Here is a 113946-nt window from a genome sequence, read left to right as displayed (position 1 = left end):
CGGCGGCTGGCTGGGCGAGCCTCCCTACGGCCCGGGTCAGGGCCCGTACGAGAGCCACGACTTTGCCGACAACGGTCTGAGCCACAGCGAAGCCCGCTATCAGGCCTTCCGCGAGCTCTATGAGCAGCGCCCGCAGATCAAGCTGGGAGGTGCCACCGCCCACTGGATCTATCAGGGACTGACGGGAGCGGACGCCGCCGTGGCCGAGGCCGGTGCCATCAAGACGCCGCTGCTGCTGCTGCAGGCTGGCGACGACGGCGTGGTGGACAACGCGGCGCAGGATGCCTTCTGCGCACTCGCTCGCTGCGAAGGGGGCAAGCCGCTGCGCATCGAAGGGGCCTGGCACGAGCTGTTCATGGAGGCCGATCCCCAGCGCCAGGCCGCGCTCAACGCCACCCTGGCCTTCTTCGCGCGCTACTGACGGCTGGTTATTTTTTGTATCCCTAAATAAATGGGGTCGCGGGAGCGGTTGCTGTACACTGCTCCCGCTTTCATTCGTAACCCCGAGGTGATGATGTATAAGGTCGTTGTATCTGATCTCGATGGCACCCTGCTCAACGGGCAGCACCAGATCTCCCCCCGCACCCGCGATACCCTGCACCGTCTGGTGGATCAGGGAGTCAAGTTCGTGGTGGCCACCGGCCGTCACCATGTGGATGTGCGCAGCATCCGCGACACGCTCGGGCTCGACATCTATCTCATCACCTCCAATGGCGCCGTGGTGCACGACAAACAGGATCAACTGATCTTCAACCAGGCCCTGCCGGACAGCGTGGCGGCCGAGCTGATCGCGCTGGAGCGCGACCCCTCCATCCACATCAACCTCTACTACGGCGACGAGTGGCTGGTAGAAGAGGAGAAGCCCTGGCTGCTGCAGTTCCATCATGAATCCGGCTTCAGCTACCGCCTGACCGATCTCGCCAGCCATCCGCTGGACAAGGTCAACAAGGTGTTTTACATCGGCGAGCACGAGAAGCTGCTGCAGATCGAGGCAGAACTGAACCAGCGTTATGGTGATCGGCTCAACGTCACCTTCTCCCTGCCGGACTGTCTCGAGGTGATGCACGCCGGGGTACACAAGGGCAATGCGGTGCGCGCCGTGCTGGAGCAGCACGGGCTGGAGATGTCCCAGGCAGTGGCCTTTGGCGACGGCATGAACGACTTCGAGATGCTGAGCATGGTCGGCCGTGGCGTGGTGATGGGCAATGCCCACGACCGGCTCAAGCTGGCGCTGGCCAGCCACGAGCAGACCCTGAGCTCCGACGAGGACGGCGTCGCCGTCTATCTGGAGCAGCTGTTCGCCCTGCAGGGCGTCGACGTCGCCTGAGACAAGGCGCCATGAGCCACGCTGCGGCTCATGGCGTGCTCCCGCCCGGATAATCCTCCGAACGAGCAGGCCGGCAACCCCTCAGGTGGCCGGCTTGAACTGCTCCTTGTCGAGCTGGTGCTTCTTCATGCGCAGGTAAAGCTTCTTGCGCGGAATGCCGAGGTACTGGGCGGCGTCGGTCACCCGGCCGGAGAAGAGGAACAGCGTATCTTCGATCACCCGCCGCTCGAACTCCTCCACCAGATCGTCCAGCGGCTCCTTGCCGCTGGCCAGCGGCATCGCCCGCTCCGCACCGGCCAGCTTGACGATCCCCACCGCATAGAGCTCGGCCACGTTGCGCAATTCACGCAGATTGCCGGGCCACTGATGCCGCTTGAGCGTCTCCAGATAGGCGCGATCCACCGCCGGCACCGGCCGGCCGATGCGCTTGCAGCCCTGTCGCAGAAAGGCCCGGAACAGGGGAATGATGTCGCAGCTGCGCTCCACCAGCCGCGGCAGCCTGAGCCGCACCTGGGAGAGGAAGTAGTAGAGCTCCGGCATCAGCTGCTGGCGCTCCACCAGCGCCTCCGGCGACTCCTCGAACAGCGCTATGGTGCGCAGCGACTTGCCTCCCTTGCGCTCCTGATCCAGCAGGTGGTTGCCGAGCCAGCGCTGGCAGTCGGCGCTCAGGCGGGCCGGGGATTGCAGCACCAGCGTGCCCTGATCGGCCTGCGCCAGGCTGGCCTGCACCTCGGCCAGACTGGGTGCCGACCCGCAGTCGTGCAGCTGGAAGGCCTGCTCCCGCCGGGCGCTGATCCTGTGCAGCAGCCGGGCCAGGGTGTGGCGGCCAGAGCCGGCCGGCCCCTCCAGCAGCAGATCCTTGTCGGTCTGCGCCAGCTGGTTGAGCTGGCCGCGGATCGCCACTATCTGCGGGCTGGTGCCGATCAGTTCGTCATCCACCGTCGCCTGGATCTCGCTGCGGCGCGCCAGCACGGCGCTGCGCTGCTGGCAGGCCCGCTCCAGCAGGCCCAGCAGATCCTGGGGATGGAGCGGTTTCTCCAGAAAGTCGAACGCCCCCTGTTTCACCGCCTTCACCGCCAGCGGAATGTCGCCATGACCGGTGATCATGATGACAGGGATCTCCGCATCTATCTCGTGCACCCGGGCCAGCAGCTCCATGCCGTTCATCGCGGGCATGTAGATGTCAGAGACCAGCACCCCGGGCCACTGGCCGGCCAGCAGTTCCAGCGCCTCGTGGGGAGAGGTGGTCGCCCTCGGCTGGTAGCCGGAGAGCCGCAACAGGTGGCAATAGGACTCCAGCACGTCCTCGTCATCGTCCACCAGCAGCACGTTGGCGGGACGGTTAGCGGGCAACAGCATAGATGGCACTCTCCTCGTTCTGATGGGCGTTCGACCCGGCAGGGTCGACCGCCGCCAATTCCACTATCACCATGGCGCCGCCAGTCAACGCCGAGCCCAGCATGATCTCGCCGCCGCAGCGGGTCAGCAGGGAGCGGCAGATGGTCAGCCCCAACCCCAGTCCAACCTCCTTGGAGGTGGTGAAGGGGGTGAACAGCCTGGGCAGGATCGCCTCGCCGAAGCCGGCACCGCTGTCGACCACCGCCAGTCGCAGCCGGGCTTCGTTTTGTTCCAGCAACTGCAGCCGGACCTCCCGCCGCGCCAACCCGGCCACCGCGTCCAGTCCGTTTACCAGCAGGTTGACCAGCACCTGCTCCAGCAGCACGGGGTCGGTCTCGAGCCAGAGCCCCTCCGGCAACTCGTTGCAGAGGGTGCAGCCATCGCGTTTCGCCCGCGTCTCCAGCAGCAACATGGCCTGTTCGGCCAGCGCCCCCAGCTCGAGCCGGACCCGCACCTCCTCCGCCGGAGACTTGCGGGCGAAATGGCGCAGCGCATTGATGATGCGGCTCATGCGCCGCCCCAGCTTGTCGAGCTTGCCCAGATCCTGGTCCAGCGCCTGCATCTGGCCGGCGGCGAGGGCCGCCCGGCTGGTGTAGAGGTAGGTCATCATCGCCGACAGCGGCTGGTTCAGCTCGTGGGCCAGGCTGGTCATCGCCTGCCCCACCACCGCCATCTTGGCCGCCTGGATCAGCTCATCCTGGGTCTGCAGCAGGGTACGCTCCGCCTGCTGGCGCTGCACCACCTCCTCGGCCAGCAGCCGGTTGTTCTCGGTCAGCTCGCGGGTACGCTCCGCCACCCGCAGGCCGAGCTCCCTGGCCGTCAGCTCCTGGCGGGTGACATCCGTGATGGTGATGATGAATCTGTACCCGCGCCCCTGTTCGAAGCGGCGCAGGTTGAGATGCAGGAAACGGGGCGTCTCGTCCTGATCGCAGGCCAGGGTGCACTCGCTGTGGCCGAGCCGGTGCAGCGGCTGGCCCGCCCCGAACTGATCCGCCAGCACCGCCCTCGCCGCTGGTGGAAAGGCCTGCCACAACGGCTGGCCCGGCTCGACGCCGGTCTGCCGGAACAGGGTGAGCGCGCTCGGGTTGACCGACTCTATGGTGCCATCCGGATGGCAGGTGATGAGGCAGGCCTGGGTGTTGTTGATGAGGTTGAGGGCATTGGCCCGCTCCATCTGCTGCAACTGCAGGCTGAAGTGGCGCAAACTGTCGCCCAGTCGGCCGATCTCGTCCCGGCCGCTGGTGCTGACCGGCACGTCCAGCCGGCCTGCAGCGACCCTGTCCAACTCCTGCCCTAGCAGGTCGAGCCGCTTGATCAGCCGGCGGCCGATCAGCACCACCAGCACGAAGATGCTGAGCAGCAGGGTGAGCGCCAGCACCACCAGGATCACCAGCTTGCCGGTCGCCACCTGCTGGCTGCTGTCCTCCCCCAGCGCGCTGAGAGAGCGGTTGGCGTCGCTCACCATCAGGCTGACTTTCTGGTGGTAGCGCGACACGGCGTCGTCCAGCCGGGGGCGCAGGGCCGTCAGCTGCTGATGGGTCTGCACATCCGCCAGCAGCAGCCGGTGCAGCGGGCCGTCCGGCTTCACCAGGGTGATGATGTCCTGCAGGATCTGGCGGTAGCTCACGGTCGAGGGGTACTCCGCCAGCCGCGAGGTCAGCTCGTCTATCTCGTCGATCTTGTAGCCGATGAACAGGAAGGCGCTCTCCAGATCCTGCTGATAACGCTGGGCGATCACCTCGCCGACCAGGGACTGCAGCTCGTTCTCCTTGAAGGTGAGATCCTGCAGGGCGGAGAACTCCTTGATGACGTTGCCAAACTCGCTCATGTCGTCGGGGCTGGCCACCATACCGGTCAGGTGCCACTCCACCTCCTGCAGCAGAGGGGCGGCATCGTCCACCAGATCCTGATGCAGCCAGTTGCTGCGCTTTTGCAGTTGCTGCAGGGTTTCGGCGTGCTCGATCTGCTGCTTGAGGTAGCGCCCGTGATCCGCCACCAGCGCGCTCAGCTCCCCGAACGCCTGGCGTTGCGAGGGTGTCTCCTGATCCCCCGGGGTGCCCAGCCGGTAGGCACGCTGGATGTCCCGCAGGGTGGTCGACACCGCGTGGGAGAGGCGCTGGTACTGCACCGGATCCCGGGTATCGCGCAGCTGGGCCAGCAACAGCAGCAGGCGGGAACTGGCCCGCTCCAGCTGATAGGCGTTGTCGATGGCGGGCAGGCTCTCCTCCACGATGAGGTGGATCTGCCGGCCCAGCCGATCCCACATCACATAGGCGGCCATGCCCATGGCGCCGGTCAGGGCGGTGATGGCCACGAAGGCGAGGATGAGCCGCCGCCCCAGGCTGCGCGGCATGGCCAGCAGGTGCCCCAGCCGGCTCATGGCCTGGCCGCCTGTTCGACCAGCCGCTGCGCCTCGTTCAGGCGCGCCTCGGTCGCCTGGCGCCACTGGTGCATCACCCGCTCCGCCTGCGGATTGCCCTGCTCCCGGTCATAGAGGCCGTCAAACAGCGCCAGCAGGGCCGGATCCTGCGCCTCCTGCTCGCTCAGCGGCGGCATGCTCGCCTTGGCGATGGCCTGTTCCAGCAGTGCAACCCGCCAGGGCTCGCCATGGGTATTCAACCCGTTGATCCCCTGCCAGGTCATCTTCAGCCTGGGCAGCTGCTGGGTGATGGCCTGCTCGAACAGGGCCTTGAGCAGGCCTGCCCGTCGATAGAGCAGCGCCTTGTCGGTGACGTAGCGGGTCTGCCTGGCCAGCCCGGGCTGGCTCAGGGTGGCCTTGGCCATGCCGGGAGTGGCGAGGATCCCCTGCCCCTTGTCGGAGAGCAGGTACTGGATGAAGAGGGCGCCACTGTGCGGATGGTCCGAGCGACGGGGTACCCCCAGGTAGGTCGGCAGGATCACCGAGTCGGGCATGATGTTGAAGCCGACGTGATCGAAGCGGGCCTGGCTGGTGAGGGCGTAGCTGTCGATCACCGGGCCGGCCCCCGCCAGACCGCGGCTGATGCCGTCGCTCACCCCGAAGCTGCGCGCCGTGATGGCCGACAGGTTGCCGCCCAGGCGCATCAGCAGGGCCCAGCCCTGCTGCCAGCCATATTGCTGCAGCACGCTCTCCACCATCATGTGGGTGGTGCCGGACTGGGAGGGGGAACTCATCATCACGTGCCCCATGAAAATCGGGGACGCCAGTTGCTGCCAGCTGGTGGGCTGCGGCAGCTGATATTTGGCCAGATAATGGCGGTTATACATGATGCCGCTGCTGGAATAACCGACCACGGCCACTTTATTGCCCAACCCCAGGGTATGGGGAGCGAGCCATTTGGGCGGCATAGTTTCATTTGGCAAAGCCGCCAACAAACCGGCTTTGTCCAGCGTGTTAAAAAAAGTCGGCGAAGAGGACATGATAATATCGACTTGCGGTGCATCGGCTTCCGTTAATAAGCGCAGGGAGGGAATGGTGCGCCGATAAATAACTTCGACCCGGATCCCGGGATATTGTTCGGCAAAGCCCTCGATCACCGCCTTGACCGGCGCCTCCGAAAACGAGGTAAGCACCGTCAGTGAAGCGGCCTGCAGGGTGCTGAATGGCAACAAAACGCTGCCCATGAACAGGGCCAGCCGGCGGCAAAAGAGGTGCATGACTATCGGTCGACTCGCGCGTTAATTCAGGAATATGTGCAGTACATCTAATATTCGGAACATGCCGTAATTTTTATTTTTACGAGGATGAGCCAGTTCTGACTCATTATGCCTCTGCACGCGGCTATTGTTATTCATTGAATATCAATAGGACAGTTCAAATATGTCATTTTTGACTCATGGTTTTCCCATTATTGAGTCAGAGTTGACCCATATCCGGCTTTTTGCCGGCTGAATTTCTCCCTTCATATGATGGCAGCCGCTATCAGAGCTCCCTCTGAAACCATGCTGCCAAAATAGAAACGGAGAACCCCATGTTCAACTTCTTCAAGACGCGAGCCGACCTGCCGGTCATGGATGCCTCGCCCGATAAAATCCGCTCGATTTACCGCAAGTACCAGTGGCAGGTCTTCCTGGGGCTGGTACTGGGCTATGCCATGTTCTATGTCGTGCGCATGAGCCTCAACGTGGTCAAGAAACCCATGCTGGACTCCGGCGTGGTGACCCTGGAGGAGCTGGGGGTCATTGGCTCCGCCTTCCTGTTCACCTACGCCGTCGGCAAGTTCTCCAACGGCTTCCTTTCCGACTACGCCAACATAGGCCGCTTCATGTCGGTCTCGCTGGGGCTCTCGTCCATCTGCACCATCCTGATGGGCATGAACACCGCCACCTTCTTCCTGGTGCTGATGTGGGGCCTGAACGGCTGGTTCCAGTCCGTCGGTTCCGCCCCCTCCTGCGTCTCCATCTTCCAGTGGTTCTCCCCCAAGCAGCGGGGCTCGGTCTACTCGGTCTGGGGTGGCTCGCGCAACATAGGGGAAGGCATCTCCTGGATCCTGACCGCCACCATCGTCAGCTACTTCGGCTGGAAGGCCGGCTTCATCGGCGCCGGCATCGCCTCCCTGATCGCCGCCCTGTGCATGTATCTGGTGCTGAAAGATCGCCCGCAGACCTATGCCCTGCCGGAGCCGGCCGTCGCCTTTGGTGAAGCCCCCGAGATCGCCAAGAAGGTGGATCCGGCCGAAATCCGCCGCGCCCAGCTGTTCGTGCTCAAGCAGCCCGTAGTCTGGCTCATCGCCGCCGCCTGCGCCTGCATGTACATGTCCCGCTACGCCATGAGCTCCTGGGCCGTGCTCTACCTGCAGGAGCAGAAGGGCTACAGCCTGATCGACGCCGGTTTCGCCATGTCGGCCTACCCCATCGCCGGCTTCCTCGGCGCCATCCTGGCCGGGATCATCTCCGACAAGGTATTCAACGCCAACCGCCACATCCCCACCCTGCTGTACGGATTGGCCAACGTGGCCGGCATGTGCCTGATGTTTTGGGGCCCGCAGAGCCGCATGATGGATGCCGTCGCGCTGGCCCTGATCGGCTACGCCATCGGTGGTCTGGTGGTGTTCCTGGCCGGCCTGACCGCCTGCGACCTGATGCCCAAGACGGCGGTCGGTGCCGTGAAAGGCTTCATCGGCCTCTGCTCCTACATCGCCGCCTCCATCCAGGAGCTGGTCTCCGCGGCCCTCATCAAGACCAGCGAGATCGACGGCGTGACCCACTATGACTTCAGCAGTGCCCAGTACTTCTGGCTCGGAGCCTCCGTGGTCTCCATGCTGCTCGCCATGACGGTGTGGAACGCCAAAAAAGTCGTCAACTACTGATCCCCGTTCACCGGGACACGCCCAAAAACAATGCCAGTCAGTTGATGCTGACTGGCATTGGCAATCCGGGGTTACTTTCTTCGAAAGCGCTGGTTGTCGCCCCCATGGCACTGCCAGAGGATCAGGGGAGTGCCATTGGCACTGCCATCCTTGGATACATCCAGACAGAGGTGGCTGCTGCGGCTGACCAGCCGATCCCGCTCCCAGCGCCACTGCTGATTGCTGCCGCCATGACAATCCCAGGCGATCACCCTGGCCCCGGTGTCGCGATCGCCGCCGGCCACATCCAGGCACTTGCCGCCGACCTTCACCGCCTTGCCATCCAGACGAAAGCGCTGGTTCTCTCCGCCGTTGCAGTCCCAAAGCTGCAACTGGTTGCCATTGCGCACGCCACCGGCAATGTCGAGGCATTTGCCATTGGCTGCCAGCAACTGGCCCCCCGACTCTTCTCGCTTGCGGGCTTCCTTCTTCTCCTGCTTGTGGTCGTAGTAGGCGGCAGCACCTATGGCACCGATCACCACGGCCCCCAGCAGAAAATCCGAAGAGTCCAGACTCTGGCACCCTCCCAGCGAAAGCGAGAGACAGGCGGCAATCAAAGGAGATGGACGCATCACTCAATCCCCCCCGACCAGGAAGCTCTGATTGGCACCGCCATAGCATTCGGCCAAACGCAAGGGCGTATTCGGGGTATGACGCCGCCCCGCGACATCCAGACAACGGGAGGCCTTGTTGTTGAACAGCTTGTCCTCCCGCCACACCCACTGGGCATGACCATCGCAGGGAGCCAGGATCAGCTCATTGCCGCTTCTGGCCTGCAGGCATGTCTCCTGCATCTTCAGCTCTCCCAGCGCCCACTCAAACGACCTGGTGTCTTTGCCACCGCACACCTGGGTGACAGCCTGCTGCCCGGCGACCCCGACACAGAAGCCGTTGTAGGTCAGCAAGAGGGAGGAGGCAGACTCGCTCTGCGATTGAGAGACCATGGAGTTCATCACCTCATCCATCGGCGGCTTGAGGGTACAACCGCCCAGCAGCAGGGCGGCCATGACTGCGGGTCTGCAGGAGAAAATCGAGATTTTGTTATTCATAAAAAAGCCTGAAAGAGGTCTGTGACATCCGGTCACCAAGGACTCCAGCTGGCAGGATAACTGAAGGGGGGACAAGACTGCCCGGATAGAGTGTAAACAAACGTTACAGCGGCGCGGCAAGCCGGGATGATAGGCAAGGCAGAAAGCAAAAAACCCCGCCGAAGCGAGGTTTTTCAGAATGTGGTCGGTGATAAAGGATTCGAACCTTTGACCCTCTGGTCCCAAACCAGATGCGCTACCGGGCTGCGCTAATCACCGAGAATATTTTGATTCTACAAAAAACAAAGACGACCATGCGGTCATCCTCGTTATACAGCAAGTATGGTGCGAAGAGAGGGACTCGAACCCTCACACCCGGGGGGCACTAACACCTGAAGCTAGCGCGTCTACCAATTCCGCCACCTTCGCGTACCTGACAAGCTGTAAAATGGGGTGGCTGATGGGGCTCGAACCCACGACAACCGGAATCACAATCCGGGACTCTACCAACTGAGCTACAGCCACCACAGCTGTTTTCGTTCTTCAACTCGCCCGTTTAACCGGCGCACTTTTGATGGTGCGCCCGACAGGATTCGAACCTGTGACCTCTGCCTCCGGAGGGCAGCGCTCTATCCAGCTGAGCTACGGGCGCTACGCTGTCGAACGGGGCGCAATATTAATGATGAGGACCCACCTTGTCTACCCTTTTTTTATCAAGCCGAATCAACCGCTTGTTTTTCCATCGTTTCTGGCTTTTTTTAAGCGATTTTGTGTTATTCAGACCGGTTCCGGCCCCTCCCCGCTACTTTTGACCCCCACCATCTTGCTGACAGCGATGGGCAAAACTTGACTTGCCTCAAAGCCTCCCTAGAATGAATGAACGTTCATTCAGTCGTTGTGATCATCCAATCATGAACAAGAAAGAACGCATTTTCGATGCGGCTCATGAAGTACTCGGCGAACAGGGTTTCCACGGCCTCTCCATTGCCGTGGTGGCCAAAAAAGCCAGAGTGGCGGCAGGCACCATCTATCGCTATTTCAGCGACAAGGATGACCTGATCCGTCAACTCTATCGGCACACCATCCTCCAGTGTCATCCCCTGGTCATGGAAGGCGTGCAGACAGAGGAGGTATCGTTCGAACAATTTCGGCGGCTGTGGCTCAACATCCACGCCATCTTTGTCGACGAACCGAACGCGCTCAAATGCAAATTGCAGTATGAAACATCCCCGCTGGGAGCTGAGCTGGAGCAGGACCCGGTCATCCAGGCCGCCTGGGCCCCGCTGGATCGCTTCTACGAACGGGGGATAGAACAGGGCCTGTTTATCGACCTGCCCGTTCGGGTACTGCAGGTGCTGAGCCTGGACTGTGTGGCAAACCTGGCGTTGCAAAGCCAGGTGCACCAATTCGAACTGACGCAAGAGCAGCTGGAAGCCGTGATCCGGGCCAGCTGGCGAGCCATTTTGACCCCTTAAACATTGCACTCATATCTCAGGAGCGAGAGTTCATGAAAAAGTGGATGAGCATCATGTTGCTCATCGCGCTGGCCCTGTTCGGCAGCGTGATTGGCTTCAACCTGTTCAAGCAAAAGATGATAGCCAACTACATGGCCAACATGCCGGAGCCCGAGTTCCCGGTCACCACCCACAAGGTGGAGACCCGTGACTGGGTACCGACCATAGAGGCGATCGGCTTCATCGAACCCAATCAGGGGGTGACCCTGTCGACCGAGCAGTCCGGTACCATCGACAGCATCTCCTTCGAATCCGGCGCCACCGTCAAGCTGGACCAGCTGCTGCTGAGCCTGGACGCCAGCGTCGAGAAGGCCAACCTGCGCGCCTCCATGGCCAAGCTGCCGGCGGCCAAGGCCAAGTACGAACGCTACCAGAACCTGTTTACCAAGGGTTCCATCTCCCGCGACCAGCTGGATGATGCCGAGGCGACCTATCGTTCCCTCGAGGCCGACATCGAGAGCCTGAAATCGACCATCGCCCGCCGCGAAGTGCGCGCACCGTTTGCCGGCGTGGTCGGCCTGCGCAACGTCTTCCTCGGCCAGTACCTGCAGCCGGGCACCGACATAGTGCGGCTGGAAGACACCAGCGTGATGCGCCTGCGCTTCACAGTGCCGCAGACCGACATCTCCCGCATCAGCCTGAATCAGGAGATCCGGATCAACGTGGATGCCTACCCGAACCGCCAGTTCAAGGGTCACATCAGCGCCATCGAGCCGGCCGTCAACTACCAGAGCGGCCTGATCCAGGTGCAGGCGAACATCCCCAACAACGACGGCCTGCTGCGCTCCGGCATGTTTGCCCGCGCCAGCATCCTGCTGCCGGCCCAGAAGGACCAGATAGTGCTGCCGCAAACCGCCATCACCTTCACTCTGTACGGCGAGAACGTCTACCTGGTGAAGGAGCAGGACGGCGTGAAACGCGTCGAGCAGGTGGTGGTCAAGGTGAGCGAGCGCAAGGGCAACGATGCCCACGTGGTCTCCGGCATCAAGGCGGGTGACGAAGTGGTCATGTCCGGCCAGGTACGCCTGAGCAACGGCGCCAAGGTAAAAATCGTGCAGGACCAGGGTCTGAAGGTTCCTGACCAGGCTCCCATGCTGTAAAACGCGGAGAGACAGATGCGCTTTACCGACATATTCATCAAACGGCCCATCCTGGCCATCTCGATCAGCTTCCTGATCGCGTTGCTGGGTTTGCAGGCCGTGTTCAAGATGCAGGTGCGGGAATACCCCGAGATGACCAACACGGTCGTCACGGTCAGCACCAGCTATTACGGCGCGAGTGCCGACCTGATCCAGGGCTTCATCACCCAGCCACTGGAACAGGCCATCGCCCAGGCGGACAACATCGACTTCATGACGTCGTCCACCCAGCTCGGCAGCTCCACCATCACCGCTTACATGAAGCTCAACACCGATCCCAACGCTGCCCTGTCCGACATTCTGGCCAAGGTCAACTCGGTGCGATCCCAGCTGCCCAAGGAGTCGGAAGACCCCTCGGTCACCATGTCCACCGGCTCTACCACGGCGGTGCTCTACATCGGCTTCACCAGCCCAGAGCTCAACGCCAGCCAGATCACCGACTACCTGGAGCGGGTCATCAAACCCCAGCTCTTCACCGTCGGTGGCGTCTCCAAGGTCGACATGTACGGCGGTACCAAGTACGCCCTGCGGGTATGGCTGGATCCGGCCAAGATGGCGGCGTTCAACCTGACTGCCGCGGACGTGATGAACGTGCTCAACAGCAACAACTATCAGTCCGCCACCGGCCAGGCTACCGGCTACTTCACCCTCTACAACGGCAACGCCGAAACCCAGGTCAACACCACTGAGGAGCTCGAGCGCCTGGTGGTCTCCACCCGTGACGGCAAGGTGATCCGCCTGGCCGACATCGCCAAGGTGACCCTGGAGAAGAGCCACGACACTTATCGCGCCACCGCCAACGGCCGCGAGGCCGTGGTACTGGCCATCAACGCGGCGCCGACCGCCAACCCGATCAACATCGCCCACGACGTGCTGGCGATGCTGCCGAGCCTGAAGAGCAACATGCCGAGCACCATGGAGGCCAACGTCCTCTATGACTCCACCGTGGCCATCAACGAATCGATCCATGAGGTGATCAAGACCATCGCCGAGGCAGCCGCCATCGTGCTGGTGGTGATCACCCTGTTCCTCGGCTCGTTCCGCGCGGTCATCATCCCGATTATCACCATCCCGCTCAGTCTGATCGGCGTGGTGATGGTGATGCAGATGTTCGGCTTCTCCATCAACCTGATGACCCTGCTGGCCATGGTGCTGGCCATCGGCCTGGTGGTGGATGACGCCATCGTGGTGCTGGAGAACGTGGATCGTCACGTCAAGGAGGGGGAAGATCCGTTCCGTGCCGCCATCATAGGCACCCGCGAGATCGCCGTGCCGGTCATCGCCATGACGGTCACCCTGGCCGCCGTGTACGCACCGATCGCCCTGATGGGGGGCATCACCGGCTCCCTGTTCAAGGAGTTCGCGCTGACCCTGGCGGGCGCCGTGTTCGTCTCCGGCATCATAGCCCTGACTCTGTCGCCCATGATGTGCGCCAAGATGCTCAAGGCCAACGAGGAGCCGGGCAAGTTCGAAAGCACGGTACACCACCTGCTCGAGCGCATGACGGTCCGCTACGACGCCATGCTGCACGCCGTGATGCAAAAGCGCATCGTGGTGGTGCTGTTCGCCGTTATCGTGTTCGCCAGCCTGCCGATGCTGTTCAAGTTCATCCCGAGCGAGCTCGCACCGAACGAGGACAAGGGCGTCATGGCCGTGCTGGGGACCGCCCCCTCCAACGTCAACCTGGACTACATCCAGGGGACCATGGAGCAGGTGAACAAGGTGCTGGACTCCCAGCCGGAAGTGGCCTTCTCCCAGGTCTTCTCCGGGGTGTTCAACGCCAACCAGGCGTTCGGTATCGCCTCCATGGTGCCGTGGAGCCAGCGTGAAGCGAGCCAGAAAGAGGTGCTGGACCGGGTGGCCGGGCTGGTGAAAGACGTGCCCGGCATGTCCATCACCACCTTCCAGTTCCCGGAACTGCCAGGCGCCTCGAGCGGCCTGCCGGTACAGTTCGTCATCACCACGCCGAACAACTTCGAGAGCCTCTATCAGGTGGCCAGCGAGATCCTGACCGCAGCCCAGGGGAGCGGACGCTTCGTCTACTCCGAGCTGGACCTGCAGTACGACTCCGCCACCATGAAGATCAAGATCGACAAGGACAAGGCGGGTGCCTACGGCATCACCATGCAGGACATCGGCATCACCCTGGGCACCATGATGTCGGACGGTTACGTCAACCGCATCGACCTGGATGGCCGCTCCTACGAGGTGATCCCGCAAGTCGAGCGCAAATACCGCCTCAACCCCGAGTCGATCAAGGGCTACTACGTGCGGGCGGCCGATGGCAAATCCATCCCGCTCGGCAGCCTGATCAGCATCGAGGTGATCGGTGAGCCGCGCTCCCTGCCCCACTTCAACCAGCTCAACTCCGCCACCATAGGTGCCGTGCTGATGCCTGGCACCACCATGGGTGACGCCATCAACTGGCTCAACACCACGGCGGACGAGAAGCTGCCGCAGGGCTACCGTTACGACTTCATGGGCGAGGCCCGCCAGTTCGTGACCGAGGGCAGCGCCCTGTACGCCACCTTCGGTCTGGCGCTGGCCATCATCTTCCTGGTGCTGGCGATCCAGTTCGAATCGGCTCGTGACCCGCTGGTGATCATGGTCTCCGTGCCGCTGGCCATCAGCGGGGCACTGATCGCCCTGGCCTGGGGTGCCGCCACCATGAACATCTACTCCCAGGTGGGTCTGATCACCCTGGTCGGCCTGATTACCAAGCACGGCATCCTGATCTGTGAAGTGGCGAAGGAGGAGCAGCTGCTGCACGGCCGCAACCGGATAGAAGCCGTCATGACTGCCGCCAAGGTGCGGTTGCGCCCCATCCTGATGACCACGGCCGCCATGATCGCCGGTCTCATCCCGCTGCTTTATGCCACAGGGGCCGGGGCTGCCCAGCGCTTCAGCATCGGCATCGTGATCGTGGCCGGTCTGGCCATAGGTACCGTGTTCACCCTGTTCGTACTGCCGGTGATCTACACCTACCTGGCCTCCGAACACAAACCGCTGCCGGTATTTGATGAATCCATTCCGCCCAAGGCGAAAGGGAGTCATTAAAAACCTTTTTGAATCAACAAGGCCCCGTTTCGGGGCCTTGTTTTTATCACGCGAACGAAACACGACATAAGTGCATGAAGCAGTTAAACTAAATGGCAATATATCCAGACCGCAAGGACGCCATGTCAGGACTCTTCTCCAAGACCGCTAGGGCCGTCGGCCGTAACGGACTCTCATACCGCCTGCTCTCCTACATTCTGGTGTGCAGTACCGTATTGGCGATGATCATTACGGTGTTGCAGCTTGCCTGGGATTACCGCAAGGACGTGGCCGTCATCGAGGACAGCATCGGCCAGATCGAGGCCTCCTTCCTGCAGCCCATCGCCGCCAGCCTGTGGAACCTGGATGAAGAGCAGGTGAAGGTGCAGATCGAGGGCATAATGAACCTGCCCAACATGCAGTTCGTGATGGTGAAAGAGATGCTCGGCAACTCGGAAGTGCCGCTGCTGACCCAGGGGGTGGAACGGGAAAGCTACGACATCTCCCGCGAGTTCAACCTCACCTATCAGGGCGAGGTGGTGGGCAAGCTGTTCGTCGCCGCTTCGCTGGAGCAGATCTACCAGCGCCTCATCGAAAAATCCGTGCTGATCATGGTCAGCCAGACCATCAAGACCCTGGTGGTCTCGTTTTGCATCCTGATCATCATTTATTACCTGGTGGTGCGTCACCTCAATCGCATCGCCCACTACGCCCAGAAGTTGAATCTGGACCGGCTCACCACCGAGCTGACCCTGGAGGGGCGCCCCCTGCCCCGCAAGAAACCCGACGAGCTCGACACCCTGGTCGCCACCCTCAACCAGATGCGCACCCGGCTGCTCGACGAATTTGCGGCGCGCCATCAGGCCGCCGAACAGCTGCAGCAGGAGCGGGACTTCTCCGCCACCCTGATCAACTCCGCCAACATGGTCATCTGCTGCATGGAGCCGGACCTCAACATCGCCAGCATCAACCCGGCGGCCATCCTGCTGACCGGCTACCACCAGCAGGAGATACTGCAGCACAACTGGCTGGATCTGTTCGTCAGCAAGGAGCAGCGCGACCAGCTGGCGGCCACCCTGGCCGATCACGGCTCCATCGAGGACAAAGAGGTCATGATGCATGACCAGCAGGGCCACGAGCTGGTGCTGCAATGGACCTTCGCCCCCTTCTACGAAGGGCCCAACCTCAAATACCTGATCGGCTTCGGCTACGACATCACCCGCCTCAAGAAGGTGGAGCGGGAGATCATCCAGCTCAACGAACAGCTTGAGGGCAAGGTGGTGGAGCGTACCCGCAGCCTGAGCGATGCCAACGACCAGCTGGGCAAGGCCTACGACGATCTGAAACAGGCCCAGCAGACCCTGGTGGAGTCGGAGAAGATGGCCTCCCTCGGTTCCCTGGTGGCCGGCGTGGCCCACGAGATCAACACCCCCATCGGCATCAGCGTGACCGCCTCCTCCTACCTGCAGGAGCGGGTGGCCGACTTCAAGCAGCACATCGACTCCAAGCAGCTGTCGCGCTCCTATCTCACCGAATTCACCGTCAATCTGGATGAATCCATGCAGCTGCTGCAGGGCAACCTGCGCCGCGCCTCCGAGCTCATCGCCAGCTTCAAGCAGGTGGCGGTGGACCAGTCGTCCGAGGCGCGCTACAACTTCAGCCTCGCCGACAACCTGCATCAGGTGGTGGTCTCCCTCGGTCACAAGCTGAAGAAGGCCCAGTGCGAGGTGGATATCCAGTGCGATCCCAAGCTGTCGATCTTCTCCTTCCCAGGCAGCTTCACCCAGATCTACTCAAACCTGATCCTCAACTCCATCAACCACGGCTTCGACAACTGGGACAAGCCCAAGAAGATCACCATCAAGGTAGAGCAACAGGGTGAAGAGCTGCTGATCGACTACAGCGACAACGGCCGCGGCATCCCGCCCGAGATACTGCCGCGCATCTTCGATCCCTTCGTCACCTCCAAGCGGGGCCAGGGCGGCAGCGGGCTCGGCACCCACATCATCTACAACCTGGTGGTGCAGCTGCTGCGTGGTCGCATCAACTGCATCAGCGAACCGGAGCAAGGCGCCCAGTTCCATATTCGCCTGCCGATCCAACATAACTGAGTGCTGGCTCTTGTGAGCCAGCCGCTTTATCCCCATCATGCTGTGATTGCATTCTTAATGAGCGGAGAACCTCGCAATGGCACAGCATTTTGACTATATCGCCATCGGCGGCGGCAGCGGCGGCATCGCCTCGGCCAACCGGGCTGCCATGTACGGCAAGAAAGTCGCCCTGATTGAAGCCAAAGAACTGGGTGGTACCTGCGTCAACGTCGGTTGTGTACCGAAAAAAGCCATGTGGTATGCCGGCCAGATCGCCGATGCCCTGAAATATGGCGCCGACTACGGCTTCGACACCACTCTCAACCACTTCAACTGGGCCAAGCTGGTCGAGTCCCGCCAGGCCTATATCGGCCGCATTCATCAGTCCTACCAGAACGTGCTGGGCAAGAACCAGATCACCGTCATCAAGGGCTTCGCCCGCTTCGTCAGCAGCAACACCATCGAGGTGAATGGCGAGCAGTACAGCGCCGATCACATACTGATCGCCACCGGCGGCCGCCCCGAAGTGCCGGCCATTCCGGGTGCCGAACTGGGCATCGACTCCGACGGCTTCTTCGAGTTGCAAGAACAACCCAAACGGGTTGCCGTGGTGGGTGCCGGTTATATCGCGGTGGAGATCGCCGGCGTGATGCAGGCGCTCGGCTCCGAGACCCACCTGGTGGTGCGCAAGCACGCGCCGCTGCGCAACTTCGACCCCATGATCCACGAGACTCTGGTGGAGATCATGGCGCAGGAAGGACCCAAGCTGCACACCCACGCCATTCCGAAGGCGGTGGTCAAGAACGCCGACGAGAGCCTGACCCTGCAGCTGGAAGATGGTCGCCACCTCACCGTCGACTGCCTGATCTGGGCCATCGGCCGTGTCCCGGCCACCGACAACCTCAACCTGGCCGCCACCGGTATCACGCTCGACGAGAAGGGCTTTATCCCGACCGACAAGTTCCAGAATACTGCCATCGCCAACCTCTATGCCGTCGGTGACAACACCGGCCGCATCCAGCTCACCCCGGTGGCCGTTGCGGCGGGCCGTCGTCTCTCCGAGCGGCTGTTCAACAACAAGCCGAACGAGCACCTCAACTACGATCTGGTGCCGACCGTGGTGTTCAGCCACCCGCCCATCGGCACCATAGGGCTGACCGAGCCGGAAGCCGTCGCCGAATACGGTGAAGATCAGGTCAAGGTCTACCGCAGCCAGTTCACCGCCATGTACTCGGCGCTGACCCAGCATCGCCAGCCCACCCGGATGAAGCTGGTCTGCGTCGGGCCGGAAGAGAAGGTGGTCGGCCTGCACGGCATCGGCTTCGCCATGGACGAGATCCTGCAGGGCTTCGGCGTCGCCATGAAGATGGGTGCCACCAAGGCGGACTTCGACAACTGCGTTGCCATCCATCCGACCAGTGCGGAAGAGTTTGTCACCATGCGCTGAGGGAGCTAGGGCATAGAGGTCAAACCGGCCACTGCGTTCCCACTCCCCATCCCACCAGCGCGGAAGAGTTTGTGACCATGCGATAAGCATGTTTGAAGCAGGCCTGTCACTATCAGGTCAGCCTCAGCGACTTGCAACCAAACCCGGCTCAGGCCGGGTTTTTCGATCTTTCTCCTCCCTCAAATAGCACCCACACCTGCTTTTTTACGCCGATTTTACGCCTGCCAAATCCGGCTTTATGGCGCCTTTACGCCGGTTATTCCTACCATTTGGTCGTCAATTACACCAATGGAGTCGATATGAATTGGCTATATCTGCTGCTGGTCCTCGCCCTCGCGGGCTATCTGCTGCGCGCCCTTGCGCGCACCCATGAGTGAGGAACCGGATATGTGGCAAGAGATCATCTATCCCGTCGCGTTCGTACTGCTGGTGCTGCTGCCGGCGCCTCTGCTTGGCAACTACCTGTATCGGGTATTTGAGGGCAAGAGTCGCTGGCTGGCTCCCGTCGAGCGCGCCACCCTGGCCTGCTGCGGCACGGACGGGCGCGAGCAGGACTGGAAGTCCTACGCCCTCAGCCTGCTGGCCTTCAACGGCGCCGGCTTCGGCCTACTGTTCCTGATCCTGCTGGCGCAGGGGCTACTGCCCCTCAACCCGCAACAGCTGCCCGGGCTGAACTGGCAACTCGCCTTCAACACCGCGGTCAGCTTCATGACCAACACCAACTGGCAGGCCTACTCCGGCGAGGCCAGCCTCTCCTACTTCAGCCAGATGGTGGGGCTCACCACCCAGAACTTCGTCTCGGCCGCCACCGGTGCCGCCGTCGCCATCGCCCTATTCCGCGGCATCGCCCGCCAGCAGACGACCCACCTCGGCAACTTCTGGCAGGATCTGGTGCGCTTCTGCCTCTACGTGCTGCTGCCGATGGCGCTGATCCTGGCGCTGCTGCTGGTCTGGCAGGGGGTACCCCAGAGCCTGTCTGCCTACCTGCCGTTCCACGCGCTGGAAGGCCAGGAGCAGCTGTTGCCGCTCGGCCCGGCCGCCTCCCAGATCGCCATCAAGCAGCTCGGTTCCAACGGCGGCGGCTTCTTTGGCGTCAACTCGGCCCATCCGTTCGAGAACCCGACCGCCCTCTCCAACTGGCTGGAGATGGTCGCCCTGCTGACACTGGCCGCCGCCATGGTCTGCACCCTGGGTCGCTACGTGAAGGACCTGGCCCACAGCCGCGCCATCCTTGTCGCCATGACCCTGATGATGGTGATCGGGCTCTTCGTCTCCATCACCCAGGAGCTGAAACCGGACCCCGCCCTCGCCCAGCTCACCACTGACGCCAGCAGCATGGCCGGCAACTGGGAAGGCAAGGAGAGCCGCTTCGGCCCCGTGCTGTCCAGCATCTGGGAAGTGGCCACCACCGCCGCCTCCAACGGCTCGGTCAACGCCATGCACGACAGCTTCACACCTCTCGGCGGCATGGTCGGCATGATCAACATGCTGCTCGGCGAGGTCATCTTCGGCGGGGTCGGCTCCGGCATCTACGGCATGATGCTGTTCGTGTTGCTGACCGTGTTCCTGTGCGGCCTGATGGTGGGGCGTACCCCGACCTATCTGGGCAAGCGGCTCGGCATCACCGAGATGAAATGGGTGGTCGCCAGCATGCTGGTGATGCCGGTCGGGGTATTGGTGATCGGCGGCATTACCCTGCTGATGCCGGACTCCGCCACCGTCATCGGTCACGACGGCCCCCACGGCCTGTCCCGGCTGATCTATGCCTACGCCTCGGCCGCCGGCAACAACGGCTCCGCCTTCGCCGGCCTGGCCGCCGCCGACAGCTGGCAGTGCATCGCCATCGGGCTGGCCATGCTGCTCGGCCGCTTCGGCTACATCATTCCGGTGCTGGCCATCGCCGGCCAGCTGGCCCGCGCCCCGCGCCAGGAGCGAAGCGAGGGGGACTTCCCCGTCAGCGGCCCGCTCTTCATCACCCTGCTGATCGTCACCGTGCTGCTGATGGGGGGCCTCTCCTTCCTGCCGGTGCTGGCGCTGGGTCCGGTGGCGGAACACCTGAGCCTGCTGGGAGGTGCCTTCTGATGCTGCACACCTCACTGATCGCCGTGGTCAACTATTCGATGCTGGGAGCTTTCCAATGAGCAAGTCCGCTTCAATGAGCACCGACACCCTCAAGGTGAAGGGCAAGAAACAGAAATCACAGATCATGCAGGCCATGGTGGAAGCCCTCTATCGCTTCAACCCCAGGGCGCTGCTCGGCAGCCCCATCCTGTTCACCCTCTGGCTGGCGGCCGTGATGGCCAGCGTGGAATCCCTGCTGGGGCAGCCTGTCTCCGGCGTTGCCCCTTCACTGGCCTGGCAGCTGACCGCCTGGCTCTGGCTCACCCTCTGGTTTGCCAACTTCGCCGAGACCCTGGCCGAGGGGCGCGGCAAGGCGCGGGCCGACAGCCTGAAGGCGGGCATGAGCCAGCTCAGGGCGCGCCGGGTCACCCATCCGCAGGATGACAAGGGGGAGTGGGTGCCAGCCACCAACCTGCGCAAGGGCGATCTGGTGCTGGTGCGCAGCGGCGAGATGATCCCCGCCGACGGCGAAGTGGTCGCCGGCATCGCCTCGGTCAACGAGGCCGCCATCACGGGGGAGTCCGCCCCCGTCATCCGCGAGTCGGGCACCGATCGCAGCGGCGTGACCGGCAACACCACCGTCGTCTCCGACGAGATCTGGGTGCGCATCAGCAACAATCCGGGCGAAAGCACCCTGGATCGGATGATTGCGCTGGTGGAAGGGGCCAAGCGCCAGAAGACCCCCAACGAGATGGCGCTGGACGCCCTGCTGGTGGGACTGACCCTGATCTTCCTGCTGGTGGTGGCCACCCTGCCCTGGTTCCTCGACTACAACGGCACCCAGGTGCCCCGGCTCTACCTGCTGGCGCTGTTCATCACCCTGATCCCGACCACCATCGGCGGTCTGCTCTCCGCCATCGGCATCGCCGGCATGGACCGGCTGGTGAAGCTCAACGTGATCGCCAAGTCGGGCCGGGCGGTGGAGGCCGCCGGCGACGTGCGCACCCTGCTGCTGGACAAGACCGGCACCATCACCTTCGGCAACCGGATGGCGGATGAACTGATCCCGGCCCCCGGTATCGATCCGGCCCTGCTGGCCCAGGCCGCCATGCTGGCCTCGCTGGGTGACAACACGCCGGAGGGCAAGTCCATCCTGACCCTGGCTGGCAAGAGCCACACCAGACCGAGCCAGCTGGAGAGCGACATCATCATCCCCTTCAGCGCCGAGACCCGGCTGAGCGGGCTGGATCGCAACGGTCATCAATATCGCAAGGGGGCAGTGGACGCCGTGCTGCGCTACCTCTCCCTCGATCGCAAGGCGGTGCCCGAGCCCATCCTCAAGTCGGTCGACAGCATAGCTCGCCAGGGCGGCACCCCGCTGCTGGTCTGCACCCACGAGAAGCTGCTGGGGGTGGTGTTCCTCAAGGACATCATCAAGCCGGGCATCAAGGCCCGCTTCCAGATCCTGCGCCACATGGGGATCCGCACCGTGATGATCACCGGCGACAACCCGCTGACCGCCGCCGCCATCGCCGCCGAGGCCGGGGTGGACGACTTCATCGCCGAGGCGACACCGGAGAAGAAGCTGGCCTACATCCGCCAAGAGCAGGCCGACGGCCGGCTGGTGGCCATGTGCGGGGACGGCGCCAACGACGCCCCTGCACTGGCTCAGGCCGACGTGGGGCTGGCCATGAACGAGGGCACCCAGGCCGCCAAGGAGGCGGGCAACCTGGTGGATCTCGACTCCAACCCCACCAAGCTGCTGGACGTGGTGCTGGTGGGCAAGCAGCTGCTGGTGACCCGTGGCGCCCTGACCACCTTCTCCATCGCCAACGACGTGGCCAAGTACTTCGCCATCCTGCCGGCCCTGTTCATCGCCGCCTATCCACAGTTGGGGGCGCTGAACCTGATGCAGCTGGGCAGCCCCGAGAGCGCCATCCTGTCGGCCATCATCTTCAACGCCCTGATCATCGTCGCGCTGGTGCCGCTGGCCCTGCGCGGGGTCAGCCTGCAGGGCACGGCGGCCAGCCTGCTGCGTCGCAACCTGCTGCTCTACGGTGTCGGTGGCCTGATCGTGCCCTTTATCGGAATCAAGTTGATCGACCTGGTTATCACCGGCCTGGGGCTGGTGTGATGAAAACGCAGCGCAATGGTATCCACGGCCAGATCGTGCACCCATGCATGGGCATCAAGCTGATCGACCTGGTCATCACCGGCCTGGGGCTGGTGTAACGGCATCACCGGATGCGGGGCAGACCCGCATCCACCCAACGCATTTGGAGCAAGAAAATCATGATAGCAATCAGAACCCTGCTGACCCTGACCCTGCTGCTGGGGGTGGCTTATCCGCTGGCCGTCACCGGGCTGGCCCAACTTATTTTCCCCTGGCAGGCCAACGGCAGCCTGCTCACCAACGACAAGCAGCAGGTAGTCGGCAGCGCCCTGCTGGCCCAGAAATTCGAGCGGGCCGACTACTTCCACTCCCGCCCCTCCGCCAGCGACTTCGCCCCCATAGGTGGCGGCGCCAGCAACCAGGGGATGAGCTCGCCGCTGCGGGCCGAATTTGCCGCTACGACGGCCAAAGAGCAGCCGGAAGCCAGGGTCCCCGCCCTGCTGACCCGCTCCGCCTCCGGCCTCGATCCCCATCTGCCGCTCGATGCGGTGCTGGCTCAGGTGGAGCGGGTCGCCGAGCAACGGGGGCTGGATCCCGTTCGGCTGACGGAGCAGGTCAAGTCGGCGGCACAAGCTGGTATCCTTGGCCCGCAGGTGGTCAACATTCTCCAGTTGAACCTGCAACTCGATCATCAAAAGGGCGCCTGAGGGCGCTCCTTGCCGTTCGGGGAGGCTCTCGTTCGACAACGGGGACAAGCATGAGCAATGAGGTCACGGCCGCGGTTCGGCCGATGGAACGGGAGCGCGGGGATGCGTGATGAAGTGAGGGCGGACGCCCTGCTGGCGAGCCTGGAACAGGAGCACAGGGGCAAGCTGAAGGTGTTTCTCGGCGCCGCCCCCGGCGTGGGCAAGACCTACGCCATGCTGCAGGCGGTGCGGGAACAGGCCAAAGAGGGGGTCGACATCCTGATCGGGGTGGTGGAGACCCATGGTCGCCAGGAGACCCTGGCCCTGCTCGACAAGCTCGCCATCCAGCCGCGCAAGCTGCACCTGCACCGCCAGCAGCGGTTGGAGGAGATGGATCTGGACGGCCTGCTGACCCGCAAACCCGCCATCGCCGTGGTGGACGAGCTGGCCCACAGCAACGCCCCCGGCAGCCGCCACGAGAAGCGCTGGCAGGATGTGGAGGAGCTGCTCGGCGCCGGCATCGACGTCTACACCACCCTCAACGTGCAGCACCTGGAGAGCCTCAACGATCTGGTGTGGCAGCTGACCGGGGTCAGGGTCAAGGAGACCCTGCCCGACCAGGTGCTGCTGGAAGCCGACAGCCTGGTGCTGATCGACCTCCCCCCCAAGGAGCTGCTCGGCCGTCTCAAGGAGGGCAAGGTCTATGTGCCCCACCAGGCCAAGGCCGCCCTGCAGTCCTTCTTCTCCCTCAACAACCTGACCGCCCTGCGGGAGCTGGCGATGCAGACCGCCGCCAGCCACGTGGAGGGGGATCTGCAACTGCAGTGGCAGGCCGCCGGCAAGACCACGCTGCCGCTAAGAGGCAAGCTGATGGTCTGCCTCGGCGACGAGCACGGCGCCGCCCTAGTGCGCTACGGCCACCGCTTCGCCCAGCGCCGCCAGCTGCCCTGGCTGGTGGTGCACGTCGACAGCAAGGGGCAGCGTTCCGCCGAACAGGAGCAGGCGCTGGCGCTCGCCTCCCAGCTGGGGGCCAAGGTGCTGACCCTCTCCAGCCCGGCGGTGGCCGACGCCCTGCTGGAGACGGCCGAACAGCAGCAGGTGTCGCAACTGCTGCTGGGCAAACCCCACAAGGCGCCGTGGCGCCGCTCGCTGGTGCAGCATCTGCTCAGGCAGGCACAGGGGCTCGAGATCACCCTGGTGGATACCGAGAAACGCAAACCCGGCCTGAACTGGCAGCCGCTTCACCCCAAGGACATTCGCCAGAGCCTGCTGGCGGTGGTCATCATGGGGACCACCTCGGCCGCCGTCTGGGGGCTCTCCCACTGGCTGCCGCCCGCCTCCCTGCCCATGCTGTTCGTGCTGGGGGTACTGGCCACCGCGCTCACCACCAGCCTGGTGCCCGCCATCCTGGCCGCCGTGCTGGGCTTCGTCGGCCACAACCTGCTGTTCACCGTCCCCTACTTCTCCCTCAGCGTCGCCAGCCACAGCGACCTGCTCACCCTGTTCGTGCTGCTCATCGTCGGCATCACGGCCGGGCGGCTCGCCTCCCGTCAGCGCCAGCAGCTGGTCGGCCTGCGCGAGACCCAGCAGCTGGGCAATGCCCTGCTCTCCCTGAGCCAGGGGCTGGCCACCGCCAGCAGTCCGGTCGAGGTGCTCAGGCAAGGGAGCCAGGCCATCTCGCTGGCACTGGGCCAGCCGGTGTTTGCCCTCGATCGGCACTACCAGTACTGGGCCGGCTCGACCGAGCACAAGCCGGGGCAGACCGACAAGGCGGCCATCGACTGGTGTCTGGCCCAGAAGCAGAGCGCCGGCGCCCACACCGCCACCCTCAACGCGGCCGAGGCCCAGTACCATCACCTCAGCGATGAGCTGGTGCTGGGCATACTGCTGGCCAATCCGCTCGCCTCCTCGGCCGAGCATCAGCTGCAGGCGCTGCTCACCGATATCCGCGCCGCCCTGGCCCGAATCGACCTCAACGAGCGGCTGGCCGACAGCCAGCTGCAGGCAGAGACCGACCGGATGCGCGCCGCCCTGCTCTCCTCAGTCTCCCATGATCTGAAGACGCCGCTCGCCACCATCATGGGCGCCGGTAGCACCCTGCTGGAATATGGTGACCGGATCAGCAGCGAAGACCGCAGCGAGCTGTTGCACTCGGTGCAGGAGGAGGCGCGCCGCCTGCACAGCTATGTGCAGAACCTGCTGGACATGACCCGCATCGGCTCACCCGACTTCCAGCTGAAACGGGACTGGGTCGATCTTGCGGATCTGGTGGAGAATGCCCGCCGCCGGCTCGACTCTTCCTGGCGCCAGCACAAGCTGCTGGTGCACTTCGATCAGCAGATCCCCCGCCTCTATGTGCACGGCGCCCTGATCGAGCAGGTGCTGGTCAACATCCTCGACAACGCCTCCCGCTACTCGCCGGCCGGCACCCCCATCGAGTTCAAGGTGATGCTGGCGGACCCCGACCTCATCATCGACATCATCGATATCGGGGTCGGCATCGCCGAGTCGGACCGCGACAAGATCTTCAACCTCTTCTACACCCAGCCGGTCGGTGATTGCGGCAGCCGTGGCACCGGGCTTGGCCTCGCCATTTCCCGCGCTATGATAGAGGTCCATGGGGGCCGCATCTGGGCCTTTTCCGGCCCCAACGGCAACGGCACCTGCATGCGCATCTCCCTGCCGCTGGCCCTCAATGCTCCGGCGGCCTGATGGTCGCCGCCCTTTTTCATCAGCGAGCTGGAGGTTGAATGGCTCACATACTGGTCATCGACGACGAGGCGGCCATCCGCCGTTTTTTGCGGATCAGCCTGATCGCCGAAGGCCATCAGGTCAGCGAGGCCGTTGGCGTCAACGAGGGTGTGGCGCAGTATCGCCACCTCAACCCCGACCTGGTGATCCTGGATCTGGGCCTGCCGGATGGGGATGGTCTCCAGGTGTTGCAGGCCATTCGCGAGCACCATCAGCATCCGGTACTGGTGCTGTCGGCGCGGGACTCGGAGCAGGAGAAGGTGCGGCTGCTGGATGCTGGAGCCAATGACTACATGAGCAAGCCGTTCGGCGTCGGCGAGATGATGGCCCGTATCCGGGTGCTGCTGCGCCAGCGGGCCGGGGTCAGCAGCGGTGAGTGCCGCCACTTCCCCCAATGCGGGCTGACCCTGGACAGCAGCAGCCACAGGGTCACCCTGGGGGAGGAAGAGGTGGCCCTCTCCCGCAAGGAGTTCGCCCTGCTGCAGGCGCTGGTGTGCCACCCCGGCAAGCTGGTGCTGCAGACCCAGCTGCTCAACGACATCTGGGGGCCGAGCCACAAGGAGGACACCCACTACCTGCGCATCGTCATCGCCAGCCTGCGCAAGAAGCTGGGGGATAACCCTCAAGACCCCGCCCTTATCGAGACCGAATCCGGCATCGGCTACCGCTTTATCGGCAGCTGATGTTTCACGTGGAACGACGCCAGCAACAACACAGGGCCAACAGACCGCATCCACCGAGCAGCAGACCGAGATCCTGCAAGCTGGCTGCAACCGCCAACCCCAGGCTGAGCAGCAGGTAGTAACCGAGCCCGAACAGGGCGCCGGCACTGCCCGCCACCTCCCTATAGGCCAGCAGCGCCTGGCTCAGCACATTGGGGATCGCCAGCCCGAATGCCACTACCACTCCCGTCATGGGCAGCAGAAACCAGAGCGACGCCTGACTCGCCCACACCAGCCAACCCGAGCCCAGAGCCAACACGGCGGCGAGCCGGATCAGGGAGGCAGGCGACCAGCCAAGCCCCAGCAGACGCTTGTTGAGCAGACTGCCCCCCAGGGTCGCCAGTGCCAGCACGATACCGGAGTAACCAAACTCACCCGCGCTCAGCCCCAGCCCGGCAAACAGAAATGGCGCCAGACTGTAGTAGCCGAACAGCATGGTATTGAACAGCGCCACCAGAGCGGCGCTGCGCCACAAGCCGGTATCACGCACCATCCGGCATGCCAGCGGCCAGAGTGCCACTCGCTGGGTGGTGATCGGCCGGGTTTCCGGCAACTGCCGGCTGGCCATCAGCAACAAGCCGACTGCCAGCGCCAGCAGGGCGCCAAATACCCCGAGATAACCAAAACCATCGGCCAGCAGGCCGCCGCTCACCAGCCCCAGCACCGGGCTCAGGGAGAGCGCTATGCCCATCACCGAGAAGACCCGCGCCAGATCGCTGCCCTGATAGCTGTCGCGCAGCATGGTCTGGGTCACCACTGAGCCCACGGCGGCGCCGAAAGCCGCAATGACCCGGGCCAGCAGCAGGGTTTCAAACTGGGTGGCCAGCAACGCCAGCAGGGTGCCGGCACCATAGGTCAGCAAGCCCGCCAGCATGGCTGGGCGCCGACCGATGAGATCGCACAACCGACCCCAGCAAACCACGCCCGCCGCAAACGCCAGAAAATAGACCGACAGGGTCTGGGATGCCTGCCCCTCGCTCACCCGAAACTCAGTGGCGATATGGGTCAGTACCGGGCTGTAGATGGTCTCCACTATCTGCGGAAACATCATCAGTCCGACCACCAGCCAGAGCGGTGGCAACTTGTTGTTCATGACAAACCTCCTTCACTAGAGGCCGTCATTCTAGAGTGACGCCAGATGTCTGATTACAATAAGCAGGACTATAAACATCAAGAATCGGACACATGGCCTTTATTCTTCCCGATCACCCTTTTGATCCGGACCAGCACGACGGCAGTGCCATCGGGATCGCCGCCGCCCTCGGCTGGCACGACTCTGGCCGCCACCAGCACAGGCGCCATCAGCTGCTGTTCGCCCAAGCTGGCTGCATGACCATAGAGCTGGACGATCAGGTCTGCCTGCTGCCGCCGACGCGGGCCGCCTGGTTGCCGGCGGGTCTGCCCCATCGGGTGCTGATGCGCGGGGTGGTGGCCTATCGCTCCCTCTACTTCCAGCCGGAGCCCGGCTTGCCGGCCGAGATGGCGGTGCTGGCGGTCAACCCGCTGCTGCGGGAGATCATCGAACGGATGGCGCTCTGGCCGTGGGACAAGCCGGAGGCAGAGCAGACCTGCACACTGGCATTATTGAAAGAGGAGCTGGCGCAAGCGCCGCGGGAATCCTGGCAGTTGCCGCTGCCGTCAGACGTGCGTCTGGCCGGCTGGCTGCAGGAGGTGAAACAGGGCGACGCCCTGCCCGATCGGCTCAACCGGCTGGCCGAACGGGTGGGTGCCAGTGACAAGACCATAGGCCGCATCTTCATGCGGGAGACCGGCATGAGCTACCAGGCCTGGCGTCAACAGTGGCGACTGTTGCGGGCGCTGGAGCTGCTGGCAGAAGCCGAGCCCATCAGCCGGGTGGCGGCTGCGCTGGAGTTCGCCAGCGACAGCGCCTTCATCGCCTTCTTCAGGCAACACACGGGGCAGACCCCCTTGCGCTATCTCAACTCTCGGGGTGAGTCGCATCGGCCGAGCTCGCCTCCACCACCAGGGTATCCAGCGCCAGCGGCTTGAGGTTGTGAATGGCTTCCGCCACCACGGCATGGGAAGCCTGCTGCTGCTGGGCCAATATTTCCTGCTCCAGCTTGACGCTGTCCAGTTCGGGTCTGGGGTATTCGTCGGCCATGACGTTCAGGCTCAGGCTGCTGGCAATCAAGGTTGCGATCAGGATTTTCATCTGGTGTGCTCCGGTGTGGTTGAGATGACCAGATGACTATTCCAATTGTCGTGCCACATCTATAACAACATGATTTTGTTTAAATTAATTGTTTTTAGATAATAAATGGCGCCAGTTGGAAAACATCCTGTAGTCAGGATTGAACCAACAAGTGGTCATTTTCACCACACTAGATTTTGCCTGCTGTTCCACGTGGAACGTCCCATTTTTTTGATCGACACCCGCTTTTAAACTGAGCTATGGTGCTAGCTCCCCCGTAACTGACTCTGGATCTGTCACTGAATGGAATTTTCCTTGTTCGGCGAGAAGTTCACTCGCCATGCCGGTATTACCCAACTCATGGATGACCTTAATCAGGGGCTGACCAATCCGGACGCCATCATGTTGGGTGGCGGCAACCCAGCCCCCATCCCTGCCATGCTGGAACGCTTTCAGGCCGAGGCCAAGAGCCTGCTCGACAACGGCGAGCTGGTGAAGGCGATGGCCAACTACGATGGCCCCCAGGGCAAGGACAGATTCACCAAGGCGCTGTCGGCCCTGCTCAGCAAGGAGCTGGGTTGGGAGATCTCCGCCCGCAACATCGCCCTGACCAACGGCAGCCAGAACGCCTTCTTCTATCTGTTCAACCTGCTGGCGGGCGAATTTGCCGATGGCCGCAAGAAGAAGGTGCTGTTCCCGCTCGCCCCCGAGTACATCGGTTATGCCGACTCGGCTCTGGCGGACGACTACTTCGTGGCCTACAAGCCCACCATCGAGAAGCTGGCCGATGGCCAGTTCAAGTACCACGTGGACTTCGAGAGCCTGCAGGTGGGTGACGACATCGGGGTGATCTGCGTCTCCCGGCCGACCAACCCGACCGGCAACGTGCTGACCGATGAAGAGATCGAGCACCTCGATCAGATCGCCCGCGACAAGGGCATTCCGCTGCTCATCGACAATGCCTATGGCGTCCCCTTCCCTGGCATCATCTTCAGCGAGGCCAAGCCGTTCTGGAACGCCAACACCATCCTCTGCATGAGCCTCTCCAAGCTGGGGTTGCCGGGCACCCGCTGCGGCATCGTCATCGCCGACGAGAAGATCATTCAGGCCATCACCAACCTGAGCGGCATCATCAATCTGGCACCGGGCAGTCTGGGCCCCGCCATCACCATTCCGATGATCGAGAGCGGCGAGATCATCGCCCTCAGCGAGCAGGTGGTGAAACCCTTCTATCGGCAGAAGGCGGAGCTGGCGGTGCAACTGCTGCGCGAAGCGATCCCCGACCCGCGCTTCCACATCCATAAGCCGGAAGGCGCCCTCTTCCTCTGGCTCTGGTTCGAAGACCTGCCGATCCACTGCCAGGAACTGTACGAGCGATTGAAAGCTAAGAACCTGCTGATCGTGCCGGGCCACTACTTCTTCCCCGGCATTGACGACCCGGAGTGGCGTCACAGCCGGGAGTGCATCCGCCTCAACTACTCCCAGAGCGAGGAGCTGGTGCGCCGCGGCATCGCCATCCTGGCCGACGAGATCAACGCCCTCTACGCCGACTAATCCGCTCGGCGATACAAAAACAGAGAGGCCTGCGAATGCAGGCCTCTCTTCTATCAGCTGGTCAGCGGTACTGTTTAGCCGGGCAGCGCCAGCTGCTCTGGCTTGCCGATGGGGATGGCGCGGGGCTTGAGCGCCTCCGGCAGCTCGCGGGCCAGCTCTATGGTCAGCAGGCCATGCTCCAGCTTGGCACCTTGCACCTCTACATGCTGGCTCAGCTTGAAGGCGAGCTCGAAGTCCCGCTCGGCGATCCCCTGATGGAGGAACTGGCGCTCGCCCATGGAGGCGACCTTGCGCCCCTTCACCTTGAGGGTGCCGTTTTCGGTCTCCAGCTCCAGCTCATTGCGCTCGAAACCGGCCACGGCAACCGTGATGAGGTAGCTGTCGTGATCGCGTTTTTCGATGTTGTACGGGGGGTAGGCCGAGGTCTTCTGATCGAACAGGCCTTCCAGCTCACGGGCCATCCGCTCGAAGCCGACGGCATTGGAATAGAGATGAGAAAAATCGAGGTTACGCATGATCCTATCCTTCTATAAAGCAACAGGGTTTACTCTCCACGGGCCCGTCAATCGGCACCCGGGAAACATCAACAATGCAACGAGGTCAGACTGTCAGCCGTTGATCTCGATCTTGCGGGGCTTCATCGCCTCGGGCACTTCGCGCACCAGGTCGATGTGCAGCAGACCGTTCTTCAGATCGGCGCCCTTCACCCGCACATAGTCGGCCAGCTGGAAGCGACGCTCGAAGCCGCGTTCGGCTATGCCTTGATAGAGGTAGTTACGCTCGGTATCGGCCTGCTTGTTGCCCTTCACCGTCAGCAGATTTTCCTGGAAGCTCAGCTCCAGCTCTTCCTGGGTAAAGCCCGCCACCGCCATGCTGATGCGGTAGTCGCTGTCACCCAGCTGTTCGATGTTGTAGGGGGGATAACCGGCATTGCCATTGCTGGCGGCAGATTCGATGAGATTGGCCAGACGATCGAAACCGATGGCAGAACGATAGAGCGGAGAAAAGTCGATAGAACGCATAGTATTACCCTCTTTTGAGCGATAACGGATTGTTTGCCCTCCTGATGGACGGGCACCTGGTCGAAACCTCTGTCGAGCGTTCCGGCCTTGTTATCTATATAGGGGCCCGCTTTCGGCTTTCAAGGGCCCTGATCGAAAAATCTTCTCTCCACCCATTTGCAGGCTTTTCCCTCATTGGGCTTCCTACCCTGGTCACAAACATGGCACCCTGAGCGGAGATCTTGAGGAGTCACATCATGTCCCGTTCCGAACGCCTGCTGGCCCTGCTGCAACTGCTGCGCGGCCACCGCTACGCCATCACCGGCAGCGAGCTGGCCAGCCAGCTTGACATCAGTCTGCGCACTCTCTATCGGGATATCGCCACCCTGCAGGCACAGGGCGCCCACATCGAGGGGGAAGCGGGTATCGGCTATGTCCTGCGCCCCGGCTTCATGCTGCCGCCGCTGATGTTCAGCGAAGAGGAACTGGATGCACTGGTACTGGGCTCACGCTGGGTGGCGGCCCATGCCGATCATGCCCTCAGCACCGCCGCCAGCAGCACGCTGGCCAAGATAGAGGCCGTGCTGCCCGCCGATTATCGCCAACAGCTGCATGCCAATGCCCTGCTGATCGGCACCGCTCGCGGTGACAGCCCCGTCGATGAGGCTCCGCTGCGCAGCGCCATCCGCCAGCAGCGCAAGGTGACCCTGAGCTATCGGGATCTCAAGGAAGCGAGTTCGGAGCGCACCGTCTGGCCCTGTGCCCTCGGCTACTTCGACCAGGTGCGGATACTGGTGGCCTGGTGCGAGCTGCGCCAGGGCTTTCGCCACTTTCGGGTGGACAGGATCAGCGCGATGCGGCTGGAGGCGGAACCTTATCCTGGCAATCGGGAACGGTTGCTCAAGGAGTGGCGCACCAGCCAGCAGATCCCGCAACCCAGATTCATTGCTGACAGAAACTGACAGCAGGCGGCGCCATGCTGATGGGGTCGGCGCCGATGCGCCATCTCACCAGCAAGGAGCATCACCATGTTAGTCCCCCAATTCACCATCCTCTATGTTGCCAACCCGGCCCGCAGTGCGCTCTTCTACCGCGAGCTGTTCGGCCGCCCACCGGTGGAAGAGTCCTCCACCTTTGCCATGTTCGTGTTCGAATCGGGCGCCAAGCTGGCACTCTGGTCCAGCGCCACGGTCGAACCCGCCGTGACCCAAACGGCCGGGGCCATGGAGCTGGCCTTCGCCCTCCCCGATGATGCCGCCGTCGATCGCCAGTCTGCGGAGTGGCAGGCGCGCGGGCTCACCCTGATCCAGGCACCGACCCGGATGGAGTTTGGCTACACCTGTATGGCCCTCGATCCGGACGGCCATCGCCTGCGCCTCTACTGCCCTGCACCTGAGCTGGGGTAATCGGGTTCAATGTTTCACGTGGAACGTGCCACCTCCTCCGCCAGAAAAACAAAAAGCCGCTCACAGGGAGCGGCTTTTTTATATCGTACTGACAGCGTCGAATTAGACGTCGAGGTTGGCCACGCGCAGGGCGTTGGTCTCGATAAAGTCGCGACGCGGCTCTACTGCGTCACCCATCAGGGTGGAGAAGAGCTGGTCAGCACCGACGGCATCATCGATGGTGACACGCAGCATGCGACGGGCTTCCGGATCCATGGTGGTTTCCCACAGCTGATCCGGGTTCATCTCACCCAACCCTTTATAGCGCTGGATGTAGATGCCGCGCTTGCCTTCGCCCATCAGCCACTCGACCGCTTCGACGAAGCTGGCGACCGGCTTCACCTTCTCGCCACGCTTGATGTAACCACCTTCCTCGATCAGGTTGGCAATCTCCTTGCCCAGCGAGACCAGCTGACGGTACTCGGAGGATTGCAGGAAGTCGTAGCTGATCGGGTATTCGCGGTCGACACCGTGCTGACGTACCACGGCGTGCGGCACGAACAGACGGCGCTCTTCATCGCGGCGCACCTGCATCTGATACTGGATGCCGTGGTTGCTCTCGTTGAGCACGGCTTCCATGCTCTGGCACCAGGCCTGCAGATCGCTCTCGCTGGTCAGCAGGGCTTCGTTCAGTTCCGGCTGATAGATCAGCTGGGTCAGCACGGCTTCCGGCGCACGGCGGGACATCCGGGTGATGAGGTGGGTCACGGCGCGATGCTGGTTGACCAGACGCTCCAGTGCCTCGCCACCGATGGCCGGGGCAGACTCGTTGACGTGCAGGGTTGCACCATCCAGCGCCATGGCGGTCTGGTATTGCAGCAGCGCATCCTCGTCTTTCAGATACTGCTCCTGCTTGCCCTTCTTCACCTTGTAGAGCGGCGGCTGGGCGATGTAGACATAACCACGCTCGATGATTTCCGGCATCTGACGATAGAAGAAGGTCAGCAGCAGGGTACGGATGTGCGCACCATCGACGTCCGCATCGGTCATGATGATGATGTTGTGATAACGCAGCTTGTCCGGGTTGTACTCGTCGCGACCGATACCACAGCCCAGTGCGGTGATCAGAGTGCCCACCTCCTGGGAGGAGATCATCTTGTCAAAACGGGCCTTCTCCACGTTCAGGATCTTGCCCTTGAGCGGCAGGATGGCCTGGTTCTTCCGGTTGCGACCCTGCTTGGCGGAACCGCCAGCAGAGTCCCCTTCCACTATGTAGAGTTCGGAGAGCGCCGGGTCTTTTTCCTGACAGTCGGCCAGCTTGCCGGGCAGACCGGCGATATCCAGCGCGCCCTTGCGGCGGGTCAGTTCGCGGGCCTTGCGGGCCGCTTCACGGGCACGGGCCGCATCGATGATCTTGTTGACCACGATCTTGGCATCGCCCGGGTTTTCCAGCAGGAAGTCGGCCAGCTTCTCACCCATCGCCTGTTCGACTGCGGTCTTCACTTCGGAAGAGACCAATTTGTCCTTGGTCTGGGAGGAGAACTTGGGATCCGGCACCTTGACGGAGATAACGGCAATCAGACCTTCACGCACGTCGTCGCCACTGGCGGCAGACTTGGCCTTCTTGCTGTAGTCCTCTTTGTCCATGTAGGAGTTGAGGGTACGGGTCAGCGCGGTACGGAAGCCCACCAGGTGGGTGCCGCCATCACGCTGCGGAATGTTGTTGGTGAAGCAGTAGACCCCTTCCTGATAGGCGTCGTTCCACTGCATCGCCACTTCAACGCCGATGCCGTCCTGCTCGGTGGTGAAGTGGAACACCTTCGGGTGGATCGGGGTCTTGTTCTGGTTCAGGTACTCGACAAACGCCTTGATGCCGCCTTCGTAGCAGAAGTGCGCCTCGCGGCCGTCACGCTCGTCCATCAGACGGATGGAGACGCCGGAGTTGAGGAAGGAGAGCTCGCGCAGACGCTTGGCCAGGATCTCGTAGTGGAACAAGGTGTCGCTGAAGATGGTCGGGCTCGGCCAGAAACGCACTTCGGTCCCGGTGGTGGTGGCATCGCCGATCTGCTTGAGCGGGGCCTGTGGCTCGCCCAGGTGATAGGTCTGCTCGTAGACGTGACCGTTGCGACGGATGGTCAGCAACAGCTTGTCAGAGAGCGCGTTCACCACGGAGACGCCCACGCCGTGCAGACCGCCGGACACCTTGTAGGAGTTGTCATCGAATTTACCGCCGGCGTGCAGCACGGTCATGATGACCTCTGCGGCGGAGCGACCCTCTTCCGGGTGAATGTCGACAGGAATGCCGCGGCCGTTGTCACGGACGGAGACGGAACCATCGGAGTGGATCTTGACCTGAATATCGGAGCAGTAGCCAGCGAGCGCCTCGTCAATGGAGTTATCGACCACTTCGAACACCATGTGGTGCAGGCCCGAGCCATCATCCGTATCGCCGATATACATCCCCGGGCGCTTGCGGACCGCATCCAGGCCCTTCAGTACCTTGATATTCGAGGAGTCGTAAGTATTTTCACTCATAGCTTACTCTCTGCCTTCTCTAACGTTTCGGAGATCTTGCCTTGTTCCACGTGGAACAACTTGCAGTCATTCGCATCCATCATGTCTGCGAGCTGACCGGTGTCGATGGCGGTGATGAACACCTGGGACGCACACTGCTTCAGCCTTGCGGCCAGCAAGCGGCGCTTGTCGACATCCAGTTCAGAGGCAAAATCGTCAATTAAAAAAATACAGCCACGGCTGCTATGTTGATTCAAATAGAGCCCTTGGGCCAGTCGCATGGCACAGACCAACAACTTCAACTGACCCCTGGACAAAATATCCTGAGCGGGCACACCGTTCGCCTTGAGGCGCACATCGGCCTTCTGCGGACCAACGCCCGTGTAACCCAGCGTCCGATCCCGCTCAAACCCCGCCTCCAGCAACTCATTGAGCGGGGTATCTTTTTCCCAGCCTCGATAGAATCCAAGGCTGATGTCGAACTCCGGCAAAAAGTCCGCCGTCATCTCCTTGATCAAGGGGGTAATGGCCTGACAATAACTGGCGCGAAACTCGGCCAGCTCTCCCCCCAACCGCACCAACTCCTGATCCCAGAACGCCAGTTGGCGATACTGGGTGCTCTGGCGCAGCAGTGCATTACGCTGTTTCAGCAGCCGCCGTACCCGTCCCCACAAGGAGAAGAAGGTCGGTTCCTGATGAAAAACACCCCAGTCGAGCCAGGCGCGCCTAGCCTGGGGCCCGCCGGTCAGCAGGTTGAAGCCATCCGGGTGGATCAGCTGCACCGGCAGCAGCTCGGCCAGGTCGGCCAGGCGCTGGGCCTGGGCACCGGCAATCTTTAGCTGGGTCTCGCCACTCTTGTCCTTGGCGAGGCCGATGGGAACCTGTCGCCCTTCCAGTTCACACTGGGCGAACAGGGTAAACGCCCTCTCCCCCTGGCGGATGACCCGCCCGGTCAGGTGAGTGCGAAAGGAGCGACCGAGACCGAGGTAGTGAATGGCTTCCAGCACGCTGGTCTTGCCACTGCCGTTGCACCCGACCAGGATATTGAGGCCGGGTGACAGCGCGAGACTGGCCTGCTGGATATTGCGAAAGTCGCTGAGCTGGAGTTTGACCAGGGACACGACTAGATCCGCATCGGCATTACCACGTACTGAGCATCCTGACTGTCAAAATCCTCAATAATGGCGCTGCTGATGGAATCGCTCAGGCTGATCCGGATTTGGTCACATTTTAACGTATTCAGCACGTCCAGCACATAAGAGACGTTGAAACCGATCTCCATCTCGCCGGCTTCGTATTGTACGTCAAGCAGCTCTTCGGCTTCTTCCTGTTCCGGGTTGTTGGCGGTGATGCGCAGCAGGTTTTCCTGCAGATTGAGACGCACCCCACGGAATTTCTCGTTGGAGAGGATGGCGGCACGGGCAAAGGCCTGGCGCAGATCCTCACGGCCGGCGATCAGGGCCTTGTCGCTGTTGCGCGGAATGACGCGGCGCCAGTCCGGGAAACGGCCATCCACCAGCTTGGAGGTGAAAATGAAGCCGTCGAGGGCAGCGCGCAGGTTGCTGCGGCCGATCTGCAGCCGTACCGGCTTGTCTTCCGCTTCCAGCAGGCGCACCAGTTCCAGCACGCCTTTACGCGGCAGGATGACCTGATGATCGGGCAGCGATTCGCTCACCACCTCGCGACGGCAGGTTGCCAGCCGGTGACCATCGGTGGCCACGGTACGCAGGCCGTGGCCCTCGCTCTCGAACAGCATGCCGTTCAGGTAGTAGCGCACGTCCTGGCTCGCCATGGAGAACTGGGTCGCGTCGATGAGTTTTTTCAGCTCCAGCTGGCCGATGTCGAACTCGAGCACGGACTCCCAATCCTCGATGTTCGGGTATTCGGTGGCAGGCAGGGTCGACAGGTTGAAGCGGGAGCGGCCGGAGCGGATGATCAGGCGCTCGCCTTCGGTATTGAGACGAATGTCCGCCCCCTCCGGCAGACCGCGACAGATATCCAGCAGCTTGCGCGCCGGTACTGTGGTGCGGCCATCCTGACTGTCGCTGTTGAGATAGACCTGACCGATCATCTCCACTTCGAGGTCGGTACCGGTCAGTGACAACAGACCGTTGCTGACATCAAGCAGCACGTTGCCGAGGATCGGCAGGGTCGGCCGGCCACCCAGGGCACCGGACACCAGTTGCAGAGGACGTAACAGGGCCTCACGGCTAATTTCGAGCTGCATCTGTGCTCTCCGTTGTGATTAGGAGTAAAGGTTTCGGATCAGGTTGGCATGTTCAAGCTGCATCTGTGCACTCAGTTCCGTCATCAGGAAGAAAGGGTACGGATCAGGTTGGAATAGTCTTCCTTGATGTCGTGACTCTCTTCCTTCAGCTGCTCGATCTTGCGGCAGGCATGAAGCACGGTAGTGTGGTCACGACCACCAAAGGCATCACCTATCTCCGGCAAGCTATGGTTGGTCAGCTCCTTCGCCAGTGCCATCGCCAGCTGGCGTGGACGGGCAACGGAGCGGGAACGGCGCTTGGAGAGCAGATCCGCCAGCTTGATCTTGTAGTACTCCGCCACCGTCTTCTGAATATTGTCGATGGTGACCAGCTTCTCCTGCAACGCCAGCAGATCGCGCAGCGCTTCGCGCACGAAGTCGATGTTGATGGCGCGACCGGTGAAGTTGGCATTGGCGATCACCCGGTTCAGCGCCCCTTCCAGCTCGCGTACGTTGGAGCGCAGCCGCTTGGCGATGAAGAAGGCCACTTCGTCCGGCAGGTGGATCTGGTTCTCGTCCGCCTTGCGCATCAGGATGGCGACACGCGTCTCCAGCTCCGGCGGCTCGATCGCCACCGTCAGGCCCCAGCCGAAGCGGGACTTGAGACGATCTTCCACCCCGTTGATCTCCTTCGGATAGCGATCCGAGGTCAGGATGATCTGCTGGTTGCCTTCGAGCAGGGCGTTGAAGGTGTGGAAGAACTCCTCCTGGGAGCGCTCCTTGTTGGCGAAGAACTGGATGTCATCAATGAGCAGGGCATCGACGCTACGGTAATAACGCTTGAACTCTTCAATGGCGTTATTCTGCAGCGCCTTCACCATGTCCTGCACAAACCGCTCGGAGTGCATGTAGATGACTTTGGCGTCCTGCTTGCGCTCCTTGATGGCGTTGCCGACGGCATGCAGCAGGTGGGTCTTGCCCAGACCGGTGCCGCCATAGAGGAACAGCGGGTTGTAGGCCCCGCCCGGATTGTCAGCCACCTGACGGGCAGCCGCACGGGCCAACTGGTTGGACTTACCCTCGACGAAATTCTCGAAGGTATAGTTCACGTTGGTGTTGCTCTTGTGGTTCGGTTCGGGCTTGGCCTCGGCCTTGCTTTCCCAGCTCTTCTGCGAGTTATTCACAGGATCCGCACCCCGCGCCGGCGCCCTGGCCACCGCGACGGGATGGGGACGATTGCCGATGTCAAAACGCAGGGTGGGGCCATCGACCCCGCAGAGCTCATTGATGATGCCGTTCACCCGGATGAGATACTTGTCTCGAACCCAGTCCAGAACGAAACGATTCGGTGCATACAGGGTCAGAGTATTGTCACTCAACTCCGCTTGAAGCGGCCGGATCCACATGCTGAATTCTGCCGAGGGCAACTCATCTTGCAGCCGGTTAAGGCACTGCTGCCATAGCGAAGCAGTCACTCTAAACTCCCGTCGATTGATTAACTAAAGACCGGCTATTCTACGTTTTTAGCGGCTGGATCTCTAGCCGCGACCTCGCGGATCCAGCAAATAAGATCCTTGACTTTCAAGGATCCAGCAGCCGTGGATCTGATTTCATCCCCAAAGTTACCCACAGCCCGATCCCGTTACCGATGCACCAAAGATCCAGACCTGAAGCGGTTATTTTATATAACCAAATATCATTTATTCTTTAGGTTTTATTCCAATAACATCAGCGCAACCCCAGCGTTTACAACTAAAAATACAGAACTACAGAGAGAGGAATCACCATGACGTCATCCATCAAGCTGGTCTCCGGCGCCGCCATTCTGCTGGCAGCCCTGTCCGGTCAAGCCATCGCCCAGGAAACCATCAAGGTCGGCATGTCCGGCAAGTACTTCCCGTTCACCTTCGTCAAGCAGGACAAGCTGCAGGGCTTTGAAGTGGACATGTGGAACCAGATCGGCGAGCGCACCGGCTACAAGGTCGAGTTCGTGACCGCCAGCTTCTCCGGCCTGTTCGGCATGCTGGAAACCGGCCGCGTCGATACCATCTCCAACCAGATCACCATCACCGACGAGCGCAAGGCCAAGTACGCCTTCTCCCAGCCCTACGTCTATGACGGCGCCCAGATCGTGGTGCGCAAGGGCAACAGCACCATTCACGGCATCAAGGATCTGGAAGGCAAGAAGGTCGCGGTGAACCTGGGCTCCAACTTCGAAGAGCTGCTGCGCAAGAACGACCCGAACAAGAAGATCGACATCCGCACCTATGACTCCGCCTTCGAGCAGGATGTTGCCCTGGGCCGCATCGACGCCTTCGTGATGGACCGCGTCTCCACCGCCCAGCTGATCAAGGAATCCAAGCTGCCGCTGCAACAGGCTGGCGCACCGTTCGAGACCATCGAGAACGCCCTGCCCTTCCTGAAGACCCCGGAGAAACAGGCACTGCTGAAGAAGGTCGATGACGCCCTCACCGCCATGCGCAAAGACGGTTCCCTGCGTCAGATCTCTGAAAAATGGTTCGCTTCCGACATCACCGACAAATAAATGATGGAATTTGACCTCGAATACACGCTGGGGCTGTTTCCCATCCTGCTCAAGTATCTGGGCACCACGATGGAAATGGCCCTGTGGGGATTCGCATTGGCACTCGTACTGTCGCTAGCCCTGGCGATAGTACGGGTCTTTCGCGTTCCCGCGATCCACTGGCTGGCGATGCTCTATATCTCGTTCTTTCGGGGTACACCGCTGCTCGTCCAGCTGTTCCTGCTCTACTACGGGCTGCCGCAGCTGTTCCCTATTTTCGTGGGAATGGATGCCTTCACCGCCGCCATCGTCGGTTTGACCCTGCACTTTGCCGCCTACATGGCCGAGTCGATCCGTGCCTCCATCATTGGCATCCACAAGAGCCAGATGGAAGCTGCCCTCAGCATCGGCATGAGCCGTTACCAGGCAATGCAGCGGATCATACTGCCGCAGGCGGCCCGCATCGCCACGCCGTCCCTGATGAACTACTTCATCGACATGATCAAGAGCACCTCGCTGGCCTTCACCCTGGGGGTGGCCGAGATCATGGGCAAGGCGCAGATGGAAGCCTCCTCCTCCTTCAAGTTCTTCGAGAGCTTCATGGCGGTGGCCCTGGTCTACTGGGTGGTAGTCATCTTCTTTACCCGCCTGCAGCATCTGCTGGAAGTGCGGCTCAACCGTGCCTATTAGGGGTTTGCCATGACAACGCAACCGACCCGCTTGCAATGCACGCCGGAAGTCCGTTTTAACTCTGCGCCTGTTTAAAGGAGGGCCATCATGATCAAGCTAACCGGCCTCTCCAAGGCATATGACGGCAATCAGGTGCTAAACAGCATCGATCTGGAGGTGAAAAAGGGGGAAATCGTCGTCATCATCGGCCCCTCCGGCACCGGCAAGTCCACCTTGCTGCGCTGCCTCAACCTGCTGGAGACTCCCGATACGGGCACCCTAGCCATCGACGATCTGCAGCTCAACCTGGCCAAGGCCAGCGAGCAGCAGGCCATCGAGCTGCGCAAGCGCGCCTCCTTCGTGTTCCAGAACTACGCCCTGTTTGCCAACAAGACGGCGCTGGACAACATTGCCGAGGGGCTGATCACCGTCTGGAAACAGCCGAAGGCGGAGGCCCGTGCCACCGCCCTCGGCATCCTCAAGGACATAGGTCTCGCCGACAAGCAGGACGCCTATCCGGCCTCATTGTCGGGCGGTCAGCAGCAACGGGTCGGCATCGGCCGGGCCATGGCGGCTCACTCCAAGGTGATCCTGTTTGACGAACCTACCTCGGCCCTCGATCCCGAATGGGTTGACGAAGTACTGGGTCTGATGAAGGAGCTGGCTCGCCAGCACCAGACCATGGTAGTGGTGACCCATGAGATTGAATTTGCTCGAGATGTTGCCGATCGGGTGATCTTCATGGAGGGGGGCCGGATCGTGGAACAGGGCCCGCCGGATCAGATATTGGTCGATCCGCAGGATCCCCGCACCCGGGAGTTCCTGCGCAAAGTGCTTAAATAGCTCTCTCTTTGGCGGCTCTGCCGCCTTTTTTATTGGAGGATCCTTGTTAAACCCCGGGTTGCCAGTATAATCCGGAGCCCTTGATCCTTCGGATCCTCACGCTCGCCCAAGACCTTTTCCAGGTCGGGGCAGGATGGGAGGGAACGGCGGATTGACTAAAAGCCGAACTCTGTTTAGAATTCGGCCTCTTTTGCTAGTCGTCACACGCTATAGCTGGCGCGTCGGCTAAGTGTGACAATCAAAACTGTACAGAAATACGGAATCGAATCATGAAACGTACTTTTCAACCGTCCAACCTGAAGCGCAAGCGCTCTCACGGTTTCCGCGCCCGCATGGCAACTGCCAACGGTCGTAAAGTTCTGGCCGCTCGTCGTGCCAAGGGTCGTGCCCGCCTGGTAGTCTAATGCCTACCCAGCACGCCTTTTCTCGGGAGTTACGTCTGTTAACTCCCGAACACTTCAAACGCGTTTTCGCCGAGCCTGTCCGGGCCGCTTCTCCGCAGATTACACTTCTCGCCTCTCCCAATTCGCTCGAACACCCTCGCCTTGGTCTCGCCGTGCCCAAAAAAGCACTCAAGCGTGCCGTCTGGCGCAACCGTGTAAAACGGGTGGTTCGGGAAAGTTTCCGCCTCAATCAAGCCAATCTGCCCGCTATCGACATCGTCGTGATCGCCAAGGCCGGTGTGAAGGAGATGGATAACGAGGAACTGTTCAAGTTACTGGAAAAGCTATGGCGCACTCTGTCACGCCGTTGCAATGGGTAGCTGTCAAACTGATACGCCTGTATCAGCTAATCATTAGCCCGCTGCTCGGGCCGCGCTGCCGTTTCACCCCGACTTGTTCCCAATTTGCGATAGAAGCAATCCGACTTCACGGTTTCATAAAAGGCGTTTGGTTAGCCAGCAAACGTCTATTAAAATGCCATCCCTTATCCGAGGGTGGTTATGACCCGGTTCCGCAACCAAAGCGAAGAAACTGAAGACTATGGAATCACAACGCAATCTCATCCTGATCGGTTTGCTGTTCGTGAGCTTTTTGCTCTGGCAACAGTGGGAGTCCGACAAGGCTCCGAAGCCGGCCCCGACTACCGTGGCCCAAACCGAACATTTCGTACCTGAAGCCGGTCAGACCGGTGATATTCCTCAGGTTTCCGAGCAAGCCAACGCGAACACCGCACGCAAGCTGATCACCGTCACCTCCGACGTGCTCAAGCTGACCCTGGATACCCAGGGTGGTGACATCGTCTCTGCCGAACTGCTGGCCCACAAGCTGGAAGAAGGCAAGGATCAACCGTTCGTACTGCTGACCAGTCAGCCTGAGCACCTCTATGTTGCCCAGAGCGGTCTGGTTGGTCGCAATGGCCCGGACAGCCAGCCCCAGGGTCGTCCCACCTATGAAGCCGCCCAGACCAGCTACCAGCTGGCCGACGGTCAGGATCAAGTCGTCGTTCCGATGACCTGGACCGACAGCAAGGGCGTGGTCTTCACCAAGGAGTTCGTCCTCAAGCGTGGTGACTACGCAGTCGGCGTCGACTACAAGATCGACAACAAGTCTGCCGAGCCGGTCCAGGTGCAATTCTACGGTCAGCTGAAGCAGACCGTGGCCACGCCGAAAGACCAGCAGGGTCACGCCATGGTGGCCAGCGCCTACCGCGGTGGTGCCTTCTCCAGCGAAGATACCCGCTACAAGAAGTACACCTTCGACGAGATGAAGGATGCCGACCTGAACAAGACCACCAAGGGTGGTTGGGTCGCCATGCTGCAACACTACTTCGTCTCCGCCTGGGCACCGAATGCCGACGACACCAACAGCTTCTACAGCCGAGTGATCCCTGGCAAAGACCAGGCCATCATCGGCTACAAGGCACCGCTGGTTGACATCGCAGCCGGCCAGCAGGCCGAAGTGACCAGCAAGCTGTGGGTCGGTCCCAAGCTGCAGGATCAGATGGCCAAGGTAGCCAACCACCTCGACCTGACCGTCGACTACGGCTGGCTCTGGTTCATCGCCCAACCGCTGCACTGGCTGCTGACCGTGTTCCACGGTTTCGTCCAGAACTGGGGTCTGGCCATCATCATGCTGACCCTGCTGGTGCGCGGCGTCATGTTCCCGCTGACCAAGGCCCAGTACACCTCCATGGCCAAGATGCGCATGCTGCAGCCCAAGCTGGCCGCCCTGCGCGAGCGCTTCGGCGACGATCGCCAGAAGATGTCTCAGGGCATGATGGAGCTGTACAAGAAGGAGAAGGTCAACCCGCTGGGTGGCTGTCTGCCGATCCTGGTACAGATGCCGATCTTCATCGCCCTCTACTGGGCACTGATGGAGTCCGTCGAGCTGCGCCACGCGCCGTTCGCCCTGTGGATCACCGACCTGTCGGTGAAGGACCCCTTCTTCGTGCTGCCGATCCTCATGGGTGCCTCCATGTGGTATCTGCAGAAGATGAGCCCGACCACCATTACCGACCCGATGCAGCAGAAAGTGATGCAGTTCATGCCGATCATCTTCACTTTCATGTTCCTCTGGTTCCCGGCAGGTCTGACCCTGTACTGGCTGGTGAGCAACGTCATCTCCATTACCCAGCAGACCATCATCTACCGTCAGCTGGAGAAGAAAGGCCTGCATACCCGCAGCTAATCGCTCCCGATGGCAAGATGGATGACAAAAGAGGCGGCCTTCGGGTCGCCTTTTTTATTACAATGACCCCACTGCTGTGAACATCAGCGAACAAATGAGCCAAGCAAGATGACTACAGATACCATCGTGGCCCAGGCCACCGCCCCCGGCCGTGGCGGCGTCGGCATAGTCCGCGTCTCCGGCCCCGCCGCCGAACAGGTCGCCGAGATAGTGCTCGGCAAACTCCCCCGGGTGCGTTACGCCGAATATCTGCCGTTCAGGGATGAGCAAGGCCAGCCGCTGGATCAGGGCATCGCCCTGCTGTTCAAGGCCCCCAACAGCTTCACCGGCGAAGACGTGCTGGAGCTGCAGGGCCACGGCGGCCCGGTGATCATGGACATGCTGGTGCGCCGCATCCTGCAGATAAAAGGGCTGCGCCCAGCCCGCCCCGGCGAGTTCAGCGAGCGCGCCTTCATGAACGACAAACTGGATCTGGCCCAGGCCGAGGCCATCGCCGACCTCATCGAGGCTTCCAGCGAGCAGGCGGCCCGCAGTGCCATGCACTCCCTGCAGGGGCAGTTCTCCGGCAAGATCCAGCAGCTGGTGGAGAGTCTCACCCGGCTGCGTATCTATGTGGAGGCCGCCATCGACTTCCCGGACGAGGAGATCGACTTTCTCTCCGACGGTAAGGTGGCGGGTGATCTCTACGCCATCATGGATGAACTGGATGCGGTGCGCGGCGAAGCCAAGCAGGGCGCCCTGCTGCGGGAAGGAATGAAGGTGGTGATCGCCGGTCGCCCCAACGCCGGCAAATCGAGCCTGCTCAACGCCCTGGCCGGCCGCGAGTCCGCCATCGTCACCGAGATCGCCGGCACCACCCGCGACGTGCTGCGCGAGCACATCCATCTGGATGGCATGCCGCTGCACATCATCGACACCGCAGGCCTGCGCGATACCCAGGACAAGGTGGAGCAGATCGGCATCGAGCGTGCCTGGGCCGAGATTGAACAGGCCGATCGGGTGCTGTTCATGGTGGATGGCACCACCACGGCTGCGGTAGACCCGCGGGAGATCTGGCCGGAATTTGTTGATCGGTTGCCAAAAAAGATCGGCCTCACCGTGGTGCGCAACAAGGCCGACCTGACCGGCGAAGATCTGGCGCCGAGTCAGGAGCAGGGCCATGCCGTCTACCGTATCTCCGCCAAGACCGAGCTGGGGCTGCCCGCCCTGCGCGAGCATCTGAAAGCCTGCATGGGCTTCCAGGGCAACACCGAGGGGGGCTTCATGGCCCGCCGCCGTCACCTGGATGCGCTGGAGCGCGCCGCCGAGCGGCTGCTGGTGGCCAAGGAGCAGCTGGAGGTGTTCGTGGCCGGCGAGCTGGTGGCCGAAGAGCTGCGGCTGGCGCAGGAGTCCCTCTCCGAGATCACCGGCGAGTTCAGCTCCGACGATCTGCTGGGTCGCATCTTCTCCAGCTTCTGCATCGGCAAGTAATGTGGTGAAAAATCAGCAATAAAAAGCAGCCATAAAGAACATAAGACATTGTAAATATTGGACTTTGTTTTTACTGGCTGTTCTTACCTGATCTTGTTTCGTGAGAATTTACCCCGAGAGTACCCCGAAGTAACCTCTTGGGGTACTTTTGGGGGACACTCATGAAGATCAGCATCGAATTCCGCGAACCGGACGCCGAAGGCAAGCGCACTGCGCGCTTAACCTACTACGCCGGCTCCTACCTTGATCCCGCCACAGGCATCCGCAAGCACAAGCGCAGCAGAGAGCCCCTGGATCTCTTCCTGTACGACAAGCCGCGTACCCCGGCACAGCGGCTTCACAACAAAGAAACCCAGCGGGCAGCCGAAGCCATTCGCGCCAAGCGGCTCTTCGAATACGAGACCGGCAAACACCATCTGGATTTATCGAGCGCCCACAAGGCCAGCTTCTTTGAGTACTTCCAGGAAGTGACCGACCAAAAGGCGGCAGGCAGCAAGAGCAACTATTCCATCTGGGTGTCTACCCTCAAGCATTTGCGCCAGTACCATAAACTGCCTGATTTGACTTTCGAGGAGGTCGATCAGCTGTTCCTGGAGGGTTTTCGGCACTACCTGATGCACAAGGCCCGCACCAAAAGCGGCACGCCACTGAGCCGCAACACCCAAAGTGCCTACTTCAACAAGTTGAGGGCAGCCCTGAACCAAGCAGAGCAGGAGCGGCTGCTGATGGATAATCCGGTACGACGCGTCAAAGTCATCCAGGGGGAGAAGAACAAGCGGGTTTATCTGACCGAAGATGAGGTTCGGGCCATGGCCCAGGCTGAGTGCCGCTATGACGTTCTTAAGCGCGCCTTTCTGTTCTCTTGTTGCACTGGCTTGCGCTGGTCCGACATTCACAAGCTGACCTGGGCCGAGCTGGAGCCTTTCTATGGCCATTACCGTATCGTCTTCACCCAGAAAAAGACCAGCGGCCTGCAATACCTGGATTTGAATGACATGGCGATGCAGCTGATGGGGCGCTCAGGCAAGGCAACAGAGCGGATCTTCAAGGGCCTCAAGTACTCGGCTTGGCACAACATGGAGCTCACCCGGTGGGCGTTGCAGGCGGGTATAACCAAGAAGGTAACCTTCCACAGCGCGCGTCATACCTTCGCCGTCATCCAGCTTAACCGCGGCGTCGATATCTATGCCCTCTCCCGCTTGCTGGGACACAGTGAGCTGAGAACCACAGAGATCTATGCAGACATCCTTGAATCACGGCGTAGAGATGCCATGCTCGATTTTCCCAACGTATTGGAGTGATAGAAGCACCCTCGACGAGATCATGGCCAGGAAGAGCCAACAAATAGGCCAGCGCGACCATGCGCTGGCCTAGATTATCTTAGATAATATAGATCGGATTTCAGGATCGCCCTGCAGCCCAAGCGGTAACTGGGTTTCACTGAATTGGCTTGTGACCGTTATCGTGAACTTTGTGACCACTTTCGTGATAGTTTGTGACCGTTATCGTGATAGTGCAGGCCGGCCGATGGTAAACCGCCCCTTGGCATGTTCGCAGATAGACCAGCCCAAAGCAGTCAGCTCATCCAATGCCTTACGAACTCTTGATTGCCGCTTGCGATGGGTGGCCGTGCTGACCTCATCGGGAAAGGCATAAGCGACCAAGGTGTCTAACTGCACTGCCCTTTTCTGACCACAATCCACCCAGGCACATAGCCGCTGATGCAACAACCGAGCGATGCTGCCATTCAAGTGCCGAACTTCTGTCATGTCGATACGAACATGGCGACCATTACCCATAATGGCGTAGGTCAGCAAGGGATTAAGCGCCAAAAAAAGTCCATCAGTCTGAGTGTCACTGACATAGTTCGCCAATAAGCGAAAGCCGCTACGCTGGCCAGCCACCTTTGCGATCACCGACACCTTCCACAATCGCTCGATACAGCAACGTACAGTATTGGTATCCCGAGGATTGGCGTATCCAACCTCCTTGGCCAGTTTGCGCAGGCTGCTTCTGACCACCAATACCCTTTGCTGGTTGGCAGCCCAACGAAGATCCAGAAGATCTCGCAATATCGCCCCAGTTTCGCTCACCGCAACTGGCTCAATCTCGTTACTTTGTGACTCAAGTCCAGCCAGGGCAACCAACCCCTGAAGCACACGGAGGTCATCTGCACCCAGCGGCTCAGGCCCGGAGAACTCGATCTGATTGCCACCACCGAAACGGTAAATCACCTCCAGCTTGTCACGGCGGCGTTGGCCATGCGAGATCGCCCTAAACAACCCGGGTGCAAGACAGTGCATATGGTCATGCCTAGCATGAGTCAATTCAAAGCAAGACACGTTTGCCTCCCGCTCGGCGTGTTACGCCCAACCTAGCGGGAGCGGGATACAGCACGCCACCTTCCCCCCGCACCAACCAGCGCTCCGGTAGTGGCGGCCCATAATTACTTTTGCTTACCCCAAACCGCACGTGAAGCTTGCTCTTCTCTGCCGATACTCCCAGCTGCTGCGCCTCTTTCTTGGTCATAGTGGCGAGGTAGCCCTGCCAGCGCACATTGTCTACCAGCACCGACGAACCACGGCTTGCCTGCTGCAGATCGCCAACTTCTTGGAATACTGCGGATTTGCTGGTGTGGTGTACAAACAACACAGCGCATCCCAGCCTCATGGCCAGCCGCTCCAACTGACCCAGTACCTGCGTCATGGCACAGGCCGCGTTCTCGTCGGCATCGTGGAAGCGCCTCAAAGTATCGATGACAATCAACCTCACCCCTTCAGCCCATATAGCAATCGCTTCCCACCAATGGCTATCCAGCACATTCGGACTGGAGCCCTGCAGCGGTATAAGACGAAGGTTTCGTTCGACGTTGGCACGAAGTTCAGCATCAAGACCTCCGCCCAAGGCAAACAAGCGCTGGTGCAGTACAGGCCAAGGGTCCTCAGCAGGCAGGTAGAGCACGGTTCCCCTGCCCAGCTTGCCAAGTCCAATCCAATCCGGCCCACCGGCGATCTGCATTGCCAGTTGCAATGCCAACATCGATTTGCCCACCCCTCCCGGTGACACCAACGCACCAACGCAGCCAACAGGCAGCCCCGGTAGGACAAAATCGAGGGGTTTCGGAGGTTCAATAAAAGCCGACCGGAGATCCCGGGGGCAGAGAGATGTAATCAGATCCTGTGTCATACCCACCTCACAACCGCCCATGGCTAGCTTGCCGCACACGCTTGGTTACATGCTCAGTGAGTTCGGCGTCTGGTGAAATGCGGTGGGAGAGCAGCCAGTCCAGCAGCTCAACGCGCTTGAAGTAGATCTTTTTGCCTTGTGGCTTGTAATGCGGCAGACGCTTTTCACTGGTCAGCCGGTACACATAGCAGACAGAAACCCCCAGCAACTCAGCGCACTCCTCGGCAGAAAGCACCTCTTTTTGCGCCTGTCCTTGCTGGATTACCAACTGCTTAAGCTCATAAAGCTCTTTCAGGATTGCCCCATTCGGATCACTGAAAACTGACGAATTTTGTTCGCGCATGCAGATTGTCTCCTAGTTACAAACATCAGCATGCAAGAGCGTACCGGGGACCTAACGAAATCCAGACCGCTGTAAGTGCCCGTTTTGGGCACTTACAGCGTTTTCTGGAAAATTTTCGGATGTGAAATTTAAGATGGGAACAGGAAGGGGGGTTGGTAGAGCCAAATGACATTTGGGCGAGAGACCGCCAGTAAAGTCATTAGGCTCCACTAGGTTGGCTATCCCAAGCCAACCACAGGCTCAGCGATGGTTCATTTCTTTGATCCAATCGGCCACGCTATCAGGGTCGGCAAGCAGCTGGGCGAGCGGCAGATGATTGGAGCAGATCTCAAGCTGATGACATTTGTCACTTTGCTGCCAGTCAGGTTGATGAGCAGGCCAGCTAACCTGCTTGAGCAGATCCCAGAGGTGGTTATCACTATCCTGCAGGCAACGGTACAGATTTACTTCAACCACGGCGTTGCCAGACAGTTGCAAAGGATCAGGCTGACCCTTCGTATGTGCACGCAAGGCTGAGTTTTGACGGAAATCATCATCGATATAGAGGCGAAAAATCAGCGTCTTATCACCTTGCAGAGCCTTATCGCCATTCCTGTCCCGGTAAGCGTGATTCGATGCAAACAGTGGCAGATAGTCCCATGCCCAGCTGCTGGAAGGGCGGGTTCCTGAGCGGCAGGGGCGGCTATTTTCGCTGGGCTCCCAATACCAGAACTCGGCGTCCAGCGCCTGACTGGCGATCTGATCGAATAGCGGGAGGATACGCTGGTAGAAACCGGCTGCGAGTCGGTGAGCTTGTTGCAGTTGGGTCACCAGCTGGGTGGTCTGTTCAAGATCGTGTGGCATGACGGCATCCTTAGCCAGAGTCAGTGATTCAAAAAAGAGAAATCGGGGCGAGATAGGTGGAATGTCCCGGCATAATCGAGCAGAGCAGCCCAACCAGTAGGCTCAGCGGGTGGGGTAATTTGCCGCTCTGACATCACCCCGCAATCCAGATCCAGCCGCCCTGCGTAGGCAAACAACGGCGCCCATTCAGGTACCACCGGGGCCATGCCAAACAGCTCAAACGCCTGCAGCCACTCATCGCGGATGGCGCGATCCTGACGGCAGGATTCAAACTCGGAGGCAGTTTGCAGATAGCGGCGCAGTGGCTCCCATTCACGCAAGGTCATCTGGACAAAGCGCTTCGGCAGATCGGGGGGAGACAGCGGAGCGACAGGGATATTGCCAAGTGCCACGTAATAGAGCCGGTCTTCATAGTCATCAAACTCGGCTTCACTGACCACAGCATTGACCTGCGCCAGCCACTGCTCCCGATACTGGTCGCCACCGAACGGGGGCTTCACCTCGATAACCACCAGCGTGTCGTCAAAGTGGAGCAGCACATCGGGCTCGACATAACGGCGATCCTGCAGCGATACCAGTTTTGGCCACAGCTCCAGCCGTTGAAAGCTGGCCGGGTCTAGCGGATTGTCACCGAGTAGAAAGTGCAGCACGGCCCCCAGAGTACCGTCCGAGAGGTGGGGCAGACGGCCAAAGAAAGTGGCAGTTAGCAGATCTTCGCTGCCTTTAAACAGGTCGCGCCAGCGCAGGGATTCCCCTTCCCGCTCGATACGCCCAGCCTTGCCATGCAGGATTGCATGTAGCATCGCAACTCCTTGTAATATTGATATTTCAAGCAGGCTCTCACTTAGCTGAAGAGCCTTCGAGATCCTGCTTTGATATCCACTCGACTACCACTCTATCCATCACAAAATGGGGTAAAAATGTTTGACTGAAAGAGGGCGTCTCTTTAAGGTTTCCCGCAACATGACCCCGGCCTCTTGGTTGCTTTGCAACTTACGCCGGGGTTGTTTTTTTGAATCTGTCTTTGTGTCGGCATACACGCCTTATTACTTCGCCATACAGCCAGTCGGTTGCTAATCATCGGGGTAACCGTTACACTTTGCGCATCTCATCTACCAGCCTTTGGCGTCAGCGTAGAAGGAGTTACGGCCCCGTCCTCTCCGGAGGGCGCGGCCAGCTTAATTCCCTCCCCTAGCAGTCAATAACTCCCATACCGTTCCCAGCGCTTGTTGTACTTGCGCCGTTCGTGCTCATGTTCGATGAAAAATGCCGTCCACGGCAGGATGTATTCTCCTCGATCATCCAGCACGACTAGGTAGCCTTCCGCTTCAAACCAGATATGGATGCGTTGTTGCTTGCCACGAGGCTCAGCCCACACCTTCAGCTCAGGATCGCTATCATTCTCGATGATGGGTTTGGGCCAGCGGATGCGTTCGCATCGACGTAAATCGGGTTCTCGCTCTGCTTCAACTTCTCCAGTTGAAATCATGTGCCAGAAGGTCGCTGATTTCCCGGCATATTCAGGATGACGTTTCAGACCAAGACGCTTGCCTCTGAACTCGGGTTTGTTGAGTACAAAGTCTTGTTCGAAGGCCGCATAAACAGCAGAGAAAAAACGCCCCCAATCACCGCCAGAGGCGGTCATCAGAATGAGGTCAGGTAGCCATATAGGTTGCATCACCATCCACCCCTGCTGCACCAGACCATCAGATTGAACTTGCTCTCTCGCAGAAGGGTATTGTGTGTCAGCTTGTAACCACTTCGTTGCCGTATTCTTTCAATCAACGCCAGCTTGGCTTGGCTGCTGGTCAACCCTCGATGCAGATAGCTCAGGGCTCCGATCAAAAGATCCGCAACTTGCAGCAACTCGGCTTCATGAGAGTGGATCCGCTGCACCCGATGAATGATTTTCTTCGAGTAGTCATACGTGTTATTGCACAAAACATCATGCAACTTGCTGATCTTCTCATGCCCCAAGGTATCCTTGATATCGATATAGACTCGATAGCCATTCTGCGGCTCAAAGATCGTCTTCAACATGACGAAATACATTTTGTAGTACCAGTCGTCATGACTCTGCCCAAACGCTTCATGATTTAGCTGTGATTTATCCGGGATAACCAGACCACGAAAGTGAAGGTCATCATCATCGAAAAAGTAATCCAGCAGGTCACGATAGAAGGCGAGTTTCGACTGACTAACCTTGGTCCACTTCACCTCGAAATCCGGCGCCAACCCATGCTTTTGCTTGATCTCCCGCAAGCGACGCACGATCTCGTGGCGCTTATCCAGCGGACACCATACAGCCCCAAGCACCATGGCCGATTGACCATCGTTCTCCAGATGGCAGGACTCATCACAATAGACATTAAATATGCGGCTCATCAGGCAAGGGCTCCTTCCACCAGCGACTCGGCCAAGGCAAGTTGGGTCTGCTGGCTGGTTTGCAGGCGGGATTTAAGTTGATCGCAGAGTGTCGTCAGTTCATCGACTTTAGCTACTATCAATTTTTGTACCGCAGTAGGAGGTAGAGGAATTGAATATTCATTCAGTTTTGCACCAACAAAATGCTTAATTGTTGCTCCTGTAAAATACTGTTCTAAGGTTCCCGTAGCAGCATCATTAGTTAAACAAATTTGTAAATACTCTGCCATTACCCCTTGATAAGGCCTTGCTCGGTGCAGTGCTTTTTGAAAATACATTTCCTTATTATGATGCTTCCAAATAGCACATCTTCCAGGTTCACCACCTTCACATATCAATAAATCACCATACCTAAGAGCTAGCTCATCTTTTTCATTATCATCGATTTTCATTTGTTTTATATCATCAAGCTCAATCAGATCCCACTGCACATTTGTATTTCTTAAATATGGCAATTCATTGCCAATATTTTTTGCATTATCGAGCATTTTTCCAAGGCGAGAGTGTGCAACTTGGCTAAATCTAACCCATTCCCAACCTATTGGTAGCTCAAATAGCTGTTCCTCCGCCCGAATCATCGGCAGCGGTTTCTCTTTTTTGATTTTCTTCTCTTTGACCAGCAGCGCCTTTTCGGCAGCGATGCGTTCCAGCAGGGCGGAGGCGGGTTCATCGCTTGGGTCTTGCGGTACCAGCTTACCCATTACTGCCAGTTGCAGGATGGTCTGTTTCAAGGCGTCGATGCTGGCCTCAGTGGTAAAGAGGGTATCGAAATGAGTGCTTAGCCGCGCCCAGTTTTGCGCCAACTCGTCGGCATCGCAGGAGTCTGTCAGTGTGGCGAGCAGGGTCTCCACCAGCGTCTGATGGGCCGCCAACTGCGATTCGCTGCACTGCTCCAACTGGTCGCAGAGGGCCATAAGCTCATCCACTTTGGCAACGATGCGGTGCTGTTCTGCAAATGGCGGAATTGGCAATGGATAGAATGAGAAAAAGTCCTTGGCAAGTCGCTTTTGACCTGCGGTTCCGGTCATTCCTGCCTCACCTTTTTTGAGATATATAGGCGATTTTATATTTAATAATATAAAGAATGCTGAAACATAATCTGTATATGGTCTAGCTATATGAAGCTCTGTCGTTCCTGCACCTATTCCATTAGTTAAACCACGAAAAACTGCAGCCTTACTATTCTCAAAGCATGGTGTTATTTTTGCTATGCCAATATCCCCATTAGAAAAATGGGTAAAACCTTTCTTTATCTCGCCCCACTTCCTTGCTTCAAATTCATGCTGCCCGTTATATGCGGTGCTGATTAAAGACATGGGTACAAATGATGCGTCAACAGTATCATCGCTTTCATTACGTGGATTGATCTCTGCGATCTCTGCAAGCATTGACCACACCCACCCATCCGGTAATTCAAACGGCTTCTCTTCCTCACCAATTTCTGGCAAGGCTTTGGGCTTTTTAATCTTGCCCTCTTTCACCAGCCGCGTCTTTTCGGCGGCGATCCGTTCCAACAGCACGGAGGCCGGTTCATCGCTGGGGTCTTGCGGCACCAATTTACCGCGCACGGCCAGCTCTAGGATCAGCTCTCGCAGCTTTTTGATGCCGGTGAGTTCCAGCTTGCTGTTGCTACCGCGCCCGGCACTGCTTTTGGGGCGAACCGCCGCGGTCCATAGATCTAGGTGGTCGGTAATCAGATTCTCGATCGCCATTATGCCTGCCCCCCTTGCTTGGCCGCACCTTTGCCCAAGGCGTCGCCCAGAATGGCTTTTAGCTGGTTACGCAGGGTCTGAATTTCAGCCTGTTCTTTGGCATAGCGCGCCAGCAGCTCCTCAGGGTCGTGGCTTATCTGCTCACCAACATGGGGGTTTTTGATATCGAGGTTAAAGTTGCGCTCGATAATGGTGTCGATGCTGACCTTCCAGGCTTGCTCGGTCTCTACCCGGGCGGCAAAGCCGTCCGCCTCATCGCCCCACCAGGCGATCTCGGCTTCAAACTCCTCGAACTTCATCGGTTTGGTCTTGCTGTAGTTTTTCACCCCAGCCGGATAGGGGTGCTCATAGAACCAGACATCCTTGGTGGGCTGACCCTTGGTGAAGAAGAGGATATTGGTCTTAATGCCGGTATAGGGGGCAAACACGCCGTTGGGCAGCCGCACTATGGTGTGCAGGTTGCACTCGCTGGTGAGCAGTTGCTTGATCTTGGTTTTGACCCCTTCGCCAAACAGGGTGCCATCAGGCAGCACCACGGCGGCGCGACCGCCCTTTTTCAGGATCTCGATAATCAGCTGCAGGAACAGGTCGGCAGTTTCGCGCGTGCGCAGATCGGCCGGGAAGTTCTGCTCGATGCCATCCTCTTCGGTACCACCAAAGGGCGGGTTGGTGAGGATCACATCGATATCGCTATCCCAGCTCGACAGCGGTTTGTCGAGGGTGTTGCCATGGCGAATTTGCACCGGCACCTCGATGCCGTGCAGCAGCATATTGGTAGTGCAAAGGAGGTGCGGCAGCTGCTTCTTCTCGACCCCCAAGATCTGCTGCTGCAGAGTCTGGTGGTCGGCTGAGGTCTCGACATAGTGCTCTTTGACATGATCGAAGGCGCAGGCGAGAAAGCCGCCGGTACCGCAGGCCGGGTCCATGATCCGCTCGCCGAGTTTGGGGTCGATGCGGTTGACCATAAAGCGGGTGACGGCGCGGGGGGTGTAGAACTCGCCCGCGTTACCGGCGCTTTGCAGGTCGCGCAGGATCTGCTCGTAGATATCACCAAACAGGTGGCGCTCACTGCTGTCGGTGAAGTCGATCTCGTTTAGCTTGTTAATCACCTGCTTGAGCAGGGTGCCGTTCTTCATGTAGTTGAAGGCATCGCTGAACGCCTCTTTCACCACATAGCCACGGGGGTTGAGATCGATATTGGCAGGCTGGTTTTTCAGGCTGTCGAACAGGTCGTTGTTGACGAAATCGAGCAGGGCATCGCCTGTCAGCCCTTCACTATCGGCCGCCCAGTTGCGCCACAGGAAGCGCTCGGGGATGGGGCAGCGGTAGTTATCCTGCTCAAACTCCAACTCCTCTTCCTGGGCGTCGAACACTTTCAAAAACAGCAGCCAGGAGAGCTGGCCGAGGCGCTGGGCATCGCCGTCGATACCGGCGTCCTTGCGCATGATGTCCTGAATGGATTTGATGACTGAGCTGATGGATGACATGGAATTCTCTGCTTTTTACAAAAATGATGACGAATACAGGGGCGAATGCGTCAGGAGTATCGATAAAACAAGCGGCCATCATTGGAATGGCCGCATGGTAGTTCAGAAGCAGTCAGGTCGTCAGGCGCTCTGCTGCTCACGGTAAATTTCTTGCTCCAGTTCGGTGATGGCCTGCTCGAACTGTTTGGGGCCACCAAAACCCTTCTTGGCCAACTCCAGCGGGCGCCCCAACTCGGTAAAGGGGGCGACTTTTAGCGCATCCTTGGTCTCAATCTCGGTCACCCCCTGATCGGCATACTTGTCGAGCAGTCTGGTAAGAACCTGCTGGGCGGTGTCGTTGTACTTGGTGAAGTAGTTGCGCTTTTTGACGTTGTTGGCCCGCTCGCGGCGGGTCAGTGGCGGCTGATCGTATACCACATGGCAGATAAGGTCGAACGGGTCGAGCTCCTTGCCCACTTCCTGCTCCAACACCTCCCACAGCACGCCCGCCTGAGCCAATTCATCCATAATGGCTTGCTTGCGTTCGGCGGCTTGCCAGCGTTTGGTGAACGCATCGAGGGTGGCAAACTCTTTGAGCAGGGTCTTTTTGGTGTAGTCCTTGAAGGATTCGGTCACCAACTTGCCATCGGCATCGTAATACTGCACCCGCTCGGCGATGACGCTGACCGCCACGCCGTTGACATAATACTTGCTGACCCCGGGCTCGGGGCCACCCAGCGGGCCTGCGCCCTGGCCCCCAGCGCTACTCTGGCCACCATCACTACCGGTTGTGTAGCTGCCGGGTTGTTCATCGACTCCGGGAGCAAACGGATCGTCATTGTCGCCGGGTTCATCGGTTGGCAGCAGATCGGCATCGCCGATGATATCGCCCAAGCCTTCATCCGGATTGTTGATGTCTGCCGGTTTGATCACCATGACGCGCTCCGGCTCGCCGTCGAAACGGGGATCGGCAAACAGCTCGGTGGCCTTCTTGAAGTCGAGAATGGTGAACCAGAGCTTGCCGTACTTGTCATCGATGCGGGTACCACGGCCGATGATCTGCTTGAACTTGGTCATGGACTGGATATTTTGGTCCAGCACAACCAGCTTGCAGGTTTTGGCATCGACGCCAGTGGTCATCAGCTCGGAAGTAGTGGCGATGACCGGATAGGGCTTTTTCGGCTCAATGAAGTTCTCAAGCTGCCCCTTACCCAACTCATCATCGCCGGTGATTTTCATCACATAGCGCTCATCCTTGGCCATCTGTTCCGGGTTGAGGTTGACCAACGCCCGTCGCATCCGGTCGGCATGATCGATGTCGTTGCAGAACACGATGGTCTTGGCCATCGGGTCGGTTTTCTTGAGGTAGTTGGTGATGGTTTCGGCCACCAGCTGGGTACGCTCGTCGATCACCAGAGTGCGGTCAAAATCCTTCTGGTTATAGATACGGTCTTCAATCAGGTTGCCCTGTTTGTCCATCTGCCCTTTGGTGGGACGCCACCCCTGCAGATCGACATCGATATCGACCCGCACCACCTTGTAGGGGGCAAGAAAACCATCTTCGATTCCCTCTTTGAGGGAGTAGGTATAAACAGGGTCACCGAAATAATCGGTGCTGGAGACGGTTGCGGTCTCTTTGGGCGTGGCAGTGAGACCAATCTGGGTGGCCGATGAGAAGTATTCGAGGATCTCGCGCCAGGCGCTGTCTTCGGCGGCGCTGCCCCGATGGCACTCATCCACCACGATCAGGTCGAAGAAACCGGGTGAGACCTGCTTGAAGGCTTTCTGTGACTCTTCTGGTCCGGTGAGCGCCTGATAGAGGGCAAGGTGGATCTCATAGGCAGGATCGACAGTACGCCCAGTGACCTTGGCCATGGCCGAGCCAAAAGGCTGAAAATCATTACGCTTGGTTTGTTCCACCAGCGCATTCCGATCGGCCAAAAACAGGATGCGCTTCTTGGCGCCCGCCTTCCACAAACGCCAAATGATCTGGAATGCGGTGTAGGTCTTGCCGGTGCCGGTGGCCATCACCAGCAATACCCGATCCTCACCTTTCGAGATGGCTTCTACGGTCTTGTTGATGGCCTGCAGCTGGTAATAGCGGGGAGATTTGCCGCTGCCATCCGAGTAGTAGTCCTGACTGATGACAGGCAACTGTGCCTGGGTGTAACCCTTCCAGGTGCAGAGTTTGTCCCAAAGCTGGCCGGGGCTGGGGAAGTCCTCCAGCGCGATCTCGGATTCCAGCTTGGCCGGATTGGTCTTGTCATGAAATACAAAACCATCGCCGTTGCTGGCAAATACGAACGGCACATCCAGCAGACGGGCATAATCGAGCCCCTGCTGCATCCCCTTGCCAATCTCATGCTTGTTGGCTTTGGCCTCGATCACCGCCAGTGGCAAGCCCATCTTGTGATAGAGCACGATATCGGCCGATTTGACCTTCTTGCGTGCCGCCATCTGGCCGCGCACCACCACCTTGCCATCCCGCAGCTTCACCTCTTGGCGAACCTGAGTCAGGTCATCCCACCCCGCAGCCTTGATAGCAGGCAGCAGGTATTTCGAGATGATGTCGGCTTCGGTGAGGGTTGCTTTGTTGATCTCGGCCATGAGCACTCTTCCGGTCGGGGGACAATATTGCTCAAGATTCTCTCATAAATTCAGCCGGGTTTTATTGATTTCAGACTCATAAAGCAACATGGGTGCAGCTCTTGATGGCATGCCTTCGGGTCAAGGAAACGTCTGGTAATGGCGTAACTAGGTCGTAGTGAATGATTGTTGAAGGGCATCGCTTGAGTTAGTCCCATAGCAAGTCAGCCGGTTTGGCTCTCGCTGAATGCAGAGGCCAAGATTCCAGATAGATAGGAATCTGCCCCCATCAATTCCAGCACACCGGGTTTTCCCACTCACCTCAGACAGAGTGGCCAACATTCCAGAGCGAAAAACAGCACGAACATTCCAGATAGATGGGAAGGCCCCTATCAATATTCCAGGTGCTCGTTCTGAAGCGACATTCCACTATCTGGAATATCCGCACCAAGATTCCAGATAGATAGTTATGTGGAAAGGAATTGGACAGGGATTGGCCGGGGATAAGGGCGCTGATTCCACTGGTCAATAAGCCACTGGATTCCAGTACTCCAACTTTGTCACGAACGAACAAAGTCAACATTTTCAATAAGTTGATTGAATACCAAGACCTTCAGTGCCATGCTGAAATCATGTTCATTGGTGGAGTAACACGATGGATGCGTTCAGTTGGGGAATGGTAGGCTTGCTGGCCTTCTTCACGCTTGTCTTCGTGTGGAGTCTGTATAGCTACAAGGCGCATGCAAAAGAGAGACACCATGAAACCGATCGCTGATATCGCCCTCATGGCGTTGGTTGCGCTGGGCTTGATGGCACTTGGCGACACGCTGTTTGCATGGCTACTGATCTGCCTGCCACCGGTTTACTGGTGCTGGCCAATACTGGCCTGGGCTACCAGGCGCCCCATCACGGCCAGGTTGCAGTTAATGGCTCTTGCCGCACTCGCCTGCTGGCACTGGCCCGCCGGGCTGTTCACTGCGCTGAGCATCGCTCTTATCTGGACAGCGAAAACCCTCAAGACAACCCCACGCCCAAAACGCAAGGGTGGGCCGGTCATCAAAAATTACTACTTCTGGAGCTAACTGCGCGCCTCCTTGGCCACACTGGCGATAAGGTACCTTGAGCAACCAAGCATCTCCTGAATCGCGGAATAACTGTGGCCTGTCACCAACAGCCTGGCGATGTGCTGACGCTTCTTCTCATCCTTCTGCCTACCACGGTATTTCCCTTCATCCCTGGCCTTGGCAATACCCTGCTGCTGCCTGCGACGGCGATCTTCATAGTCTTTACGAGCGACGGCTGCGAGCATATCCAACAGCATGCCATTTACAGCCTGCAAAATGGCGCTGGTGAACTCGGAGCGGCTGTCCCCCTGTAATGCCACCCAGGAAGTCGGAAGCTCAGGAGAAACGATGGAGAGCTGTTTCTGTGCCAAAAGCTGCTTCAGTGTTTGCCAATCCGTCTGATTGAGACGGGCCAGACGATCAATCTGCTCTACCAGCACAATGTCACGATCTGCAGCGTCGCGGATCAGCCTCATAAGCTCAGGCCTGTCCAGCGTCGCTCCCGACTCATTCTCCACATAGAAACTGGCAATCTGATGGCCATGCTCAGCAGCAAAACCTATCAGAAGCTCTCGTGCCCGCTCAGCATCCTGTTCCACTGTCGATGCACGTAAATACGCCCGTATGAACATTGAAACCCCCATCGGTCTGTTTAAAGTGGTTCCTAATTATTGGTTCAATATGTCATTTTCAGAAGACGACTGCACCAGTTGATTGGGCGTAATGGCTGTTGTGCAGCCAGCTCCTGACAGTTCAATATCAGAAGTGATCTGCACCAATCTCGACTATGCTCAATACTCGTGTGCACCAAAGCGAGGTGAGCATGGCGACGGACACCCCACGGATTCCAGAACAAGGCGTGGCCACTCTGCCTGATGAGGCTTGGGAGCGTGCGCGCCGTCGTGCGGAGATCATCAGTCCGTTGGCGCAGTCGGAGACGGTCGGGCACGAAGCGGCCGATATGGCGGCTCAGGCGCTGGGCTTGTCTCGGCGCCAGGTATACGTTCTGATCCGGCGTGCCCGGCAAGGCAGCGGCCTCGTGACGGATCTGGTGCCCGGCCAGTCCGGTGGAGGTAAAGGTAAGGGGCGCTTGCCGGAACCGGTCGAGCGCGTCATCCACGAGCTACTGCAAAAGCGGTTCCTGACCAAGCAGAAGCGCAGCCTAGCGGCCTTTCACCGCGAAGTCACTCAGGTGTGCAAGGCTCAAAAACTGCGAGTGCCGGCGCGCAATACCGTGGCCTTACGGATCGCTAGCCTTGACCCGCGCAAGGTCATCCGCCGGCGGGAAGGCCAGGATGCCGCTCGTGACCTACAAGGTGTGGGCGGCGAGCCTCCTGCCGTGACCGCGCCGCTGGAGCAGGTGCAGATAGACCATACGGTCATCGACCTGATCGTGGTCGATGACCGCGACCGGCAACCTATTGGCCGCCCGTACCTGACCCTCGCCATCGACGTGTTCACCCGCTGCGTGCTCGGCATGGTCGTCACGCTGGAAGCGCCGTCTGCCGTTTCGGTTGGCCTGTGCCTCGTGCATGTCGCCTGCGACAAGCGCCCTTGGCTGGAAGGACTGAACGTGGAAATGGATTGGCAGATGAGCGGCAAGCCCTTGCTGCTCTACCTAGACAACGCGGCCGAGTTCAAGAGCGAGGCCCTGCGCCGGGGTTGCGAGCAGCATGGCATCCGGCTGGACTATCGCCCGCTGGGACAGCCGCACTATGGCGGCATCGTGGAACGGATCATCGGCACGGCGATGCAGATGATTCACGACGAACTGCCGGGAACGACCTTCTCCAACCCTGACCAGCGCGGCGACTACGATTCCGAAAACAAGGCCGCCCTGACGCTGCGCGAGCTAGAGCGCTGGCTCACATTGGCGGTCGGCACCTACCACGGTTCGGTGCACAACGGCCTGCTCCAACCGCCGGCCGCGCGCTGGGCCGAGGCCGTGGCGCGTGTCGGCGTACCGGCCGTCGTCACACGCGCTACTTCGTTCCTGGTCGATTTTCTGCCGATCCTCCGGCGCACGCTGACCCGCACCGGCTTTGTCATCGACCACATCCACTACTACGCCGATGCGCTCAAGCCGTGGATTGCGCGGCGTGAACGCTGGCCGTCCTTTCTGATCCGGCGCGATCCGCGCGACATCAGCCGTATCTGGGTCCTGGAACCGGAGGGACAGCATTACCTGGAAATTCCCTACCGTACCTTGTCGCATCCGGCTGTCACCCTCTGGGAACAACGGCAGGCGCTGGCGAAACTGCGGCAGCAAGGGCGCGAACAGGTGGATGAGTCGGCGCTGTTCCGCATGATCGGCCAGATGCGTGAGATGGCACTGTTGCAAAGTTAGCGATGAGGCAGCCTTTTGTCTTATTCAAAGGCCTTACATTTCAAAAACTCTGCTTACCAGGCGCATTTCGCCCAGGGGATCACCATAATAAAATGCTGAGGCCTGGCCTTTGCGTAGTGCACGCATCACCTCAATACCTTTGATGGTGGCGTAAGCCGTCTTCATGGATTTAAATCCCAGCGTGGCGCCGATTATCCGTTTCAGTTTGCCATGATCGCATTCAATCACGTTGTTCCGGTACTTAATCTGTCGGTGTTCAACGTCAGACGGGCACCGGCCTTCGCGTTTGAGCAGAGCAAGCGCGCGACCATAGGCGGGCGCTTTATCCGTGTTGATGAATCGCGGGATCTGCCACTTCTTCACGTTGTTGAGGATTTTACCCAGAAACCGGTATGCAGCTTTGCTGTTACGACGGGAGGAGAGATAAAAATCGACAGTGCGGCCCCGGCTGTCGACGGCCCGGTACAGATACGCCCAGCGGCCATTGACCTTCACGTAGGTTTCATCCATGTGCCACGGGCAAAGATCGGAAGGGTTACGCCAGTACCAGCGCAGCCGTTTTTCCATTTCAGGCGCATAACGCTGAACCCAGCGGTAAATCGTGGAGTGATCGACATTCACTCCGCGTTCAGCCAGCATCTCCTGCAGCTCACGGTAACTGATGCCGTATTTGCAGTACCAGCGTACGGCCCACAGAATGATGTCACGCTGAAAATGCCGGCCTTTGAATGGGTTCATGTGCAGCTCCATCAGCAAAAGGGGATGATAAGTTTATCACCACCGACTATTTGCAACAGTGCCCTAAAAACTAATTAAAGCCAACCAAGTTTCAAAACAAGGCAGTTCTCAGCAATCATATTTTTAAATTATATAACTCCCAACTGAGCTTTTGCTCCAACGATAAGGCTTTCATTTTGAGTTTCTAAGGCAAATAAACCATACATCAAAGGAGAGGCCGCTGCTCTTTCTAAAGTCTGTTCATATAGTTTATTCCAAACTTTACCCCCTAGTTTTTCATACTCGATGATTAGAGTTTTGAGGCTTTCTTCTCCAAACAAAGTTACATGCCCAGCAAAATCAATCGCTGGGTCATCTATATGGGCTGTTGACCAATCAATAACGCCTGAAACAGCTCCATCCTTTGAAGCTAGTACATGCCCAGCATATAAATCGCCATGTATAAATTGGGTGAAATCTGCCCATAGAACATCATTATCCAACCATTTTCTGTAGCGGGTTTCCAATTGCTCACTTATACCAATTTCAGATTTTACTAACTGCAAATTGTTTGCTATTTCAGGTCTTAAATCTGAAGGTTTCATAATTTTCAAATCATTTTCCCGAACTTCTTTTTCAGGAATACTATGGATTTCAAATAAGGTTTTTGCCAAAGATGTTATGTATTTCGGGCTATCTTTGTCCATATTCCAAATTATTTCATAGGTTTCAGCATCCAAATTTAAAACAGGATTATCTTTAAGTATGGGATAAGCCACTAATTCTGTAGATGAAATTCTCCAATCAGGAACCTCTACAGAAAGATGTTTTTTTACCAATTCTAAAATGCGTTTTTCTTTCTTGATTTGTTCCCTCATGCCATCACGACGAGGAATACGCAGCAACCATTGTTGCCCCTTTGTATCAAGAGCAAAAACGACCTTAAAATCAATGCCCATTTCATTGAAATTCATTTTGTCCGTAAGCAACAAGCCGTGTGCTTCAGCAAGTGATTGAATATCTTGAATTGTCATTTTTAATTTCCTTTAAAGAGTTCAATAATTAATGTTCGGATTAGATTGGCTATCATTAACAATCTCTCTCAAAAGTCTTGATGATTTTGTGGTCTTTGATCTCGTAGATAATGTCAGCAATATTATCGACCAATTGCTTGTCATGAGATACGAAGATAATAGTTCCTGCATAGGACTTCATCATTGTTTCTAATGCGGCAATACTTTTTAGGTCAAGATAGTTTCCTGGTTCATCCATAAGCAAAATATTATATTTTCCTAAAAGCATTTTGGATAAAAGCAGTTTGATGATTTCACCTCCCGATAAGTCGGATAAGTTTTTTTGAATATCATTCGCTCCGATCCCCATTGAAGCCAATACTGCACGAATTTCCGCAACTGTGTACTCGCACTCTTCCTGCATAAAGGAGAGCACAGATTTATGCGTGTTAAATTTATATCCTGTTTGTGTAAAGTAGCCAATTTCAGCTTTTGGAGATATGGTTAATCCATCAGCACGTTCTGATATCATTTTTAACAAGGACGTTTTCCCTGTTCCATTCGATCCAGTTATAGCGACTTTAGCGCCAAGCGGTATTATAAAGTTAGCGTCATCAAAGATAGTACGGCTACCAAATTTTAAGCTCAGACCATCTGCCGTAATCGGGAACTTATTGTGCAGTTCTAGGGCTGAACTTTGACGAAAACGAATAGAACGCAAATGCTCTGGTGCTTGAATATCTTCTAATGCAGCCAAACGCTTTTCCATACTCTTAGCTGCCTGATACAGTTTTCTTTGCTTGGTGCCAGTCATTTTTGCATGCCCAAGTCGTCCAGCACTTTCGGTAGAGTTTTTGGATTTTTCTCCTTTTTTCTTATTGTCTAATCGATTAGCTTGCTGGCGTTTTTCTTGCACAGCAGATTCTAATCGCTCCCGTTCCTTCATCATCAGCTCATATTCTACGGCTTGGTGTTGTCGCTCTTCTTCTTTTTGACGCAAGTAATCCGAGTAACCACCCCAATATTCCGTAATTTTACCGTCTTTTAACTCCCATATCTTGTCTACAACCATATCAAGAAAATATCGGTCATGACTGATAACAAGTAATGCTCCATCAAATGCTTTAAGTTGACCAATAAGTAGATCTATTCCATTGAGATCAAGGTGGCTGGTTGGTTCATCCGCTAGAATGCCATGTACTTGTTGGGAAAATGCGGCAGCAATTTTTGCACGAGTTTCCTCTCCGCCACTCATTGTGTCGTTTTGTACATTGGAAACACCAAGGCGAGATAACATTGCCCGGTCTTCGACCGTTTCTATTTCGATTCCGCCCAGTTGGCTGATATGTGCAAAATCACCAAAACGCTGTAATGTCGCTTCGGCTAAAACAATTTCGCCATTAAGTACTTTGAGTAAACTACTCTTTCCTGCTCCGTTATCACCCACAAGACCAATACGGTCATAAGAGTGAATTTCCAATTCATCAATATCCAAAACATCACGCCCAGCATAATCCAAGCGTATGTTTCTCGCTTTAATAATTAAACTCATTTTTATTTACTCCTGTTTAGCTCTTGAAATTTTTTATGCAGCAAACAGGATTTAGGTGAAAACAAAAGCTAGCATCACAGTGTCCTCCCAAAAAAAAAGCTATTCATCCACAGGGTGGACAAATATTCTTAAAGACACAACAAAAGCCCACCATTATAAAATAGTGTCACTATGCAAATAGTTGTGTCTTAACGAATGCGGATAGAATGCATAAACTTACCTAAAAAATAAAATTCAGTTTTATGATAACTTTACTGTTAAAAGAAGTCTAGACAACCTTGTTTTATGCTTGGATATAAGGCTTATTTTAGGCACTGTTGCAAAGTTAGCGATGAGGCAGCCTTTTGTCTTATTCAAAGGCCTTACATTTCAAAAACTCTGCTTACCAGGCGCATTTCGCCCAGGGGATCACCATAATAAAATGCTGAGGCCTGGCCTTTGCGTAGTGCACGCATCACCTCAATACCTTTGATGGTGGCGTAAGCCGTCTTCATGGATTTAAATCCCAGCGTGGCGCCGATTATCCGTTTCAGTTTGCCATGATCGCATTCAATCACGTTGTTCCGGTACTTAATCTGTCGGTGTTCAACGTCAGACGGGCACCGGCCTTCGCGTTTGAGCAGAGCAAGCGCGCGACCATAGGCGGGCGCTTTATCCGTGTTGATGAATCGCGGGATCTGCCACTTCTTCACGTTGTTGAGGATTTTACCCAGAAACCGGTATGCAGCTTTGCTGTTACGACGGGAGGAGAGATAAAAATCGACAGTGCGGCCCCGGCTGTCGACGGCCCGGTACAGATACGCCCAGCGGCCATTGACCTTCACGTAGGTTTCATCCATGTGCCACGGGCAAAGATCGGAAGGGTTACGCCAGTACCAGCGCAGCCGTTTTTCCATTTCAGGCGCATAACGCTGAACCCAGCGGTAAATCGTGGAGTGATCGACATTCACTCCGCGTTCAGCCAGCATCTCCTGCAGCTCACGGTAACTGATGCCGTATTTGCAGTACCAGCGTACGGCCCACAGAATGATGTCACGCTGAAAATGCCGGCCTTTGAATGGGTTCATGTGCAGCTCCATCAGCAAAAGGGGATGATAAGTTTATCACCACCGACTATTTGCAACAGTGCCATCCCGGTTGTGTCCCGGCCTTTCACCGGGTGGGTGGCTGGGGAGTCAGACCCGCCACTCGCTGTGTTCGCTATCACTTCAACTGTGCTGTCTTTCCAGCTGTCAGCCGGTCACTGCCTTAATTTCCATTCACCTTGGTCGGCATGCATTCCAGCCTTGCCAAGGGAGAGCGGGGAGGTTAGTCAGCCCGGTTGCCGGTGTTATTTCCCCAAGCGGTTTGTTGCCACCGCTGCCAGTGTTGTGCTGGTCCTCCGGCTGGGGTTGTCCATCGTGCGAAATCAATTTGCTAACTATTGGTTAGCATATGCTTGGTTTGCTTTAAGTCAACACCCAAAAGTTAGTTTTTCAATTTTTTAATTCAGGGTCAGTTGGTGCAAGCTGTGGTGACGCAAAGGAAGGGGTAATTTTCGGATCATTGCCCTGCCGCCCGTTGCTCCGAACCACTGGGAGCTGGACCCCAACGATCTCGGGTGTGACGATGGACCTGTACTGAGGGGGCTGTGGGTCGTACCCCGATTCGCATGAGGATTGAATATAACCGACGTGACTGTTATATTTAGGTGGCTAAACCCGTCAAGCCCTCAGGAGTGAATCATGACCGTAGTCACGACCGCCGATACCTTCCAACTGTACGCACTTGCAGCCCGACATGGGCTCAAGCTCCATGGCCCGCTGACTGTCAATGAGCTTGGGCTCGACTATAGGATCGTGATCGCCACCGTCGACGATGGACGTCGGTGGGTGCTGCGCATCCCGCGCCGAGCCGAGGTAAGCGCGAAGGTCGAACCAGAGGCGCGGGTGCTGGCAATGCTCAAGAATCGCCTGCCGTTCGCGGTGCCGGACTGGCGCGTGGCCAACGCCGAGCTCGTTGCCTATCCCATGCTCGAAGACTCGACTGCGATGGTCATCCAGCCTGGTTCGTCCACGCCCGACTGGGTCGTGCCGCAGGACTCGGAGGTCTTCGCGGAGAGCTTCGCGACCGCGCTCGCCGCCCTGCATGCCGTCCCCATTTCCGCCGCCGTGGATGCGGGGATGCTCATCCGTACACCGACGCAGGCCCGTCAGAAGGTGGCCGACGACGTTGACCGCGTCCGACGCGAGTTCGTGGTGAACGACAAGCGCCTCCACCGGTGGCAGCGCTGGCTCGACGACGATTCGTCGTGGCCAGATTTCTCCGTGGTGGTGCATGGCGATCTCTACGTGGGCCATGTGCTCATCGACAACACGGAGCGCGTCAGCGGGATGATCGACTGGAGCGAGGCCCGCGTTGATGACCCTGCCATCGACATGGCCGCGCACCTTATGGTCTTTGGTGAAGAGGGGCTCGCGAAGCTCCTCCTCACGTATGAAGCGGCCGGTGGCCGGGTGTGGCCGCGGCTCGCCCACCACATCGCGGAGCGCCTTGCGTTCGGGGCGGTCACCTACGCACTCTTCGCCCTCGACTCGGGTAACGAAGAGTACCTCGCTGCGGCGAAGGCGCAGCTCGCCGCAGCGGAATGAGCGAACGTCGATATAGCCCGCTCGCGACGCTGTTCGCGGCGACCTTTCTCTTCCGGATCGGCAACGCGGTGGCGGCCCTCGCGCTTCCATGGTTCGTCCTGTCTCATACAAAGAGCGCGGCCTGGGCGGGCGCCACGGCCGCTAGCAGCGTCATCGCGACCATCATCGGCGCGTGGGTTGGTGGTGGCCTCGTCGATCGGTTCGGGCGCGCGCCCGTCGCATTGATCTCGGGTGTGGTGGGCGGCGTGGCCATGGCGAGCATCCCACTGCTCGATGCCGTTGGCGCCCTCTCGAACACTGGGCTGATCGCTTGCGTGGTGCTCGGTGCCGCGTTCGACGCACCCGGTATGGCCGCGCAGGACAGTGAGCTGCCCAAACTCGGCCACGTCGCCGGGCTCTCCGTTGAGCGCGTCTCGTCACTGAAAGCGGTGATCGGGAACGTCGCGATTCTAGGTGGCCCGGCCCTTGGGGGGGCCGCAATCGGCCTGCTTGGCGCTGCGCCAACGCTCGGGCTGACGGCGTTCTGCTCCGTCCTTGCAGGTCTGCTCGGCGCGTGGGTGCTTCCCGCGCGTGCCGCTCGGACGATGACCACGACGGCGACTCTCTCCATGCGCGCCGGCGTCGCTTTTCTCTGGAGCGAACCCCTGCTGCGCCCTCTCTTTGGTATAGTGATGATCTTCGTGGGCATCGTTGGCGCCAACGGCAGCGTCATCATGCCTGCGCTGTTTGTAGATGCAGGACGCCAAGTAGCAGAGCTCGGGCTGTTCTCCTCAATGATGGGGGCTGGTGGTCTCCTTGGCATTGCCATTCATGCGTCGGTCGGCGCCCGGATATCAGCGCAGAACTGGCTGGCGGTGGCATTTTGTGGCTCTGCGGTGGGCTCGCTTCTGCTTTCACAGTTGCCAGGCGTGCCGGTGCTGATGTTGTTGGGCGCGCTCGTGGGACTGCTGACCGGCTCAGTCTCTCCCATTCTCAACGCTGCCATCTACAACCGCACGCCGCCAGAACTTCTCGGCCGGGTACTCGGCACGGTCTCGGCGGTGATGCTGTCAGCCTCGCCCATGGTTATGCTTGCGGCCGGCGCGTTTGTCGACCTTGCTGGTCCGCTCCCTGGCCTCGTTGTATCGGCCGTGTTTGCGGGGCTCGTGGCTCTACTCTCGCTCCGTCTTCAATTTGCTACAATGGCGGCGGCAGCCACAGCCTCCGCCCCAACCCATACAGAAGGTGAACACTGATGCCCCGCCCCAAGCTCAAGTCCGATGACGAGGTACTCGAGGCCGCCACCGTAGTGCTGAAGCGTTGCGGTCCCATAGAGTTCACGCTCAGCGGAGTAGCAAAGGAGGTGGGGCTCTCCCGCGCAGCGTTAATCCAGCGCTTCACCAACCGCGATACGCTGCTGGTGAGGATGATGGAGCGCGGCGTCGAGCAGGTGCGGCATTACCTGAATGCGATACCGATAGGCGCAGGGCCGCAAGGGCTCTGGGAATTTTTGCAGGTGCTCGTTCGGAGCATGAACACTCGCAACGACTTCTCGGTGAACTATCTCATCTCCTGGTACGAGCTCCAGGTGCCGGAGCTACGCACGCTTGCGATCCAGCGGAACCGCGCGGTGGTGGAGGGGATCCGCAAGCGACTGCCCCCAGGTGCTCCTGCGGCAGCTGAGTTGCTCCTGCACTCGGTCATCGCTGGCGCGACGATGCAGTGGGCCGTCGATCCGGATGGTGAGCTAGCTGATCATGTGCTGGCTCAGATCGCTGCCATCCTGTGTTTAATGTTTCCCGAACACGACGATTTCCAACTCCTCCAGGCACATGCGTAAACGGAGGTGTGCAGAGTCCCTGCGGCAGGCGACGAACACGACCGTCGTCGATTAGTACCGGTACGGTCGGTGGTATCGAAGTCTTGATCACCACTCAGGTCTACGGCTTACAAATGGTGACCATCCCGATACTTGCGTCAGAGCACCGGGCCGATTCTTTGACAGTGAATCACTCCCGTAAGGTTGTGCCGGTGTGGGTGTCCCGGGTCGAGACGATACTCCGCCAATGCGCCCAGCAAACAACCTGGCCATCGCAGGTGGTGGGGAGCGGTGTGGCGGATGAGTTGGACAAGTTGGTGTAGCAGCACGAGCACGGCGAGATAACATCGCAGGAGTTCGACATGCTCAAGAGACAGCTGATTGCGAATCGCGATGCAGATTCATAACCCGATTGCGGGTTGGCTTCACTCCACCATCACCGAGCAGACTAGCACGGCGGGCTCTGTTGCAAAGATTGGCGGCAGTCAGAGGTAGGCTGTCGCTCTGCGCCGATCAGGCGGCTGCTGCGAAATGGTGGTTGAGCATGCCCATGGCCTCCGTCAGCGCCGAGGGCCCAATGCCAAAAGCTCTCTCCACAAGGCGCACCTCGCCCCTGATGCCGGGCTGCAGGCACCAGGGGCGAGCCTGTCCTTTGCGCAGGGCTCGCATGACTTCGAATCCCTTGATCGTGGCATAGGCCGTGGGGATCGATTTGAAACCGCGCACCGGCTTGATCAGTATCTTGAGCTTTCCGTGATCGGCCTCGATCACGTTATTGAGATACTTCACCTGCCGGTGGGCCGTCTCCCGGTCCAGCTTTCCTTCGCGCTTCAATTCGGTGATCGCTGCACCATAGCTCGGCGCTTTGTCGGTATTGAGCGTGGCAGGCTTTTCCCAGTGCTTCAGGCCTCGCAGGGCCTTGCCCAGGAACCGCTTCGCTGCCTTGGCGCTGCGGGTCGGCGACAGGTAGAAATCGATCGTGTCGCCCCGCTTGTCGACTGCCCGGTACAGGTAGGTCCACTTGCCCCGCACCTTGACGTAGGTTTCATCCAGGCGCCAGCTCGGATCAAAGCCACGCCGCCAGAACCAGCGCAGCCGCTTCTCCATCTCCGGGGCGTAGCACTGGACCCAGCGATAGATCGTCGTATGGTCGACCGAAATGCCGCGTTCCGCCAGCATTTCCTCAAGGTCGCGATAGCTGATCGGATAGCGACAATACCAGCGCACCGCCCACAGGATCACATCACCCTGGAAATGGCGCCACTTGAAATCCGTCATCGTTCCGTCCGTCCAATCTCCGCCAAGCATGCTCAAGCTTCACGATTTTTGCAACAGAGCCCACACGAGTATTGAGCATAGTCGAGATTGGTGCAGATCACTTCTGATATTGAACTGTCAGGAGCTGGCTGCACAACAGCCATTACGCCCAATCAACTGGTGCAGTCGTCTTCTGAAAATGACAATCCAGTTAGGGTATAGCTCAACCTGACATAGAAGCAAAAACTCAACCACCTTCTACCAACTCTCCGAACAGCTCCTTGACCTTTGTTTTCGCATCAGCAAGTGCAGTTCTGCCTTGTTCAGTGATGTCATAAACACGCCGTTCACGTCGCCCGGTGCGTTCGTGGCGTGAGGTCAGATAGCCTTTTTTTTCCAGGCCGTGCAGCATCGGGTACACGGTGCCAGCGCTCATCTCGTAGCCGTGTCGGCGTAGCTCTTCGATGATCCCCAGCCCAAAGACAGGTTCCTCGGCTGCATGGTGAAGGATGTGCAGGCGGATCAAACCGCCGTAGAGGTCTTTGTCAGTCATTTTTTGTGCCTCACAGAGCGACGCTCAACAGCCACCCAGCTGCACCGCTACCGAGGACAACCAGCCACGGCGGGAGCTTCCAGAACATAAGTGCGACAAGGGCAACTAATGCCAAGCCGAAGTCTTGCGGCTGAAAGATGGCGCTAGTCCATACAGGCTGATACAGCGCGGCCAGCAGCAAGCCGACTACAGCGGCATTGATCCCGGCCAGCGCAGCTTGGATGCCTGTATTGCGGCGCAAACGCTCCCAAAATGGCATTGATCCGACGACCAGCAAGAACGAGGGCGCGAAGATAGCCAGCAGACACACAATGCCGCCGATCCAGCCCGACGGGGCGGTGTTCATCGAGGCACCAAGAAACGCGGCGAACGTGAACAAAGGGCCGGGCACCGCTTGAGCTGCCCCGTACCCCGCGAGAAAGGATTCATTGTTGACCCAGCCGGAGGGCACCACTTCGGCTTGCAGTAATGGCAGCACAACGTGACCACCGCCGAACACCAGTGATCCGACACGATAGAAGGAATCCACCATTGCCATGGTTTGACTTGGCATCAGTTCGGCCAACACCGGCAGGCCAATCAGCAAGACAAAGAACAGCGAGAGCCAAAGCACGCCGGCCCGGTGACTGACCGTGATAGGTAGGGGGTCATGCTCAACAACTTTCGCTGGCTTGAACAATAACCGGCCTGCGATGCCTGCGATAGCAATCACGCCAACCTGTCCCCACGCGGACGGCACAAGTAAAACGACGCAGGTAGCAATTGCCATGATGGTGACTCGCAGCCCATCCGTGCATAGGTTACGCGCCATGCCCCATACTGCTTGAGCGACCACGGCCACAGCCACCACTTTTAAGCCATGCAACGCGCCCTGCGAGACGTAATCGCCATAGCTGGAGATGCCGAGCGCAAAAAGGATCAAGGCTATGGCAGACGGCAGCGTGAAGCCAGCCCAAGCAGCCAGCGCCCCGCTGTATCCAGCCCGAGACAGTCCTACCGCTATGCCGACCTGGCTGCTTGCAGGCCCTGGCAAGAACTGACAAAGCGCGACCAAGTCAGCATAGCTCCGTTCGGAGAGCCAGCGCCGCCGTGTGACAAATTCGGCGCGGAAGTAGCCCAAGTGCGCAATGGGGCCGCCAAAAGATGTCAATCCAAGCCGCAGAAAAATAAGAAAGACCGACCATGGTCTGCTGTCATCGGTAGGGTTATTCGTCATACTTTCGCCTTCATGATCTGCAACGAGTTGATCAATAATAAGCGAAATTCGATAACGAAATTCGATATAAATCTAGAAAAAAATACCTCTATGTGTACTACGCAGTTTTAGCTGTGGCTTTCACAGGAGCACGCTTACTTACGGCTTAGCGTGCTTTATTTTCCGTTTTCTGAGGCGATCCCTAGGAGCTCGGATCTCAGGACGAAGGTCTCCGCGAATGTCCGGTCGATCCGCGCGACGTCCCAGGCGGGCGTTCCCTTGGCGGACATCCACGCCGCAGCGTCGTGCATCAGCCGCACAACCTCGTCGATATCACCCGAGCAGGCGACCCGAACGTTCGGAGGCTCCTCGCTGTCCATTCGCTCCCCTGGCGCGGTATGAACCGCCGCCTCATAGTGCAGTTTGATCCTGACGAGCCCAGCATGTCTGCGCCCACCTTCGCGGAACCTGACCAGGGTCCGCTAGCGGGCGGCCGGAAGGTGAATGCTAGGCATGATCTAACCCTCGGTCTCTGGCGTCGCGACTGCGAAATTTCGCGAGGGTTTCCGAGAAGGTGATTGCGCTTCGCAGATCTCCAGGCGCGTGGGTGCGGACGTAGTCAGCGCCATTGCCGATCGCGTGAAGTTCCGCCGCAAGGCTCGCTGGACCCAGATCCTTTACAGGAAGGCCAACGGTGGCGCCCAAGAAGGATTTCCGCGACACCGAGACCAATAGCGGAAGCCCCAACGCCGACTTCAGCTTTTGAAGGTTCGACAGCACGTGCAGCGATGTTTCCGGTGCGGGGCTCAAGAAAAATCCCATCCCCGGATCGAGGATGAGCCGGTCGGCAGCGACCCCGCTCCGTCGCAAGGCGGAAACCCGCGCCTCGAAGAACCGCACAATCTCGTCGAGCGCGTCTTCGGGTCGAAGGTGACCGGTGCGGGTGGCGATGCCATCCCGCTGCGCTGAGTGCATAACCACCAGCCTGCAGTCCGCCTCAGCAATATCGGGATAGAGCGCAGGGTCAGGAAATCCTTGGATATCGTTCAGGTAGCCCACGCCGCGCTTGAGCGCATAGCGCTGGGTTTCCGGTTGGAAGCTGTCGATTGAAACACGGTGCATCTGATCGGACAGGGCGTCTAAGAGCGGCGCAATACGTCTGATCTCATCGGCCGGCGATACAGGCCTCGCGTCCGGATGGCTGGCGGCCGGTCCGACATCCACGACGTCTGATCCGACTCGCAGCATTTCGATCGCCGCGGTGACAGCGCCGGCGGGGTCTAGCCGCCGGCTCTCATCGAAGAAGGAGTCCTCGGTGAGATTCAGAATGCCGAACACCGTCACCATGGCGTCGGCCTCCGCAGCGACTTCCACGATGGGGATCGGGCGAGCAAAAAGGCAGCAATTATGAGCCCCATACCTACAAAGCCCCACGCATCAAGCTTTTGCCCATGAAGCAACCAGGCAATGGCTGTAATTATGACGACGCCGAGTCCCGACCAGACTGCATAAGCAACACCGACAGGGATGGATTTCAGAACCAGAGAAAGAAAATAAAATGCGATGCCATAACCGATTATGACAACGGCGGAAGGGGCAAGCTTAGTAAAGCCCTCGCTAGATTTTAATGCGGATGTTGCGATTACTTCGCCAACTATTGCGATAACAAGAAAAAGCCAGCCTTTCATGATATATCTCCCAATTTGTGTAGGGCTTATTATGCACGCTTAAAAATAATAAAAGCAGACTTGACCTGATAGTTTGGCTGTGAGCAATTATGTGCTTAGTGCATCTAACGCCGGAGTTAAGCCGCCGCGCGTAGCGCGGTCGGCTTGAACGAATTGTTAGACATCATTTACCAACTGACTTGATGATCTCGCCTTTCACAAAGCGAATAAATTCTTCCAAGTGATCTGCGCGTGAGGCCAAGTGATCTTCTTTTTGTCCCAGATAAGCTTGCTTAGCTTCAAGTAAGACGGGCTGATACTGGGCAGGTAGGCGTTTTATTGCCCAGTCGGCAGCGACATCCTTCGGCGCGATTTTGCCGGTTATTGCGCTGTACCAAATGCGGGACAACGTAAGCACTACATTTCGCTCATCGCCGGCCCAGTCGGGCTGCGAGTTCCATAGCTTCAAGGTTTCCCTCAGCGCCTCGAATAGATCCTGTTCAGGAACCGGGTCAAAGAATTCCTCCGCTGCCGGACCTACCAAGGCAACGCTATGTTCTCTTGCTTTTGTAAGCAGGATAGCTAGATCAATGTCGATCATGGCTGGCTCGAAGATACCCGCAAGAATGTCATTGCGCTGCCATTCTCCAAATTGCAGCTCGCGCTTAGCCGGATAACGCCACGGGATGATGTCGTCATGCACGACAAGGGTGACTTCTATAGCGCGGAGCGTCTCGCTCTCGCCAGGGAAAGCCGAAGCCTCCATAAGATCATTGAGCAATGCTCGCCGCGTCGTTTCATCAAGCTTTACGGCCACAGTAACCAACAAATCAATATCGCTGTATGGCTTCAGGCCGCCATCCACTGCGGAGCCGTACAAATGCACGGCCAGCAACGTTGATTCCAGATGGCGCTCAATGACGCTTAGCACCTCTGATAGTTGGTTCGAAATTTCGATGGTCACCGCTTCCCTCATGATGTCTAACGGGCGAGGTAAGCCGACCGCAGAATGCGGGTCGGCTTGACCGAAATGTTAGAACCAGAAGCCAAAACGGATAACTTGAATTTGGCGACGGGCGCTAACCGTGAAAAAACGCTGCGCCACCGAGGCGGCACAGCACTGCAAAAACGATAGCTGCTTGCGCTTGCTACGCAAGGGCTAGAGGCCAAAAAGACTGAAAACCTGCGCAGCCCATGCAGGCGAAGCCCGGAAAAAAGGCAAAACAGGCACTGAATAACGCCTGAAAAGCTAAATGCCGTTTGAATAAACATGAGCTAAATAAAGCTGGGTTTCAGTGGTGCTAACGTTGGACGTAACGAGAGCCGGAGCGCAGCGGAGGGAACCAAAATGCGCAGCATTTTGGCGTCCCGTTGACGGAATGGTTAGCCGTTTCGACGCGCATAAACGGAGTGGGTGTACGGAATTACAGCTTGAATGGTTTCGGTTGAGACAAGCTCGAATTCTGTTTCGTTGAGCATTGGGAAGAAGGCGTCACCCTCGAAGGTTTGATGTACCTCAGATAGAAACACGCCGTGGGCGTGAGGTAGTGCCAGAGTGTATATCTCAGCTCCGCCCGCGACGTAGAGTTCATTGCCGAGTTCGGATGCCAAAGCGATAGCGTGCGACAGCGTTGAAACAACTACGCAGCCAGTGGCGCGGTAGTTAGCTTGGCGTGAGATTACCAATGTGTGACGGTTCGGTAGAGGCTTGCCGATAGACTCAAAGGTCTTTCGCCCCATGACAACGACTTTTCCCTCAGTGAGTCTGCGAAAAATCTTCTGCTCACCCGGAATTTTCCAGGGGATATTAGGACCATTGCCAATAACCCGATTGGCTCCCATCGCAGCAACGAGATAAATGCGTACTGATTCCGAGTTCATATGGCTAACTTTGTTTTAGGGCGACTGCCCTGCTGCGTAACATCGTTGCTGCTCCATAACATCAAACATCGACCCACGGCGTAACGCGCTTGCTGCTTGGATGCCCGAGGCATAGACTGTACAAAAAAACAGTCATAACAAGCCATGAAAACCGCCACTGCGCCGTTACCACCGCTGCGTTCGGTCAAGGTTCTGGACCAGTTGCGTGAGCGCATACGCTACTTGCATTACAGCTTACCAACCGAACAGGCTTATGTCCACTGGGTTCGTGCCTTCATCCGTTTCCACGGTGTGCGTCACCCGGCAACCTTGGGCAGCAGCGAAGTCGAGGCATTTCTGTCCTGGCTGGCGAACGAGCGCAAGGTTTCGGTCTCCACGCATCGTCAGGCATTGGCGGCCTTGCTGTTCTTCTACGGCAAGGTGCTGTGCACGGATCTGCCCTGGCTTCAGGAGATCGGAAGACCTCGGCCGTCGCGGCGCTTGCCGGTGGTGCTGACCCCGGATGAAGTGGTTCGCATCCTCGGTTTTCTGGAAGGCGAGCATCGTTTGTTCGCCCAGCTTCTGTATGGAACGGGCATGCGGATCAGTGAGGGTTTGCAACTGCGGGTCAAGGATCTGGATTTCGATCACGGCACGATCATCGTGCGGGAGGGCAAGGGCTCCAAGGATCGGGCCTTGATGTTACCCGAGAGCTTGGCACCCAGCCTGCGCGAGCAGCTGTCGCGTGCACGGGCATGGTGGCTGAAGGACCAGGCCGAGGGCCGCAGCGGCGTTGCGCTTCCCGACGCCCTTGAGCGGAAGTATCCGCGCGCCGGGCATTCCTGGCCGTGGTTCTGGGTTTTTGCGCAGCACACGCATTCGACCGATCCACGGAGCGGTGTCGTGCGTCGCCATCACATGTATGACCAGACCTTTCAGCGCGCCTTCAAACGTGCCGTAGAACAAGCAGGCATCACGAAGCCCGCCACACCGCACACCCTCCGCCACTCGTTCGCGACGGCCTTGCTCCGCAGCGGTTACGACATTCGAACCGTGCAGGATCTGCTCGGCCATTCCGACGTCTCTACGACGATGATTTACACGCATGTGCTGAAAGTTGGCGGTGCCGGAGTGCGCTCACCGCTTGATGCGCTGCCGCCCCTCACTAGTGAGAGGTAGGGCAGCGCAAGTCAATCCTGGCGGATTCACTACCCCTGCGCGAAGGCCATCGGTGCCGCATCGAACGGCCGGTTGCGGAAAGTCCTCCCTGCGTCCGCTGATGGCCGGCAGCAGCCCGTCGTTGCCTGATGGATCCAACCCCTCCGCTGCTATAGTGCAGTCGGCTTCTGACGTTCAGTGCAGCCGTCTTCTGAAAACGACACAATATAAGTGGTTTCAATATGATTTTCGAGAGGGTATTAAGTGGTTTTAATGGGGTATACCTTTTTAGAACCACCACATGACGATCGAAACACAACCTTTCGATAGCCTTTTGATCTGACAGCACAAACTTTAAGTGTGATCCGTCATCACAAAGTCGCTTTTGAGTTGTATTTGAGTATTTAAGCGACGTTGCTCACCATTCCTGATCTGCTGAATGGGATGCCAAAGGAGGAAATCTACAGAAGCTGGGCTTTGAGGTGAGTCATCTTTTCGACTCACCGAACAAGCCAGCAGCCAAGCGTAGCGCGGCAGTTCTTTACCCCATGGCTTGGTAATCTCCCCGTCTGCTGTTCTCTTACCCGCTATAGGGGATAAATGTTAGATACCGCCTACAGCGTGTAAGTTACATTTACCTCCTATAACAGGTAAATATTGATATACCTGCCATAGCGTGTAAATTGGAAGAAGGCACGCTACCAGGTTGTCGAATCATGAAAGTAACCAGCGCCAAGCAGCTGAGCGCCTGTATCAAGGATGCCAGGCTTTCTCAAAAGCTCTCTCAAGGCAAAGTGGCCGAGAAAGTAGGGATTAGGCAAGACACAGTCTCCAGCTTCGAGCTCAACCCTGAGTCCACCAAGCTGGAGACCCTGTTCAAGATCCTCGCGGCACTCGAGTTGTCAGTGGATATCAAACCCCGCAATGAGTCATCCGAGAGTCCGGCATCGGGCTGGAAGGAGGAGTGGTAATGGCCAATCTGGCTGTCTATATGAACGGCTATCGGGTAGGCACATTCACCAAAACTACCAGCGGCGCCCATCATTTTCAGTACCATGAGTCATGGCTAGCACAACCGGGCAGCCGTCCGATCTCACTCTCCATGCCATTGCGCCATCAGACCTACCGGGGCGATGAAGCCTATAACTTCTTCGACAACCTGCTGCCAGATAATACGGAGGTGAGAAACAGGGTTGTAGCACGCTATCAAGCGGCATCAACCCAGCCCTTCGATCTGCTCAGTTGCATTGGCCAGGATAGCGTAGGGGCATTACAGCTGGTTACCGAAGGGCACGATGTTCCAGATGTCAGGCGAATCGACTACAAGGCACTTTCCGATGACGAGCTCGAGCAGATCCTGACCAGCTACAAATCAGGAATCCCTTTGGGGATGGTCAGGGAGCAAGAGGAGTTCCGGATCTCTATCGCCGGGGCGCAAGAAAAGACTGCACTGCTCTATCTCGATGGCCGTTGGTACTTGCCACTCAATGCAACGCCGACAACCCACATAATCAAACTCCCTATCGGCAAGATTGAAAGCCACTCCTACTCGATAGACCTCTCCCAGAGCGTAGAAAACGAATATCTCTGCACTCTGATTGCCAAGGAGTTTGGTCTACCCGTACCTCACTGCTTCATGATGCAGGTTGGCCAGGTCAAAGCACTGGCTGTGGAACGCTTCGACAGACGTTACGCTGCCGATCGCAGTTGGATCATGCGCCTTCCCCAAGAAGATTTCTGTCAGGTATTGAATGTTCCGTCAGCACGGAAATACGAGAACCATGGAGGACCGGGGATCACTGACATCATGAAAACCTTGCTGGGCTCTGCGACACCAGAACAGGATCGCTACCTATTCATGAAATCTCAGGTCCTGTTCTGGCTGCTGGCGGCCACCGATGGCCATGCAAAAAACTTCTCGGTCTTTATTGAGCCGGAAGGGCGTTTTCGCCTGACCCCTTTTTACGACATCCTATCTGTCTATCCAGTATTTGGCGGCCGAGGCCTCAACCGAAGGGACGCCAAGCTCGCTATGGGCCTAGCAAGCAGCAAGGGAAAGAAGTACGCCATTGAGCAGATATTCCCGCGTCATTTCTTCCAAACGGCGAAAGCTGTGGGATTTGAGCGTTCTGCTATGGAAGAGATCCTGACAGAACTGGCCAACTCCGTTGATGATGTTATTGAGCGCGTTACACAGCAATTGCCAGCAGGCTTCCCCGATACCATCAGCAGCACCATTCTAGAGGGCCTAAAAGCCCGCTCAGCCAGGCTGATAAAGGGCTGGGATTAAAATGGCGGTATGTGGGATGACTGCACGGTTAGCCAAACTACCTATGGGAAACTTGCACGGTTCGAAGAGTAAAGCGGCTTTCCAGGTTCCGGACGGTGCTATAGTCGGTTCAAAATATGTTCAAAACTCACTTAAAAGGCGGCTTTGACTGCGTGTGGTGGCATCGCGTTGATTCATATGGGAAGGCTGCACGATCGAGAATGGACTATGTGGGAACGCTGCACGATGGCAGAAACCCGTGAGCGGCCTCTCAATATGCTGTTTTAGTTACTTTTACCCCAAGTGGCCCCCGAAAAGTCACTAACATATTGAAGATAATAAATTATTTACATTCTGCATCGGCAAATAACGCCGCACGGCAGGCAATAAAAAGCCCGGGTTCATCCCGGGCTTTTTTTGTGCATTTTTCATCCACCAACCTAGAGGCGGCGCAGGCACCACATGAAGTAAGCGCCCCCTAACAAGGTGGAGACCAGCCCCACCGGCACCTCCTGCGGGAACAGGATCTGCTGGCCGATCCAGTCCGCCGACACCATCAGCAGGGCGCCGGAGACGGCGGCACCGAGCAGGTGCCAGCGTGCCCGCACCAACCCCATCAGCTTGGCCATGTGCGGCGCCAGCAGGCCGACGAAGGAGAGCGGCCCCACCACCAGGGTCGCGCTGGCGGTGAGCACGGCCACCAGCAGCAGGATGGCGAGCTGAGCCCGGTTGAGCCGAATGCCGAGCGCGGCGGCCACCGCCGGTCCCATCGGCAGCAGATCGAGCCAGCGGCTGAGCAGCAGGCAGACTGCCAGCAGCGTCAGCGCCAGCACGACCAACCCGCCGGCAAGCGGCAGGGTGACGTAATAGGTGGAGCCGGACATCCAGGAGAGCAGTTGCTGCACCCGCAGGTCACCGTTGGCCAGCGCGATGGCCTGCAGCGGCTCGAACAGCGCCGTGATGGCGATGCCGGAGAGCAGCAGTCGCTCCGGCTGGAAGCCATGGCTGCGATTGACCAGCAGCAACAGCAGCAGACAACCGAAGGCACCGAGCAGGCCGCCGGCCAGCATCATGGGCAGCGGCAGGGCGGGCAGCAGCAGCGCCGTGGCAATCACCCCCATGAAGGTGCCACCACTCACCCCCAGCAGCTCGGGGCTCGCCATGGGGTTGCTGCTGACCCGTTGCAGCAGGGTGCCCGCCAATGCCAGCAGCATGCCCGCCGCACCGGCCGCCAGGGTGCGCGGCAGCCGCCACTCCAGCTGGGCCTGCCAGCGCAGCCAGCTCGGCCAGCGCCAGCCGTCCATCCCCTGCCCAAACAGCAAAGAAGCGATCACCGCCACTACCAACCCCATCAACATCAGGCCGACAAGGCGGGCTGGCGCCGGGTGGCGGGCCACCAGCAGGGCGGCATTCGCCTTTGGCGTGCCCGACTTGATACCCAGGCGCGGGATCAGCCACAACAGCAGCGGCGCCCCCAACAGAGCCGTCATGGCGCCGGTCGGGATGAGCACAGAGCCGCTGCGACTCAGGGATTGCAGCAACAGATCGGTGGCCGCCAGCAGCAGAGCGCCCAGTAGCGGGGCCCACAGCAGTCGCAGAGCCAGTTTTCTCACCCCCAGCAAGCGCACCAGGGCGGGCGCCGCCAACCCGATGAAGCCGATCAGCCCCACCACGCTCACCACGCAGGCGGTGACGAACACCGCCAGCCCCAGTCCGGCGAAACGCAGATGTTGAAGGGAGACCCCCAGACTGCGGGCACTGGCATCATCCAGCTCCAGCACCGCCAGCGGGCGCACCAGCACCGCGGCCAGCACGCCAGCCAGCAGCAGACGGGGCAGCAGGTAGCTCACCCCGCTCCAGCTGTTTTGCACCAGCGAGCCACTGCCCCACACCAGCAAGCCTTTCAGCTCCTCCTGAAAGAACAGCAGGAGCCCCATGCTGATGGCCGCCAGATAGAGGTTGATCACCAGCCCGGCAAAGACGATGACCACAGGATTGAGCTGGCGACGCCAGGCCAGGGCAAACACCAGCCCCATGGCGAGGCTGCCGCCGGCCATGGCGATCCACTCCCGCCCCAGCAGCAGCCAGGAGGGCGCAAACAGGGTCACCATCATCAGCGCCAGCTGGGCACCGGAGGCCACCCCCAGGGTGGTGGGCGAGGCCAGCGGATTGCGCAGCACCTGCTGCATCAGGGTGCCGGCCAGCCCGAGGGCGGCGCCGGCCAGCAGGCAGACGGCAAGGCGCGGCAGCCAGCTGAAGTGGACCACCGCCTCGCTGGCATCGGTCAGATCCGGCGACAACAGGGTCGCCAGCCAGCGTGCCGCCGGCAACTGATCGGCCAGCTCCCAACCGGCGAGCGCCAGCGTCAGCCCCAGCAGCAGGCTGACGGGAAGCCGCAGCGGCGACGGAAAAATCTGGTTCATCACAGCCCCTCCCCGCTTTGCCCATCTTGCTGCAGCGCAGTACTCAGCTGCACGGCAAAGCGACGCGCCGCCAGCACGCCGCCAAAACTCCACACCGCGGACAGATGCAGCACGGCCGCCGCCCTCACCTGTGGCAGCTGTTGCCATAGACCAGGCTCCTGCAGCCGCTCGCTCACCCCGACCGGGATCGGATCGACCACCACCAGTCGCGCTTGCGGCAGCGCCATCAACTGCTCCAGGCTGGCCACGGCAAAGCCCCAGGCATTGGTTTCCCCCTGCCAGCCATTGCGCAGGCCGAGCCGCTGCATCACCGCCTCAAACAGGCTGTGGCGGCCAAATACCCGCACATGGCGCTCATCGATGAACTGCACCACCAGCAGGGGCGGCAGCTCTGCAGGCAACGCCGCCCGCATCTGCGCCAGATCCTGGTCCAGCCTGGCCAGCAGTTGCTCGGCCTCGGCGGTTTTGTCCACCAGCGCGGCTATGGTCAGAGTCGCCTCGTGCAGCCGCTGCCACAGATCGGCATCCGGCTCGTAGAGCGCGATGGATTGTACCGGCGCGATGCGGGAGAGGGTCGGCGCCAGCGGGGCCGCCAGCGGCGAGATGAGGATGCGATCGGGTTTGAGCTCGGCCAGCAGCTCGCGGTTGGGCTGGGCACGCTGGCCGATATCCACCACGGCGGCCGGCAGCAGCGGTTCGCCGACCCAGGCGCGGTAAGAGCCGACATCCCCCACCGCCAGCGGAGTCACCCCGAGTGCCAGCAGGGTTTCGGCTATGGTCCAGTCGACGGTGGCGATGCGGGGTACCGACTTCACAGCATCGGCTCGAGGGAGGTCTGCAGCGGCAGGCATCGCTGGTTCGGCCAGCAATATGAGCGGAGCCAAGAGGCAGCAGAACCAGCCAACTTTCTTGAATAAAAGCATCGAGATAACAGGCCTTGTCTAAACGATGGCAATGGCGTGGTCATGGGCCGGGTGGCGAATGACCTCCATCGGGATGCCATAGATGGCGTGCAGGGTCTCGCCGGTCATGATCTGTTCGGGTTCGCCGTGGGTCAGCAGGCGGCCGGAGTGCAGCGCCACCAGCCGATCGCAGAAGCGGGAGGCCATGTTGATGTCGTGAATGACGATGATGACCCCGAGCTTGAGCTGGCGGCTCAACTGCTTGACGAGCGTGAGCACCTCCACCTGATGGGCCACGTCCAGCGCGGCCAGCGGCTCGTCCAGCAGGATGAAACGGCTCTCCTGGGCCAGCAGCATGGCCAGCCACACCCGCCCCCGCTCGCCGCCTGAGAGGGTATCCACCAGCCGGTCGGCAAAGCGTTCGGTATGGGTCAGCGCGATGGCCCGTTCGACCTGGCGGTGATCCTCCGCCCCCATCCGACCCAGCAGGCCGCGCCAGGGGTAGCGGCCCATCTCCACCAGCTCCCGCCCGAGCAGGTTTTCGGCGCTAGGCAGATGCTGGGGCAGATAGGCCACCTGACGGGCGAAGTCGCGCGCCCCCCACGCCGACAGCGGCTTGTCATCGAACCGGATCTCGCCGTCACTGAGCGGCTGCTGGCGTGCCAGCAGCTTGAGCAGGGTGGATTTGCCCGAACCGTTGTGGCCGATGAGGCCATAGACTTTGCCCTGCTCGAAACAGAGATCGGTAGGGTGCAGCAGCGTGCGGTCATTGACCGCGAAGCTGGCTGATTTCATCTCAAACATAAGCGGTTCCTGTTGGCCGGGTTCAAACCGGCGCCTCTGCATTCAAGTCACAATCCAGATGGGCGACCGCATCGCGGCTCACCTGCTCGCGCCGCTCGCCGGTCAGCTCGCTGAGCCGGCCCTGGCGCATCTCCAGCAGCCGGTCGGCCTGGGAGAAGTAGAGATCATCGTGGCTGATGGCGATCACCGTCTTGCCCATCTCCTTCAGGCGCGGCAGCAACAGCTGATAGAAGATGCGACGGAACTGGGGATCCTGATCCGCGGCCCACTCGTCGAACAGCATCACCTCGCGCTGCTCGGCCAGCGCCAGCAGCAGGGCGACCCGCTTGCGCTGCCCCTGAGAGAGGTCGATATCGGCGATGAAGCCCTCTTCGATGGTGAGCTTGCTGCCCATCTGCAGCCGCTCCAGCCACTCGGCCACCAGCTCATCCTTGGGCTCCGGCCCCAGCAGGTGCTGAAACAGGTGATAGTCGGTGAAGATGGCGGAGAAGAGCGCCAGATAGGCGTTGCGATCGGTGACCGGCTCCCCATCCAGCAGGATCCGGCCCGCTACCGGCTGATAGAGGCCGGTCAGCAGCATGGCCAGGGTCGACTTGCCGGAGCCGTTGCCACCTATGATGAAGAGTTGTTCCCCCCGCTCGATCACCAGATTGATGGGACCCACGGCGAAACCACCCTCCCCCTGATAGTGAAAGCTCACCTGCTCCAGCTCGATGCGCTGCCAGGCGCGGGGCGCGGACGGCAGCGGGAACTCGGCGTCCGGCGCGGCAAGATTGAGGGCCGCTATCTTGTCGAACGCCACCTGGGCGGAGAGCAGGGTCGGCAGCGCGCCAATGCCCTGCAGCAAGGGGGTACGCAAGAACAGCAGGGTCAGCGCGAAGGTGGCGGCCACCTGGGTGTCGGCCCAGCCCAGCCCGTTGGCCAGGAAGAAGACCAGACCGATGGCCCCCAGCATCATGATATTCGACCAGTTCACCGCGCTCAGGTGATAGGTGTCGGCGCGAATGATCTGCTCCCGATAGTCCTGCGCATTCTGCTGATAAAGCTGGTGGTAAACGAAGTGGGCCCGCTCGCGGTTGAGCGCCAACTCCTTGCTGCCAGCGATGATGGCCTGATAGTTCTGATAGAGCCGATCCTCGGCCTGACGCATATGGGAGAGATGGCGATAGACCCGGTTCACCAGCAGCCAGCCCACCACCATGGTGAAGGTGACCCAGAGCGTTGTGACGCCGAGCAGGGCCGGCGACAGCCAGCCAAGGTAGAGAGCCGACCCCAGGGTGAGCACCAGCCCCTGCACCAGCTCCGGCAGGCGCACGAAGGCGATGGTGATCTGGCCGATGTCGCTGGAAAGGGAGGCCAGCAGCGGCCCCTGGCCAATCTGGCGCAGGCGGGCGACATCGGTATCCAACAACTGCTTGAGCAGGCGGCCGCGCAGCCGGTAGACGAAATGATGGCCGAGGGTGGTCAGCGCCAGCTGAGAGCCGAGCGTGATCACCAGCAGCAATAAAATGAGGCCGATCAGCTGACCGAGCACCGGCAGCGGATCGCCGACTGATTCGACGAGAGACTGATTGATAAAGGCAATGACACCAATCCCGCTGACGGCACTGAGCAGGCTGAGCAGGGTAATGGCGATGAAGGGCCAACGATATTGGCGATAAACCAGAGACAAGAGTTCCATAACGGACCGGTATTCCAGAGAGATCAGAGCAACTGCAGGTGAAAAGAAGGGCGGGAACCCAGTTCCCGCCCACTTCGATTACCAGCGGTAGTTGATGCTGCCCACTACGCTGCGCGGCTCGCCGTAGTAGCAGTAGTAGTCGCAGCTGGCCACGTAGGTATCACCCAGCAGGTTGTTGACGTTGAGCTGAGCCCGCCAGTTCTTGGCAAAGTCATACCCGATCATCGCATCCCACACGGTATGGGCCGGCACCTGGGCCGAGCCGTAGATGGGGGTGTAGTCCGCATTCACGGCACCGATGCCGACACTGGAGCCGACGTAGCGCACGCCGCTCCCCAGTTCCAGACCGGAGACCGGACCCTGCTGCACCTTGTAGTTGCCCCAGAAGGAGGCCTGGTGGCGCGGGATAAGGCTGGCACGGCGATCGCCCTTGCCGGTGTCGTTGGTCTTGGCATCGGTATAGGTGTAGGCGGCGGTCAGGCGCAGCGCCTCGGTGGCCTGCACGCTCCCTTCCAGCTCGACCCCCCGGGAGGTCACTTCGCCGGCCTGGGTCTGCTGGCCGGAACCGGTGGAGACCAGCGAGTTGGTCTGCTCCAGATCGAACAGGGCCAGGTTGATGTAGCCATCGAGGAAGCTCGGCGCGTACTTGACGCCGGTCTCGTACAGGGTGCCCTTGAGCGGCTTGTAGGATTCGCTGGTGTTGGGGTCGATCCCAGGCAGCACCTCGAACGACTCGGCATAGGCAACATAAGGAGAGAGACCATTGTCGGCCAGGTACATCAGGCTGCCGGAGAGGGAGAGCTCGTGATCATACTGCTTCTCGTTCTTGCCCTTGGCTTCGCTGATGTTGTGGGTCTCCACGTAGTCGAAGCGACCGCCGCCGGTCAGCAACCAGCGATCGTCCCAGCGGATCTGGTGCTGGGCATAGAGGCCGCTCTGGCCCTTGGTGCTCTTCTGGTGGGTAGCGGTAGATTCATCAAAACCGGGGAAGCCGCTGTAATCCGGGTTCATGGTATTGATGGAGCCCATGCCGTAGTTGTCGGCTTCCTGGCCTTCATTGACATGGCGCTGCAGATCCACCCCCAGCAGCAGGGTCTGCTCTGTGCTGTCGGTGTTCCAGTAACCCACCATCTGGTTGTCCATGGTGGCGCTCTTGGTGGTGCCGTCGCGATAGATCAGGCCGCGGAAGGCGGTGGTGCCTTCATAGGTCGGGAAGATATAGGTCTGGCGCAGCAGCAGATCGTTGTAGTTGAAGCGGACGTTCTGCTTGAACTCCCAGGTCTGGTTGAGCTGGTGGGCCAGCTCGTAACCGGTGGAGAGCTGGGTGTTGCGGTTGCGATCGTAATCCGGCTGGCTCAGGTTGGTGCTGGGATCGATCTGGCCGCCGGAGGTATTCAGGGTGCCATAGACCGGGAAGAAGCCGTTGGTCGGCACCCCTTCGTCGTGCAGGAAGCTGGCCAGCAGGGTCAGGCTGGTGCGATCCGAGAGATCGAAGGTCACGCTCGGCGCCAGATAGACGCGATCGTTGTAGGTGCCGTCCAGCACGCCGTCACGCTCCTTATAAAGAGCAACCATGCGGTAGCGGCTGTTGTCGGTCAGTGCATCGGAGACATCCACCCCGATCTGGCGGTGATCCCGGCTGCCCAGCTGCAGATCCAGCAGCCCCTGCGGGGTGGCGGTCGGCCGCTTGCTGATGGCATTGATCACGCCGCCGGGAGGCGCCTCGCCGTAGAGGATCGAGGCCGGGCCTTTGAGCACTTCCACGCTCTCCAGGCCGAACGGCTCCGGCGTCCAGAGATAATAGCCGGTGCCGAACAGGCGGTTGCCATCCAGATAGGACGCAGCATCGAAGCCGCGCACCTTGAACCAGTCGGTATTGTTGTCGGAGCCATAGAGGCCGGTGAGCACGCCGGAGCGGTAGCGCAGGGACTCGTCAAGCTGCTGCACGGCACGCTGATCCAGCTCCTCGCGGTTGACCACGGAGACGGCGCGAGGCGTCTCGGCCATGGGTACTTCCACCTTCATGGCGGTGCCGGTGACCACCATGGTCTCGCTGGCTTTGGGCAGTTCTTTCGGTTGTTCGGCCGCCAGCACGGGCAGGCTGGCCAACAGGCAGGAGAGCGGCAGCAGTTGCTGTGCCCCTCTCTTTCGCATCGCTGCGATCGGGGTGTTTTTTTGCGCAATCATAGTAAGTGTCTCAAATATCAATGAGTTGTTTCTGATTTCTTATTATTGGTAGCCGGTCATACCGGTAGCCCGGTTCCTCAGGCGAATAAAGCAGCGACATGCTACTACAGGAGACATGATCGAATCGATTCAATAATTGCTAATCATTTGCATCCGCATTGTTACTTAACGTATCAGGAGCCGAGCGGAGAACACTCAAGAGGAGGAAACGGCCCCTTTTCGACACGATCGCAAGATTGGGCAGGATCGGCGGGCGGGGATCCCTTTTTTCCGTACAAAAGCAGCGAGGATCCATTATCCCCAAGCTTTATCCATATTTATCCACACCCTTTGGCGGTAGAATCCGGCTTTCTCTTGCTTCGTCTGAAATCAGGATCCATTCCATGGCCAAACTCAATCTCGTCGTCGGCTCCATGCTGGGCGCCTCTGAATATGTCGCGGACCACGTCGCCGGCCTGCTGGAACAAGCGGGACATCAAACCGAGATCCACAACCCCGCCAGCCTGGCCAGGGTGCTTGCCGAGCCGGAGGCCATAGTACTGGTGGTCACCTCCACCCACGGTGCCGGCGATGTGCCCGACAATCTGCAGCCTTTCGCCAAGGATCTTGCCGAGCAGCGTCCGGATCTTGATGGCTGGAAATACGGGGTGATCGCGCTGGGAGACAGCAGTTATGACACCTTCTGCCAGGGTGGCAAGACGCTGGATCGACTGCTGGCCGAGTGCGGCGCCAGCCGGATTGGGGATCGTCTCGACATCGACGTAACCCGGCACGAGATCCCGGAAGATGCGGCCGAAATCTGGATCCGGGACTGGTTGGCCCTGATCGCCTGAACCGGGAGCGGAAGATCCGGCAAGAACGGCTCGATCTCCCCGCTTATCCCCAGATCGCTATCCACCAGGTTATTAACAGGTGGATCCGGAGAAGTTGTTCCAAGGGTTCCCCTAGAATGCTCCGAGAAATTGTGAATAACTCCTGTGTGAAACTCTGTAAAACCTATAGTTATCCATGTATTAGATCTAAACCAAAGGGTGTCTGTGCATAAAAACCCTTGTTATCCCCCAGTTCACGGGGCCAGGATCCAAGCTTTTCCACAACCAGAGATCGCTCTTAAGACGATGATCTTTATGATCAAAAAGTGCTTATCAACAGAAGCGGCGGATCCTAATAAAAGATCCAATAAAAGATCGATCTAAAGATCCTTAAGATCTATTTAGTGGATCCTCCCTCCATACTGAACGTTAAGTAGACGTTCCCCTCAGGACGCTAAACAGATAGAATGTTCCGCCCTCGAGCACAGGCAAACAAAGATCTTCAGGCGTGCAGATCAAGGTGATCCCCAATGCAATACCATGAACAATTTGATGTGATCGTCGTCGGTGGCGGTCATGCAGGAACCGAAGCGGCAACAGCGGCAGCCCGGATGGGCCTCAATACCCTGTTGCTGACCCACAATATCGATACGCTGGGACACATGTCCTGCAACCCGGCGATCGGCGGGATCGGCAAGGGACACCTGGTCAAGGAAGTTGACGCTCTCGGCGGGATCATGGCGCGTGCCATCGATCTTGGCGGGATCCAGTTCCGTACCCTCAACTCCTCCAAGGGCCCGGCGGTTCGCGCCACTCGCGCCCAGGCGGATCGTCTGCTGTACAAGGCAGTCGTGCGCCAGATGCTGGAGAACTACCCCAACCTGAAGATCTTCCAGCAGGCCTGTGATGATCTCATCATGGACGGGGATCGGGTTGCCGGCGTGGTCACCCAGAGCGGGATCCGCATCAGCGGCAAGACGGTCGTGCTGACCGTGGGTACCTTCCTGAACGGCCTGATCCACATCGGCATGGAAAACTACAAGGGCGGCCGTGCCGGGGATCCTCCCTCGATCGCCCTCGCCCAGCGCCTGCGGGAACTGCCGCTGCGCATCGATCGCCTCAAGACAGGTACGCCGCCCCGCATCGATGCCCGCAGCGTCGATTTCTCGGTGATGCAGGCCCAGCACGGTGACGATCCGCGTCCGGTCTTCTCCTTCATCGGCGATGTCAGCCAGCATCCGCGTCAGGTGCCCTGCTACGTTACCCATACCAACGAGAGCACCCACGAGGTGATCCGCAACAACCTGGATCGCAGCCCCATGTACGCCGGGGTGATCGAGGGAATTGGCCCGCGCTACTGCCCGTCGATCGAGGACAAGATCACCCGTTTTGCCGACAAGACGGCGCACCAGATCTTCGTCGAGCCGGAAGGCCTGACCACCCACGAACTCTACCCGAACGGGATCTCCACCAGCTTGCCGTTCGACGTGCAGGTGCAGATCGTCCGCTCCGTGCGCGGCTTCGAGAATGCGCATATCACCCGCCCGGGTTATGCCATCGAGTACGATTTCTTCGATCCGCGGGATCTCAAGGCCAACATGGAGAGCAAGTGCATCGGCAACCTGTTCTTCGCCGGCCAGATCAACGGCACCACCGGCTATGAAGAGGCGGCAGCCCAAGGCCTGCTGGCCGGTCTGAACGCCGCCCTGCGTGCGCAGGGCAAGGATCCCTGGCATCCGCGCCGGGATCAGGCCTACATCGGCGTGATGATGGACGATCTCTCCACCCTGGGAACCCGCGAACCCTACCGCATGTTCACCAGCCGTGCCGAATATCGCCTGCTGCTGCGGGAAGACAACGCCGATCTGCGCCTGACCGCCGTCGGCCGCGAGCTGGGCCTGGTGGATGACGAGCGCTGGAGCAAGTTCAACGCCAAGATGGAACAGGTGGAGCAGGAGCGTCAGCGCATGCGCTCGACCTGGATCCACCCGCAACATCCGTCGCTGGAGGCGGTCAACGCCCTGGTCAACACCCCGCTGACCCGCGAGCAGAGCCTGGAAGAGCTGCTGCGTCGCCCCGAGGTGACCTACGATGCGCTGATGGCCATCGAGGGGGTCGGGCCTGCGCTGAGCGATTCGGCCGCCGCCGATCAGGTGGAGATCCAGATCAAGTACGCCGGCTACATCGAACGCCAGCACGACGAGGTGGAGAAGCAGCTGCGCAACGAGAACACCCTGCTGCCGCTGGACATGAACTACCGCGACGTCAACGGCCTCTCCAACGAGGTGATCGCCAAGCTCAACGATGCCAAGCCGCAGACCATAGGTCAGGCGTCCCGCATCTCCGGCATCACCCCGGCGGCCATCTCCATCCTGCTGGTTCATCTGAAAAAACACGGCCTGCTGCGTAAAACCGCCTGAGGATCCTACCGTTGCAAAACATGCTGGAAAGATTGAACGGCCTGCTCATGCAGGCCGGAATTGTTATCACCGAGACCCAAAAGACCCAGTTGGTTCGGCTTGTCGAGTTGCTGCACAAGTGGAACAAGGCTTACAATCTCACCTCGGTACGAGATCCGGACGCCATGCTGGTCAAGCACATCCTCGACAGCCTGGTGGTGAGCCGGCACCTGCACGGTGAGCGCTTCATCGATGTGGGCACAGGCCCGGGTCTGCCCGGACTGCCGCTGGCGATCATCAATCCGGACAAGCAGTTCGTGCTGCTGGACAGTCTGGGCAAGCGGATCAACTTCATCCGCCAGGTGATCCTGGAGTTGGGCTTGACCAACGTGACTCCCGTCAAATCCCGGGTCGAGGAGTATCAGCCCGAGGTGGGATTTGACGGCGTGCTGAGCCGGGCCTTCGCCTCGCTGGAGGACATGCTGGGCTGGTGTCACCATCTGCCGTCGGCCCAGGGCAGCTTCCTCGCGCTCAAGGGACAGTATCCCGAGCAGGAGCTGGCCCAGTTGCCCGCCAACATCCGTCTGGTCGCCTCCCATCAACTGGTGGTGCCGGAGCTGGAAGGCGAACGTCATCTGCTGGAATTCAAACATATCCAGCCCGAATAGGGTCGCAGTTTCATTTAGGGGACAGTGTGGGAAAAGTCATCGCCATAGCCAACCAGAAGGGTGGAGTGGGTAAAACCACCACCTGTGTGAATCTGGCCGCCTCCATGGCCGCTACCCGCCGCAAGGTGCTGGTGATCGATCTGGATCCGCAGGGCAATGCCACCATGGGCAGCGGTGTCGACAAGTACGAAGTCGAGCGCACCGCCTATGAGCTGCTGATCGAGGACGCCCCCATCGGCGAGGTGATCATCCCCGAAACCTCCGGGGGCTATCACCTGATCGCCGCCAACGCCGACGTGACCGCGGCCGAAATTCGTCTGATGGAGTTCTTCGCCCGCGAGATCCGCCTGCGCAACGCGCTGGCCGCGGTGCGGGACAAGTACGACTACGTCTTCATCGACTGCCCGCCTTCTCTCAACATGCTGACCGTCAACGCCATGGCCGCCGCCGACTCCGTGCTGGTGCCCATGCAGTGCGAATACTATGCGCTCGAAGGGCTGACCGCCCTGGTGGACACCATCAGCAAGCTGGCAGCCGTGGTCAATCCGGATCTGAAGATCGAAGGGGTGCTGCGCACCATGTTCGATCACCGCAACCGGCTGGCCAATGATGTGTCCGATCAGCTTAAACAGCACTTCGGGGACAAGGTCTATCGCACCATCATTCCCCGCAACGTAAGACTGGCGGAGGCACCGAGTTTCGGCGCCCCGGCCATGCACTATGACAAATCATCGGTGGGCGCCAAGGCCTATCTGGCTCTGGCTGGCGAGATCCTGCGTCGCCAGGAGCAGGAGCGTCAGGTGACCATCGCAGACCGAGAGAGCATATGACGCCGAAAAAACGTGGGCTGGGCAAGGGGCTGGACGCTCTGCTCAGCACCAGCACGGCCGCACGCCAGAAGCAGGTGATGAGCGATCAGCGCACCGAGCAGGCCATGGCCCCGACCCCGACCAACCAGGGCGAACTGCGCAAGCTGCCGGTGGAGTGGCTGCAGTCCGGCAAGTACCAGCCGCGCAAGGACATGTCGCAGGATGCGCTGGAAGAGCTGGCCAACTCCATCCGTGCCCAGGGGGTGATCCAGCCCATCGTGGTACGCCCCCTCGGCGAGCAATCCTTCGAAATCATCGCCGGTGAGCGGCGCTGGCGCGCCTCCCAGCTGGCCCGCCTCGAGGTGGTGCCCTGCCTGGTCAAGGATGTGCCTGACGAGGCTGCCGTCGCCATCGCGCTCATCGAGAACATCCAGCGTGAAGACCTCAATGCCATCGAGGAGGCTGTCGCCCTGCAGCGGCTGCTGACCGAATTCGAACTGACCCACCAGCAGGTGGCCGATGCGGTGGGCAAGTCCCGCACCACGGTGACCAACCTGCTGCGCCTCAACCAGCTCAACGACGACGTGAAGCGCTTCGTCGAGCACGGTGACCTCGACATGGGCCATGCTCGTGCCCTGCTGGCCCTGAGCGGCCAGGCCCAGTCCGAACTGGCCAAACTGGTTGCCCAGAAGGGGCTGACCGTGCGAGATACCGAGAAATTGGTGCAAAAGGCGCTGGAACCGGCAAAAGCCAGGGTCGAGCCCGTCCGCGATCCCCAGTTTGGTTATCTCGAGCGCCAGATCTCAGAAAAAATTGGCAATCAGGTACAACTTCAGCCGGGAAAACAGGATAGCGGCAAGTTAGTAATTAGTTACGAGAACTTGGCGGATTTGGACCGGGTATTGAGCTATTTTGGCCTGTCAGAATCGTGATTTTTACGCTTTTTGTAGTAATAAAACATCCATTCCTTTTGATATGAACATAACCTTAATTCTGTGCGGAAAGCCGCAAAAATTAAGGATTTTTGCCATGTTGCAATAGCTGTCTTCAAGGGTATAATTTGACCGGCTTTTTGGGCTGTAAACGCGGGGTCTTCGGATCCCGATTTTTTACAGTTCTGTAATGTTCAGGGGTAGGTTGGTGAAGCAGAAAATAGCCTTGGAAGGTTTAACGCTGGCCTTGGCTATGCTCGTTTGTCAGCTCGTCCTGATCCTGGCGATCAGTACCGTCTGGTTTTACCAGGCCGGTGCGTTTGCCGGACGCTCCTCTCTCTACGGGGGGAGCATGTACTGGGTTCCTCAAGCCCTGTTCACGCTCTGGGTTCTGCGCCGCAAGGTGACGAAAGAGAGCGTGGGCCTGGTTCTGCGGGACTTTTATGGTGGGGCAGGGATTAAGCTCATTACTACAACAGGACTTTTCGCCCTGATGTTTGGCGCCGGGATCGAGGTCGATACCGTCTCGTTCTTTGCCACTTATATCCTCGCCCTCGTTGTACAGTGGATAGTCTCATTCACGCTTAACAACCACTATTAGGAAAACTCATGTCTGCAACCGGAGAAGTCCTGACTCCTCAGGGATATATCTCCCACCATCTGACCCATCTGCAAGTCGGGTCTGGGTTCTGGACAGTCAATGTCGACTCAATGATATTTTCTGTTCTGTTGGGCGCTCTGTTTATCTGGTTGTTCCGCCGCGTAGCCGTCAACGCTACCAGTGGTGTGCCCGGTAAACTGCAGTGCTTTGTGGAGATGCTGGTCGAGTTTGTGAGTGGTAACGTCAAGGACATCTTTCACGGTCGCAACAAGGTCATCGCACCTTTGGCCCTGACGGTGTTTGTGTGGATCTTCCTGATGAACCTTATGGATCTGATCCCCGTTGACTTTATCCCCCACGCTGCACAGTTGATGGGTGTTCCCTATCTGCGTGTGGTTCCCTCTGCTGACGTTAACATCACCATGTCCATGGCTTTGGGCGTGTTCTTCTTGATCCTGTACTACAGCATCAAGGTCAAGGGTATCGGCGGGTTTGTGAAGGAGCTGACGCTTCAGCCTTTCAACCACCCGGCGGCCATCCCGGTTAACCTCATCCTGGAAACTGTTACGCTGATTTCCAAACCTGTTTCTCTGGGTCTTCGACTGTTCGGCAACATGTATGCTGGCGAACTGATCTTTATCCTGATTGCGGGTTTGCTACCCTGGTGGTCTCAGTGGATCCTGTCCGTGCCTTGGGCAATTTTCCACATCCTGATCATCACTTTGCAGGCGTTTATCTTCATGGTGCTGACCATCGTCTATCTGTCGATGGCTCAAGAAGACCATGGTTGATGCAACTCAAATAATCCTTTTTATACAATCAATTACATCTAAATAAATGGAGATCCTCATGGAAAACTTGAACATGGACCTGCTGTACATCGCTGCTGCAATGATGATGGGTCTGGCGGCTATCGGCGCTTCCATCGGTATCGGTATCCTGGGTGGCAAATTCCTGGAAGGTGCAGCTCGTCAACCGGACCTGATCCCTGTTCTGCGTACCCAGTTCTTCATCGTGATGGGTCTGGTGGATGCGATCCCGATGATCGCCGTTGGTCTGGGTCTGTACGTGATGTTTGCGGTTGCCGGCTAAGTCATAGCGACCTCCGGACATAACCCATTAACTAACTAAGAGGACACAGGCTGTGAATATCAACGCCACCCTCCTCGGCCAAGCAGTTGCTTTTTTCTTCTTCGTAGTGTTTTGCATGAAGTACGTGTGGCCGCCGCTGATGGCTGCCATCGAAGCCCGTCAGAAAACCATTGCTGACGGCCTCTCTTCTGCCGAGCGTGCCAAGAAAGATCTGGATTTGGCCAAGGCCAACGCCACCGATCAGCTGAAAGAAGCCAAGCTCCAGGCTGCAGAAATCATTGAACAGGCCAACAAACGCAAGGCCCAGATCATTGATGAAGCTGCTGCCGGTGCCCAATCTGAGCGGGAAAAAATCCTGGCTCAGGGCCGTGCCGAGATTGAAGCTGAACGTCATCGTGCCAAAGAAGAACTGCGTAAGCAGGTTGCTGCTCTTGCCATTGCTGGTGCAGAGAAGATCCTGGCGCGCCAAATCGACCAGGCTGCCAACAGCGACATCGTCGACAAGCTGGTAGCAGAACTGTAACGGGAACGGGGCTATGTCTGAACTGACTACAATCGCTCGCCCCTACGCCAAGGCTGCTTTCGAGTTTGCCGTTGAGCACAAGGCGGTTGACCAGTGGCTGGGGATGCTCGGCTTCGCTGCACAAGTAGCGGAGAACGAGACCATCCACAACCTGGTAAACGGCTCTGTGGCTGCCGAAGAGCTGGCAAAGTTGTTTGTCGGCATCTGTGGTGAGCAACTCGACGAGCATGGTCAGAACCTGATCCGGGTGATGGCCGAGAATGGTCGCTTGGGTGTGCTGCCGGCGGTCGTTGCCGAATTCATCGCGTTCAAGGCTGAACTGGATAAAGAAGTTCAGGCTGACGTGATTTCGGCGATCGAACTGACCGACCAGCAGAAAGCCAATATTCAGGCTTCTCTGGAACAACGTCTCGCGCGCAAAGTGAAGCTGAATTGCAGCATGGATGCGTCCTTGATGGCCGGGGTGCTCATCAAGGCCGGTGACCTGGTTATCGACGGCACGGTCCGCGGTAAGCTGGATCGCATGGCTGACGCGCTGCAATCTTGATTGGGGTATTAGAGCATGCAACTGAATTCCACTGAAATCGCCGAGCTGATCAAGCAGCGCATTGCGCAGTTTGATGTGAAGAGCGAAGCGCGTAACGAAGGTACCATCGTCTCTGTGAGCGACGGTATCATTCGTATTCACGGCCTGGCCGATGCCATGCAAGGTGAGATGATCGAGCTGCCGGGCAACCGCTACGCTCTGGCATTGAACCTGGAGCGTGACTCCGTCGGTGCGGTGATCATGGGTTCCTATGACGGTCTGTCAGAAGGAATGAAAGTAAAAGGGACTGGCCGCATTCTGGAAGTGCCGGTCGGTCGTGGTCTGTTGGGCCGGGTGTTGAACACCCTGGGTCAGCCGATCGACGGTAAAGGTCCAATCGACAACGACGGCTTCTCGCCGATCGAAGTGATTGCACCGGGCGTTATCGAGCGTAAGTCTGTTGACCAGCCGGTCCAGACCGGTCTGAAAGCCATCGATGCCATGATCCCTATCGGTCGTGGCCAGCGTGAGCTGATCATCGGTGACCGTCAGGTGGGCAAGACTGCCATCGCCATCGACACCATCATCAACCAGAAAGACTCCGGCATTAAGTGTGTCTACGTTGCGATCGGCCAGAAGGCCTCCACCATCGCCAACGTGGTGCGCAAGCTGGAAGAGCACGGCGCCCTGGCCAACACCATAGTGGTGGTTGCCTCTGCTTCCGAAGCGGCTGCCCTGCAGTACCTGGCTCCGTATGCCGGCTGCTCCATGGGTGAGTACTTCCGTGACCGCGGTGAAGACGCGCTGATCATCTATGATGACCTGTCCAAGCAGGCCGTAGCTTATCGCCAGATCTCCCTGCTGCTGCGCCGTCCGCCAGGACGCGAAGCCTACCCGGGCGACGTTTTCTATCTGCACTCCCGTCTGCTGGAGCGTGCTGCTCGCGTCAACGCCGAGTACGTAGAGAAGTTCACCAACGGTGCCGTGAAAGGCCAGACCGGTTCTCTGACCGCGCTGCCGATCATCGAAACCCAGGCCGGTGACGTATCCGCGTTCGTTCCGACCAACGTGATCTCCATCACCGATGGCCAGATCTTCCTGACTTCACAACTGTTCAACTCCGGTATCCGTCCGGCCGTTGACCCGGGTATCTCTGTATCCCGTGTAGGTGGTGCCGCTCAGACCAAGATCGTCAAGAAGCTGTCCGGTGGTATCCGTACCGCGCTGGCCCAGTATCGTGAACTGGCTGCATTCGCCCAGTTCTCTTCCGACCTGGACGATGCGACCCGCAAGCAGCTGGACCACGGTCAGAAAGTGACCGAGCTGATGAAGCAGAAGCAGTACTCTCCGCTGAGCGTGGCTCACCAGTCTCTGGTGCTGTTCGCCGCGGAAAAAGGCTATCTCTCCGATGTCGAGCTGAACAAGATCGTCGACTTCGAAGCCGCTCTGCTCTCTTACGCCAATACCCAGCATGCCGAGCTGATGGCTGAAATCAATGCCAAGGCCGACTACAACGACGCGATCGTTGGCAAGCTGACTGCGTTGCTGGACAACTTCAAGGCAACCCAGACCTGGTAAGCGTGTGTGGCAGCGCGAGCTGCCACCTGATGGAGAGTAAGAGATGGCCGGCGCAAAAGAGATACGTAACAAGATCGCGAGTGTGAAAAACACTCAGAAGATCACCGGCGCTATGGAAATGGTGGCAGCAAGCAAGATGCGCCGTGCGCAAGATCGCATGTCTGCCAGCCGTCCGTACGCTGAAACCATGCGCAAGGTGATCGGCCATATCGCTCAGGGGAACCTGGAATACAAGCACCCCTACCTCATCGAACGTGAGGTCAAGCGAGTGGGTTACATCGTCGTCTCCACCGACCGTGGCCTGTGTGGTGGTCTGAACATCAACCTGTTCAAGGCTGCCCTCAATGACATGAAGCAATGGAGCGCGAAAGGAGCCAAGGTTGACCTAGCTCTGATCGGCAACAAGGCCTCCAACTTCTTTGAACGGCACGGCGCCAAGGTGAAAGCTCACGTCGCAGGACTGGGCGATAACCCGAGCGTCAATGACCTGATTGGTTCAGTCAAGGTCATGCTGAAGGCTTACGACAACGGTGAGATTGACAGGCTGTATCTGGTGTACAACAAGTTCGTCAACACCATGGTTCAGCAACCACGAGTCGATCAACTGCTGCCTTTGCCCGTAACTGAAGACAGCAAGCTCGCCAAGAAACACCACTGGGATTACCTCTATGAGCCGGATCCCAAGCAACTGCTGGATACCCTGCTGATTCGCTACGTCGAATCCCAGGTCTACCAGGGGGTAGTGGAAAACTTGGCAAGTGAACAGGCAGCCCGAATGGTTGCCATGCAAGCCGCGACTGACAACGCCGGTAACCTGATTAACGATCTGCAACTGGTATACAACAAGGCCCGTCAGGCCAGTATTACCCAGGAACTGACAGAGATCGTGTCCGGTGCTGCTGCGGTGTAAGGCAAGGGTTATCAAAGGTTTAGAGGATTTGACATGAGTAACGGTTTCATCGTCCAAATCATCGGCGCTGTGGTGGACATCGAGTTCCCGCAAGATGCCGTGCCCCAGGTGTACGATGCACTGAAGGTTGTCAGCGAAGGTCAAGGCCAGGGTCTGGTGCTGGAAGTTCAGCAACAGATCGGTGGCGGCGTCGTTCGTTGCATCACCATGGGCTCCTCCGACGGTCTGCGTCGTGGGTTGGAAGTAGTGAATAGCGGTAAATCCATCCAGGTGCCGGTCGGTGTATCGACTCTGGGTCGGATCATGAACGTACTGGGCGATCCGATCGACGAAAAGGGTCCGATCGGTGAAGAAGAGCGTTGGTCCATCCACCGCGCGGCTCCCAGCTACGAAGATCAGTCCAACAGCAACGACCTGCTGGAGACCGGTATCAAGGTTATCGACCTGGTATGCCCGTTCGCCAAGGGTGGTAAGGTTGGTCTGTTCGGTGGTGCCGGTGTAGGCAAAACCGTAAACATGATGGAGCTGATCCGTAACATCGCGATCGAACACAGCGGTTACTCCGTGTTCGCCGGTGTAGGTGAGCGTACCCGTGAGGGTAACGACTTCTACCACGAGATGATGGAGTCCAACGTACTGGACAAAGTATCTCTGGTTTACGGTCAGATGAACGAGCCGCCCGGAAACCGTCTGCGCGTAGCGCTGACCGGTCTGACCATGGCCGAGAAGTTCCGTGACGAAGGTCGTGACGTGCTGTTCTTCGTGGACAACATCTACCGTTACACCCTGGCCGGTACTGAAGTATCCGCACTGCTGGGTCGTATGCCCTCTGCAGTAGGTTACCAGCCGACCCTGGCCGAGGAGATGGGTGTTCTGCAGGAGCGCATCACCTCCACCAAGACCGGTTCCATCACCTCCGTACAGGCCGTTTACGTGCCTGCGGATGACTTGACCGACCCGTCTCCGGCGACCACCTTCGCCCACCTGGATGCGACCGTGGTACTGTCCCGTCAGATCGCGGCACTGGGTATCTACCCGGCCGTTGACCCGCTGGACTCCACCTCCCGTCAGCTGGATCCGCTGGTGGTTGGCAAGGAGCACTACGAGACTGCTCGTGGCGTTCAGACCGTACTGCAGCGCTACAAAGAGCTGAAGGACATCATCGCCATCCTGGGTATGGATGAACTGTCAGAAGAAGACAAACTGACCGTAGCCCGTGCCCGTAAGATCGAGCGTTTCCTGTCCCAGCCGTTCTTCGTGGCCGAAGTGTTTACCGGTTCTCCGGGCAAATACGTGCCGCTGAAAGAGACCATCCGTGGTTTCCAGGGCATCCTGAAAGGCGAGTACGACGATCTGCCGGAGCAGGCGTTTTACATGGTTGGCAGCATCGACGAAGTTGTCGAGAAAGCCAAGAAACTGTAAGCCTCGATAGGAGGGCCCATGGCTGAGATGATCTCCTTTCACCTGGACGTGGTGAGCGCCGAAGGAAAACTGTTTTCCGGTCGCGTGCAGTCCGCTCAGGTATCAGGCTCCGAAGGTGAGCTGGGTCTCCGCCACGGTCATGCTCCGTTGCTGACTGCCATCAAGCCGGGCCTGGTCCGCTTGGTGAAGCAGAACGGAACTGAAGAGGTGCTGTACATCTCCGGCGGCATGCTGGAAGTGCAACCCGAAGCCGTGACCGTGCTGGCGGACACCGCGATTCGTGCCGACGATTTGGATGAGGCGAAAGCCCAGGAAGCCAAACGTGCGGCGGAAGAGCGGATCCACAGCTCCCATGGTGATATCGACTACGCCCAGGCCGCTACCGAGCTGGCCAAGGCGATGGCTCAACTGCGGGTCATCGATATCGTCAAAAAGAATTACCGTTAATAACGGTGAGGTAAAAAGCGACCTGCGGGTCGCTTTTTTTTTACTCGTTGGATAGACTCCGCCGAGTATTTATTCATGTTCCAAAGGTCGAATTATGTCCCTCAACGTCGTGATCCTTGCTGCGGGTAAAGGTACCCGTATGCGTTCCTCCCTGCCCAAGGTACTGCACCCGGTCGCCAACAAGCCCATGGTCTCCCATGTGATCGATACCGCCCGCCAGGTGGGGGCCGAGCAGCTGCACCTGGTCTATGGCCACGGTGCCGAACTGCTTAAGGAGCGGATCCAGGCATCCGACCTGAACTGGGTACTGCAGGCCCAGCAGCTGGGAACCGGTCATGCGGTGGCCCAGGCCATCCCGTTCTGGAACGATGAAGATGACGTGCTGGTGCTGTACGGCGACACCCCGCTGATCCAGCCGGAAACCCTGCAGCGGCTGCTGGCCGCCAAGGCCGCCGACGGCATGGCGCTGCTGACCGTGGTGCTGGACAACCCGACCGGCTATGGCCGCATCGTGCGCAGCAATGGCCAGGTGGTCGGCATCGTCGAGCAGAAGGATGCCAACGCCGAGCAGCTCGCCATCCGCGAAGTGAACACCGGCGTGCTGGTGGCCAACGGTGGCCAGTTGCGCAGCTGGCTCTCCCGTCTGGACAACAAGAATGCCCAGGGCGAGTTCTATCTGACCGACGTCATTGCCATGGCCCACGCCGACAACTGCCCCATCGCCGCGGTTCACCCGGACGACGCCATGGAGGTGGAAGGGGCCAACAACCGGGTGCAGCTGGCCCAGCTCGAGCGCAGCTACCAGCAGATGCAGGCCGAGCGGCTGATGATCGCCGGTGCCACCCTGATCGACCCGGCCCGCTTCGATCTGCGTGGCACCCTGGAGATCGGGGAAGAGGTGGTGATCGACGTCAACGTCATCATCGAAGGCAAGGTGGTGCTGGGCAACCACGTCCGCATTGGGGCCGGCAGTGTGCTGAAGGATTGCGTGATCGGCGATCACACCGAGGTGAAACCCTACTCCGTCATCGAAGGCGCGCAAATCGCCGACCAGTGCTCGGTCGGTCCTTTTACCCGCCTGCGCCCGGGTGCCGTACTGGAGCAGGATGCTCACGTCGGCAATTTCGTCGAAATGAAGAAGGCGCGCCTCGGGGTTGGCTCCAAGTGCGGTCATCTGACCTATCTGGGGGATGCCGAGGTGGGTGCCAAGGTGAACATCGGGGCCGGCACCATCACCTGCAACTACGACGGGGTGAACAAGTTCCAGACCATCATCGAGGACGACGTCTTCGTCGGCTCCGATACCCAGCTGGTGGCGCCGGTGCGCATCGGCAAGGGGGCGACCCTGGGGGCCGGCTCCACCATCACCAAGGATGTGGCCGAGAACGAGCTAGTGATCACCCGGGTGCCCCAGCGTCACATCAAAAACTGGGCTCGCCCGGTCAAGAAGAAGTGATACCCGATCAATGAAATGCAAACCGGCGCCTGATGGCGCCGGTTTTGTTTTCAGCTCTCCTGCCCGCTGGCGGGGGGCGTCGGGGCACTCCCCATCACCCGATACCAGTCCAGCTTGCGGGTCAGCACCATGACCAGCGCCAGGATGACGAACAGCAGCAGGGCGCCGAGCAGCAGGGCTATCTCCTCGGCCTGCAGCAAGCCGAACAGGATGGCGTAGACCAGCCCGAGCAGGGCCGCGAAGCCGAGCCCCTGTTTGGGGCCGCCCAGCACATGGCTGAGGTAGAAGCCGTTGAGGGTCACGCTGGCCAGGGCGGCAATCAGATAGGCCCAGTCAAAGCCGAGGTGTTCGGTCAGTGCCAGCAGCACCAGATAGAAGATGGCCAGCCCCATGCCCACCAGCGCGTACTGGATCGGGTGCACCCGCAGCCCCTTGAGCAGCTCGAACATGAAGAAGCTGAGGAAGGTGAGGCCGATGAACAGCAGCGCATACTTGGCGGCCCGCTCGTTCTGCTGATAGTGATCCACCGGCTGCACCAGGCTGACGCTGAAGGCGGGCAGATCGCCGCTGGCACCCTTCATCATCCGGTTGAAACGGCTCTCCATGTCGGTGGCAAACCAGCTGCTCTGCCAGCTGGCCTCGAAACCGCTGGCGGTAAGGGTGCGGCTGCCCGGCAGAAAGTCGCCGATGAAGTTGGGGTGGGGCCAGTTGCTGGCGAGGTTGAGCCTGCTGTCCTGGCCGAGTGGCACCACTTCCAGCTGGTTCATCCCCTGCAGGTCCAGTTCGATGTGAAAAGCGCCGCCCTCCCCCGGCAGGGCCGCGAGCGGCGCATGGATGCCGGCCAGTCCGTCACCCAGCAAGGCGCCGGGGGCGAACGGGATGCGCTGCTCCCCCAGTTGCAGCTCGGGTACCCGGTTGATGCCGCGGGCATCGGACAGCACCAGGCTCAGATAGGGTTTGCCTGCCACCAGGGCGGGATCGGCGCCATCGACGGTCAGATCCGGTTCGCCGCTGATCAGGGTTTTACCGTTCAGTTCGGCCGGCAGTCGCCCGGAGAGGGAGAGCCGGGTGTGATAGACCTGGGCCTGGTAGATGCCGAGCTTGCGCGGGGTCACCTCCATGCTGGCCTGCACATCCAGCTGTTCCGGCAGCAGGTAGCGATAGAGCTGCAGCTTGCGCTCGAAGCGCTTGCCATCCTGCTCCACCGTGACGGTGCGGGTATAGGGCTGCACCACGACCGGCCCCAGCAGTCGTTGCGGCCCGCTGCTGCTGGCCATGATGCTGTGGATGGCCTGGCTGCGATAGGCCTGGCGCTCCCGGTTCAGCTCCATGATGGATTGCACCGGCACCATCAGCAGCAGGCTGAGCAACAGCAGCAGAAAGATCTTGTGGCTGAATATCTGTTTGACCATGACACGTCTCCTTGTTGATGGAGCGAGTGTGGCTGGGTCGGGTGAAGGGGGGATGGGGCTATGTGAAGTGGAGGTGAAGGGGGATAAAAAAACCGGCGCCTGGCGCCGGTCTGGGTATCACAGGGTTTTCAGTTTGGCCGGCAGGGCGGCCAGCACTTCTTCCTTGGCCTTGAGTGAGGCAAACTGCTTGCCGGGTTTCTGCACCACGGTATGGACGAAGATCAGCTGCTTGCCCGGTTTGCTGGCCCAGCCGACGAACCAGCCGATCTGCTGATCCCGGTTGAGACTGCCATCCAGCTTCTTCGGATAACCCATGCCGGTCTTGCCGTGGATTTGCCAGCCGTCGATCTCGCTCACCTTGAGGATGTTGGCGGTGTATTGCAGGGTCTGCGCCGACACCGGCAGCTTGCCGCTCACCATCTTGCCGAGGAAGCGGGCCTGCTCCTCTGGACTGATGGCCAGGCTGGAGCTGAGCCAGGCCTGGGTCAGACCGTCGTGTTTGCCGGGGTTGCCGGAGAGATCCCGGTTGCCGTAGTCGAAACGATCGACGTACTGCTGGAAGCGATCCATCCCCAACCATTCAGTGATCTGCTGGGAGAACCAGACCACCGAGTAGGTTTCCCAACGGCGCGGGGTGGTGGTCTCCCGCCAGGCGGGCAGCCAGTCGTCGTAACCCGGTTTGAAGGGCAGCGCCGGGTGCTCCTCGTCCACCAGAAAGCCGCTGTCATAACCCATCAGCGCCAGCGGGATCTTGAAGGTGGATGCGGGTGGCAGCTGGCTTGAACAATCCCCTTCGCTGGAGAGGGTCTGGCCGTTGCCGTCGGCATAGAGAAAGCAGCCGGTGGCGGCGCTGGCAGGCAGCGAAAACAGCAGGCCTGCGCCGAGCAGGCCGGATAACAGAAGGCGGGACATGGGGGCTCCTTGAGCACATAAAGTTCGCTGGGAAAACACCAGCATAGCGCCGCTTTATGTGCCCAGTGTGAAGTGTCAGCCCGCTGGCAACCAGAGCTCGGCCAGCACTCCGCCGTCAGCCTGGTTGGTGAGGGTCAGCCGGCCGCCGTGCTGGCGCGCCACCTCCATGGCGAAGCTGAGCCCGAGGCCGCTGCTCTTGCCCTTGTCGGGTCTGGGCAGGGAGTAGAAGCGCTCGAAGATGCGCGGCAGGGCATAGTCCGGAATGCCGGGCCCCTGATCCCGCACCCGGAAGCAGTAACCCCCCTCCTCCATGGCGCCGCTCAGCCTGAGGGTGCTGCCGACGGGGGAGAAGTCGAGGGCGTTGTCCAGCAGGTTGCCGAGGGCCTGCTCCACCAGCAGCGGGTCCCACTTCTGTTTCTGGGCTTCCCTCAGCTCGGCGTGCAGGGTGATCTGGCGGCGCTGTGCCAGGATCTGGCGGGCGTCGAGCGCCCGCCTGCCCAGCCTGGCCGGCTCGACCGCCTGTCTGTCCAGCCCCTGCCCCGACTCCAGTTTGGCCAGCTGCAGCATCCGCTCGATCAGCTGCTGCATGCGGGCCGTCTCCAGATTGATGTTGCCGATAAAGCGCTTTGCGACGTCCAGCGGCGGGGCCTCGGTCAGTATTTCCCCTGCCCCGCGAATGGCGGCCAGCGGGCTCTTGAGCTCGTGGGTCAGGCTGTGCACATAGGCTTCGATGTAGGCCTTGCCATCCAGCTGGCGGCGCATGGTCTCAAGGGAGCGGCCGAGCCGATCCAGCTCCGGGCTGTAGAGGCGTGGCAGAGTGGCGGGCTGGCCCTGGCTGACCGCATCGGCATAGTGCACCAGCTTGCCGATGGCGCGGTTGAGCCACCACACCAGCAGGGCGCCGATGAGCAGTGAGATGAACAGCAGCAAGGCTGCCCCCTGCAGCAGCTGGTGCTCGCTGCGTTCTATCATGGGCAGCAGGGTGCGGTTGGGTTTGGCGACGGTGAGGGAGCCGAGGATGTCGTCCCCCTCCCGCAGCGGGGCGGCGACGTGCATCACCGAGCTGGTGGGATCGTCGGGATCGCTGCGGGTGCTGCGGGCGCCGTATTCACCGCGCAGGGTCAGATAGACGTCGTTCCAGCGCGAGTAGTCCTTGCCCAGGTCCACCCCGTCCGAGTCGTAAACCACTTTGCCCCAGCGATCGACCACATAGATGCGGTACTCCGCCTGCTGCTTGAGGTGGCCGTCGATGAGGGCGTTGATGGGGCTCTGGTTGAGGCGGGCGAAGGCGCTGGCCAGCCGGCCGTCGGCCATCTTCCCCTCCTGCAGGTCATCCAGCGCCAGCGGGGCCAGCATCTGGGCCATGTCTACCAGGGTATCTTCGGTGGCGCTGCGCACCCCGGGTTTGATCTCCTCGACAAAGATCTCCAGCACGAACCAGGCGGCCAGCGCAAAGATCAGCACCAGCCCGCACAGCAGTTGCAGTCCGATTCTCATGTCATCCCCCGGCCGTGACCCGGTAACCGTCTGTTCATGCCTGCTCCAGGCTGTAACCCAATCCGCGGTGGGTCAGGATCAGGTTGGCGTCCGGATCCCGCTCTCGCAGCTTGGCGCGGATGGTCTTGATGTGGGTGTCGACGGTGCGATCCAGGCTCTCCTCCGCCCCGCTCCACACCAGATCCATCAGCTGCTGGCGGGAGTAGACCCGGCCCGGCGTCAGCATCAGGGTCTTGAGCAGCAGGTATTCGTAGCGGGTGAGCGCCAGCGGCTGGCCGTGAAAGCTGATGCGGGCCCGCTCCTCGTCCAGGGTGAGTGTCTGGCTCGGCTGGGGGGCGGCTGGCTGGCTGCGGCGCAGGATGACCCGCACCCTGGCGCACACCTCGCGGGGCGAGAAGGGCTTGGCCACGTAGTCGTCGGCGCCTATCTCCAGTCCGATCAGCCGGTCTATCTCTTCGCTGCGGGCGGTGAGGAACATCAGGGGAACGTCGCAGCGGGCTCGTACCTCCTTGCACAGCTCGAAGCCGCTGATGTCCGGCAACCCCACATCCAGGATCAGGAAGTCGGGGCGCGACTGGGCAAGTCGCGCCAGCAAAGGCTGGCCGAGGGAAAACCACTCCACCTCGAAGCCGTCGGTTTGCAGGGCATAGATCAGGGTGTCGGCGATGCTGGCTTCATCTTCTACCAGCCAGATGGTTCGTTTTTGCATGGCATCCTCGTCGCAAATCAGCCCCCCATTCTGGCATCGAACCATATCGGATCCTATTTGCCGTTTGATTTTTCCAGAAAAGGCATTAATATTTCGACATTCTTTCGAATCGAAACTTTAAGATGACCAAACGTAATACTCAGCAGCGCCGTCACACCATCGTCAGCCTGGTGCAGGAGCAGGGTGAAGTGAGCGTCGATGCCCTGGCCAAGCACTTCTCCACCTCCGAGGTGACCATTCGCAAAGATCTGGCCGTGCTGGAGACCGGTGGCCTGTTGCTGCGTCGTTACGGTGGTGCCGTGCCCCTGCCCAGCGAGATGGTGGTGGACGGCAATCCAGAGCAAGTTTCGAAACGAAAGCTGGCTATCGCCAAGGCGGCGGCCGAACGGATCCGCGATCACAACCGCGTCATCATCGACAGCGGCACCACCACCAGCGCCATGATCCCGCTGCTCGGCAACAAGCGCGGTCTCATCGTGATGACCAACTCCCTCAATGTGGCCGGCGCCCTGCGCGAGCTGGAAAACGAGCCTACCCTGTTAATGACGGGAGGCACATGGGACCCCCACTCCGAATCCTTCCAGGGTCAGGTGGCGGAGCAGGTGCTGCGCTCCTATGACTTCGACCAGCTGTTCATCGGTGCCGACGGCATCGATCCGGAACGCGGTACCACCACCTTCAACGAGCTGGTGGGACTGTCCCGGGTGATGGCCGAGGTGTCGCGGGAGGTCATCGTCATGGTGGAGTCGGAAAAAATCGGCCGCAAGATCCCCAATCTCGAACTGCCCTGGTCCAGCATCCATACCCTGGTGACCGACGAGGGGCTGGCCATCTCGGCCAGAGAACGAATTCAGGCCAAGGGGATCCAGCTGATCTGCGCCCCCGTGGCAGTCTGACCTGAACAAATCAATATCCAACCGAATCAATAGCGTCTTAAGGAGAAGTGTATGTGTGGCATCGTCGGGGCCGTCGCCCAACGTGATGTGGCTGAAATTCTGGTAGAGGGTCTGCGCCGTCTGGAATACCGCGGCTACGATTCGGCCGGTGTGGCCGTGTTCAGCGCCAGTCAGCCGCTGCAGCGGGTGCGTCGCCTCGGCAAGGTGGCCGAGCTGGCCAAGGCGTTGGACGAGCAGTCCGTGCACGGCGGCACCGGCATCGCCCACACTCGCTGGGCCACTCACGGCGAACCGTCCGAGCGCAATGCCCACCCTCACGTCTCCGAGCATATCGTGGTGGTGCATAACGGCATCATCGAGAACCACGAAGAGCTGCGGGAAGAGTTGAAGGCGCTGGGCTATGTGTTCAGCTCCGACACGGATACCGAGGTGATCGCCCACCTGGTGCACCACGAGCTGAAATCCGCCCCCAGCCTGCTGGCTGCCATGCAGGTGGCGGTGAAGCAGCTGCGCGGCGCCTACGGCACCGTGGTGATGGACAGCCGTGACGACAGCCGCGTGGTGGTGGCCCGTTCCGGCTCCCCGCTGGTGATCGGCCGCGGCATCGGCGAGAACTTCATCGCTTCCGACCAGATGGCGCTGCTGCCCGTGACCCGTCGCTTCATCTTCCTGGAAGAGGGTGACGTGGCCGAAGTGACCCGTCGCGACGTGCACATCTTCGATACCCACGGCGAGGCCGTGGTGCGTGAAGAGCAGGAGTCCGAACTCTCCCACGACGCCGGTGACAAGGGCGAGTATCGCCACTACATGCTCAAAGAGATCCACGAGCAACCCAAGGCCATCACCAACACCCTGGAAGGGCGTCTGGGTGGTGATCACGTGGTGGTCGAGTCGTTCGGCAATGGTGCGCGCGCCATCTTCGACAAGGTCGATCACGTGCAGATCGTCGCTTGTGGCACCTCCTATCACTCCGGCATGGTGGCTCGCTACTGGTTCGAAGAGATCGCCGGCGTCTCCTGCGACGTGGAGATCGCCTCCGAGTTCCGCTATCGCAAGTCGGTGGTGCGCCCCAACAGCCTGCTGGTGACCCTCTCCCAGAGCGGCGAGACCGCCGATACCCTAGCGGCCCTGCGTCTGGCCAAGGAGTCCGGCTACATGAGCTCGCTGGCCATCTGCAACGTGCCGGGCTCCTCCCTGGTGCGTGAATCGGATCTGGCCTTTATGACCCGAGCCGGTGCCGAAATCGGCGTGGCCTCCACCAAGGCGTTCACCACCCAGCTGGCCGGTCTGCTGATGCTGGTGGCCTCCATCGGTCACTGCCGTGGCCACCTGAGCACCGCCGCCGAAGCTGAGCTGGTCAAGGCGCTGCAGGCCCTGCCGCTGCGCATCAAGGAGAGCCTGGCGCTGGCCAAGGATATCGAGGCCCTGGCCGAAGAGTTTGCCGACAAGCACCACAGCCTGTTCCTGGGTCGCGGCAGCCAGTACCCCATCGCCATGGAAGGGGCACTCAAGCTCAAAGAGATCTCCTACATCCACGCCGAGGCCTATGCCGCCGGTGAGTTGAAGCACGGTCCGCTGGCGCTGATCGATGCCGAGATGCCCATCATAGTGGTGGCGCCGAACAACGATCTGCTGGAGAAGCTCAAGTCCAACGTGGAAGAGGTGCGTGCCCGTGGCGGTATCCTCTACGTCTTCGCCGATGCCGATACCGGCTTCAAGAGCGACGAGACCATGCGGGTGATGAGCCTGAACCACGTGGAAGAGGTGATCGCGCCGATCGTCTATACCGTGCCGCTGCAGCTGCTCTCCTACCATGTTGCCCTCATCAAGGGTACCGACGTGGATCAGCCGCGCAACCTGGCAAAATCCGTGACCGTGGAATAAGCCATCGTCAGAAATGAAAAAAGAGCCGCATTGCGGCTCTTTTTTATTGGCTGTGCTGCCGGGCTGGCGTCACGACAACCGCAGGTTGGTGATGGTCACGTCGTCCAGCGAAGGCACTATGATGCCGCTGGAGATGCTCTTGGCGATCGCCTGGTTGCGGTTCTTCGAGTCGGTCTTGTTGGTGACCTGATTGAGGTGGAAGTTCACGGTCCGCTCGCTGATGCCGAGGATGGTGGCGATCTCCCAGGAGGTCTTGCCCTCGCTGGCCCAGAACAGGCACTCCTTCTCCCGATCGGACAGTTCGGTCAGATACTTCATCAGATCCGGCCTGCTCTTTATCAGCTGCAGCGCCGAGTTGAAGATGTAGCTGGCGCAGAACGACAGCAAGGGAACGTTTTCAAACATCAGATCGGAATTGGACTTCTCCTTGCTGATGAAGGAGAGGATGCCGTGTTCCCCCTGCGGCGTGTGCAGCGGGAAGGAGACGCCGTTTCTCACCCCGAAGTCGGCGGCCAGGTTCATCACCTCCCGGCTGGCGCTGGGCAGCCAGGGGGAGTCGCAGTCGAGCTTGTTCCAGAAGATGGGCTGGGTCTGTTTCAGCCCCAGGAAGACGACCGGATCCTGGGTCAGGTAGTGCCGCTCCGAATAGGCATCGAACCAGCTGGTGGGGCAGTTGTTGAACAACGCCACATGGGATTTCTGCATGCTGATGGGGAAAATAATCAGCAAACGAAAGTAATCAAAGCCCATCTGGTGACTGAAGCGCTCCAGCTGCTGCTGGATGTCGCTGGTCTTCTTGGCCTTGGTGAACCGATCGATATGTTCCCAGATCGCATCGTTGAACATGAACTTCTCCTTTTTCGATCTCTATCACATTGATCGAAAAGATATTTTTTATTTATTAATTTGGTGTTGTGACGAACAACGCCAGTGACTCCCGTGCTTGCTTAAAAATTATCCTGTTTTTTCAGCCGAAGGCCAACAAAATCATCTGATTGCCACTGACCCTCCACTCTGAGACAATGAGAATAGTTATCATTGTTAAGATTTATATCATGAACAAGTTTTGGGGTTTGGCCTTGTTGCCACTGTCAGTCCACTTCGCTGCCGGCGCCGACGAGCTGGTCGCGCCGGCACTGAAAAACAGCATAGCTGCCGGGAAAGCCTCCCAGCAGCGCGTGGAGAAAGCCGCCGATGCGGCCGTTGCCGCCAGGCTGGAGCTGCAAAATGCGCAGCTGCAACTGCGCGATCTGGAAGCCTACAACCGCTACATGCAGTCTCTGGTGGCCGATCAGCAAAATGAGCTGGGCAAGCTGAATCAGCAGCTGGAGGCGGTACAGGAGACCCGGCAGGGCCTGATCCCGCTGATGCTGCAGATGCAGGCCGATCTGGAGCAGCTAGTACAAAATGACATTCCACTGCGCAAGGAAGATCGCCTGGCGCGGGTTGAACAGTTGAAAGCCACTCTGGCCCGAGCTGACGTGAGCGAGGCGGAGAAGTTCCGCCAGCTGCTGCAGGCCTACCAGATCGAAGCGGAATATGGCAGCCGGCTCGACAGCTATGCTGCCGAACTGGTGCTGGACGGCGCTCCGCGCCGGGTCGACGTGCTGGCGGTGGGCCGGGTCTCCCTGTTGGCGATGACCGCCGATCGTTCCCAGGCGTGGCGCTGGTCAGTGCAGAACAAGCAGTGGCAGCCCCTCGACAGCCAGTGGCTCTCCCCCGTCGCCGAGGCGCTGGAGATGGCCGCCGACAAGAAGGTTCCCCAGTTGTTGAATGTCCCCCTTTCCGTCAGCCGTGGTCAGGAGGCCCAGTCATGAGCGTCACCATGAAGTGGTTCCCCCTCGCCCTCGCCCTCGCTCTGGGCACCACTGCCGCTGTGGCCGATGAAGCCTGGCAGCAGCAGGAACAGGCCCGTGAACAGCAGGCACAGCAGGATCTGGCGTCCGTCTCCAAGGAGCTGAACAGTGCCCGCGCCAAGCTGGCCGAGGCCCAGCGCCTGAGCAAGGAGCTGGCCAGCCAGTTCGCTACCAATGAGAAGCAGCTGGTGGAGCTCAATGCCCAGTGGGAGCAGGCCTCCGGCGACATGAACGAGATCTTTGCGGTCACCCGTCAGGGGGCCAGCGATGCGGTCAAGCTGCTGAGTGAATCCGCCGTCGAAGGTCAGTACCCCGAGCGCCTCGCGCCGCTCAAGGCGATGGCACAGGAGAAGCAGGTACCGGATCGCGTCGCCCTCGCCCTGCTGCCTGCCACCCTGCTGCAGGAGATCCGCGAGTCGGGCCGGGTTGCCCAGTTCAACGGCAAGGTGCTGGATGCCCAGGGGGCGGCCAGCGAGCAGCAACTGACCCGGGTCGGCAGCTTCGCGCTGTTTGGCGAGCAGGGGTTCCTGCAGCCAACAGCCGAAGGCCTGAGCCCGGTGCTGGGCCTGCCCGGCAACGTGCTCTCCGCCGCGGCCGTCTATCAGGGCCAGGAAGGAGAAGCGCTGCCGCTGGATCCCTCCCATGGCACTCTGCTGGCAATGCTGGCGCAAGCCCCCACCTTCTGGCAGCAAGTCCAGCAAGGTGGCCAGGTCGGCGCCATCATAGTACTGCTGGCCGCCATTGGCCTGGGGATCGCCGGGGTGCGGCTGTGGAGCCTCTCCCGTGAACTGGGTCGGGTTCGTCGCCAGCTCAAGAGCGGTGAATATCATGCCGACAATGCCCTCGGCCGGGTGCTGACGGTGGCTGACAAGCATCCCGAGCTGAGCATGGAGACCCTCGAACTGCGTCTCGACGAGGCGATCCTGCAGGAGACCCCCCGCATGGAGCGTGGCATCGGCATGGTCAAGGTGATCGCGGCCATTGCCCCCATGCTGGGGCTGCTCGGTACCGTGACCGGGATGATCGGCACCTTCCAGGCCATCACCCAGTTCGGCACCGGCGATCCCAAGATCATGGCGGGCGGCATCTCCATGGCACTGGTCACCACGGTACAGGGTCTGGTCGCGGCCATTCCGCTGATCCTGGCCCACAGCCTGCTGCAATCCCGCTTCACCGAGCTCTCCAACGTGCTGGAGCAGCAGGTGGCCGGCATTCTGGCCGAGCGGGCCGAAAGCAACCGTGACGGGATGGAGCGGGCGGCATGATGCTCGACATCTGGCAACAGCTGCAGAGCTTCATGGGTCGTGGCGGCCCGGTGCTCTGGGTCATTCTGGCCCTGCTGGTGCTGATGTGGATTCTGATGATCGAGCGGCTGCTCTACCTCAACCTGGGGTTTGCCCCGCTGCAGCGCCAGCTGCTCGGCCGCTGGCAGGCCCGCAGCGAGCGTCACAGCTGGCACGCTCGGGCGATTCGCGGGCGCTGGCTGGCCGAGGCCGAGCTTGAGCTCAACCGTCATCTGATCTTCATCCGCACCCTGGTGGTGCTCTGCCCCATGCTGGGGCTGCTGGGTACCGTGACCGGCATGATAGGCGTATTCGATGCGTTGGCCGCGGCCAACCGCTTTAACCCGGAGAGCATGGCGGGCGGGATCTCCCGCGCCACCATCCCCACCATGGCTGGCATGGTGGTCGCTCTCTCCGGCGTGTTGTTACTCAGCCGGCTCGAGAGCCAGGCCAAGCGTGCGCTGGCCAAGACCCGGGACGGCCTGCGAGAAGAGAAGGTAATGCAATGAGACGGCAATCCAAACGCCAGCGCGACGAAGTGCAGATCGACATGACCCCCATGCTGGATATCGTGTTCATCATGCTGATCTTCTTTATTGTCACCACCTCCTTTGTGCGCGAAGCCGGGCTCGAGGTGCACAGGCCCCAGGCCAGCCAGGCCAAGGCGCAGAAGTCCTCCAGCATCATGCTGGCGATCGGCCCCCAGGGGCAGATGTTCCTCGACCGCAAGCAGATCGACGTGGAGCGAGTTCAGGCCAGCGTCGCCCGCCTGCTGGCGGAACAGCCCGATGCCAGCCTGGTGATCCAGGCCGACGAGCGGGTACCCCACGGCAAGGTGGTGCGGGTGATGGATGAGGCCAAGGCGGCAGGCATCGCCAACATCGCCGTGGCGGTGGCACCGAAATGAAATACAAGCTGATGAGCCTGGGGCTGGGAATTGCCCTCAGTCTGGGGATCCTGCTGTTCATGGCTACTCTGGTGGAGCCGCCCAGAGGGGAGAAGGCGAGCGCCGAGCAGAAGTCCATCGTCATCAACATGCAGAACGAGGTGACCGAGGTGCAGGTGCGTGAGCGCCCGGTACCCCAGGAGCCGGAACCCCTGCCGGAGCCGCCTGCCGCGCTGGCCTCGACGCCGCTGCCTATGCCGGCGGCGGCCCCGCTGCCCTCGGTGCAGCCGAGCCTGGATCTGGTCTCCAGCCTCAGCGCGGTGCAGGTCTATGCCCCTGGCGTCGCGACCAGTCCCAACCCGGTCGCGAGCGGCAACTTCCATGGCCAGCAACAGGGTGCCGGGATCGGCGCCGGTGACATGTTGATGCCGCTGCAGCGGATCGAGCCAGTCTATCCCTATCGGGCCCAGCAGGCCGGCATCGAAGGGTCGGTGACCCTGCGTTTCAGCGTCGATGCCGACGGTCGGGTACAGGATGTGGAAGTGGTCGAGGCCAAGCCGAAGCGTCAGTTCGAGCGGGCGGCCATTCAGGCGATCAACAAGTGGCGCTATCAGCCGAGACCCGGCGCCACCGACAAGCTGGTGCAAGTCATCACGCTCAAATTCAAACTGGAGTCATAACTATGTTGCGGATCTGGATCTGTGTGCTGGCCCTGGTCAGCCAAGCCTGTCTGGCGATGGAGGTGAGCCCCCATTTCTCCCGCCAGCTGGAGCCCGTGATGAAGCTCTATCAATCCGGCCAGTGGCAACAGGCCCAGAGCAAGGCATCCGGCCTCAAACCAAATAGCGATGCTGAGCGCGCCTGGCTGGCCCAGTTGCAGGCGTCCCTGGCTGCCAACCTGCAGCAGACCGCGCAGGCGAGCCGCTACGTGGAGCAGGCGCTGGCCTATAAAGAGTGGCCCGAGCAGCAACAGCTGCAACTGCTGCGGCTGCGCGGCGACATCCAGGCCCAGCAATCCAACTGGGCCGGTGCCATCGCCAGCTACAAGGCTGCGTTGGCCATCAAGGCTGATGATGCCTTGCGCCTGCGTCTGGCCGGCCTCTATTACCACAACAAGCAGTACGGTGAGGCGGCCGGCCAGAGTGAACAGCTGTTGAAGAAGAGCTGGCAGAAGCAGGCAGCCATCATCCGCCTCTCCGCTCTCACCGCGCT

At 59.5% G+C, this 113946-nt stretch carries 103 protein-coding genes, 4 tRNA genes and 2 pseudogenes (2 of these 109 running past the window's edge); 58 read left to right on the top strand and 51 right to left on the bottom strand.

Translation table 11 applies throughout. The annotated features are described in order from the left end of the window. Positions 1–421 carry the 3' portion of an alpha/beta fold hydrolase gene (locus I6L38_RS19530; RefSeq protein WP_216988848.1) on the top strand. 620 nt of this gene lie to the left of the window's left edge, so only the last 421 of its 1041 coding nucleotides appear in the window; its start codon lies off the left edge, out of view; it ends in the stop codon at positions 419–421. Between the two features lie 93 nt (positions 422–514). Then, positions 515–1327: a Cof-type HAD-IIB family hydrolase gene (locus I6L38_RS19525; RefSeq protein WP_216988847.1), complete on the top strand. Its 813-nt coding sequence runs from the start codon at positions 515–517 to the stop codon at positions 1325–1327. Between the two features lie 81 nt (positions 1328–1408). Here I6L38_RS19525 and I6L38_RS19520 read toward each other — a convergent pair whose 3' ends face one another. Genes I6L38_RS19520 through I6L38_RS19510 form a run of 3 tightly spaced genes read right to left on the bottom strand, consistent with a single transcriptional unit; the run spans position 1409 to position 6328 of the window. Next, positions 1409–2686, bottom strand: coding sequence for a sigma-54 dependent transcriptional regulator (locus I6L38_RS19520; protein WP_017783518.1), 1278 nt, complete (start codon positions 2684–2686; stop codon positions 1409–1411). Then, complete coding sequence (locus I6L38_RS19515) at positions 2670–5105, bottom strand: ATP-binding protein (RefSeq protein WP_201889735.1); 2436 nt, start codon at positions 5103–5105, stop codon at positions 2670–2672. Before I6L38_RS19515 ends, I6L38_RS19520 begins: the two co-directional genes overlap by 17 nt. Then, complete coding sequence (locus tag I6L38_RS19510) at positions 5102–6328, bottom strand: ABC transporter substrate-binding protein (protein WP_236660786.1); 1227 nt, start codon at positions 6326–6328, stop codon at positions 5102–5104. Before I6L38_RS19510 ends, I6L38_RS19515 begins: the two co-directional genes overlap by 4 nt. Before the next feature lie 347 nt (positions 6329–6675). On the opposite strand from I6L38_RS19510, the gene I6L38_RS19505 reads away from it, so the two are divergent. Next, a complete protein-coding gene (locus I6L38_RS19505; protein WP_005307086.1) occupies positions 6676–8013 on the top strand; it encodes an MFS transporter in 1338 nt (445 codons plus the stop codon). A gap of 71 nt (positions 8014–8084) precedes the next feature. Here the strand turns inward: I6L38_RS19505 and I6L38_RS19500 are convergent, their stop codons facing one another. The 6 genes from I6L38_RS19500 to I6L38_RS19475 form a co-directional block, all read right to left on the bottom strand. Then, positions 8085–8624 (bottom strand): lectin, encoded by a 540-nt coding sequence (locus I6L38_RS19500; protein WP_005307089.1) that lies wholly within the window; start codon positions 8622–8624, stop codon positions 8085–8087. A gap of 3 nt (positions 8625–8627) precedes the next feature. Next, positions 8628–9101: a ricin-type beta-trefoil lectin domain protein gene (locus I6L38_RS19495; RefSeq protein WP_302055689.1), complete on the bottom strand. Its 474-nt coding sequence runs from the start codon at positions 9099–9101 to the stop codon at positions 8628–8630. A 181-nt stretch (positions 9102–9282) separates the two neighbouring features. Beyond that, positions 9283–9359, bottom strand: a tRNA-Pro gene (locus tag I6L38_RS19490). Between the two features lie 64 nt (positions 9360–9423). Continuing rightward, positions 9424–9509: transfer RNA gene (locus tag I6L38_RS19485), tRNA-Leu, on the bottom strand. A 20-nt stretch (positions 9510–9529) separates the two neighbouring features. Beyond that, positions 9530–9605 (bottom strand) — tRNA-His (locus I6L38_RS19480). Positions 9606–9655: 50 nt separating this feature from the next. Next, positions 9656–9732, bottom strand: a tRNA-Arg gene (locus I6L38_RS19475). Between the two features lie 259 nt (positions 9733–9991). On the opposite strand from I6L38_RS19475, the gene I6L38_RS19470 reads away from it, so the two are divergent. The 11 genes from I6L38_RS19470 (at position 9992) to I6L38_RS19420 (ending at position 26600) form a co-directional block, all read left to right on the top strand. Then, the gene (locus I6L38_RS19470; protein ID WP_019839352.1) at positions 9992–10555 is read left to right on the top strand and encodes a TetR/AcrR family transcriptional regulator; all 564 of its coding nucleotides are present in this window, start codon (positions 9992–9994) and stop codon (positions 10553–10555) included. A gap of 32 nt (positions 10556–10587) precedes the next feature. Continuing rightward, on the top strand, positions 10588–11694 hold the full coding sequence (locus I6L38_RS19465) for an efflux RND transporter periplasmic adaptor subunit (protein ID WP_005307097.1): 1107 nt from the start codon (positions 10588–10590) through the stop codon (positions 11692–11694). A gap of 15 nt (positions 11695–11709) precedes the next feature. Continuing rightward, on the top strand, positions 11710–14790 hold the full coding sequence (locus I6L38_RS19460) for a multidrug efflux RND transporter permease subunit (protein WP_010635626.1): 3081 nt from the start codon (positions 11710–11712) through the stop codon (positions 14788–14790). Positions 14791–14912: 122 nt separating this feature from the next. Then, positions 14913–16880: an ATP-binding protein gene (locus I6L38_RS19455; RefSeq protein ID WP_216988846.1), complete on the top strand. Its 1968-nt coding sequence runs from the start codon at positions 14913–14915 to the stop codon at positions 16878–16880. Between the two features lie 76 nt (positions 16881–16956). Further along, positions 16957–18306 (top strand): glutathione-disulfide reductase, encoded by a 1350-nt coding sequence (gene gorA, locus I6L38_RS19450; RefSeq protein ID WP_216988845.1) that lies wholly within the window; start codon positions 16957–16959, stop codon positions 18304–18306. Positions 18307–18398: 92 nt separating this feature from the next. Beyond that, the gene (locus I6L38_RS22695) at positions 18399–18683 is read left to right on the top strand and encodes a hypothetical protein (protein WP_236660784.1); all 285 of its coding nucleotides are present in this window, start codon (positions 18399–18401) and stop codon (positions 18681–18683) included. Positions 18684–18693: 10 nt separating this feature from the next. Further along, on the top strand, positions 18694–20388 hold the full coding sequence (kdpA, locus tag I6L38_RS19440) for a potassium-transporting ATPase subunit KdpA (RefSeq protein WP_201882046.1): 1695 nt from the start codon (positions 18694–18696) through the stop codon (positions 20386–20388). A 55-nt stretch (positions 20389–20443) separates the two neighbouring features. Beyond that, complete coding sequence (gene kdpB, locus I6L38_RS19435) at positions 20444–22501, top strand: potassium-transporting ATPase subunit KdpB (RefSeq protein ID WP_201882045.1); 2058 nt, start codon at positions 20444–20446, stop codon at positions 22499–22501. Positions 22502–22659: 158 nt separating this feature from the next. Continuing rightward, positions 22660–23187, top strand: coding sequence for a potassium-transporting ATPase subunit C (locus I6L38_RS19430; RefSeq protein ID WP_216988844.1), 528 nt, complete (start codon positions 22660–22662; stop codon positions 23185–23187). A gap of 102 nt (positions 23188–23289) precedes the next feature. Continuing rightward, entirely contained in the window at positions 23290–25878 is a 2589-nt protein-coding gene (locus tag I6L38_RS19425) for a sensor histidine kinase KdpD (RefSeq protein WP_017780325.1), read from the top strand. Between the two features lie 38 nt (positions 25879–25916). Beyond that, a complete protein-coding gene (locus I6L38_RS19420; RefSeq protein WP_017780324.1) occupies positions 25917–26600 on the top strand; it encodes a response regulator in 684 nt (227 codons plus the stop codon). A 4-nt stretch (positions 26601–26604) separates the two neighbouring features. Here the strand turns inward: I6L38_RS19420 and I6L38_RS19415 are convergent, their stop codons facing one another. After that, positions 26605–27732 (bottom strand): multidrug effflux MFS transporter, encoded by a 1128-nt coding sequence (locus tag I6L38_RS19415; RefSeq protein WP_201882042.1) that lies wholly within the window; start codon positions 27730–27732, stop codon positions 26605–26607. 92 nt (positions 27733–27824) lie between these two features. Between I6L38_RS19415 and I6L38_RS19410 the strand changes: the two genes are divergently transcribed. Beyond that, complete coding sequence (locus I6L38_RS19410) at positions 27825–28649, top strand: helix-turn-helix domain-containing protein (protein ID WP_005307115.1); 825 nt, start codon at positions 27825–27827, stop codon at positions 28647–28649. Here I6L38_RS19410 and I6L38_RS19405 read toward each other — a convergent pair. After that, entirely contained in the window at positions 28579–28812 is a 234-nt protein-coding gene (locus I6L38_RS19405; RefSeq protein ID WP_005307116.1) for a hypothetical protein, read from the bottom strand. The two genes, I6L38_RS19410 and I6L38_RS19405, sit on opposite strands and share 71 nt — an antisense overlap. Before the next feature lie 282 nt (positions 28813–29094). Between I6L38_RS19405 and I6L38_RS19400 the strand changes: the two genes are divergently transcribed. Beyond that, positions 29095–30345: a valine--pyruvate transaminase gene (locus I6L38_RS19400; protein WP_201889732.1), complete on the top strand. Its 1251-nt coding sequence runs from the start codon at positions 29095–29097 to the stop codon at positions 30343–30345. A gap of 74 nt (positions 30346–30419) precedes the next feature. Here the strand turns inward: I6L38_RS19400 and I6L38_RS19395 are convergent, their stop codons facing one another. Then, positions 30420–30860, bottom strand: a complete 441-nt coding sequence (locus I6L38_RS19395; protein WP_017766633.1) for an Hsp20 family protein — start codon at positions 30858–30860, stop codon at positions 30420–30422. A 93-nt stretch (positions 30861–30953) separates the two neighbouring features. After that, positions 30954–31367 carry an Hsp20 family protein gene (locus I6L38_RS19390; RefSeq protein ID WP_010635612.1) on the bottom strand — a complete coding sequence of 138 codons (414 nt, stop codon included), beginning with the start codon at positions 31365–31367 and terminating at the stop codon, positions 30954–30956. Between the two features lie 236 nt (positions 31368–31603). Between I6L38_RS19390 and I6L38_RS19385 the strand changes: the two genes are divergently transcribed. Together I6L38_RS19385 and I6L38_RS19380 are read left to right on the top strand one after the other, a co-directional pair. Next, a complete protein-coding gene (locus tag I6L38_RS19385; RefSeq protein WP_201889731.1) occupies positions 31604–32308 on the top strand; it encodes a YafY family protein in 705 nt (234 codons plus the stop codon). 66 nt (positions 32309–32374) lie between these two features. Then, positions 32375–32752, top strand: a complete 378-nt coding sequence (locus tag I6L38_RS19380) for a VOC family protein (RefSeq protein ID WP_216988843.1) — start codon at positions 32375–32377, stop codon at positions 32750–32752. A 102-nt stretch (positions 32753–32854) separates the two neighbouring features. On the opposite strand, the gene gyrB is transcribed toward I6L38_RS19380, so the two are convergent. From gyrB to dnaA, 4 genes are all read right to left on the bottom strand, one after another. After that, positions 32855–35266, bottom strand: a complete 2412-nt coding sequence (gene gyrB, locus I6L38_RS19375) for a DNA topoisomerase (ATP-hydrolyzing) subunit B (RefSeq protein ID WP_017766631.1) — start codon at positions 35264–35266, stop codon at positions 32855–32857. Then, the gene (gene recF / locus I6L38_RS19370; RefSeq protein WP_017787844.1) at positions 35263–36366 is read right to left on the bottom strand and encodes a DNA replication/repair protein RecF; all 1104 of its coding nucleotides are present in this window, start codon (positions 36364–36366) and stop codon (positions 35263–35265) included. The genes gyrB and recF overlap by 4 nt, the downstream gene beginning before the upstream one ends. A 2-nt stretch (positions 36367–36368) precedes the next feature. Beyond that, positions 36369–37472, bottom strand: a complete 1104-nt coding sequence (gene dnaN / locus I6L38_RS19365) for a DNA polymerase III subunit beta (protein ID WP_005307138.1) — start codon at positions 37470–37472, stop codon at positions 36369–36371. 83 nt (positions 37473–37555) lie between these two features. Beyond that, positions 37556–38926, bottom strand: coding sequence for a chromosomal replication initiator protein DnaA (gene dnaA, locus I6L38_RS19360; protein ID WP_005307141.1), 1371 nt, complete (start codon positions 38924–38926; stop codon positions 37556–37558). Between the two features lie 311 nt (positions 38927–39237). Here dnaA and I6L38_RS19355 point away from each other — a divergent pair, with 311 nt between their 5' ends. The 9 genes from I6L38_RS19355 to I6L38_RS19315 all read left to right on the top strand — a co-directional run bounded on the left by I6L38_RS19355 (position 39238) and on the right by I6L38_RS19315 (position 46888). Further along, the gene (locus I6L38_RS19355; RefSeq protein ID WP_005307144.1) at positions 39238–39996 is read left to right on the top strand and encodes an amino acid ABC transporter substrate-binding protein; all 759 of its coding nucleotides are present in this window, start codon (positions 39238–39240) and stop codon (positions 39994–39996) included. Next, positions 39997–40665: an amino acid ABC transporter permease gene (locus I6L38_RS19350; RefSeq protein WP_080760954.1), complete on the top strand. Its 669-nt coding sequence runs from the start codon at positions 39997–39999 to the stop codon at positions 40663–40665. It abuts the gene before it with no gap. 87 nt (positions 40666–40752) lie between these two features. Further along, a complete protein-coding gene (locus I6L38_RS19345) occupies positions 40753–41487 on the top strand; it encodes an amino acid ABC transporter ATP-binding protein (protein ID WP_005307149.1) in 735 nt (244 codons plus the stop codon). Between the two features lie 269 nt (positions 41488–41756). Beyond that, on the top strand, positions 41757–41891 hold the full coding sequence (rpmH, locus tag I6L38_RS19340; protein WP_005307156.1) for a 50S ribosomal protein L34: 135 nt from the start codon (positions 41757–41759) through the stop codon (positions 41889–41891). Beyond that, positions 41891–42250: a ribonuclease P protein component gene (rnpA, locus tag I6L38_RS19335; RefSeq protein ID WP_005307159.1), complete on the top strand. Its 360-nt coding sequence runs from the start codon at positions 41891–41893 to the stop codon at positions 42248–42250. The genes rpmH and rnpA overlap by 1 nt, the downstream gene beginning before the upstream one ends. Next, positions 42217–42465 (top strand): membrane protein insertion efficiency factor YidD, encoded by a 249-nt coding sequence (yidD, locus tag I6L38_RS19330; protein ID WP_010635605.1) that lies wholly within the window; start codon positions 42217–42219, stop codon positions 42463–42465. Before rnpA ends, yidD begins: the two co-directional genes overlap by 34 nt. A gap of 5 nt (positions 42466–42470) precedes the next feature. Beyond that, positions 42471–44117, top strand: coding sequence for a membrane protein insertase YidC (yidC, locus tag I6L38_RS19325; RefSeq protein WP_010635604.1), 1647 nt, complete (start codon positions 42471–42473; stop codon positions 44115–44117). Between the two features lie 108 nt (positions 44118–44225). Then, entirely contained in the window at positions 44226–45587 is a 1362-nt protein-coding gene (mnmE, locus tag I6L38_RS19320; protein WP_017410486.1) for a tRNA uridine-5-carboxymethylaminomethyl(34) synthesis GTPase MnmE, read from the top strand. A gap of 161 nt (positions 45588–45748) precedes the next feature. Beyond that, complete coding sequence (locus I6L38_RS19315; protein ID WP_047439882.1) at positions 45749–46888, top strand: site-specific integrase; 1140 nt, start codon at positions 45749–45751, stop codon at positions 46886–46888. A gap of 201 nt (positions 46889–47089) precedes the next feature. Here I6L38_RS19315 and repC read toward each other — a convergent pair whose 3' ends face one another. The 10 genes from repC to hsdR form a co-directional block, all read right to left on the bottom strand. After that, on the bottom strand, positions 47090–47890 hold the full coding sequence (gene repC / locus I6L38_RS19310; RefSeq protein WP_052200084.1) for a replication protein C, IncQ-type: 801 nt from the start codon (positions 47888–47890) through the stop codon (positions 47090–47092). A 25-nt stretch (positions 47891–47915) separates the two neighbouring features. Then, a complete protein-coding gene (locus I6L38_RS19305; protein ID WP_081990754.1) occupies positions 47916–48773 on the bottom strand; it encodes a helicase RepA family protein in 858 nt (285 codons plus the stop codon). Between the two features lie 7 nt (positions 48774–48780). Beyond that, positions 48781–49116 (bottom strand): helix-turn-helix domain-containing protein, encoded by a 336-nt coding sequence (locus I6L38_RS19300; protein ID WP_015848536.1) that lies wholly within the window; start codon positions 49114–49116, stop codon positions 48781–48783. 240 nt (positions 49117–49356) lie between these two features. Further along, on the bottom strand, positions 49357–49959 hold the full coding sequence (locus I6L38_RS19295) for a hypothetical protein (protein WP_047439890.1): 603 nt from the start codon (positions 49957–49959) through the stop codon (positions 49357–49359). Between the two features lie 20 nt (positions 49960–49979). Beyond that, positions 49980–50762: a hypothetical protein gene (locus I6L38_RS19290; protein ID WP_047439892.1), complete on the bottom strand. Its 783-nt coding sequence runs from the start codon at positions 50760–50762 to the stop codon at positions 49980–49982. A 395-nt stretch (positions 50763–51157) separates the two neighbouring features. Further along, positions 51158–51637, bottom strand: a complete 480-nt coding sequence (locus I6L38_RS19285) for a hypothetical protein (protein ID WP_047439901.1) — start codon at positions 51635–51637, stop codon at positions 51158–51160. Then, positions 51637–52344 (bottom strand): DUF3800 domain-containing protein, encoded by a 708-nt coding sequence (locus tag I6L38_RS19280; RefSeq protein WP_081990753.1) that lies wholly within the window; start codon positions 52342–52344, stop codon positions 51637–51639. The genes I6L38_RS19285 and I6L38_RS19280 overlap by 1 nt, the downstream gene beginning before the upstream one ends. Continuing rightward, positions 52344–54095: a restriction endonuclease subunit S gene (locus tag I6L38_RS19275; protein WP_103261036.1), complete on the bottom strand. Its 1752-nt coding sequence runs from the start codon at positions 54093–54095 to the stop codon at positions 52344–52346. Before I6L38_RS19275 ends, I6L38_RS19280 begins: the two co-directional genes overlap by 1 nt. Further along, entirely contained in the window at positions 54095–55582 is a 1488-nt protein-coding gene (locus I6L38_RS19270; protein WP_103261035.1) for an N-6 DNA methylase, read from the bottom strand. The genes I6L38_RS19275 and I6L38_RS19270 overlap by 1 nt, the downstream gene beginning before the upstream one ends. A 120-nt stretch (positions 55583–55702) precedes the next feature. Next, positions 55703–58168: an EcoAI/FtnUII family type I restriction enzme subunit R gene (hsdR, locus tag I6L38_RS19265; protein WP_103261034.1), complete on the bottom strand. Its 2466-nt coding sequence runs from the start codon at positions 58166–58168 to the stop codon at positions 55703–55705. Positions 58169–58905: 737 nt separating this feature from the next. Here hsdR and I6L38_RS19260 point away from each other — a divergent pair. After that, a complete protein-coding gene (locus I6L38_RS19260; protein WP_047439811.1) occupies positions 58906–59229 on the top strand; it encodes a hypothetical protein in 324 nt (107 codons plus the stop codon). Here the strand turns inward: I6L38_RS19260 and I6L38_RS19255 are convergent. Further along, a complete protein-coding gene (locus I6L38_RS19255; protein ID WP_047439809.1) occupies positions 59226–59843 on the bottom strand; it encodes a recombinase family protein in 618 nt (205 codons plus the stop codon). The two genes, I6L38_RS19260 and I6L38_RS19255, sit on opposite strands and share 4 nt — an antisense overlap. A 191-nt stretch (positions 59844–60034) precedes the next feature. Here I6L38_RS19255 and I6L38_RS19250 point away from each other — a divergent pair. Next, a pseudogene (locus I6L38_RS19250) lies at positions 60035–61540 on the top strand (Mu transposase C-terminal domain-containing protein); the annotation flags it as partial. Positions 61541–61591: 51 nt separating this feature from the next. Here I6L38_RS19250 and I6L38_RS19245 read toward each other — a convergent pair. The 4 genes from I6L38_RS19245 to I6L38_RS19230 form a co-directional block, all read right to left on the bottom strand. Next, a complete protein-coding gene (locus I6L38_RS19245) occupies positions 61592–62296 on the bottom strand; it encodes an IS6-like element IS26 family transposase (RefSeq protein ID WP_001067855.1) in 705 nt (234 codons plus the stop codon). A gap of 128 nt (positions 62297–62424) precedes the next feature. Beyond that, complete coding sequence (locus I6L38_RS19240; protein ID WP_000155092.1) at positions 62425–63309, bottom strand: Mph(E) family macrolide 2'-phosphotransferase; 885 nt, start codon at positions 63307–63309, stop codon at positions 62425–62427. A gap of 55 nt (positions 63310–63364) precedes the next feature. Beyond that, positions 63365–64840 (bottom strand): ABC-F type ribosomal protection protein Msr(E), encoded by a 1476-nt coding sequence (gene msr(E), locus I6L38_RS19235; RefSeq protein WP_000052512.1) that lies wholly within the window; start codon positions 64838–64840, stop codon positions 63365–63367. A 362-nt stretch (positions 64841–65202) separates the two neighbouring features. Further along, a complete protein-coding gene (locus I6L38_RS19230; RefSeq protein ID WP_001067855.1) occupies positions 65203–65907 on the bottom strand; it encodes an IS6-like element IS26 family transposase in 705 nt (234 codons plus the stop codon). A gap of 657 nt (positions 65908–66564) precedes the next feature. On the opposite strand from I6L38_RS19230, the gene I6L38_RS19225 reads away from it, so the two are divergent. Genes I6L38_RS19225 through mphR(A) form a run of 3 tightly spaced genes read left to right on the top strand, consistent with a single transcriptional unit; the run spans position 66565 to position 69289 of the window. Continuing rightward, a complete protein-coding gene (locus I6L38_RS19225) occupies positions 66565–67470 on the top strand; it encodes an Mph(A) family macrolide 2'-phosphotransferase (protein WP_000219387.1) in 906 nt (301 codons plus the stop codon). Continuing rightward, positions 67467–68705 carry a macrolide resistance MFS transporter Mrx(A) gene (mrx(A), locus tag I6L38_RS19220; protein ID WP_000004159.1) on the top strand — a complete coding sequence of 413 codons (1239 nt, stop codon included), beginning with the start codon at positions 67467–67469 and terminating at the stop codon, positions 68703–68705. The genes I6L38_RS19225 and mrx(A) overlap by 4 nt, the downstream gene beginning before the upstream one ends. After that, entirely contained in the window at positions 68705–69289 is a 585-nt protein-coding gene (gene mphR(A) / locus I6L38_RS19215; protein ID WP_001137892.1) for a macrolide-binding transcriptional repressor MphR(A), read from the top strand. The genes mrx(A) and mphR(A) overlap by 1 nt, the downstream gene beginning before the upstream one ends. A gap of 492 nt (positions 69290–69781) precedes the next feature. Here the strand turns inward: mphR(A) and I6L38_RS19210 are convergent, their stop codons facing one another. From I6L38_RS19210 to dfrA12, 9 genes and pseudogenes are all read right to left on the bottom strand, one after another. Next, a complete protein-coding gene (locus I6L38_RS19210; RefSeq protein WP_001389365.1) occupies positions 69782–70546 on the bottom strand; it encodes an IS6-like element IS6100 family transposase in 765 nt (254 codons plus the stop codon). Positions 70547–70772: 226 nt separating this feature from the next. After that, positions 70773–71078, bottom strand: a complete 306-nt coding sequence (locus I6L38_RS19205) for a PadR family transcriptional regulator (protein WP_000130000.1) — start codon at positions 71076–71078, stop codon at positions 70773–70775. A 10-nt stretch (positions 71079–71088) separates the two neighbouring features. Continuing rightward, entirely contained in the window at positions 71089–72294 is a 1206-nt protein-coding gene (gene chrA / locus I6L38_RS19200) for a chromate efflux transporter (RefSeq protein WP_000184001.1), read from the bottom strand. Positions 72295–72449: 155 nt separating this feature from the next. Then, positions 72450–72653, bottom strand: a complete 204-nt coding sequence (locus tag I6L38_RS19195; protein ID WP_000376616.1) for a hypothetical protein — start codon at positions 72651–72653, stop codon at positions 72450–72452. Between the two features lie 127 nt (positions 72654–72780). Continuing rightward, positions 72781–73620, bottom strand: coding sequence for a sulfonamide-resistant dihydropteroate synthase Sul1 (gene sul1 / locus I6L38_RS19190; RefSeq protein ID WP_000259031.1), 840 nt, complete (start codon positions 73618–73620; stop codon positions 72781–72783). Beyond that, positions 73614–73961 carry a quaternary ammonium compound efflux SMR transporter QacE delta 1 gene (locus I6L38_RS19185; protein WP_000679427.1) on the bottom strand — a complete coding sequence of 116 codons (348 nt, stop codon included), beginning with the start codon at positions 73959–73961 and terminating at the stop codon, positions 73614–73616. Before I6L38_RS19185 ends, sul1 begins: the two co-directional genes overlap by 7 nt. A gap of 116 nt (positions 73962–74077) precedes the next feature. Continuing rightward, positions 74078–74916 (bottom strand): annotated as a pseudogene (locus I6L38_RS19180) (AadA family aminoglycoside 3''-O-nucleotidyltransferase). Positions 74917–74921: 5 nt separating this feature from the next. Continuing rightward, complete coding sequence (locus tag I6L38_RS19175; protein WP_001336345.1) at positions 74922–75212, bottom strand: DUF1010 domain-containing protein; 291 nt, start codon at positions 75210–75212, stop codon at positions 74922–74924. Positions 75213–75323: 111 nt separating this feature from the next. Further along, positions 75324–75821 (bottom strand): trimethoprim-resistant dihydrofolate reductase DfrA12, encoded by a 498-nt coding sequence (dfrA12, locus tag I6L38_RS19170; RefSeq protein WP_001083725.1) that lies wholly within the window; start codon positions 75819–75821, stop codon positions 75324–75326. A 144-nt stretch (positions 75822–75965) separates the two neighbouring features. On the opposite strand from dfrA12, the gene intI1 reads away from it, so the two are divergent. From intI1 to I6L38_RS19155, 3 genes are all read left to right on the top strand, one after another. Further along, positions 75966–76979 carry a class 1 integron integrase IntI1 gene (gene intI1 / locus I6L38_RS19165; RefSeq protein ID WP_000845039.1) on the top strand — a complete coding sequence of 338 codons (1014 nt, stop codon included), beginning with the start codon at positions 75966–75968 and terminating at the stop codon, positions 76977–76979. A 695-nt stretch (positions 76980–77674) separates the two neighbouring features. Continuing rightward, on the top strand, positions 77675–77929 hold the full coding sequence (locus I6L38_RS19160; RefSeq protein WP_017410478.1) for a helix-turn-helix domain-containing protein: 255 nt from the start codon (positions 77675–77677) through the stop codon (positions 77927–77929). Then, positions 77929–79248 carry a type II toxin-antitoxin system HipA family toxin gene (locus I6L38_RS19155; RefSeq protein WP_047437768.1) on the top strand — a complete coding sequence of 440 codons (1320 nt, stop codon included), beginning with the start codon at positions 77929–77931 and terminating at the stop codon, positions 79246–79248. The genes I6L38_RS19160 and I6L38_RS19155 overlap by 1 nt, the downstream gene beginning before the upstream one ends. Positions 79249–79667: 419 nt before the next feature. Here the strand turns inward: I6L38_RS19155 and fhuB are convergent, their stop codons facing one another. The 5 genes from fhuB to I6L38_RS19130 form a co-directional block, all read right to left on the bottom strand. After that, entirely contained in the window at positions 79668–81650 is a 1983-nt protein-coding gene (gene fhuB / locus I6L38_RS19150) for a Fe(3+)-hydroxamate ABC transporter permease FhuB (RefSeq protein ID WP_043171127.1), read from the bottom strand. Next, entirely contained in the window at positions 81650–82573 is a 924-nt protein-coding gene (locus tag I6L38_RS19145; RefSeq protein WP_043171126.1) for an ABC transporter substrate-binding protein, read from the bottom strand. The genes fhuB and I6L38_RS19145 overlap by 1 nt, the downstream gene beginning before the upstream one ends. An 18-nt stretch (positions 82574–82591) precedes the next feature. Continuing rightward, positions 82592–83356 carry an ATP-binding cassette domain-containing protein gene (locus tag I6L38_RS19140; protein WP_017783539.1) on the bottom strand — a complete coding sequence of 255 codons (765 nt, stop codon included), beginning with the start codon at positions 83354–83356 and terminating at the stop codon, positions 82592–82594. A 22-nt stretch (positions 83357–83378) separates the two neighbouring features. After that, positions 83379–85037: a multidrug ABC transporter permease/ATP-binding protein gene (locus I6L38_RS19135; RefSeq protein ID WP_043171124.1), complete on the bottom strand. Its 1659-nt coding sequence runs from the start codon at positions 85035–85037 to the stop codon at positions 83379–83381. A gap of 78 nt (positions 85038–85115) precedes the next feature. Then, complete coding sequence (locus I6L38_RS19130) at positions 85116–87224, bottom strand: TonB-dependent siderophore receptor (protein WP_026141999.1); 2109 nt, start codon at positions 87222–87224, stop codon at positions 85116–85118. Between the two features lie 383 nt (positions 87225–87607). Between I6L38_RS19130 and mioC the strand changes: the two genes are divergently transcribed. The 15 genes from mioC (at position 87608) to glmU (ending at position 101399) form a co-directional block, all read left to right on the top strand. Beyond that, complete coding sequence (gene mioC, locus I6L38_RS19125) at positions 87608–88057, top strand: FMN-binding protein MioC (RefSeq protein WP_043171123.1); 450 nt, start codon at positions 87608–87610, stop codon at positions 88055–88057. 509 nt (positions 88058–88566) lie between these two features. Further along, entirely contained in the window at positions 88567–90456 is a 1890-nt protein-coding gene (mnmG, locus tag I6L38_RS19120; RefSeq protein WP_216988842.1) for a tRNA uridine-5-carboxymethylaminomethyl(34) synthesis enzyme MnmG, read from the top strand. 20 nt (positions 90457–90476) lie between these two features. Beyond that, on the top strand, positions 90477–91103 hold the full coding sequence (gene rsmG / locus I6L38_RS19115; protein WP_024942392.1) for a 16S rRNA (guanine(527)-N(7))-methyltransferase RsmG: 627 nt from the start codon (positions 90477–90479) through the stop codon (positions 91101–91103). A 26-nt stretch (positions 91104–91129) separates the two neighbouring features. Beyond that, positions 91130–91933, top strand: coding sequence for a ParA family protein (locus tag I6L38_RS19110; protein ID WP_005307193.1), 804 nt, complete (start codon positions 91130–91132; stop codon positions 91931–91933). Continuing rightward, a complete protein-coding gene (locus tag I6L38_RS19105; protein ID WP_010635594.1) occupies positions 91930–92844 on the top strand; it encodes a ParB/RepB/Spo0J family partition protein in 915 nt (304 codons plus the stop codon). Before I6L38_RS19110 ends, I6L38_RS19105 begins: the two co-directional genes overlap by 4 nt. 190 nt (positions 92845–93034) lie before the next feature. Continuing rightward, positions 93035–93445, top strand: a complete 411-nt coding sequence (locus I6L38_RS19100) for an ATP synthase subunit I (RefSeq protein ID WP_010635593.1) — start codon at positions 93035–93037, stop codon at positions 93443–93445. A gap of 8 nt (positions 93446–93453) precedes the next feature. Next, on the top strand, positions 93454–94236 hold the full coding sequence (gene atpB, locus I6L38_RS19095; protein WP_005307200.1) for a F0F1 ATP synthase subunit A: 783 nt from the start codon (positions 93454–93456) through the stop codon (positions 94234–94236). Positions 94237–94294: 58 nt separating this feature from the next. Continuing rightward, a complete protein-coding gene (gene atpE, locus I6L38_RS19090; RefSeq protein WP_005307205.1) occupies positions 94295–94537 on the top strand; it encodes a F0F1 ATP synthase subunit C in 243 nt (80 codons plus the stop codon). Between the two features lie 52 nt (positions 94538–94589). Further along, a complete protein-coding gene (atpF, locus tag I6L38_RS19085; protein ID WP_005307207.1) occupies positions 94590–95060 on the top strand; it encodes a F0F1 ATP synthase subunit B in 471 nt (156 codons plus the stop codon). A 13-nt stretch (positions 95061–95073) separates the two neighbouring features. Continuing rightward, positions 95074–95607, top strand: a complete 534-nt coding sequence (gene atpH / locus I6L38_RS19080) for a F0F1 ATP synthase subunit delta (RefSeq protein ID WP_010635592.1) — start codon at positions 95074–95076, stop codon at positions 95605–95607. 15 nt (positions 95608–95622) lie between these two features. After that, the gene (atpA, locus tag I6L38_RS19075; protein ID WP_010635591.1) at positions 95623–97164 is read left to right on the top strand and encodes a F0F1 ATP synthase subunit alpha; all 1542 of its coding nucleotides are present in this window, start codon (positions 95623–95625) and stop codon (positions 97162–97164) included. Positions 97165–97207: 43 nt separating this feature from the next. Further along, entirely contained in the window at positions 97208–98074 is an 867-nt protein-coding gene (atpG, locus tag I6L38_RS19070) for a F0F1 ATP synthase subunit gamma (RefSeq protein ID WP_005307212.1), read from the top strand. A gap of 33 nt (positions 98075–98107) precedes the next feature. Next, on the top strand, positions 98108–99496 hold the full coding sequence (atpD, locus tag I6L38_RS19065; RefSeq protein ID WP_005307215.1) for a F0F1 ATP synthase subunit beta: 1389 nt from the start codon (positions 98108–98110) through the stop codon (positions 99494–99496). 18 nt (positions 99497–99514) lie between these two features. Beyond that, the gene (locus tag I6L38_RS19060) at positions 99515–99943 is read left to right on the top strand and encodes a F0F1 ATP synthase subunit epsilon (RefSeq protein ID WP_005307217.1); all 429 of its coding nucleotides are present in this window, start codon (positions 99515–99517) and stop codon (positions 99941–99943) included. A 94-nt stretch (positions 99944–100037) separates the two neighbouring features. Then, positions 100038–101399, top strand: a complete 1362-nt coding sequence (glmU, locus tag I6L38_RS19055) for a bifunctional UDP-N-acetylglucosamine diphosphorylase/glucosamine-1-phosphate N-acetyltransferase GlmU (protein WP_216988841.1) — start codon at positions 100038–100040, stop codon at positions 101397–101399. Between the two features lie 50 nt (positions 101400–101449). On the opposite strand, the gene creD is transcribed toward glmU, so the two are convergent. The 4 genes from creD to blrA all read right to left on the bottom strand — a co-directional run bounded on the left by creD (position 101450) and on the right by blrA (position 105929). Then, positions 101450–102811, bottom strand: a complete 1362-nt coding sequence (gene creD, locus I6L38_RS19050; RefSeq protein WP_216988840.1) for a cell envelope integrity protein CreD — start codon at positions 102809–102811, stop codon at positions 101450–101452. A 117-nt stretch (positions 102812–102928) separates the two neighbouring features. Continuing rightward, positions 102929–103723, bottom strand: a complete 795-nt coding sequence (gene blaOXA / locus I6L38_RS19045; protein ID WP_017780307.1) for an OXA-12 family class D beta-lactamase — start codon at positions 103721–103723, stop codon at positions 102929–102931. Positions 103724–103798: 75 nt separating this feature from the next. Beyond that, positions 103799–105220, bottom strand: coding sequence for a beta-lactam sensor histidine kinase BlrB (gene blrB / locus I6L38_RS19040; protein WP_216988839.1), 1422 nt, complete (start codon positions 105218–105220; stop codon positions 103799–103801). Between the two features lie 34 nt (positions 105221–105254). Then, on the bottom strand, positions 105255–105929 hold the full coding sequence (blrA, locus tag I6L38_RS19035; RefSeq protein ID WP_042006327.1) for a beta-lactam response regulator transcription factor BlrA: 675 nt from the start codon (positions 105927–105929) through the stop codon (positions 105255–105257). 122 nt (positions 105930–106051) lie between these two features. Between blrA and I6L38_RS19030 the strand changes: the two genes are divergently transcribed. Both I6L38_RS19030 and glmS read left to right on the top strand, forming a co-directional pair. Then, a complete protein-coding gene (locus tag I6L38_RS19030; RefSeq protein WP_005307234.1) occupies positions 106052–106825 on the top strand; it encodes a DeoR/GlpR family DNA-binding transcription regulator in 774 nt (257 codons plus the stop codon). Between the two features lie 51 nt (positions 106826–106876). Beyond that, the gene (glmS, locus tag I6L38_RS19025) at positions 106877–108709 is read left to right on the top strand and encodes a glutamine--fructose-6-phosphate transaminase (isomerizing) (protein WP_216988838.1); all 1833 of its coding nucleotides are present in this window, start codon (positions 106877–106879) and stop codon (positions 108707–108709) included. A gap of 69 nt (positions 108710–108778) precedes the next feature. Here glmS and I6L38_RS19020 read toward each other — a convergent pair whose 3' ends face one another. After that, positions 108779–109555, bottom strand: a complete 777-nt coding sequence (locus tag I6L38_RS19020) for a LuxR family transcriptional regulator (protein WP_016352388.1) — start codon at positions 109553–109555, stop codon at positions 108779–108781. 209 nt (positions 109556–109764) lie between these two features. Between I6L38_RS19020 and I6L38_RS19015 the strand changes: the two genes are divergently transcribed. The 6 genes in view from I6L38_RS19015 to I6L38_RS18990 are tightly spaced (at most 2 nt apart) and all read left to right on the top strand, a layout consistent with a single transcriptional unit that may run on beyond the window. Further along, the gene (locus I6L38_RS19015; protein WP_181969535.1) at positions 109765–110526 is read left to right on the top strand and encodes a DUF3450 domain-containing protein; all 762 of its coding nucleotides are present in this window, start codon (positions 109765–109767) and stop codon (positions 110524–110526) included. Continuing rightward, complete coding sequence (locus I6L38_RS19010; RefSeq protein ID WP_213344334.1) at positions 110523–111830, top strand: MotA/TolQ/ExbB proton channel family protein; 1308 nt, start codon at positions 110523–110525, stop codon at positions 111828–111830. The genes I6L38_RS19015 and I6L38_RS19010 overlap by 4 nt, the downstream gene beginning before the upstream one ends. Continuing rightward, positions 111827–112357, top strand: coding sequence for a MotA/TolQ/ExbB proton channel family protein (locus tag I6L38_RS19005; protein WP_005307253.1), 531 nt, complete (start codon positions 111827–111829; stop codon positions 112355–112357). The genes I6L38_RS19010 and I6L38_RS19005 overlap by 4 nt, the downstream gene beginning before the upstream one ends. Next, entirely contained in the window at positions 112354–112755 is a 402-nt protein-coding gene (locus I6L38_RS19000) for a biopolymer transporter ExbD (protein WP_216988837.1), read from the top strand. The genes I6L38_RS19005 and I6L38_RS19000 overlap by 4 nt, the downstream gene beginning before the upstream one ends. After that, a complete protein-coding gene (locus I6L38_RS18995) occupies positions 112752–113414 on the top strand; it encodes an energy transducer TonB (RefSeq protein WP_017766612.1) in 663 nt (220 codons plus the stop codon). Before I6L38_RS19000 ends, I6L38_RS18995 begins: the two co-directional genes overlap by 4 nt. Positions 113415–113416: 2 nt before the next feature. Next, positions 113417–113946, top strand: the beginning of a protein-coding gene (locus tag I6L38_RS18990) for a hypothetical protein (protein WP_201882035.1). The gene runs 649 nt beyond the window's last position; 530 of the gene's 1179 nt are visible here — the first part of the coding sequence; it begins with the start codon at positions 113417–113419; its stop codon lies beyond the right edge, outside the window.

Origin of the sequence: Aeromonas sp. FDAARGOS 1408 (assembly GCF_019048665.1) — a bacterium.
Classification (GTDB): Bacteria; Pseudomonadota; Gammaproteobacteria; order Enterobacterales; family Aeromonadaceae; genus Aeromonas; species Aeromonas dhakensis.
The sequence above is the reverse complement of the archived record's forward strand: the minus strand, read 5'-3'. Positions and strand labels throughout refer to the sequence as shown.

Bases quoted from the DNA above. Each gene is read 5' to 3' on its own strand.
- I6L38_RS19525 (WP_216988847.1), top strand. From the start codon at position 515: ATGTATAAGGTCGTTGTATCTGATCTCGATGGCACCCTGCTCAACGGG.
- I6L38_RS19520 (WP_017783518.1), bottom strand. From the start codon at position 2,686: ATGCTGTTGCCCGCTAACCGTCCCGCCAACGTGCTGCTGGTGGACGAT.
- I6L38_RS19515 (WP_201889735.1), bottom strand. From the start codon at position 5,105: ATGAGCCGGCTGGGGCACCTGCTGGCCATGCCGCGCAGCCTGGGGCGG.
- I6L38_RS19510 (WP_236660786.1), bottom strand. From the start codon at position 6,328: ATGGGCAGCGTTTTGTTGCCATTCAGCACCCTGCAGGCCGCTTCACTG.
- I6L38_RS19505 (WP_005307086.1), top strand. From the start codon at position 6,676: ATGTTCAACTTCTTCAAGACGCGAGCCGACCTGCCGGTCATGGATGCC.
- I6L38_RS19500 (WP_005307089.1), bottom strand. From the start codon at position 8,624: ATGCGTCCATCTCCTTTGATTGCCGCCTGTCTCTCGCTTTCGCTGGGA.
- I6L38_RS19495 (WP_302055689.1), bottom strand. From the start codon at position 9,101: ATGAATAACAAAATCTCGATTTTCTCCTGCAGACCCGCAGTCATGGCC.
- I6L38_RS19470 (WP_019839352.1), top strand. From the start codon at position 9,992: ATGAACAAGAAAGAACGCATTTTCGATGCGGCTCATGAAGTACTCGGC.
- I6L38_RS19465 (WP_005307097.1), top strand. From the start codon at position 10,588: ATGAAAAAGTGGATGAGCATCATGTTGCTCATCGCGCTGGCCCTGTTC.
- I6L38_RS19460 (WP_010635626.1), top strand. From the start codon at position 11,710: ATGCGCTTTACCGACATATTCATCAAACGGCCCATCCTGGCCATCTCG.
- I6L38_RS19455 (WP_216988846.1), top strand. From the start codon at position 14,913: ATGTCAGGACTCTTCTCCAAGACCGCTAGGGCCGTCGGCCGTAACGGA.
- gorA (WP_216988845.1), top strand. From the start codon at position 16,957: ATGGCACAGCATTTTGACTATATCGCCATCGGCGGCGGCAGCGGCGGC.
- kdpA (WP_201882046.1), top strand. From the start codon at position 18,694: ATGTGGCAAGAGATCATCTATCCCGTCGCGTTCGTACTGCTGGTGCTG.
- kdpB (WP_201882045.1), top strand. From the start codon at position 20,444: ATGAGCAAGTCCGCTTCAATGAGCACCGACACCCTCAAGGTGAAGGGC.
- I6L38_RS19430 (WP_216988844.1), top strand. From the start codon at position 22,660: ATGATAGCAATCAGAACCCTGCTGACCCTGACCCTGCTGCTGGGGGTG.
- I6L38_RS19425 (WP_017780325.1), top strand. From the start codon at position 23,290: ATGCGTGATGAAGTGAGGGCGGACGCCCTGCTGGCGAGCCTGGAACAG.
- I6L38_RS19420 (WP_017780324.1), top strand. From the start codon at position 25,917: ATGGCTCACATACTGGTCATCGACGACGAGGCGGCCATCCGCCGTTTT.
- I6L38_RS19415 (WP_201882042.1), bottom strand. From the start codon at position 27,732: ATGAACAACAAGTTGCCACCGCTCTGGCTGGTGGTCGGACTGATGATG.
- I6L38_RS19410 (WP_005307115.1), top strand. From the start codon at position 27,825: ATGGCCTTTATTCTTCCCGATCACCCTTTTGATCCGGACCAGCACGAC.
- I6L38_RS19405 (WP_005307116.1), bottom strand. From the start codon at position 28,812: ATGAAAATCCTGATCGCAACCTTGATTGCCAGCAGCCTGAGCCTGAAC.
- I6L38_RS19400 (WP_201889732.1), top strand. From the start codon at position 29,095: ATGGAATTTTCCTTGTTCGGCGAGAAGTTCACTCGCCATGCCGGTATT.
- I6L38_RS19395 (WP_017766633.1), bottom strand. From the start codon at position 30,860: ATGCGTAACCTCGATTTTTCTCATCTCTATTCCAATGCCGTCGGCTTC.
- I6L38_RS19390 (WP_010635612.1), bottom strand. From the start codon at position 31,367: ATGCGTTCTATCGACTTTTCTCCGCTCTATCGTTCTGCCATCGGTTTC.
- I6L38_RS19385 (WP_201889731.1), top strand. From the start codon at position 31,604: ATGTCCCGTTCCGAACGCCTGCTGGCCCTGCTGCAACTGCTGCGCGGC.
- I6L38_RS19380 (WP_216988843.1), top strand. From the start codon at position 32,375: ATGTTAGTCCCCCAATTCACCATCCTCTATGTTGCCAACCCGGCCCGC.
- gyrB (WP_017766631.1), bottom strand. From the start codon at position 35,266: ATGAGTGAAAATACTTACGACTCCTCGAATATCAAGGTACTGAAGGGC.
- dnaN (WP_005307138.1), bottom strand. From the start codon at position 37,472: ATGCAGCTCGAAATTAGCCGTGAGGCCCTGTTACGTCCTCTGCAACTG.
- I6L38_RS19355 (WP_005307144.1), top strand. From the start codon at position 39,238: ATGACGTCATCCATCAAGCTGGTCTCCGGCGCCGCCATTCTGCTGGCA.
- I6L38_RS19350 (WP_080760954.1), top strand. From the start codon at position 39,997: ATGATGGAATTTGACCTCGAATACACGCTGGGGCTGTTTCCCATCCTG.
- I6L38_RS19345 (WP_005307149.1), top strand. From the start codon at position 40,753: ATGATCAAGCTAACCGGCCTCTCCAAGGCATATGACGGCAATCAGGTG.
- rpmH (WP_005307156.1), top strand. From the start codon at position 41,757: ATGAAACGTACTTTTCAACCGTCCAACCTGAAGCGCAAGCGCTCTCAC.
- rnpA (WP_005307159.1), top strand. From the start codon at position 41,891: ATGCCTACCCAGCACGCCTTTTCTCGGGAGTTACGTCTGTTAACTCCC.
- yidD (WP_010635605.1), top strand. From the start codon at position 42,217: ATGGCGCACTCTGTCACGCCGTTGCAATGGGTAGCTGTCAAACTGATA.
- yidC (WP_010635604.1), top strand. From the start codon at position 42,471: ATGGAATCACAACGCAATCTCATCCTGATCGGTTTGCTGTTCGTGAGC.
- mnmE (WP_017410486.1), top strand. From the start codon at position 44,226: ATGACTACAGATACCATCGTGGCCCAGGCCACCGCCCCCGGCCGTGGC.
- I6L38_RS19315 (WP_047439882.1), top strand. From the start codon at position 45,749: ATGAAGATCAGCATCGAATTCCGCGAACCGGACGCCGAAGGCAAGCGC.
- repC (WP_052200084.1), bottom strand. From the start codon at position 47,890: ATGCACTGTCTTGCACCCGGGTTGTTTAGGGCGATCTCGCATGGCCAA.
- I6L38_RS19305 (WP_081990754.1), bottom strand. From the start codon at position 48,773: ATGACACAGGATCTGATTACATCTCTCTGCCCCCGGGATCTCCGGTCG.
- I6L38_RS19300 (WP_015848536.1), bottom strand. From the start codon at position 49,116: ATGCGCGAACAAAATTCGTCAGTTTTCAGTGATCCGAATGGGGCAATC.
- I6L38_RS19295 (WP_047439890.1), bottom strand. From the start codon at position 49,959: ATGCCACACGATCTTGAACAGACCACCCAGCTGGTGACCCAACTGCAA.
- I6L38_RS19290 (WP_047439892.1), bottom strand. From the start codon at position 50,762: ATGCTACATGCAATCCTGCATGGCAAGGCTGGGCGTATCGAGCGGGAA.
- I6L38_RS19285 (WP_047439901.1), bottom strand. From the start codon at position 51,637: ATGCAACCTATATGGCTACCTGACCTCATTCTGATGACCGCCTCTGGC.
- I6L38_RS19280 (WP_081990753.1), bottom strand. From the start codon at position 52,344: ATGAGCCGCATATTTAATGTCTATTGTGATGAGTCCTGCCATCTGGAG.
- I6L38_RS19275 (WP_103261036.1), bottom strand. From the start codon at position 54,095: ATGGCGATCGAGAATCTGATTACCGACCACCTAGATCTATGGACCGCG.
- I6L38_RS19270 (WP_103261035.1), bottom strand. From the start codon at position 55,582: ATGTCATCCATCAGCTCAGTCATCAAATCCATTCAGGACATCATGCGC.
- hsdR (WP_103261034.1), bottom strand. From the start codon at position 58,168: ATGGCCGAGATCAACAAAGCAACCCTCACCGAAGCCGACATCATCTCG.
- I6L38_RS19260 (WP_047439811.1), top strand. From the start codon at position 58,906: ATGAAACCGATCGCTGATATCGCCCTCATGGCGTTGGTTGCGCTGGGC.
- I6L38_RS19255 (WP_047439809.1), bottom strand. From the start codon at position 59,843: ATGTTCATACGGGCGTATTTACGTGCATCGACAGTGGAACAGGATGCT.
- I6L38_RS19245 (WP_001067855.1), bottom strand. From the start codon at position 62,296: ATGAACCCATTCAAAGGCCGGCATTTTCAGCGTGACATCATTCTGTGG.
- I6L38_RS19240 (WP_000155092.1), bottom strand. From the start codon at position 63,309: ATGACAATTCAAGATATTCAATCACTTGCTGAAGCACACGGCTTGTTG.
- I6L38_RS19230 (WP_001067855.1), bottom strand. From the start codon at position 65,907: ATGAACCCATTCAAAGGCCGGCATTTTCAGCGTGACATCATTCTGTGG.
- I6L38_RS19225 (WP_000219387.1), top strand. From the start codon at position 66,565: ATGACCGTAGTCACGACCGCCGATACCTTCCAACTGTACGCACTTGCA.
- I6L38_RS19210 (WP_001389365.1), bottom strand. From the start codon at position 70,546: ATGACGGATTTCAAGTGGCGCCATTTCCAGGGTGATGTGATCCTGTGG.
- I6L38_RS19205 (WP_000130000.1), bottom strand. From the start codon at position 71,078: ATGACTGACAAAGACCTCTACGGCGGTTTGATCCGCCTGCACATCCTT.
- chrA (WP_000184001.1), bottom strand. From the start codon at position 72,294: ATGACGAATAACCCTACCGATGACAGCAGACCATGGTCGGTCTTTCTT.
- I6L38_RS19195 (WP_000376616.1), bottom strand. From the start codon at position 72,653: ATGGACAGCGAGGAGCCTCCGAACGTTCGGGTCGCCTGCTCGGGTGAT.
- sul1 (WP_000259031.1), bottom strand. From the start codon at position 73,620: ATGGTGACGGTGTTCGGCATTCTGAATCTCACCGAGGACTCCTTCTTC.
- I6L38_RS19185 (WP_000679427.1), bottom strand. From the start codon at position 73,961: ATGAAAGGCTGGCTTTTTCTTGTTATCGCAATAGTTGGCGAAGTAATC.
- I6L38_RS19175 (WP_001336345.1), bottom strand. From the start codon at position 75,212: ATGTTTATTCAAACGGCATTTAGCTTTTCAGGCGTTATTCAGTGCCTG.
- dfrA12 (WP_001083725.1), bottom strand. From the start codon at position 75,821: ATGAACTCGGAATCAGTACGCATTTATCTCGTTGCTGCGATGGGAGCC.
- intI1 (WP_000845039.1), top strand. From the start codon at position 75,966: ATGAAAACCGCCACTGCGCCGTTACCACCGCTGCGTTCGGTCAAGGTT.
- I6L38_RS19160 (WP_017410478.1), top strand. From the start codon at position 77,675: ATGAAAGTAACCAGCGCCAAGCAGCTGAGCGCCTGTATCAAGGATGCC.
- I6L38_RS19155 (WP_047437768.1), top strand. From the start codon at position 77,929: ATGGCCAATCTGGCTGTCTATATGAACGGCTATCGGGTAGGCACATTC.
- fhuB (WP_043171127.1), bottom strand. From the start codon at position 81,650: ATGAACCAGATTTTTCCGTCGCCGCTGCGGCTTCCCGTCAGCCTGCTG.
- I6L38_RS19145 (WP_043171126.1), bottom strand. From the start codon at position 82,573: ATGCTTTTATTCAAGAAAGTTGGCTGGTTCTGCTGCCTCTTGGCTCCG.
- I6L38_RS19140 (WP_017783539.1), bottom strand. From the start codon at position 83,356: ATGTTTGAGATGAAATCAGCCAGCTTCGCGGTCAATGACCGCACGCTG.
- I6L38_RS19135 (WP_043171124.1), bottom strand. From the start codon at position 85,037: ATGGAACTCTTGTCTCTGGTTTATCGCCAATATCGTTGGCCCTTCATC.
- I6L38_RS19130 (WP_026141999.1), bottom strand. From the start codon at position 87,224: ATGATTGCGCAAAAAAACACCCCGATCGCAGCGATGCGAAAGAGAGGG.
- mioC (WP_043171123.1), top strand. From the start codon at position 87,608: ATGGCCAAACTCAATCTCGTCGTCGGCTCCATGCTGGGCGCCTCTGAA.
- mnmG (WP_216988842.1), top strand. From the start codon at position 88,567: ATGCAATACCATGAACAATTTGATGTGATCGTCGTCGGTGGCGGTCAT.
- rsmG (WP_024942392.1), top strand. From the start codon at position 90,477: ATGCTGGAAAGATTGAACGGCCTGCTCATGCAGGCCGGAATTGTTATC.
- I6L38_RS19105 (WP_010635594.1), top strand. From the start codon at position 91,930: ATGACGCCGAAAAAACGTGGGCTGGGCAAGGGGCTGGACGCTCTGCTC.
- I6L38_RS19100 (WP_010635593.1), top strand. From the start codon at position 93,035: ATGTTCAGGGGTAGGTTGGTGAAGCAGAAAATAGCCTTGGAAGGTTTA.
- atpB (WP_005307200.1), top strand. From the start codon at position 93,454: ATGTCTGCAACCGGAGAAGTCCTGACTCCTCAGGGATATATCTCCCAC.
- atpE (WP_005307205.1), top strand. From the start codon at position 94,295: ATGGAAAACTTGAACATGGACCTGCTGTACATCGCTGCTGCAATGATG.
- atpH (WP_010635592.1), top strand. From the start codon at position 95,074: ATGTCTGAACTGACTACAATCGCTCGCCCCTACGCCAAGGCTGCTTTC.
- atpA (WP_010635591.1), top strand. From the start codon at position 95,623: ATGCAACTGAATTCCACTGAAATCGCCGAGCTGATCAAGCAGCGCATT.
- atpG (WP_005307212.1), top strand. From the start codon at position 97,208: ATGGCCGGCGCAAAAGAGATACGTAACAAGATCGCGAGTGTGAAAAAC.
- atpD (WP_005307215.1), top strand. From the start codon at position 98,108: ATGAGTAACGGTTTCATCGTCCAAATCATCGGCGCTGTGGTGGACATC.
- I6L38_RS19060 (WP_005307217.1), top strand. From the start codon at position 99,515: ATGGCTGAGATGATCTCCTTTCACCTGGACGTGGTGAGCGCCGAAGGA.
- glmU (WP_216988841.1), top strand. From the start codon at position 100,038: ATGTCCCTCAACGTCGTGATCCTTGCTGCGGGTAAAGGTACCCGTATG.
- creD (WP_216988840.1), bottom strand. From the start codon at position 102,811: ATGGTCAAACAGATATTCAGCCACAAGATCTTTCTGCTGCTGTTGCTC.
- blaOXA (WP_017780307.1), bottom strand. From the start codon at position 103,723: ATGTCCCGCCTTCTGTTATCCGGCCTGCTCGGCGCAGGCCTGCTGTTT.
- blrB (WP_216988839.1), bottom strand. From the start codon at position 105,220: ATGAGAATCGGACTGCAACTGCTGTGCGGGCTGGTGCTGATCTTTGCG.
- blrA (WP_042006327.1), bottom strand. From the start codon at position 105,929: ATGCAAAAACGAACCATCTGGCTGGTAGAAGATGAAGCCAGCATCGCC.
- I6L38_RS19030 (WP_005307234.1), top strand. From the start codon at position 106,052: ATGACCAAACGTAATACTCAGCAGCGCCGTCACACCATCGTCAGCCTG.
- glmS (WP_216988838.1), top strand. From the start codon at position 106,877: ATGTGTGGCATCGTCGGGGCCGTCGCCCAACGTGATGTGGCTGAAATT.
- I6L38_RS19020 (WP_016352388.1), bottom strand. From the start codon at position 109,555: ATGTTCAACGATGCGATCTGGGAACATATCGATCGGTTCACCAAGGCC.
- I6L38_RS19015 (WP_181969535.1), top strand. From the start codon at position 109,765: ATGAACAAGTTTTGGGGTTTGGCCTTGTTGCCACTGTCAGTCCACTTC.
- I6L38_RS19010 (WP_213344334.1), top strand. From the start codon at position 110,523: ATGAGCGTCACCATGAAGTGGTTCCCCCTCGCCCTCGCCCTCGCTCTG.
- I6L38_RS19005 (WP_005307253.1), top strand. From the start codon at position 111,827: ATGATGCTCGACATCTGGCAACAGCTGCAGAGCTTCATGGGTCGTGGC.
- I6L38_RS19000 (WP_216988837.1), top strand. From the start codon at position 112,354: ATGAGACGGCAATCCAAACGCCAGCGCGACGAAGTGCAGATCGACATG.
- I6L38_RS18995 (WP_017766612.1), top strand. From the start codon at position 112,752: ATGAAATACAAGCTGATGAGCCTGGGGCTGGGAATTGCCCTCAGTCTG.